This is a genomic window from Paenibacillus sp. EZ-K15 (assembly GCF_002573715.1).
Classification (GTDB): domain Bacteria; phylum Bacillota; class Bacilli; order Paenibacillales; family Paenibacillaceae; genus Paenibacillus_AQ.
Window position 1 is genome coordinate 251,651 of the sequence record NZ_PDHM01000028.1, and the last position, 115,343, is coordinate 366,993.

The window sequence follows — 115,343 nt, forward strand, 5'->3', positions numbered from 1 at the left end:
CGCTCATCCTTGAAGTGGCCTCGATAGAGGTTTTCTTATCAAAAGCGGACTTTTTGAACAACCTCTATTGTCGTATATCAGAGGGGCGCCCCGGGTTCATGCTTCTCCTGCTCCCGTATTTGCGAGCCGTCGCTCAGCGTAATCCAAGTGTCGAACTGCCGCTGTCCTTCATGCAGGCGAATAACCCTCGCACCACGGAGCATGCCTTCCCGGCCATATGTACCATAACCGGTAGCTCTGCCGTAACAGAGACGGATGCCGTGCAATTCACCCCAGTAATCATTGATATGATCATGTCCGGCAAACGTGCCCATCACATCGCCCCGCTCCAGCATGGCCGCGAACAGACCGGTATTCACTTCGGGACAGCACACTCTCTCGAACTTGCTCCCGTAGCACGTTTTCCGCTCCCAGACTTCATGATACTCCGGCAGAGGGATATGGAAAAAAGCCAATGCGGGCAGCGGATCTCCTTGATGCTTGGCGCTGTAAGCCAAGGACGCCATCTCATACCAGCGGATCTGATCGCGCCGAATCCAATCGTACCCCGGAACAGCAGGATGCTCGGACTCTCTCCCTGAATCGAAGAAATACAGAACGGCCGCCGTGTCTTTCCCATGACTGTCGTATAAAGGAATCGTATAATTACCGACGCCGTGAAGTTCCGGCGAGCCGTGCTCTGCACAATTATAGGTGTGCTGCAGGGCAGCATTCATAAGTTCTTCACGCGTGACATCCCCCTCCGTATCATGATTCCCGAATACGAAAGCCCAGCGTATTCCGCGTGACTCCACCGTCTTGACGACTTCCTTAAAGGCTTGCACAGGATCCTGGCACCTTTTCCAGCCGGGATCGGCTTCCCCGGAATAAATGAGATCGCCCGTAAATACCACCAGATCCGGCTGCTCCAGGTCCAGTACCGTTTCCATGCAGCGCCGGCTCATCTGATCCTCCGGCTCCCCATTCTTCCAATGAATATCTGTGAACTGCACGATCTTGAAGGTATGATCGTCTCCGAATTGAAGTGTTGGCTTCAACATTACCGTCTCCTTTACATGGAAATGTGGTTTTTTAATGAATTGTTGTGGTTTTATGTGTATATTAGAGGATGAATCGACGAAAAGTCAATGATTTTTCGTTGACAAACTCGTTTTACCAGCCTAATATAAGATCAAATCCACATCTTCGGTCAACATCAGTCATATACAATATTGAGGTGAATGAATTTATGTCTGTAACCTATGAGGAACGCAGGGGGAAGATTTTAAATCAATTGGAGCTTGAAGGCAAGGTGAAAGTCCACGCCCTTGCGGAGCAGCTCGAGGTATCCGCGGAAACGATCCGGAGGGATTTGGACCGGTTAGAGAAAGAAGGCCAGCTGCGCAAAGTTTACGGCGGCGCCGTCAAATCCCGTTCCGGGCATATTGAGCCTTCCTTCACGAGTCGTTCCCAGACATGCGCAGAGGAAAAAGCCGCGATTGGTAGACTCGCAGCTTCCCTAGTTAAGGAAGGGGAGACCGTTCTGCTCGATAACGGAACAACCACGATTGAAGTCATGCGTTATCTTAAGGACCGGTCTGATGTCACGGTCATCACCCACTCGCTGCCGGTCCTGAATCTGGCGATGGAGATTTTCCAGGGAAAGATTATTTATATCGGCGGGGATATGGACCGGGCCAAACAGGCGGCAACAGGTCCTCTGACCGAAATGCTGCTGGAACAGTTCAAGGTCAATAAAGCGTTTATCTCGGCCGGCGGCATCTCATTAACCGACGGCATTACCGATTATGATCTGGATGAAGCCTACATATCAAGAAAAATGCTGGAGCGTTCCGAGGAAGGCATCGTCCTTGCCGATCATACGAAGCTCGGGGTCACCACGTTCTCGAAGCTCGCCAAACTGGAGGACATCTCCATGGTTATCACGGATCCAGGCTGTTCACAGGAATGGGTGGATAATCTGTCCGCTCGCAGCATTGAAGTCCTTATCGGACATTTCTGATGGAGCTGCTATCACTGCTGCTGGTGCTGTCTTCCGGTTTAACACATGCCCTTTGGAATCTGTTCACGAAGCGAAGCATTCATAAATCGGTGTTTCTGTGGTGCATCCATTCTGTCACCTTAATCCTCCTGATGCCTTCTTTTCTCATGGAGATGTCAGGGCTGAAGCTGGAACCGCACATTTACGGACTTATGCTTCTGTCCATGACCATCCAAGGCTTCTATATCACGCTGCTCTCCAAAGCCTATACTCATGGCGATATGTCCCAGGTATACCCGTTTATGCGAGGGCTTGGCGCTATGCTGACTTCGCTGTGCAGCCTCGTGTTGTTTCATGAGCATCTAAGTGCAGCGGGTTATATGGGCCTGAGTATCATTATCTTTTCGTTGTTTGCTTTATCGGGTTTGAGATTTAAAGGCCCTTCCAGCCTGAACCCCAAAGCCTTAAGCTACGCTTGCCTGGTCGGGCTTTGCATTTCCGGATATACCCTGACCGACAAGGCCATTCTGGATGCAGGGGTCTCCCCTATCGCGCTAATCCAGTTATCCAATATCAGTTATTTCATCGCTCTGATCGTTCCCGTGATGCTGTCCAGAGGGCTAAAACAGGAATGGTCGGTGAACTGGCGCACGATCCTGCTGGGCTCCATCCTGGCACCGGGATCTTACCTGCTGTTCCTGTTCGCCATGCGGCTCACCCCGCTTGCGCACATCGCGCCAGTCCGTGAAATGAGCACGGTATTTGGGACCATACTCGGCATCATCGTTCTGCGTGAGCAGCAAGGCTGGCGGCGAATCATTACGTCCGTGCTTATCACGCTAGGTATCGTGACCATTGCCTTATGGGGGTAGCAATCGTCGTCATCGCATGTCAGCAATCCTGTACACATTTTGCATAATGTCTTATTCAATTTCAATGCTTAAAGATTAAATGGTTCTTACCGAGGAGGAGTTATCGATGGCTAAACGTGTCGTTATTCTTGGAATTGATGGAGCAGGCAGGTTCGTTCAAGAAGCGGACGCACCGCATCTTCACGCCCTGCTGCGAGCAGGAGCATACTCGTACGATGCGCAGACCGTATTTCCCAGCATCAGTGCTGAATGTTGGGGCTCGCTGTTATATGGCGTAGGACCGGACCAGCACGGTCTTGATAATGACCGGGCAATTCACCAGCAAATTCCGGGGAGTTTCCCCTATGCTTCACTATTCAAGCTGGCCCGCCAGCAATGGCCGGATGCTCCTCTGTCTGCATTCAGCTGTTGGGAACCGATCAACACAGGAATCATTGAGAATACGATCAACGTTCATATGGAATCCAAACCGGACCCCGAGCTGACGGAAGCCATCGTCGATTATATTCATCAGCAGCCCGATTTCAAACTGATGTTCATTCAGTTGGATCACCCCGACGGTGCGGGCCACAAGTACGGATTCGGTACCGATAAGCAGCTGGAGCAGATTGCCGTTACGGATAAGTACGTAGACATGATTGTCAAGGCACTGGATGATCAGCAGCTGCTGGAAGACACCTGGATCATCACGGTCACGGATCACGGCGGCGGAGGCGCTCATCCTAATGACCATGGCAGTGATCACCCGATGGATATGACCATCACCTGGGGGATCACGGGTCCGGGCGTAAAACCCGGCCTTCTCGATGCACCGATCAGCATCATGGACACGGCCGCTGTCATCGGTCATGTGCTGGGGCTGCACGCACCGGATTGCTGGGAAGGAAAGGTACCTGAAGGAATATTCTAATCCGGAAATTCGAGTTAGGGGGAAGCCGTTCCAATTGATGAATCACTTTCTCTTACCTATTCAATATGAAAAAAGCCGGCGATTACACGCCGGCTTCTGTCGTTAAGACGATCTCTTCTGTTGTTTTTAGGTCCGCAAACCATTTCAGGGTAGCGTTCACATGATCTATGATCTGCTGCGCGGTTAACACCGAATTGTTCCAGGTGCTGTGAGCATCTGATACCAGCGTGACATCATAGCCCAAACTGGATGCTCTCCTGCATGTGGTATCTACACATAACTCACTCTGCATACCCGCAAGAATGACATGTTGGACACCCTTTCGTTTCAGTTCTTCCTCAAGCGTCGTGTTATAGAATGAATCCGGTCTAGTCTTCTGAATGATTGTATCCGACATCGCAGGCGCAATCTCGGGGTTAATCTTCCACGGCTCCGACCCTGCCTTCAAACTTTCGTCATTATGTTGTATGTAAAAGACAGGAATGCCGCCGCCTCTAGCTATTGCGATCAGCTGCTTGAGATTGTGGAGCAATCGATCCCCTTCAAATACCGGATCATTCACTTGAAACATCTCATTCTGCACATCAATGACCAATAGCGCACTCTTCTTCAACTACAACACCCTCCTGTATAATCATTTACTCATCGGCTTTATTATAGAACGAACGTTCCTGCTATGTATATGAGCATTTTGCAGTAACCTGAGCCCTTGTTACACAAGGAGTTCCAAGCATAAAAAAGGGACTTCACCCTAACTTAGAATAGAGGAAGTCACCTTGTATATTCTCCAAGAAAGTCTATTTTCAAAAATAGCAAGGCTAAAATGCTGCAGGTCCGCCCATTTTTAGAATCGAACCTCGCATTAAGCTTTGATTGCTAGCAGATTCTGCTATCTTTAAATCGATGCAAAATGCTCATTTATTAAGTCCATGGATCATTTCTCTCATAACAGCTGCTGATTTTTCAAGCATCTGTCTTTCGGTTTCATTCAAATCAATTTCAATAACTTCCTTAATTCCAGTACGATTTACTACAGCAGGTGTACTTAAATACAAATCGCTTTGCCCATATTGTCCTTCCATCAAACATGACACCGGGAGAATACTATTTTCATCTGCGAATATTGCTTTAGTGATCCGTACCAAACACATACCAATGCCATAATAGGTAGCACCTTTTCGATCAATAATGTGGTATGCGGCATCTCGTGTATTTTCGAAAATACTCAGTAATGCAGCTTTATCTCCTGAGTTGTTACGTCTAGCCAATACTTTCTCTAAACCTTCAATCCCAATAGCTGCTTGAGACCAAACCGGTACTTCGCTATCTCCATGCTCTCCAATAATTGCAGCATGAACATTACGCGGATCGACTCCAAGATATTCACCCAACATGAAACGAAAGCGAGCACTATCTAAAGTCGTTCCTGATCCGATTACACGCTCTTTTGATAAACCACTTTCTTTCCAAGCAACATAAGTCATAATATCAACAGGGTTACTTGCAACTAAGATGATACCATTAAATCCGCTCGCCATAATATCTCTGGTAATACTTCGAATAATCTCCGCATTCTTACCAACCAACTCAAGACGTGTTTCATTTTTGTCCTTTTGGGGGGCACCTGCGGTAATAACCACGAGATCGGCTTTCTCGCAGGCAGCATACGTACCAGAAGTCACACGAGTAGTGGTTGAAGCAAATGCCATACCGTGTTGTAAATCCATTGCTTCACCTTCTGCTCGCTTTTCATTAATGTCAATTAGTGTTAACTCTTCAACAACACCTTGATTGATCAAGGCGTAGGCATAACTACAACCTACCGCTCCTGTTCCCACTAATACCACTCGGCTAATTTTGTTCTTCATAAATCCTCCTAGTATAGTAATAGGTTTATTATCCCAATGGAAACAAGGAATATTAGACTTATTTTGATTGTAAATTTAAACAATTGATTTTCCTGTCCACTTAAACCCACTGATGCTGCCGCTACGGCTATCGATTGTGGGCTGATCATTTTAGCCATGTCGCCACCAATAACGTTGGCTGCAACCATTGACCCGGGATCAATTCCGATTTGGCTAGACGTTACTGCTTGAAGTGGTGCAAATAATGACCCACTGTTGACCACTGATCCAGTTAGGAATACACCTATCCAACCCAACACTGGAGAGAATAATGGAAATAACCCTCCAGTCGAAGCGAATGCTAATCCTAACGTAGACGACATTCCGGAATAATTACAAATATAAGCAAAGGCTAAAACACTGCATATCGTTATGATTGGGAATAGCAGTTCTTTAAAAGTATCTTTTATTGAACTTTTTACTGTTGACCATTTAATACGGTAAATTAAAATAGTCAACAATCCTGCTAGTACGATCGCGGTAACGGTTGAAGATAACAGATCCACGTTGAAAATCGCCGCATATGGACTAGGTTCGGTTGTTATTGGTGGATGCTTGATAATTTCGTTATGAACACCTTGGATTGGTATCTTTAAAATGAGATCGTCAAATGTAACTTGTGAAAACAAAATTACAAATACGGTGAGCATGATGAATGGTAGCCATGCGACGGTAACTTGTCTAAAATCACTTTTGTATTTGGTTTTTTCACGCCACAAAGTAAATATCGTGAGAGCAATCAAACTCAAACTTGCAGCCAAAATATCAACGAGAACTGCACCAATCGTATTGAGTACTACAAATTGTACTAAGGCGAATGATCCTCCACAAACAACGATCGATAACCAAGTCTCACGAATGCCTTTTATTCCATCAACCAGAAATACAACTAAGAATGCAACAATGAAGCTGACAATCGGAATGATATAAGATGTATAGCTTGCTACATCTAATGGAGATAAATCAGTCAATTGGGCAGGTGTAGTTACCGGTATCCCCATTGCACCGTATGATCCTCCCGCAATATTAGCAACTAAGCATATACCGGCGGCATTGATTGGTTTGAAACCTAATCCAACGAGGATTATCGCTGTTATTGCGACTGGGGCTCCAAACCCGGCAGCACCTTCTAAAAATGCCCCAAAGCAATAGGCAATCAGTAATACTTGGATGCGTTTGTCCGGAGTTATTGAGATTATACTTTCTTTGATGATTTCAAATTTCCCGGTTTTAACCGTTAACTTATAAAGAAATATTGCAGCTAATACAATTGCTGCCACTGGCCAAACTCCTGCTAAAGCCCCGTAAATTCCAGTTCCCAATACTTTAGAAAAAGGCATTCCGTAAGCAAACATTGCAATCAACGCCGCAATAATAACACTCAAAACTCCTGCTATGTAGCCTTTAACTTTGAATACTGACAAAACGATAACAAAAAATAATATTGGTATTGTAGCAACAATTGCCGATAACCAGATATTATTTAATGGGTCATAATGTTGGTTCCATCCCACTAAACACACCTCACCATATAAATGCCGTCCCAGATTGAGTACGGCATTAGTATGATGGGGTCATTTAGTTTTTATTCATCGGATGTCCTCCTGTTCCAAACGTAAAAATAGCAAACGCTAAAATTCTGCAGGTCTGCCCATTCTTAGAATCGAGCCGCGCATTAAGCTTTGATTGCTAGCAGATGCTGCTATCTTTAAGTCGAAAACGAAATTATGCAAAATGCTCATATAAAAAAAAGGAATCCTCTAAAGGGACTCCTCCTCGTTTTCAGTTATCCATCCTATTTCCGGCAAGAAAGCAAGGCAGCCATCGTGATCTTCAGCTACTGCTCCTCGACAATACCCCCCGGGTTTGCCGACTTTTTCTTTACATTATACTGATGAAGCTTCCTCATGGTCTTGTAAAGCTGTTGCAACTCCTGTTCATCCAGAATATCGAACATAGAGGTTTGGAAATCCGACAGCAGCGGGATAATCTCTTCCAGCAAGGCCTGTCCCTTATCCGTTAGCGAGATATACTTTACCTTCCAATCCTGCTTGCGGACAATCAGGCCCAGCTTCTCCAGTCGTTTCACCATATGGGAAACACCGCCGCCGCTAATGGAAAGATATTCGGCCAGCTCCTGCTGTGATAAAGGTTGGTGTGCAAAGACCTGGATCAAGACGTCGAATTGGGCAACCGTGATGCAGAACGGCTGTAAGAACTCATTCGTGAGGTGATTGCCGATCTGTTGAAAACGGGTGATCCGAATCCAGGACAGCATGGCTAATCGGTTCTCCTGATGAAATCCCAATTGTTTCATTGACTTCCTACACCTCCCCTACCTTAATCACAGTCAATTTATCACTCAAGTGATAAACTGTCAAATCAATGCCCACCACCCTTTGAATATTTGATATATCAACTAATAGTAGTATTCGTTTATTATATATACCAATTAATTCACTCCAATTTATTGGTGCTGAGAGCGCCTAATCTTGAAATATAACTGCGGAAACGATACTATGAACATAAATCTTTGAACTACATGCACAATGAACAGTGTATTTCTTTTGTATATTCAAACATAACAACTGTAACTTTTTATCAAAAGTATCATTAGACTTTGACATAAACGCCACAAAATGATATATCAAATTCAGGGAGGAGATCCGCTTTGGAACAAATTCCACTATATCAACATATCGTAAATGCTCTAACAGCCCAGATTGAATCCGGGGAGCTCCAGGCTGGAGATCAGCTTCCGACCGAAGCTGAGATTTCGAAAGAATACAACGTCAGCCGGATCACCTCGAAGAGGGCGCTGACCGAGCTGGAGAATGCCAAGCTGATCTACCGGATCCAAGGTAAGGGAAGTTTCGTGAGCACAGACAGGGCCCCGCACAGGCCCCTGGGCAAGACGAACAAGGAGATCCTGCTGATTCTACCGTTCACTCATAACCCGGGGCTTGGAGATTATGAAAAAGGCATCAACGAATTTCTCGCAACGACCGACTATACCCTGAACATTCAGTCCAATACGATTGTCGGACAGCGGAAGCTGCTGGAGGTCGCGCTTCAAAGCGCCAATTCGGGATTGATTCTCTACCCGATAAGCAGCATCTCGGATCTTGGCATTCTGTATCAGTATCACCTGGCAAAGTACCCGCTTGTGACGATGGATAAATGCATTGAAGGCATTCCATTCCAGTCCGTTGTCTCCGACAACTTCGGCGGCGGATACCTGGCCTCCAAACATCTGATCGAGAATAATCATAAGAAAATCGCCTTTATCTCCTCCTTGAAGGTAGAGAACTCTTCCTCGATCCGAGAGCGGTATTTCGGTTATTTGAAGGCTCTGTATGATTACAGCCTGATCGATTACAGCGTCAGTGACTTGACCGACCGGTACTTAACCCATGACAACGACAACGGCAGAGAATACTATATTCAGTTTATTCAATCCGTTGTGACGCAGGGAATTACGGGGATTGTTGCCGAGAATGACCTGATTGCCATCGAGATCATTCAGATTGCCAAAGAGCTGGGTCTGTCGGTACCGGATGATTTCTCCATCGTGGGCTTTGACAACATTCATCTCGCAAGCTTCGTTGAACCCAAGCTAACCACCATATCCCAGGACTTTGGACAGATGGGATATCAAGCTGCACGAAGCCTTATCACCCTGATCGAGAATTCCCTGGATCAACCTAATGAGAATGTCGTAGTTCCCGTTCGTCTCATTGAACGTCAGACCGTAAAGAAGCTGTAACACGCCTATTTCTAAAATCAAAGGAGACTTTTGCATGTTAAACTATATCGATACAAGGCAAGGCACCAACAATCAGTACACTTATTCCAACGGGAATGCGCTCCCTTATACGGGTGTACCTTTCGGTATGAACCACTTTGTTGTCCAAACCAAAAACGAAGGAAGCTGGTTCTTCAACCCCAATGACCGCGTCTTCCAAGGCATTCGCCTGACACACCAGCCAAGTCCATGGATGGGCGACTTCGCCCACTTCCTGATGACGCCGATTGCGGACGACAAAATCAGAGGGTCTGTCTTCACCTGTCAAAGCTCCTACCGGCCCGAAGAAGCTATATTCAAGCCCCACTATCTCAAAGTGAAGCAGCAGCGTTATAACATTACCACGGAGCTGGTTCCCAGCACCTACGGTGCGGCAATGCGGATGAAATACAATTCCGGGCAGCAGGCAGGCTTCGTGCTGAACGTTAATAACAAAAGCGAATTCCGACTGGATGCAGCCCAGCGCAGACTAACGGGCTATGTCAGCAACTTCGCAGGCTGTCACGATGACGGGTTCCGTATGTACGTAGCCATGAGCTTTAGCAAGGACATAGATCTCGCAACAACAGGTTATTACAACGAGGAAGGCCAGTTCTTCCCTGAGGTTGCTTTTGGCGGTGTCGACCAGCATGTCGTCATTCGTTTCAAAGACTGTGAAAGGGACGTGCTGGAGGTTAAACTGGCAACGTCGTTTATTAGCCTGGAACAAGCAGAGCTTAACCTTGCGCGCGCGCTGAACACATCCCTGGATGAGCAGAAGGAATTGGCTGCACAAGCTTGGAATCATTACCTGAACAAAATCCGGGTCACTCACCCGAACGAAGAATATATGCGGACCTTCTATACTTGCCTTTACCGCATGTTCCTGTTCCCGCAGAAGTTCTATGAGCTTGATGCCAACATGGAGCCGGTACATTACGATACAACGGCCCGATCTGTCAAGAAAGGGATTCTCTATACCAACAACGGCTTCTGGGATACTTACAGAACCGTATATCCGCTCTATTCCATCATCGCTCCGAAAGAATATGAAGAAATGCTGGAAGGTTTCCTGAATTCCTACCGCGAAACCGGCTTCCTGCCGAAATGGCTGTCTCCGGATGAGCGCGGACTGATGCCAGGTACGCTTATTGATGCCGTCATTGCGGATGCCGCGGCTAAAGGATTGGCTCCGCACCTGATGCCGGAGCTGCTGGAAGCCATGCTGACTGCTGCTACCACGCAGAGCGGAAAGGACTGTTATGGACGTCAGGGAACGATGGACTACATACAGTACGGTTACGTGCCAAACACCTATCACGAGAGCGTGAACCACACGCTGGATTACGCATACAGCGACTACTGCATCAGCCGCGTGGCCGATGTCTTGGGCCGATCAGATGTAGCGGATCAATATAGACAGAGCGCGCTCAACTACAAGAATATCTTCGATACGGAAACCGGGTTCATGCGGGCAAAGGATCCGAACGGCCAGTTTCGACCGGATTTTAGCGATACGAGCTGGGGGCTCGATTATGCCGAAGGAAGCGCCTGGCAGACCAGCTTTGCAGTGTTCCAGGATTTCCAGGGTTTGATTGAGGAGTACGGTTCGAAAGAACGCTTTTTCGACAAAATCACCGAATTGTGCAACAAAGCACCGGACTTCGACGTGCGGGGCTACGGCTTTGAAATTCATGAGATGAGTGAGATGGCTGCCATCGACTATGGCCAGCTGGCGATTTCCAACCAGCCAAGCTTCCATATTCCTTATCTGTTCAACTATGTAGGGCAGCCGGCTTCTTCCCAGGTTGTCATTAAGCAGCTGATGTCGAACCTGTTCAACAGCGGCTTTAACGGCTTCCCGGGTGACGAGGACAATGGAAGCATGTCCGGATGGTATGTATTCAGCTCCATGGGCTTCTACCCGGTATGTCCAGGCAGCAATGAATACGTCCTCGGTATCCCGTTATTCGACAGCGTGAGCATTGAGCTGCCAAACGGGAAGCAGATGTTGGTTCATACCAACAACAATAATCCGCAGTCCAATTTCGTTGCGAACGTTCAATTAGAGGGACAGGATTATACCAAGCTGTACATTACGCATGAGGATATACTGGCAGGCAAGTCCCTTGATTTCCGTCTCGGACTGGCTCCAAGCTACCGTTCTTACAGCTCTGATGAGCTGCCGTTCTCGATATCGAAGAAGTAACTGTTACAGCTATGCTCATATAAGTAAGGGGCATCCCCATTTAGGTTAGCAGCCTGGGGATGCCCCTTTTTTGTTATCCCGCTTTTCAGCAATTGGTTATATAAGATCAACAACACAGAGTCTTCTTCCTAATATTGAAATAACAGGAATTTTCAAGATCACCTCGGGTAACAATACACTTGATTCACATTATGATCGATTACTAAGAGATCGCGGGGTGATTGTCGTTGTGGTCAGTGATTGTATCCTATATTCCGAAGTGGACGATTTGGGTTCAAGCTTTACTACTCGTACTGGTACCCATCCTCTTGCTGGCGTTAACCAATTGGTTTCGGAAATCTATTAATTCGAGTTACTCCCTCAAACCGAACAAACCCTCTCCCCCCGAGAGGGAGGATAGCATTTCACCGCAGGCTCTCATGACGGGGTTTTACGATGCGGATTTAACATCCGTCCGTAAAGCAATCGGTAACAATTGGGACGTGGAATTCAGGGAATTTACGATCCGGGGCACGGGAACGAGGGCAGCCATCGTTTTTGTCGACGGATTGATGGATAGCGATCTTATGGACACCCATCTCATAAGGCCCCTCATGTTGGTGGGAATTCCGGAAGCGGAGCAGGAAAACTTTAATCATTCAAGCGATGCTATCAAAGCCTACGTCAGCAGCCAGATGCTCCCTGTAAGCGAGATTAAGCATGTTGGTGGATTATTGGAACTCGTACAAGCTGTTCTTGCGGGCACACCTGGTTTGTTGGTTGAGGGAATGCAAGGCGCCTTTCTGGTTGGTTCAGCCAAGGGAAAGAGTCGAAATATAGAAGAGCCTTTATCCGAGGCTCTCCTTCGAGGTCCTCGAATCGGGTTTACCGAGAGACTGTCAGACAATACGGGGCTGCTAAGACTACATGGAAAAAACGAGAGTCTGCTCCTTACCAGATTTGAGGTAGGGAACCGCGTGAAAAAGGATCTGGTCATCGCCTATATGAAAGATATTGCCGACCCGAAGCTGGTCGATGAGGTCGTTACGCGAATTCAGAAAATCGAAATCGATGACCCTCTTGAATCGGGATACATCGAGCAATTGATTGAGGAAAATGCCATGAGTCCTTTTCAGCAAGTGCAAAACACGGAAAGACCCGACAGGGTGATCGGGGCTTTACTGGAAGGGCGGGTAGCTATCCTGCTTGACGGCACGCCGTATGCTCTAATCGTGCCTGTCACGTTCAGCATGCTGCTGCAGTCGCCGGAGGATTATTACGAGAGATGGATCTCGGGATCGTTTGTCCGCTTATTGCGTTTTCTCTCCGCCCTGCTGGCACTTCTGGCTCCCGCACTGTACATTTCGTTTATTTCGTTTCATCCCGGTCTAATTCCGACCAAGCTAGCGTTAACAATTATTGAATCCAGGCAAGGTGTGCCTTTTCCCTCACTTATTGAAGCGCTCATTATGGAAATAGCCATAGAAATATTACGGGAGGCCGGTATCAGATTGCCCAAACCAATCGGACCTGCGATGGGTATCGTAGGCGGTCTGATTATTGGCGATGCTGCCGTAAATGCCGGAATTGTTAGTCCGTTTCTCGTTATTGTCGTGGCAGTAACCGCGATCTCCTCCTTCACGATCCCGGTCTACAGTGCCGGCATTACGCTGCGTGTTCTCCGGTTTACCGCGATGTTCTTTGCGGCAGTGCTTGGGTTATTTGGAGTCGTTATGTTCTTCCTGCTTCTCTGCAGTCATTTGGTCATACTGAAGAGCTTCGGCGTACCTTATGCAAGTCCAATGGTGCCTTACGGGATAAGTGACTTGAAGGACTTCCTCATCCGCTTCCCCTTGAAGGTGATGAAGAAACGACCTCAAATGTTAAAACCGCAAGACCCCGACCGCAGAAATTAATCAAACTAAGCATGAAATGAGGTAGGACCATGAGCGGCTCCAGTATCCAGACCAAAGACCAGATTACCACCTCCCAAGCTGCCGTCATGATCATTAACTACATGCTGGGCGCCGGTATACTGACGCTCCCCAGAACGACGGTGGAGGCGGCCAAAACCCCGGACGTATGGATCTCCATTCTCCTCTCCGGTTTGATCATCCTGCTGGCAGGATTCATCGTCGTGATATTATGCCGCAGATTTCAGGGAAAAACATGGTTTCAGTTCGTACCCGAAATCACGGGAAAATGGGTGGCCTTCATTTTGAGTTTGCTGTTTATTAGTTATCTCATTACTATAGCTGCTTTTGAGATCCGGGTTATGGCGGAGGTAACGGGGTTATATCTACTGGAGGGTACGCCCGTTTGGGCCATCGTGATGACTTTCATGTGGATCGGTCTATATTTATCCACAGGAGGAATCAACTGCATCGCTAGAATCTACGAAATTATTCTGCCGATTACGCTTGTTTTCTTTATCATAGCGATTCTGTTAAGCAGCAGTATATTTGATATCAACAATTTAAGACCCGTGCTTGGCTCAGGATTCATGCCTGTTCTGCAAGGGATTAAACCATCGCTGCTATCGTTCATCGGTTACGAGATTATGTTTGTTGCCATGGCGTTTATGAAGTCTCCCAAGAAAGGTACCAAAGCCATGCTCGTTGGCATTACGGTTCCTATGGTCATCTATTTAATCACCGTCATTATGGTTATTGGGGGGATCTCCATTCACGGTGTGCAAAAGAGAACCTGGCCGACACTGGACTTAATGCGAAGTTTTGAAATGCAGGGCCTGATATTCGAGCGTTTTGAATCCCTGCTGCTTGTCATCTGGATCATGCAAATATTCTCGACCTTTACCGTCGCGCATTACGCGGCCTCACTAGGCTGGTCCCAGCTGCTGAAAAAGAATATACGCCCCTTCCTCTTCATCATGCTTCCCGTTATCTTCCTCATTGCAATGATTCCGAAAGATGTATCGGAGACGTTCAAGCTGGGAGATACCGTAGGTTACATGTCGATCTACTTATTCGGTGGATTGCCGCTCATACTATTACTGATCAGCATCGTCCGCAAGAAAGGTGTGAAGCCGAAATGAACAGATACATAAGATATGCGTCCGTATTGTCGGCAAGTTTGCTGCTTTTTCTGACAACCGGCTGCTGGAGCAGCAACGAGATTGAGGATGTCAGTGTCATTGTAGGTTTGGGACTGGATACTGCGAATGAGTCCAGGTTCGAACGGGAGATCAATCAACAGGGAGCAGCCTACCCCAAAAAGAAAGTGGTTACGGCAACGGTCCAGATTGTACCCCCGATTACAGGGAAAAATGAGAAACAAAGCGGGAGCAGTTCCTCATCACCAAGCAAGGCTTACCTGAATGAACAATTAACGGGAGATTCCGTCTTCCAAATCTTCCGTCAATTTTCTTTACGCAGAGACCGTCCGATTGTTGCCCACCATCTGAAGGTTATCGTGGTTTCAAGCGATCTAGCCAAAAGGTATAGCTTGGAACAGATATTTGACTTTATTCTCCGCGATAACGATGTCCGCCCCAGCTGTCTGGTGGTGGTTAGCCACCGCAGCGCACTTGAAGCGTTGAGCTCCACCGAGCCTGGGGAAATCCCCGCTCTCTACTTAACGGGACTCGTGGATAACCGCTATCGCTCCAACAAAATCATTCCCCCCATGTCACTCATTAAGCTCGACAGCACCATGCAATCGGGGGAAAGCTTCCTATTGCAGAATGTCGTTACCGCCCGAAGCGAGCATAAATTTTCAGGAGCCGCCATTTTTAAAGGCAGCTCCAAGAAATGGATCGGAGAGTTAAGCCAATATGATTTGGAAGGCTTAATATGGGTCATGGGAGATGTTAAGGGAGGAGCCTTGAAGACATATGCGCCAAAAAACGGGCATACCGTAACCTTCGAGCCAAAGAATTCCAAGAGCACCATCATTCCTAAAGTTCAGGGAGACGAGATTTCTTTTCATATCAAAATCGAATCGGATGGCAGATTAATCGAGGACTGGAGCTTCCCCGAAATCCCCTCATCCGGGGAATATATCCATGAGTTGGAGCAGCAGTTTGAAGAAGAGGCCCGTAAACAGATCAAACAAGTCCTGGACAAAATGCAGCATGTCTATCATGTGGACGTTGGGGGTTTTGGAGAACGGCTGCGCATCAAGCACCCGAAAATTTGGAAAAAAGTGAAGGAGAACTGGGAAGAAACTTTTAGTCATGTTCCCATTACGTATGAGGTAAACATGAATATCACCGACTTCGGTTCCTCAACAGACTAAACGAGCGCTGACGAATACTGTCAGCGCTTTATGTTTGCTATAGCTTACACCAGAAACATCGCCACAACAGTAGTCACGGCCAGCCCCATCAGCACCGGCTTCAAATTCCGTCTTGCAAGCTCGAATGGGCTGACCCCGCAGATGGCTGCGGCCGGGATCAATGCCCAAGGAATGAGCGTGCCGCCTCCTACCCAGATTGCGGCAACCTGCCCAAGCGCCGTCAAGGTAGCCGCTCCCGAGCCGATGGCGGTTGCAAACAGCTGGGCGATTGAGCCGGCAAGCGATATACCCGAGAAGCCCGAACCGTCAAGCCCTGTAATGGCGCCGGTGATCGTCAATGTTACCGAACCCACCGCACCGTTCAGCGGCACCGCATTCGCGAGGGCAACCCCCAGGTCGTTCACGATCCCATGGGATGTTTCCGGAAGCACTTTACCGAACAATTCGGTAAATGCCGCATCCCCCAGATAAAAGAACGCCGCAATAGGAATGACGGGACCGAATACCTTGAATCCAAACATGAATCCCTCGATCAAATACGAGGTGACCTTCTCTAATCCCCGGTTGCGGTGAGCCAGCAAGGCAATGACACTGAGGATAAGGACGGCTGTGCCGCCGACCAAGGCCGTTGCATCTCCGCCCTGCAGCTTTAGGATGAACATGGCGACAACGTCTGCCGCGAACAACAGCAAAATGACGATAGCCAACCATTTTTTCATTACCGGGGATACCGCCGAAACAGCATCATCCTCTTCGGTACGCGTGGTAAGCGCGTCTCCCGTGCTTTTAATGGTTACCAGTCCATCTCTCCAGCTGCCGTTCCGCTGATCTCGGCGCATCATCCAGAATGCCGTTACGGTTGTCACAAGTCCCATGACGATCACGAGCGGCACACTGGCAGCCATAACGCTGGATACAGGCAATCCGGCTGCATCCGCTGTTAATTTAGGCGCACCTTGGATAATATAATCTCCCGATAGCGCAATGCCGTGACCGAACAGATTCATTGCCACCGCAGCACCAAGGGCCGGCAAACCCACACGGATGGCCACAGGCAGCAGGACTGCACCAATTAACGCAACTGCCGGTGACGGCCAGAAGAAAAAGGACGTGACCATCATAATGATTCCGATGCCCCAGTAAGCCATCGCGGGAGTACGTAGAAACCGGGTTAGCGGGGCCACCATCGTCTCGTTGATCCCCGTCTTGATCAGGACTCGGCTCATCGCCACGATGATCGATATAATCATGATGGTGCCCATCAGCTCTTTGGTCGCATAGATGAATGAATGAAACACGCCGGAGACCGAGCCGCTTAGCGTTTCCGTAGCCAGAAGGCCAAGCGCAAATATTCCGGTAATACAAATAAGCGACGTATCGCGCCGCCGAATCAACAGCGTCATGATCAAGACGATAAACGCCAGGTACACCCAGTGAATCGCGGTTAAATGAATCCCCATATGAAGTCACGCCCTTTCCCAGGCAGCAGGTTTTATGTGACTACATCTTATGCATGGGCCTGGGCAAAGGTTAATTCGGGATCGTACCATGACTCACAACTCGCTTGGGCATCTCATATACTTGGTAAGTTATGACCTATTCCATCTAGATTATGGTAAAATAATCAAAACATAAAAGAGGTGTACAGCATGCCAAATCGGGAACAACGCTTCATCGCTATAGCCGCGATCATTCAGGTGATTATCGTTGCTATCTTGGGGTATAACCGTGTTCGGGATTCTATCCGATTTACCAATGAGACATTTGATCCTTCGTTCTTGTCTCAAGGGGCCTACATTCTATTATCTCTCGTTATATTTCTCCTGTTCATTGCCGCTTCGTTAGGGGCATGGGCACAAAAGACATGGGGATGGTCGGCAACAGTCGGACTATATGTCACATTCATATTTTCCATCTTCATGTCAACAGGTGTTGCCATGCGAGTGTCCGACATTGATATCAACGCGCAATTCTTTTGGAAACCTATACTCTTGATTATAATCTCCATTGCTGCGCTATGGTTTTGGTTTCGAGCGGCCATCCGCAGCAGATTCCATCTACAGCTGAAATCAGCGATATTGCTTTCTTTGATTGCCAGCATCGGGTTCATTCTCCTCGCAGTTCTTATAGATTACCTCCAATTCAGAATCATGGACCACTGGATTTCCAACATCATCTCCAATTCGGTATAGTAGGTACATGATGTAGTTTGGAGTTAAAAGGAGCTGGAACCGTGTATACCATCCTGATTGTGGAAGATGATGAACGCATCGCGGATAAATTAAAGTCGGCTATTTCCAAATATGATTTTAACGTACGGATCACCGAAGACTTCAGCCGCGTCATGGACATTTTTACGGATACGAAGCCGGATCTGATTCTGCTAGACGTCAATCTGCCGAAATTCGACGGGTTCTACTGGTGCAGGCAAATCCGTACCCAATCGCACTGCCCGATCATCTTCATCTCGGCGCGCGACAGTGGCATGGATCAGATTATGGCGCTGGAAAACGGGGCGGATGATTATATTACGAAGCCGTTTGACATGGAGCTTGTTCTGGCGAAGATCCGCAGCCACCTGCGCCGTGCAGTTGGTGCCTATGCCTCCGGTCAGGAGGATGAGCATACCGTCGAAAGCGCCGGTCTCATCATCTATCCGGAGCGATTCGTCGTGACTTATGGAGACGAGTCAGCTGAGCTTACTCAGAAGGAAGCAGCCCTGCTGACGATGCTGATGGAAAAAGACGGCCGTGTGGTCAGCCGTGAGCGGCTGCTGGACCTGATGTGGGAAGATCAGCATTTCATTGATGACAATACGTTAAATGTTTATATTACAAGGGTTCGCCGCAAACTACGTGAGCTGGGTGCCGGAGATCTTATCGAAACTGTCCGTGGAGCTGGCTACCGGTTTATTAAAGGCGGGGAGCCCCTATGAAACTTTTCTTACGGGAGCATCTCCCGCTCATTCTGTTTTTTACCGTTCAAATGCTGCTTGTCCCCCTGCTGTACTGGCTTACCGGTGAAGGCAGACCCTTTACTGTCGTGCTATACGGGGTCCTATTGAGCTGTGTCGTGCTGCTCCTCTATCTTGCATACCGGTATCTTTCCCATCGCACGATGTATCAAGAGCTTTCTTCCGAGGGGCTTTCGGAGAAGGAATTCTTAAGCCCTCCCCTGGGTGAAGCGCCACTGCCGGAAGCGATACACGAACGGATTGGCCATTATGAGCGTTTATACCGCGAACAGCTGCATCGGCATCAAAGCCAAACCGACCAGCATCTGGCCTTCGTCAACCGCTGGGTACATCAGATGAAAACCCCGCTGTCGGTGATTCAGCTAACACTCGATGAAGTCGAAGAGGCACCCGCCGAACATATTCGGGAAGAGCTTGAGCGCATTCGCAAAGGCCTCGAAATGGTACTGTATACCGCGCGCCTGGACCGGTTTGAGCAGGATTTCGCGGTAGAAGCCATCCTGCTCCGTGCCGTGGTAAGCGAATCCGTGGTCGAGAACCGCAAGCTGTTCATTCGTAAGGGCATTACGCCGGTGTTCCAAATCGATGATCAGATCTCCGTCTATACGGATGCCAAGTGGTTTCGATTTATGCTGGGTCAGATTCTGACGAACGCTGTGAACTACTCCGGCAGCCCCGGCAAGAAGATTCAATTAACCGCAGAAGAAGCGGGGAAACACATCAAACTTCATATACGCGATGAGGGTATCGGCATTGCGCCCGAGGACATCAATCGGGTGTTCCATCCCTACTTCACCGGAGAGCGCGGTCGGCAATATCATGAATCCACCGGTATGGGCCTGTATCTTGTCCGTGAAATTGCCCATAAGCTGAATCACACCGCCCAACTGGAATCCACGCTGGGTGAAGGAACCACCGTTACCTTGACGCTGCAGAAAGCAGTAAAAGAAGACACATCTCATTCTTAGGTGTGTCTTCTTTGCATTGGACAGAGGCTAATTTCATATCGATCATCTCAGAATACGAACAAAAAATACGAACATAACCTTATGGGAGATGTAAGCTCCGTTTCACCTAAATCCATAGCAGGGTCAGGTCAGTATACGATAGAGTTAGGTTACACTAATGAGGTTGTTCAAAAAGTCGTCTTTTGATCACGAAGGGAGTCAAGAAGTAACTCGGCATCGAATCTTGAATTCAGCAGGGCCTTCCGGTGCTCACGTACCCAAAACGTACGCTCCACTCCTCACTCCCTAGCTTCATCTAACCTAAAGCGTTTTGAAAAAACGCACTTCGAAAGCATAAGCTTCGGTGCTGAAAATCCGACTTTTTGAACTCGCACACTAATGAGGTATACAGAAAGGAGCTTCTGGGTTTATGGATATTCTTGAAGTAAAAGCATTAAACAAAGTATATGCGGGCAAAGTGGCGACACAAGCTCTTACCGATATTCATCTCACCATCCAAGAAGGGGAATTCGTCGGCATCATGGGCCCTTCAGGCAGCGGCAAAACCACCCTGCTGAACATGGTGTCCACCATCGATCGTCCAAGCTCGGGCGAGGTCAAGATCGGGGGCAAAAATCCTTATACTATGAAAAAAAGCGAGCTTGCCCACTTCCGCCGCAGACAGCTCGGCTTTGTGTTTCAAGATTTCAATCTGCTTGATACGTTAACGGTTGCCGAGAATATCGTGCTTCCGCTTACGCTGGATCGCCGTCCGCTCAAGGACATGGAGTCGCTGCTGCAGCAAACCGCTTCACGGCTTGGCATCCGCGAAATTCTGAATAAACGCGTGTACGAAATTTCGGGAGGGCAACGACAGCGCACCGCGATTGCCAGGGCTATCATCGGCGCACCTCTGTTACTGCTAGCCGATGAGCCTACAGGAGCGCTCGATTCCAACTCCTCACGCATCGTGATGGAGTCGTTAGCTGAGATTAACGAGCGGGATCGTACCACATTGATGCTGGTTACGCATGATCCTCTGGCCGCAAGCTATTGCAACCGCATCGTCTTTATTAAAGACGGCAAGCTTGCCGCCGAAATTCACCGCGGAGAGAACCGGCAGGCCTTTTTCCAAAAAATCATCGATACGCTATCGTTCTGGGGAGGGAATACAAGTGAGCTTTCCTCAATTCGCGTTTAACAACGTCCGGCGTAACGCGCGTCAATATTTCGCTTACCTGCTTAGCAGCTCGTTCATGGTCATGATCTTCTTTACGTATGCGGTATTCATCTATCATCCGGCTATCGAGAATTCGCCTATGGGTACCATGACGCGTACGGGAATGACGATTGCCACGGTCATCGTCTACGTGTTTGCGTTCTTATTCGTGCTGTATTCGATCAGCGTCTTCCTGAAGTCGCGGAACCGGGAGTTCGGCATTCTTACGATCCTCGGAGCCGAAGCCAAACAGATCAATTGGCTGATCTTCCTGGAGAACATTCTGATCGGCGCCATTGCCATCGTAACGGGCATCGCCAGCGGAATGCTGTTATCTAAGGTATTCCTGCTCATCAGCACCAAAGTAATTGATATGGACGAGCTGCCGTTCTATTGGCCGATCAAAGCGATGCTGCTGACCGCCGGTGCGTTCGCCGCGCTGTTTCTCGTCATTTCGCTCTTTACCTTGTTATTTATCCGGAGGAATCAAGTCCTGGAGCTTCTCAAAGGCACCAGCAAACCGAAAACCGAACCCAAAACCAATCTGTTCCTGGCCCTTTTGGGCGTGGTGCTGCTTACTATCGGCTTTACAGTCCTTCGCGTCAAAGAGTTAGACCCTGCGGGATTGATAATCGCTGCGGTAACCGGCATTATGGGCACGTATTTCTTCTACTCCCAGCTATCCGTATGGATTGTCCGCATGCTGCAGCGAAATCGCGCGACCACCTGGAAAGGGACCAACCTGCTGTGGATTTCCGAAATGAGTTACAAGATTAAGGATAATGCCCGCATGTTGTTTCTGGTCACGGTTGTGGTTGCGCTGGCTTCCATGAGCACCGGTTTCGTACTGGCTATGCAGCAATCGATCAAATCGGTGTATTTGGATAACCCGTACGCGCTTAGTTACAGCTACTATAGCAATGCCGACGAGACTAAGGCGCAGGAAGAATTGGCCCTGATTGAAAATCGTCTGCAGTCAGAAGGACTGGAGTATAAACGGGCGGAGGTCGAAACCATCTACTATCACTTGTCAGCGAATGGGGAGAACTCCTTACACATCATGCCGCAATCCCAATACGACCGTTTGGCTGCTATGATGAATACCAAGCCGGCCGGGACACTCGGCGAGAATGAAGCCTTATTGGCGGAAACCCCGAATGCAGCGAAGAGGAGTAAAGGGAAGCTAACGGAAGCAGATATCGAATTATCCGGTCAATCCTACTCTTTCATCTTGGAGAACCGCACAGACCGGATTGCGGCTTTGGAATATAGCGGCAGATTGCTGGTCGTTACGGACACCATGTTTGAAGAGCTAAGGGGCGGGAACAAAGCAGATGAAATCAGTGTGAATCAGACCAATCATACCTATCCGTTTATTCTTCCGGATTCCCAAGGGCTCCCCCAGAAGGATGATCCTGAAACCAAGCTCGGCCTTGAGCTGTCGGAATGGAACGGAAGTGCAATCAGTGAAGGTTATATAGAATCCAGGGCGGAGAACTATTACGTCAATAAACAAGGATTTTCGTTATTCAGCTTTATCGGGGTGTTTGTTGCCTTGATATTCTCGATCTCATCGGCAAGTTTCTTGTATTTCAAACTGCATACGGAGCTTTCAACTGATCAAGCGATGTATCGTTCTCTGTCCAAGATTGGACTCAGCGCGCGGGAGATGAACATCTCCGCAACGATTCAGATTGCCGTACTATTCTTTATCCCCATCCTGGTTGCAGCCCTGCAATCCCTGGTTGTGCTCGGTCCGATTCTTGGATACCTGGATGTTCCGTACGTAAGCGGTCCTGTATTGGTTGCCTCATCAGCATTCCTGGCTGCCCAAACGATCTATTTCCTGATCGCCAGAGCCCGTTATATTAAATCTGTGAATGGAATGATGGTGTGAATATGCATATAGAACAAAAAGACACAGCGACTCAGCATCGGCCTGCCATCGGAAAGGGGCGATTACATTTTTTAGACCAGTTCAGGGGGTTTGCCCTGCTTGGTCTGCCGTTTGTTAACGTATTGGCACTCTGGCTCATCGCCACGCCGGAAACCTCAGTGGATTTTTGGCTGCAGCGAGGGCTTAACTTTTTCGTAGAAGCCCGATTCTACACCATCTTCACGTTCCTGTTCGGACTTGGGTTCTACATGTTTCTATCCCGAAGCGCTTCATCGGGTGGTAAGCCAAGACTTCGGCTGTATATTCGTCGGTTAGTGATTTTGGTGCTGATCGGGTTCATACATCAGCAGTATCAATCCGGGGAAGCCTTGTTTCATTATGCGATTGTCGGTCTGCTTGCAGTTCCACTCTATTGGGCACCGCGGAGGGTAAATCTTGGCATTGGATTGGCGGGGTTTACATTTGCGGCAATCATGGGTATCAAACTGCTGACCATCCCGTTCCTGATCCTGTTAGGGCTGGCCGCAGGCCAATATCGATTAATGGACATCATCAGCAAGGGAGTACGATTAAGCAAGCTGCGCATGGTTTGGCTGCTGTCGTTACTTGGAACCGTCATTGCCATCGGGGCCATGTGGTGGGCAGCACCTTCCGAGCCGATGTCACCGTTTCTATTCATGGTAGAAGGCGAATCGCCATCACCAACCATGGAAGCGGCCTTCACTCTGGCTCATATCGGGATAGCGACGGGCCCTCTCGTGTCCGTATTTTATCTAAGCTCGCTCTTAATGCTTGGGCGTACCCGCATAGGTGCGAAGTTGCTGTATCCGTTGCAGGCATATGGGCGAATGGCGCTTACCAACTACATTGGACAGACCGTCTTTCTGGTAGGGATTCAGCGTTTGATCCTAGACGCCTCGCCCACCACATATGTTGTATCGACGCTCGTTTCCCTAGGGATTGTGGCCTTCCAGATCATGGCCAGCAATCTGTGGATGCGTTGGTTCCAATTCGGACCTCTCGAATGGTTGTGGAGATGTGGTACCTATGGGTCCATCGTGCCGATTCGCAAAAAACAGGACCTGAAGTGACCGGATAGATGATAACTGAGTTTCGATCTATCCTTATACTTCCCGTTCCGTATTGAAACTAGAAGTTTGAGAATTCCCGCCGACTTTGGTGAAAGGTGCGCCGCATAGCACTCTGCTTATCTCTAGTATCCCCTCCCGCTATCTCATCCTCCGCTCCAGGCGCCTGATCTCCTGCTCGATGACCGTTAATCCCACCTCAATCCAGGGTTTCTCCACCCCGATTATACATAACCGGATCCGGTTATTTTGCTGATTCTCCGGCAGCAGGTGCAAATCCACGTTCCTAACCGAAACCCCTCTCTGCATCAGGCGTTCCTGCAGTACAGATGCCTTTACGTATTTCGGCAGACGTAGGGTGATGAACACGCCGGAGGAAGGACAAGTATAGGAAATGCCGCTGCCGAAGACACGGGCACACACCTCGGTGGCATATCGCATCTTCTCCCGGTAATGTGCTCGAATTCTGGCGGTATGGCGCCTGTACATTCCACTCTTGATATAAATTTCAAGGGCGCCTTGGGAGAGAATCGGAGATGAAACATCCGCAGCGTTCTTATACGTTATGAACAAATCCAGCAAGAGCTCGGGAAGAATAACGGCACCCATTCGAATGCCCGGCAGAATCGTTTTCGAGAAGCTTTTGACATAGATGACATGGCTTGACTGATCCAGTGCGTACAAGGGGTCCGCCTTCGCATCCTCCTCCAGGTCCGCCAGATAATCGTCTTCTACAATATAGACATCGTACTGCTGGGCAAGCTCCGCAATACGCAGCTTCTGCTCCAGCGAATACGAGGTGCCTAGCGGGTTGAGGAATCTCGGCACCGTGTAGAAGAATTTAATCTGTCCACTGCGAAAATGAGACTCCAACACCTCCATGTCGATCCCCAGCTCATCGCGCTGGATTCCGATCACCGGACAGCCTGCAACGTGCGCTGCCGCCAAGAAACCGAAATACGTCGGCTGTTCTACCAGCACCGCCTGTCCCTTACCCGGAAAAGGCATGCGCGTCAGGATCGAGAAGGCTTGCTGCGCTCCAGTGACCACAGCGATGAGATCGGGTTTCGCAAAGATCTGCTGCCCATAGAAGTACCTGCTCAGCTCATTCCTTAAAGAGAAGATCCCCTGCGGATCGGTGTAACCGAACAGCTCCTCCTTATACACGGAAATCGCCTTCCGTAAGCAGTGCTCCATCTCCTGGAACGGCAAAAAATCGCCCCGGGGTGTCGTTGAGGCGAAATCAATCGGCTCGCTTTCCGTTCGCGCCGAGGTGCGGTTCTTCCCTTCTACAAGGTAGTATCCGCTCTTGGCTACCGGGTAGATGACATCATCGCGCTCCAAGGTCTGATATGCACGAACGACCGTGTTGGGACTACAGGAGAACATTTTGGCCACGGCCCGGACCGAAGGCAGCTTATGGCCTGACCGGATATGCCCCCCTTCCACTTCCCGGATCATATACGCAACAATTTGCTCGTGCTTCGTGTCCATCCCAATCATCCCCCTGTATTGATACAGTTGATCTAAATTGTCCTGTTCATTTTCTGCTCCATGATTAGAATTAGCTTATTCCATGACATAGCGGAAGTAAAGACATAGGAAAGGAGCTGACGGGTCAGCGATGAAAAAAGATCGGGGTTATGCGTGGATCATACTACTGTATCTATGGACACTTGGTTTTGCAGCGGCAATCAGCCGGTTTGTCATGTCTTATTACCAGCACGAAATGGCACGGGATTTGGACGTGGACCTGACCTTTATTAGCTTCACATGGTCCTTCAACATTGCCGTCGCCGCTATCTGTTCTCCCCTCGGCGGATGGTTAACCGATAAATACGGCCCCAAAAAAATGATGCTCCTGAACGCCCTGTTTGGCGTACTGTCCATGCTGACCGTGCTTACGCTTCATCATCCGGCGGGATTTTTCATAGGACTCGGACTGCTCTCCGGCCTCTCCGGCATGGCCGCGAGTACAGGATATGTCGTGGTTACAAGCTGGTTCAGCCGGCATAAGGCGAAAGCGCTCATGATCATGACCAGTGCAAGCTCCCTCGGACTGGCCATACTGACGCCTCTATTTGTCAGCAATCGGGATTGGCTTGACTGGACAACTGCATTCACCATCACCTTGTGGATTACGCTCATTTCCATACCGCTCACTTTCCTTATCATGAAGGAACGCCAACCGGGTCAGCACAGAGAAAAACCCGCTGTTTCGGATTCACCCCCATCAACGGGACGGCTGCCGTTCCTCTCGATCGCCAGGGAGATGGTAACCAACCGGACGGTACTCCTGGTGGTCTTCGCCTTGTTCACTTGCGGCTTCAGCATGGGAACGGTTGAAATGCACCTGATGGCCATCCACCGGCATGATCATGTCGGCTCGGTAATGTTCACATCCTCACTGAGCATTCTCGGTCTGCTTGAGTTGGCAGGCGGGCTGCTGTTTGCCTTGCTCCTGGATCGGATGTCCAGAAGTTTGGCACTGTCCTTCCTGTATGCATTCCGGATTCTGGCCTTTACGATGCTGTTTCTGCACTTCAGCATTTCTCCGATCGTCTTCTCGGTCATCTTCGGAGCCAGTTATTTAGGGGCCATCCCCGGTGGCATATTGGTGGCTAGCGAAGCTATGGGCAATCGCTCCGTTGGATTGCAGACAGGAACGCTGCTTATTTTCCATCAAGCGGGAGCTGTTCTCGGTTCTTTTTCCGGCGGATTCCTGTTTGACCTCACGAACAGCTACCAATGGTTGATCGGCCTCAACCTGATGTTCAGCGCCTTGTCGGCTATGGGCTACTATCATCTTCATCGTACGTCGAATCGAAGACGTTCCGTCCCGGGTCAGTCGTCGGCCGAGGCTTAATAAACCCTATAGGCAGGTGTTCTTAATGAAAATGGCTTTTATTCTGTTCCATGGGATGACGTCCCTGGACCTTATCGGCTTCACCGAAGTGATGACCAGGCTCTCCCGCATCCGTCCCGACTCGGAAATCTCCTGGGATTACTGCGCGATGAGCCAGCAAATTACGGATGATCGCGGACTGGAGTATGTCATATCCAAGGTAAGACCGAATCTGTCGGAATATGACCTGGTCTTCGTGCCTGGCGGCTTTACTACGCGGGAGTTGAGGTTCGACCCCGATGTACTGGCTTGGCTGCGGACAGCCCGGGAAGCACAACATCTCGTATCCGTGTGCACCGGATCGCTGCTGCTTGGCGCGGCCGGGTTGCTGGAGGGCAAGCGGGCTACCTCCAATGGTTCGGCTTACGAGCTTTTGGCACCCTACTGCAAGGAGGTCGTTCATGCACGCATTGTACAGGATGACCGCCTCTTTACGGGCAGCGGGGTTTCTTCATCCATCGATCTTGGCCTGTACGTGCTGGAGAGGTTAACCGATGCAGCCACCGCGGAACGGGTGAAATCGGATATGAGCTACCCGTATTACCAGACGGGAAACTCATCCTCGGTCTATCATGCCAAGACAGGCGTATAAATTCCGAAAAAGGCTCCCCGAAATGGGCCCACTTTTCCCCATTCCGAGGAGCCTGGCGGGTTCATAGAAGCCTAATCTCCATTAAGCATAAACACGCAGCCGATCATCAATTAGACCCAGCAGCCATGCTCTTTCTCCAGGGACATCCTCTCTCAGCCTGGCTGCCGCTACCGGCAGCATCCAGCGGTCGATCTCCTCCATCTTTGCATGAGATAATCGACAATATTCATTAAGGTATACTTTATTCCACAGGGTTCGGGCTATCCGAAGCGGAATCACCATAAGGCTCGACTGTTCGTGTGGATGAAACGGAGATTGAAGCATCAGGGATGTCCTGGCGACGTCGCATAGAGGGTCACCAATCATGGCGTTATTCCAATCGATCGCCCGGCATCCGCTCTCCGCCACGATCACATTGTCCGGGTGGAAGTCGCCATGACAGATGGAGTCCCCCTCAGGCAAAGAGTCCAGTACCTTGCATATAACCTGCGCCTTCCCTTGCAGAATGCCGCTTGCATCGAGAATCGCATGCTCCAGCCTTTCTTTTTGCGGCGGCAGCAAGGTTGTTGTGCAGCCATGAATCGCATGTTGGATCCGGGCCATCTCCCGGGCGCACTTCATTAGCTGGAGCGGTGACGATTGAACCTGATGCAGCATCGACGGTCCTGTAACCCGCTCATACACCACCCCTGTTCGTCCCTCGATATCCACCATGTCAAAGACGGCAGGGGCAGGTACGCCCGCTTCCGCAACGATGCGGCCCATCTCCGCCTCATATGTCACCCATTCCGGGGGGTACCCTTCATAATACAGCTTTAAAGCCTGAGACTCTCCCCATTCATACACCTCTGCGCTCCTGCCTCTTCCAATCTGTGTACCCTTCTTCAAAGCATTTCCTCCGCTTCCTACGTCAGCTGGATTTTGATTTCGAACGCATCATCAACCGCTGAATCCAGCCTGGCTTCTGAATCCGGCAGTTGTGAAATGCGGATATCTTCCATTCCCCGTTCTGTTTGATGAGCACGTTGGTATTAATCGAGAATCGGCTGGTGGGCGGCTTCTTATGAAATCTTAGCTGTACCGCTCCTGTTGCGTGGGCTATCGCAAGCTCCGGGGTCAGGAAACGCAGTTCCGTTGGGGTGGGTCCCGCCACCAGCTTGGAATCTCGCAGAACCCCGTTCCACAGCTCCTGATGGACCTCATCAATCGCCCTGCGCCCCTTCAAGTGCTGTCCGTTAAATGTCACGTAGTCCGCTTCTTCTGTAAAGCATTCCGCATAAGCTCGGCCGCTACCTTCTCCCCATGCCTTGGACAGCGAAGCCAATAATGTTTGGATCGCCTGGCGATCCTCCTGGATACCGATCAGCCCTCTCTCCTTTCTTGCTCTTAAGCGGGATCGCTGAATCTTCTTTGAACCCATTGTATGATAATCCGGCCGGTTTTGAATTCCCACTCCAGGATGAAAACCGACTCGGTCTTAGGACCGAGTTGTTCCTTCAGAACCGGCGAGCTAAGTTCTTTACGTACGCAGGAGCGCGAGATATGATATCGTTATCCACGCAGACCGAATCGTGAAGGAGGTTGCCATCGGCATGATGAAGATCAGCGCTTTTGCCAAGGTCAGCGGCATTTCCATCAAGACATTGCGATATTATGATGAGCTGGGCCTATTGAAGCCGGCCCATGTTGATGAACAAAGCGGATACCGTTACTATTCCGAGGAGCAGCTTCTGACCGTCAAGCGAATTGCCTCTTACAAGGAACAGGGGTTTACATTGGAACAGCTCAAGCCTTTTTTTGAAGAGGATCTAGAAACCGATGTCGTAAAGAACAAACTTGCGGATAAAATGACGGAGCTTCAGCATGCGATGCAGACCCTCCAGCAGCAGCTGGAGGGTCTGAACAGCAGGATGTCGCGCTTGGAACCATCCGAAGCCGGTGATCCGGCAGGCCCCATCCGTATCCGGGAAGTCCCATCCCAGCTCGCCGCTTCCATTCGCGACCAAGTCCCCCGCAGCCAGCTATGTCTCTTGCTTGATGAGATTACGAAATATGCTATCTTATATGGAGAAGAGGAAGCTAGCCAGCTAACCATCCTTTGGCATAATCACGACAGCGAGAATGCCGACATCGCCGACATCGAAGTCGCAGTCCCCATAACTAGGGACATACCTGCTAATGGTCGGGTGCGTGTAGACTTCCTACCGGAGTTGCAATCTGCCGCATCTCTTGTCCATCGTTGTGATCCGTACGGCTATAGCTGTCTCGCCTTACCCGAGCTCAAGGCATGGATTTCGTCCCAAGGCTTCGTTCAATTGGACCGGGAGCCGATCCGCGAGATCTATCTCACCTCGGATAAAGATATCTACGGCAAGAAGCGTCCTGCGGAATTGCTTATCCCCTTACAAGGTAACATGGAGTAACCCTTCCTTTGCTGTGAAAGGCTACCGAAAACGGTCTGACATCACTTTTTTGTTCATGGAAAAAGCTATAGAAAAATCCCCCCCTCTTGACTCTCCCCTTAACAGGAGAGTGTACAGTAGCGTTAAATCGAACAAGAGGAGTGGGATTTCATGAAACGTTTGGAAGGCAAAATTGCATTGGTTACAGGCGGAAGCCGAGGAATCGGCAAAGGAATCGCGCTTCGGCTGGCGGAAGAAGGGGCGCTGGTCGTTGTGCATTACGGCACCCGCAGCGATGCGGCGGATCAGGTTGTCCAGACCATACAAGATCAGGGTGGGAATGCTATCGCACTAGGTGCTGGGCTGGAATCGGTAGACGGCGCAAAAGGGCTGATTCATTCGCTGGAGGAGGAACTTCTTCGCGTAACGGGGGACAACCGTTTCGATATTCTGGTGAATAACGCAGGCATCGGAACCTCCCAGACCTTTGAAGAGACAACCGAGGAAAGCTTCGATGAGCTGCTTGCCGTAAATGTAAAAGCACCGTTCTTCCTGGTCCAACAGGCCCTGCCGCTCCTGCGTGACGGCGGACGCATCGTCAACATTTCCTCCGGTGTTACGCGTATCGCCTATCCTCATATTATGGCTTACAACATAACCAAGGGGGCCATCAATACGTTCACCTTGCATCTCGCGAAGCTGCTGGGTCCACGCGGGATCACGGTGAATGCGGTTCTTCCGGGCATCGTAGATACGGATGTGAATGCTGCATGGCTGCATACACCGGAAGGACAGCAACATGCAGCAGAGATGTCCGCGCTTGGCCGAATCGGTCAGCCTTCGGATATTGCGGATGTCGTAGCGTTTCTCACATCCAGCGACGGGCGCTGGGTAACAGGACAAATGGTTGATGCAACCGGCGGTTCTCATCTGTAAGTATAAAAGAAGCGATCCGTGCCTGGCATTAACGCCAAGCAGGATCGCTTCTATGCTTTATCTGCTGTTAATCGGATTCGTCAATCTGCTCAATATCGCTCTTTTCCTATGTCTGTCGTTTAATCGGATTCGCCCATCCGCACAACCGACTTTCGCTCCGCGTCCCAGCGCCATGAAGGAGCCTTACCCCGCACATACAAGCCTCCTACCCATTTATCGATCGTTCCGGTGTAAGAGGCATAATCGGTCTTCCCGGCTAATACCTCTCGCCCCAGACTCGTCACTTGCAGCACCCGATCTTGGAAATGGGGTACAGCTAGTTTGAAGTCGGGAAAAGGTGCTGTACCATCGATAACGAGCAAGGAATCCAGCCCCTCTGTCAGCTTCGTCAGGTAATACCAGAACTCCAGATCTCCCATTCCGAGTGTATGGAGCTGGTCTCCTACCTTTCGGAATAACTCAAGAGGCTTATGGATTCCGCCCGCTACAGCCTCTAACGTGGTCTGCTCAATGATCCCGAGTCCATTGTTCACGGAGGGCAGCCGTGCCAGATGAGCTTCAAATGCAGCCCTAGCAAAAGGCAGTGCCGAGGAATTAACCTCCAGCATTCGCTGATGTTTCTCCGGCAAATCCGAGGTATAGGCTTCCCACAACATGCTGCCCAGCATGAGCTCTTCTTCTCCAATCGTGTGCCATGTGCCCGATAAAGTCTCAAGCTGCTCCGTGCTAAGCTGACCCAGCCCACGAAAAAGCTCGATGCCCGGGTATGCGCCAATGCACAGCAGACTCAGCTTCGTATTTCCCAGTGACTGCTCCTTAAACCAATGCAGCAAATAAGACAGCATCGTCTGGTCAAACAGATCATGCTCAAACCAGAGCACGATTTCATCATATATTCGATAATCCTGGAGCTTCCTCTCCTGCGACTCGCAGGTCTCGATATATTCCTTCTGCGGAATTCCAAGCGTTTGCTCCAGATACTGAGCTCTTGCGCTCCGATGATCCGGCTCGTCCATCTTCGTGAAGACTGGACCAAACGAATAAAGCTCCCTCCACACCAGGATATCTCCTTGAATGTTCCCTTGCTTCAGCTTATCCCCTACTGAATCTCCGTTAACGATATGCAGCATACGCCTGCCTCCCTCATATAGATCGGTGAACACCGATACAAAGTCGGCTACATGAAGCGTGTTCTTCAGCTTCCGCCGGGCATCAAAGAGCCGCTTCTTCAAAGCCGGCAGGGATATATCCAAATATTGCGAGATCTCCCGCAGGCTGTAGCCTTGAAAATAATAGAGCTGGACCGCAATCCGCATGCTTGATGGCAAATCTGCGATCGTGGCATGCAGCTGACCGATCATCTCTCTCTTTTCCACAACCGACTCCAAGCTTCGCTGATCTCCAGCCGGCAGCTCAACCTCATGCAGCGGTAACGTCTGAAATTGCTTGCGGCGCAAGTCCCTGTAACACTGCCGCTCAACGATCACTTTGAACCATCCGGGAAAACGCCGGGGATCCTGCAGCTTATGCAGATTCGCAAAGGCCTCCGTAAATGCCTCCTGCACGGCATCTTCCGCTAAATGGGGATCCTGCAATTTATCGTAGGCCACAGCCAGCGCCATGCCGGTAAAATGCCGGACCAAGCTTTCCTGGGCCTCCGCACTTCCCCGCCGGGCTTCCTCAATCCACTGGAACACGTTCACTAAAACCTCCCTTCCCGGTGTCTCTATCTCTAAGTGCCGATTCGTATAAAAAAGGTTACCTTACATTGAAATATTTTCGGTTCTTTATGAATGAAAAACCGATCATGGGAGCTCTTGATTGCCTGCCCCAACGCAGCGGGGTGATAGTTTATCTGATAATGGTCCCTCTTGACATTCACCTAACAACTGTGTAATGATTCTCATCATATTCAGCTTGCTTTCTCTTCTTATCCGAAAGAGCAGCGCTGATGAATTTAAGAACAACATACCACACGGCTATGAGAAGAAATAGTAGCTTATCTCTCGAGGTCCAAGCGAACCGGCGAATGGTGCGAGGCCCGGTACCCCGGAATAAAGTGAATGGATCTTCTCGCTTCAACCCGAACCTCCGCTCTGTGCCGGAGCAGTAGGCCTTGACGGCTCTCCACCGTTATTTTGGGAGATATGGCAGGAATAATGGTGCATTTTCCCCATTTCCACGTCATGCTAAAGAGCGACCGTACGGTCGAATTTGGGTGGTACCGCGAAAGTTACACTTCGTCCCATAGAGGGGATGAGGTGTTTTTGTGTTGTTCGCAAACAATCAGGAGGTGTGTTATGAAACGATTATTGTCAGGTATCAAGCCGAGTGGAGATTTAAATATTGGCGGATATGGAGGTGCCCTCCGTCAATATGTGAAGCTGCAGCATGAGTATGAGTCCTATTTCTTCGTGCCGGATCTGCATGCGATAACGGTCTATCAGGATCCCATGGAGCTGCACCAGCGCACGCGGGACATTGCCGCTCTGTACATTGCATCAGGCATTGACCCCGATAAAGCGACGATCTTTCTGCAATCCCAGTTCCCCGCGCATGCAGAGCTCGGGTGGTTGCTGGAGACGCAGGCGCATTTCGGGGAATTAAAGCGCATGACCCAATTCAAGGAGAAATCGGACGGAAAAGATACCGTAAGCTCCGCGTTATTCACGTATCCAGTCCTGATGGCTGCCGATGTGCTGCTCTACCAGGCAACGCATGTGCCTGTCGGTGACGACCAGAAGCAGCATCTAGAGCTGACCCGTGACGTAGCCGAGCGCTTCAATAACCGGTATGGACACACATTTACGCTTCCCGAGCCGATCATTCAAGATATTGGCTCCCGCGTCATGGGGCTTGACGATCCATCCAAGAAGATGAGCAAAAGCAACCCGAATAAGAACAGCTGTGTCCACATGATGGATACGCCGGAGGATATCCGCAAGAAGTTCTCCAAAGCCGTTACCGACTCCGATGGCCAGGTCCGGCACGACTGGGAGCAGAAGCCAGCGGTCAGCAATCTGATCGAAATTTATTCCGTATTCTCCGAGGAAGCCATCTCCGCCATAGAGAAACGGTATGAGGGCCAAGGATACGGCACGTTCAAGAAAGAATTGGCCGAGGTGGTCATCGAGAAACTTCAGCCGATCCAGGAGAAGTTCCATCAAATCGTGAATTCCTCCGAGCTTGATCGCATTTTGATGGACGGAGCGAAGCGGGCTTCCGAAACCGCAGTCCCAACACTGCTTGCCGCCAAGAAAGCGATGGGATTGGTCACGTTCTGAAAGAACCGCAGGGCGTCCCCTTGATACTGCATCCTGCTTCAGGAATCAGATCAAGAGGCGCCCTGTTTATTTTTATACATAACTCTGCGTATCCCGATTCCGCCCAAACTTGTAGGTAGCAATCAGCGATAAGGCCAAGGCAAAAGCCAGCAGAATCGCCACATTTAGCATGATGTCATTCAGCTTGCTTCCTTGCTGAAGCTTGCCGAACGTATCGAGCAGCCAATACTGCGGCAGGAAATCGGCGATTCGCTGAATCGCTTCCGGCATCACGGAGAGCGGGAATACGCACCCTGCCAGCAGCGAAGTCGGCATGATCACCATCGTCTGGATTCCGTTAGCCATCATGGTGCTGTCCGAGAACGCGACAATGACCTGCGATAAACTTACCGCGACCAGAGCGAACAGCGACAGGATTAGAAACATCTGCCACAACGGAATGCCTGGCTCGATGTGAAAGAATCGGGTCATAACAAACAAGGTGGCGGCAATCTGGATCATCATCAGAACGATGTTCACGATGGCATTCGAGAAGACGTAACTGCGGGCCGTAATAGGCGACGATAAGAGTCTATAGTACGTACGGTTCTCACGATCGCGGATTGTCAATGCCGATAGATTCACGGCAGAGAATAACATGAACACAACCAAGTATCCAATCGTCCGGTTGGTCATATCATGATTGGCCGATTGATCCGTAATCGTAGCCGTAGATAATTGAAACGATGAACTGTGATAACCGCTGTATAAGTCGTTAAACGCGGCGGTATCGCCACCCGTTATAACCCCCATGGATGAAATATTCTGGACGTACGCGTTCAGATACGATTTGACATACTCCGTAACCTGAGCTCCCTTAATCGATTCGAGCCGGACCGGCTCGGGTGCCCCCTGAATTACACCTTGGGCAAACCCCTCGGGGAAGATCAGCACCGCGTCCAGCTCACCCGACACAATCAAGTCATCGGCTTCCGATTCCCTAATGACCGATGTTTCGGTATGTTCCAGGCGAGCGATAAAATCAATCGTATCCTGCGTGACCTTCTGTCCGACATCGTGATTCACGATGCCAATGGTAACGGAAGTCTCTTCGGCACCCTTGTAGATTAAGGTGGATAGCAGAATACCGACAATGGGAAGCGCAATAACGAGCAGCAGATTTTTATAATCCTTCGCCGAGGTCAATATGGTCTTACGAATGAGCCAGAGCATATCCTTCATCATTACAGCCCCTCCCTTCTTCGCATCGAAATCATGGCTATGGCCAACAGCAGGACGGAAAAACCGACATTCAGCATCATCGCCTGCATGGCGGCCGACCCATTGCTTGAATAGATGAGTTGCAGCAGCGCTTCATTGGACCAATGCAAGGGAGAGTATGTTGCGGCCTCCCTCATGAATCCCGTTGTGCTTGCAACCGGCGTATATCCTCCCCCAAAGAACGCAGCCAGTTGAATAATGACCATGATGACAGCCCCGGCTGCATTTCCCTTCAGCACATAACTGATGCCGAGCCCGAGGCTGAGCGCAAACAGGATCTCGGTAAACAACACCAGGAATACCATGATCGGGTTCTCACCCCAATATGCATTGAACATATACTTGCTGATCAGCACAACGATGATGACAAATACGGCATTGATCGCCAGTGTGCCCAATATTTTCCCGGCAAAAATTTCGGCTTTCGTCACCGGTGAGGCCAATAGGCGCTGCGCGGTGTTACGCTTTCGCTCACTATCGATTAATCCGCCTGCCGTCAAGGCGCTGTACAGAATGATCATCGTGGTGACCGCAATGGAAAAATAATCGAGTGAACCCGGCTGCCTCGCTCCCTGAATGGAAGCCTCAAGCACATAGCCCCTCCCTCCATCTTCCGCAATAAACGGCTTGCTCTCATATTCCGGATCAATTTTCGCTGCTGCGGCTGACAGCCGGTACCGGTCGGTGAATGCAGACAGCATCCCCTGCACAATCCCGTTCTCTATGCTGTTGCGGCTGTTACCCTCGTAGTTGATACCATTACCGTCTATTTCCACGTAACCGGTGTACCGGTTGTTTCTCACTTCCTGCTGTCCGTTCATGCCTTCCTTGGCCTGCTCAAAGAGCATGCCCGATGAACGCTGCGCCTCCTGCGTGAATGCCTGCCATTGCTCCGTAAGCGCAGGTTCCGTTCCGCTGTCATGGTATAACACCCGGATGTCTCCAATCGCAGTACTGCCGTTAAAAGCGCTCGATAGCGCCGTCCCTAGGATCAGAATGAGCAGCACGGGCGTTGCCAGCATGAATACCAGCATCCGTACCTCCCGGACGATCTTCATCTCCTTCAGTGCGATTCTCAGTACGTTCATATCCTTCCACCCCCCTCTTCCCTGGTCTGTTAATCCCGGAGGCTCCTGCCGGTCAGCGTCAGGAACACCGTTTCCAAATTCGGCTCGGAGGCTTGAACGGAACGAATCTCGATGCCCTGCGCCGTGAATTGTTGAATGATTTTATTCAGGTTATTGACCTCTGCATCGGAGCTGATGTGCACGATATTTTCCTTCACTTCAACCGCTTTGACGCCTGCAATCTCCTCCAACTTGCTCACTTCGAGATGGGTGGCCGATTGTACTTCAATTCCGATATCCTTCCGGTCCGTGATGATGGCCTTCAGCTGTGCCTTCGTGCCCTCCGCTATGATCTTGCCGTGGTCGATAATGGCAATCCGGGTGCAGAGCTCCTCCACTTCCTCCATATAATGGCTCGTGTACAGGATCGTGCTGCCCATCTCGTTCAGCTTCCTGACCGAATTCAGGATATAATTCCTCGATTGGGGATCGATGCCGACGGTCGGCTCATCCATGATGATCAGCTTCGGTCTGTGGGCAATTGCGCAGGCGATATTCAGTCGTCTCTTCATGCCCCCGGAGAAACTCTTCGGGTACATCTTATGTTTGTCGCTGAGTCCGACGAAGGCGAGGGCCTCCTCTGCCCTGCTCTTCAACTCCGATCCTCTCAATCCATACAATCCGGCAAAAAAATGAACATTCTCATAGGCGGTCAGATCCTCATAAATCGCAACCTCTTGCGGAACCATGCCGATCTGCTGCTTCGCGAACTTTCGATGCTTCACCAGATTCTTGCCCATGATATGAACCTCTCCCTTGGTCATGGGCATGAGCGACGATATGATATTGATGGTTGTGCTCTTGCCAGCTCCGTTCGCGCCCAGGAAGCCGAAGATCTCGCCTTCCCGTATGTTCAACGACAACTGATCTACCGCTATGAAATCCCCAAACTTTTTCGTGAGCCCTTTGATCTCCAGCACGTTCATACGCGTTTCGCCTCCATATTCCATCCACGCATCAACCGGTGGACTTGATCTGCATTTATCGTACGAAAAAAGGATGCCCTTGCGATAGTGCACAAGTTCATCCTTACCCATGAGAATCTTCATGTTGTTGAGGACCCAAATCTTCACCCTTTGGGGGAAAGGAAGTCTCCTATGATCCGATCTCCTTAATTCACCAAATCAAGCTTACCAGGTGTTAACTATAAGGAATCAAAGTGGTCACCGAGAAGCCGGTGGAGCCATCCACGATCACGGTTCCATTCACGACCGCGGCGCGCTCCTCCATGCCCATGATCCCAAGACCTTTGATTACCTTCTGCATGCCCTTGCCGTTGTCGCTGACCTTGGCCTTGATCATAGTGCCCAGAACTTCGATATGTAGGGATACCGCCGTGGCATCGGCGTATTTCATCGTATTGGTTAACGCTTCCTGAGTGTTATCCTGGATGATTTTCCACTGCAGCGGTGTGATCAAGTCTACATTGCCCTCATACGTCAATACGGTTTTGATCGGATGTTGAGCGGAGAACTCCTCCAGAAACAAACGCATCCGGTTGATGCCGAGCTGCTCCGTCGGCGGTTTCACATTCTTCAGGACAAGCCTAATGCTCTCAATCCCTTCTTTGGAGATCGATATGGCATTCTGCAGGAGCTCGGCGGACTTGTCCTGATTCATTGCCATTAGACGTTTAGCCGCTTCCATCTGAATCAATGCCCCCGTCATGGAATGCCCGATCTTATCATGAATCTCCTGGGACAGCCGATTTCGCTCTTCCAGCTTGAACATGTATTCAAACTGTCGGATGTACTCATTATTTTCGCTCAGCCGCTGGGTCAACCGATCCAGTTCCAGATGCATCTGCTCGTTCTGCTCCTGATAGGATGTGACTCGGCTTATAAAAGTTCTCAGCATCGTGAGATAAATATAGGATAGAACGGATATAAAGACATAGATCATGGCAAGCTCGTGAGGCACCATAAGCGCTGGAACCAACAGTGGGATCAGGATCATCCAGCTCCTGCGAAGATATAAAGACAGCAGTTCATACAGATTCGCGGGAAGCAGCATGAACAGCAGCGGATGTATGTAGATTGAGGACGCCAAGACAACAAGAATAGCCAGTACCATGAAGTATGGCTGTGTATTGCGACTCTTGAAAATATAGACGGATACATTCACGGACAGGTAGAGAAGCATGACCAGTATATACCACGGCGTTATCGCAAGATCAGAGGCATAGGACTGGCCGATCACATACAGGAACAGAATCGTTTGAAAGCCGATGACCCACAATTCGGCATAATTTCGGCGTTCGCTCACTTATTCACTTCCCCCGTCAAATAAAAAATCGCGATCTGGGTTCGATGCTCAAGACCTGTCTTACTGAGAACTGAAGTGATGTGATTGGCAATCGTGCCTTCGGAAATAAACAGCTTCTTGGAGATTTCCTTGTTGGCCAGCCCTTTGGCAATGAGCGCCATAATATCCAGCTCCCGTTCGGTGAATAGACTCCGGTCGAACTTGGCACCGGTGTCTTCCTTGTCCGGCTTCAGCCCGGATTTGATTTTATCCAGCACGACGTCCTGCAGTACATGATGGCCGTGGTACACGGTTTTGATCGCATCGCGAATCCGTTCCGGGTCGTTATTCTTCAGCAGATACCCCTTGGCGCCGTTCAGGATCGCGTCGGCAATATATTCATCGTCGTCGAAGGTCGTCAAGATCAGCGTCCTGGTTTTGGTGCGCTCCGTAAGCTGTTTCGTGGCCTCAACGCCGTTCAGATTCGGCATCCGGACGTCCATCAGTGCCACATCCACTTCATGCGCTTCGCAATAGGCGACCGCTTCCTGGCCGTCTTCAACCGTCGCTACCACGTCGAACTCATCAAACGTGGCCAGAATGATTTTCATGCCTTCCCTGATAAAAGAGTTATCGTCCGCTATGATCACTTTAATCTTCAACTTACGCTCACACTCCCTTATTCAGGATTATACAGGCTGCCATCTTGAAGAACGATAGTATTTTATTCACCTGAATAAAAGTTGATCGTCACGATGCTAAACACTTTTGCCATGATCACCCGACCGATATAGACCAACCTGCTTAAACAAAGTAAAAAAGCAGTGCGGATATACACCCCACACTGCCCATTCGCCAGCCTATTCTATTAGTGCGTGTTCAAAAAGTCGGATTTTCAGCACCGAGGTTTATGCTTCCGACGCGCGTTTTCAAAACGCTTTAGGTTAGATTTTGAACAACCTCTATTAAGAAGCGGTCATCGACTTTCTTTTGTCCGAAAGGCTCCCCCTCTTGAGCATCGAGGCCAGCAGCAGAATAAGAAAACCTCCTGCAATGGACCACAATACGGCGGAATGCGAAGATGATGGAGCGTATCCGTCAAAATACATCACATCTCGTAGAGCCGAAGCAGCAAAGCGGAGCGGTGTCCACGAGTACAGCCAATCCTGCGTTGCCTGCGGTAGAAACTCCGGCGCCATATTGAGAAGCGGCATCGAGAAGAACATCAGGAGCACCAAAAGCCCTATAGCCGGGATTCCCATCCAGTTGAGCAGGGTCGACTGAAGGAGAAAAAAAGCAGAACCGGCCAACCATAACATCAGCCAGACTCGGCCCCCGTTGGCAAACTCCATGCCATACCAGGAGGAAGCCATCCATACCAGGAAACCGGAGGCCAGACCAGCCAGCAGCAAACCAGCAGCGCCTTGCAGCACGATCGAGGTCCCCCTGTTGCTACCATCAGCTACGGCTTTCTGCAGCGTCTGGAACAAGAACATGCTAATGATCAGACACCCGATCCATAAAATCTGTACCAGCATGCCCGGCGCATTGCCGCTTGCATGGTTAACCCCGAAAGGGTGAACAATCTCCTCATGAACCTCAAACGGGGTAAGGAGAGCCTGTGCTGTTGTTACCGGCAGCATATCCGTCTGCGCGCTGATCATGGTCAATGCCTGCTTGGAGAGCTGCGCACCTGCCATCTTCATCGCTTGCCCGAGCATCTGTTTCACCGCAGTGGATGCCTGCGTGCTCATCCCCTCGTTCACCAACACCTGCACCACAGCCGGCTTCGGAGCAGGCGATTGCAGCGACAAGATGCCCGCGCTTAAGTCCTCAGGCAACACGAGGGCTCCATAATACTTCTGGCTGTCGAGCCCTTCCCGTGCCTCCGCTTCCGATTTTACGATCTCCCAATGAATGGGCAGCTGTGAGTTTCCCTGCAGCATCCCCTTCATCATATCGCCAACGGCAAGAGGTTGGCCGTTCGGAAATTCCGCCGGCTGATCCAAGACGACCAATGCAACGGGCAGAGACTTCGGCTTCGCTCCCGCGATCGATCCCATCATGGCCACGCCGAAGACCGACAGCACCAAGATGACAACCAATGCGCCGATCCACAGCATGTTTTGTCTTAAGAAACCCATATCTACCACTCCTCGTTATTAATGAACATACTGTTGATTAATAATCACAGCGTTAATTATAATGAAGAGAGAAATATGTTCAATCATCAGCTTTCGGCGGAGTGTTCATTACTCATCAGTGTACAAGCCTTCTGTTGATTAAGTGTTCAAATTGTACTGGAGGGGAATTCCTTGACCAAAAAGACGGATCGCCGGCAAATTCGGACGAATCAGCTGTTGCGGCAAACCTTGTTTGAGCTCATGGACGAAAAAAACATAAACGCGATTACCGTCACCGATATCGCCAATCGCGCCAATATCAACCGAGGTACCTTCTATCTGCACTATCGTGATGTGCCGGATATACTGGATAAGCTCAAAGAAGAGGTGCTCCAGAAGATTAAAGACATCGTCGTTCATATTGACCCCAGGGATTCCAGAGACTATGCGGAAAAGGGAGAGCCTTACCCGGCGTCAGAACAAATATTCGAGGAGCTCATTCGGCATGCCGCCTTCATCCGAGCCATTGTCGGACCGAACGGTGACATCTCGTTCGTTCGGCAGTTCAGGGATTTCATGAAGGAGCATATGTTTGCTAAGCATGCGTTCAGAATGCCCGCAGGAGAGAATCAAATCATTCCGAGCGATTACCTGATTGCGTATATGACCTCCGCCAATACCGGCCTGGTCATACACTGGATCGAGTCCGGCATGAATAAGTCCGCAAGAGAAATGGCGATCATGATGACGCAGCTGATCAACTACGGCCCGTTGATTACCTCAGGGATTATCCAAAGACAGTAAGGAACACAAAAAAGAGAAGCGGGGATCCCCTCGCCTCTCTTCTATGCTTAATTAGGCACCTTGCCTTCATTCGCTAATTGATCAATTGCTTCACTAATTCGCGATTGCGCTCCTTGAACACATCGTTGTGCGAAGAAACCATCGCGAATTTTTTGGCATCCGGCTCAATGAACTGCTTCGCGCTGTTCACGGCATTCGCGGCATCCTGGAAGGCGCCGGCAATGAGGTGCAGCTTCCCGTCAAAATGCAGGATATCGCCCGCGGCATACAATCCCGGTATGGAGGAGTTGCAGCTTGCGTTGCCTGCGATATAGTAATCATCCACCCGATGAATATCGAGCTTGCTGTTCTCCAGCAGCGACATATCCCGTTCATAGCCATGGTTAATAATCACTTCGTCCACGGCCAGATAGGAAACTTCCCCCGTCGCATTGTTGGTCAATTCTACCCGTTCAATCACCTCATGATTATCTGAAGCAATGAGCTTCGTAATCGATGTATTGAGATGGCAAGTGGCCCTGCTGTTCATCAGCTGCTCGACCTGCGCTTCATGGCCTGACAATTCGTCCTTGCGGTAGGCCAGGTACACCTTCTTCGCTACAGGCTCCAGCTCATTCGCCCAATCCACGGCCGAATTCCCTCCACCGGACACAATGACGGTTTTGCCCTTGAAATGCTGCAGGGACTTCACCGTATAGTTCAGGTTCGACACTTCAAACCGCTCGGCTCCTTCAATCTCCAGCTTCTGCGGATTCAAGATGCCTCCTCCGACCGCCACGATGACCGTTTTGGACAAATGCACGCCGGAATTCGCCGTATGTAATTCGAATAGTCCTTCCTCGTTGTGTGCTATCGACTCAACCTTCTCGTTTAACAGCACTTCGGGGTTAAACGTCAGACCTTGCTGAACCATCTGTTCGATCAGCTTCGCACCCGGAACTGGTGTCAGCCCGCCGACGTCCCATATCATTTTTTCCGGATAGACGTGAACCTTCCCGCCAAGCATGGGTTGATATTCTATAATCTTGGTCTTCATGCCGCGCAGTCCACTATAAAAAGCAGAATATAATCCTGCTGGTCCTCCACCAATAACCGTTACATCAAATATCTCTTTCCCACTCATTGCATTTCACTCCCGGTCTATAGATTAAAAGGCTGTTTTGTGATCACCTTGTAACGTAAATGATTATCATTATCAATTAGTATACGTTGCCTTCCACCGTTTTACAATCAATCATTTAGAAAAAATTCATTTTGTCACAATATCGCCTATATATAGGTATGTAACATCCCACTAATCTATATATGGATATTATTCGGATGAAACATGAATATTATTTAAAAATTCCATTAAGATATTTATTGACAATGACGCGGCCCCCCATTATATTTAGGAATGAAATTGAGAATCATTATCGTTCGATGGCTAACTACTCTGGAGGTGAAATGATGATTCGCCTAAGTACAGATCGAATAAGCGTCGGTTACGGCGAGAATCTGATATTGAATCGTCTTAACGTAGATATTCCCGATAAAAGAATCACAACTATCATTGGGCCTAACGGCTGCGGCAAATCCACTCTATTGAAGGCTGTTACCCGCATTATTCCTTACCAATCCGGCGCTGCCATTCTGGATGGAGAAGAAATCGCCAAGATGAACACCAAGCTGCTGGCGAAGAAGCTGGCCATTCTGCCCCAGACTCCGGAAGGACCGGGCGGATTGACGGTTGGCGAGCTCGTATCCTATGGCCGTTATCCTCATCAACGCGGTTTTGGCCGCCTGACCAAGCAGGATATGGAAGTGATTGACTGGGCCCTGGAGGTCACCGGAACCCAGGATTATAAGTTCCGCTCGGTGGATGCTCTGTCCGGCGGACAAAGACAGCGGGTGTGGATTGCGATGGCACTTGCTCAGGAGACCGAAATGATCTTCCTCGACGAACCGACTACGTATCTGGACATGGCGCATCAGCTTGAGATTCTGGAACTTCTGGAGAGGCTTAATATCGAGCAGGAGCGTACCATTGTCATGGTTCTGCATGATTTAAACCAAGCCGCCAGATTCGCTGATTACATTATCGCGATGAAGGATGGAGATATCATTCAGGCCGGAGATCCCGAAGCCGTCATCTCGCACGACGTATTGAAGAAAGTATTCCATATTGATGCAGAGATCGGCCGCGATCCGCGCACGGCAAAACCGATCTGCATCACGTACAATCTATTAAAAGGGGAAAAAGAGGATATTCTCAAAACGGAAAAAAACGACAACTACGAAGAGACTACTCATCCCGTTTATAGCGTTGCTGCTCATTCTTAGTGCTTGTGGCAGCAAGCCGGCAGAAACAAGCAGCAGCAATACAGAAACTGTTGAACCTCATATTACTTTCTAATGAACTTCCAAAGCCATCATTGCTCTCCCTCGGGGTAATGATGGCTTCTTTATATAAAAAATGTAATATATGGGTAAAGCATCATCAGGAAAGAGGAGGAATTATGACGAGATTAAAAACCATAATCGGTTCAGCCGAAAAAAAACAATGGATACTCACCTCTCCTGTATGGATTATCCTCATCATCAGCTCACTATGTACGTTCTGGATTTTCAATCTCTTGGTCGACCTTGGACTATCTCAACGCGATTCGGGATGGATCAACATCGCCATCGTGGGAACGTACCTAACAGGCTACCTAGCCGGCGAGCTGTATGTCTATCTGGATCGAACGTATGTAGATGGAGAGCAATCCTATACCCAGGGTGACGACATAAAGTCCGGATCTTTAAAGAAACGAATCCTCCTTCAGTTCCCCATATACCTCTTTGTGCTCCTAAACATCCTATGTTTTAATTGGATTCACGGATTATTCCGATCCCTTGGGCTGTCTTCCTGGTATGCCTATTACCTGCACATGTCCTTCCTGTGCTTGTACTGGTTTGGCTATGGTTGCCGTCATTTCCGGGCCTATCTCCTCAAAAAATAAAGAGGGCACCCTATGGATGCCCTCTTTATCGCGCAGGGAATAAAAAGCCACATTCCGCCAAGTGTTTGCCCTCACTTCTTCCCCCTGTTGGCCGCCTCTTCCAGACGACGGAACCGTTTCAGATCTGCCTTCCGAATCGGAATCGGCTCGAGACGCAGCAGCTTCACCACGGCAATGACCAACAGGAGCAGCAGCACCGTGAACGGCAATGCCGCAATCAATGAAGCCGTCTGCAAGGCTTCCAGCCCGCCCGCAAACAACAGCACACCGGCAATGGCTGCCATGAGCGTGCCCCACACGATTTTTGCCATTTGAGGAGGGTTCAGACTGCCATAAGTAGTCATGCTGGATAAGATGTAGGTTGCTGAGTCCGCCGATGTCACCAGGAACGTCAGAATGAGTATAATCGCGAGCACATTCATGACTGAAGAAAACGGCAATTGGTTGAACAACTGGAACAGTGCCGACGTGACATCCGCATTAACGGCTGCGGCAATCCCGGTGCCCTCGTGCAGGTCAAACCAGATCGCCGTCCCGCCGAATACAGCGATCCACAGACATGCAATGACCGGCGGGACGACCATCACGCCCACAATGAATTCGCGAACCGTTCTTCCCTTGGATACCCTCGCCACAAAAGCCCCAACGTACGGGGACCAAGCAATCGCCCAGGCCCAGTAAAAGATCGTCCATTCCCGTACCCATGTGCCTTCGGCATAGGGTTGGAGCCGCAGGCTGTACGATACGAAATTCGTAATGTAATCGCCCAGAGCCAATGTAAAGGTCTCCAGAATGAAAACGGACGGACCACTAATAAACACAAACAATAAAAAAATAAGCGCCATCGCGAGGTTCAGGTTGCTTAAATATTTAATCCCTTTATCCAGCCCCGTTGTCGACGAGATCATATAAGCAACGTAAATAAGACCCAGCATTATTAATTGCAACCCAACGCCGTTGTTAACTCCCATGATGGTATTCAAACCGCCGCTCATCTGCAGTACGCCAAGCCCAATGGAAGTCGCGATACCCATGACTGTTGCAATCACCGCCAGGATATCAATCGTATTCTTCACACCACGCTTCGAGCCGGTGACAGGCTCCAGCGCTGTAGATACCAGCCCATCCTTCTGCTTACGGAACTGAAGAAACGCGATCACAAGTCCGACAAGGGCAAACACGGACCACTGACTAATGCCCCAGTGAAAAAAAGAATAGCCCATAGCCACACGTGCCGCGTCTACACCTTGTGCCTCTACGCCGCCGAACGGTGTTTTAAAAAAATGGCTCATGGGTTCAGCCACGCCCCAAAACACCAGCCCTACACCAAACCCCGCAGAGAACAGCATGCCGATCCAGGTGAAGAACGGATACTCGGGCTTCTCCTTATCTCCGCCAAGGCGAATCGTGCCGTATTTACTGGCTGCCACCCAGATCAGAAATATAATAATCACAAAGATCGAGAGCAGATAGAACCAGCCGAACGTATTCGTCGTAAATCTGTATAAATACCCTGCCACTTCACCGAAAGCTCCGGGCATAGCAGCCCCGAGAATAGCAAGAATGGCGATGATAACGGCCGAAACCGTAAACACGATGTTCTTAAATAAACTCCCTTTCATATGCTCCACCTCAGGCCATTAAGTCATCCATTCCTATACAGTATTTGTATTTAAACCAGAATTGATGTACTTAATCGTGAATGTGTGCAGCAAAGGATAATTCTTCGGATTGAGGCTATCTTGAAATACTATTCGTTGGGGACCTCTTGAGAATCGATATACAGTTGACCCAAAATAACCATCTGCTCAAGCAACGCTTCAAATTTCCTGCCAAATTCCGTTACCGAGTACTCCACCTTGGGAGGCACCTCTTGATACACCGTTCGTTTCACGATGCCGCTCTCCTCTAACTCCCGCAATTGGACGGTAAGCACATGCCTTGATACTTCAGGTATTCTCCGATGCAGCTCACCAAAACGCAGGGTTTCCTGAAACAGCCCATACAGGACTCGGGGCTTCCACTTCCCACTAATCATGTGCAAGCCCACTTCAGCCGGGCACCCATATTTCTCATCCTGATATGGCATATGTATTACTGAACCCCCTTGGTCATTGGTCATAAATAGATGACTATGTCATAAAATTCTGCGTACTTATCACAGCTTTCATTTTCAGATAGGCTATTGCTATCATCATACAGAAAGAGGAGATTCAATGAAACCATCCACTCCCGCAAGCCGAGTTTGGAAGCCCGAGGATATGAATGCTGCATTTGCTGACGCGTATAACTCAGGGGATATCGATCAGGTGCTGGCGTTGTATGAACCGGACAGTATTCATGTCCACCGCAATGGAAGCTTGGAGATCGGAATTCATTCCTTCCGCCATACGCTGGAGGAACTGCTGCTGCTTCAAGGCAAGATGGTCTCCACCAACCTATACTGCATCCCTTTTGAAAATATCGCTATGATGCGTGCCCATTTCACCTTGCATACCGCGGACCCGGATGGCCAACCTCTTGTGCTGCAAGGTTATACCTCCGAGATCGTGAGACAACAACCTGATGGAAGCTGGCTGTACATCGTGGACCATCCGTTTGGTTCGGATGAAGCGGAATGAATAATAAGTTCCATTATTTCAGCGATACAAAAAAAGCAATCCAGCTGTGTTCTAAACAGCCGGATTGCTTATTAAGATTCATTACATTATTCCTTCACGAATTCTTTCGTGCTGCGCACCGTATCGATTGGACGAACCATACCCTCGATCTGCTCGCGCTTTGGCTCCAGGAATGGAGGCAGGGACAACTTCTCGCCCAGCGTTTCATATGGCTCATCGCCCATGAAGCCTGGACCGTCGGTTGCGAACTCAAACAGAATTTGCGGTGCAACACGCGCATACAGGGATTGGAAGAAATAGCGGTCTACAAAGCCCGATGTATGGAACTGGAAGTCGTCCAACCGCTTGATCCAATGTTCCAGCACTGAGCGGTCCTCTACCCGGAAGGCCGCGTGGTGTACGGTGCCGAAGCCCTGCTGAGCTCTTGGAAGCACGGCGTTGTACTCGACAACCACCTGTGCGCCATTACCGCCTTCACCAACCTCAAACAGATGAAGTGAACCCTCCTTGCCGATTTCATTGAATTGGAGCACTTTCTCCATCATTTCCTTGAAATAGTCGAAGTTGGACACCCGTACAAACACCGGGCCGAGTCCTGTAATCGCATGCTCCAGCGGAATCGGTCCCTTCTGCCAAGGCGTTCCTGAAGCCACACCCTCGTTGTTCTCATCGGAGATGAGCTGATACTGCTGATCGTCAAAATCAACAAAGGCGAGTGTCTTTTTGCCAAATAACTCTTGAATGCCTTGATGCTTCACATCCATCCGGTCAAATCGCTTGACCCAATATTCGAGCGCTGCATCGTTAGGGACACGGAACGAGGTTTTGTAAATCTCGTCTGTACCATGTCTGCCCTGCGGGATCCCCGGAAAATCGAAGAAGGTCATATCTGTGCCGGCACTGCCCTTGTCATCTGCAAAGAACAGGTGGTATGTCTGAATATCGTCCTGATTAACCGTCTTCTTCACGAGCCGCATACCGAGCACATAGGTGAAGAACTCGTAGTTCTTCTCGGCACTGCTCGTAATGGCTGTTACGTGGTGAATTCCTTTTAATCCGTTCATGATTAATTCCCCCATCTCTTATATTTAGAAAGTGTTTGCGCAACCTTCATAAATTATTATTTCGATTTAAAACATCTTTAATTTAAGATAATAATATCACGAGAATTCTGTTCCGTCAACCTTCTACATTCAAACTCTTATTTTAGCCGTGAATGATATACAAAAAAAACGGCCGGACATAAGACATCCAGCCGTTCTTTCTATTTCTTTCTTCATAAGAGAGAGACTCTCCATGTCCGTTATGCGCCTGTATTGGATAACCCAATGACAGGAAACAGCTCGATGCGTTGATGGGTCTCCTCATGATACAACCATCCATCCCGAACATGGTCCACAAACAATATGCCGTTCAGGTGATCAATCTCGTGCTGCATACATCTGGCCAGATAGTCTTCGCCTTCCAGAATCACCGTCTCGCCATGACGATTCAATGTCTTTACCTTAACCTTATTGGCTCTCTTCACATATCCGTAATATCCCGGATAAGAGAGGCAAGCTTCGGGGCCCATCTGTTCCCCGTCCATCTCTACGATTTCGGGATTAATCAGCTCGATCAATCCTTCTCCGCAGTCCATGACAATAAGCCTTCGCAATATACCGATTTGTGGTGCGGCAAGACCAGCACGCCCTTCACTGTCATACAACGTTTCGGCCATATCATCTAGAATCTTCAATACTCTGGCATTTACGGAATCGACTGGCCGGGCGATCTTTCGCAAGATCGGATCACCGAATGGCACAATAACTTTTACCGTCATTCACTTAAGCCCCCTTAGTTCTAGAAGGAGGTGTATGCACCCATAAGTCACCTGGAGTACACTCTAAGGTTGTGCAAAGGGCATCTAACGTCTCTGCCTTCATCTGCCTGGGCTGGTTCGTCAGCAATGCACTAATGGAAGCAGCTGATAAGCTGTAATTCGCCTTCTCTTTCATCAGCCGCGCCAAAGCCGCTCCCGACCATATCCCTCTCTCCGCCATTACATTACGTAGCATCCATTCGAGCAAAGGGTACCCCTCCCGTTCCATTCAAATATTAGCTCGCACCTTATTTTATTAGGTGCTACCTAATATCTCAAGTCTAATTTTTTAGGAGCTAACGAGAGTCGTCTCTACAACAAACCAAATTAAGCAGGTTTGGATTCATTCCGCCCAAGCGCTTTACGACTAGCGCTCTTGGATCTCCCGGCAAGGCTGGTCCCGATCACCCCGATAATGACGAGTGCTGCGCCGATGACATGATAATAAGCCAGCTCTTCATTCAAGAAGGCGACACCTCCGAAAATCGTGACGACGGTGGCCAGATTGTTAAAGATGCTCATCCGGGATGCCTCCATCTGGGATAAGGCATAATTCGACAGTAGCGTTGTTCCGAGTGAGGACAAGACGCCAAGATACAGAACGGCCCACACGAAAGATGGATGCAGAAACGGGTCAAAATAATGTGCGAGCGTTCCTTGCGCGGCATGCTGAACGACCGACATCAGGTTAAACAACACGAAGCCGATCATCGACATAATGAACGTTATATCGAGTACTGGTTGCTTCTGCGTCAACTTACGGGCCATAACGCTATATATGGCGTTTGAAAGCGCCGAGAGCAAAATTAGCACAATCCCGAGCGTACTCGATGTCTCGAAAGAAATGCCCTTCAGCACGAATATAGAAATGATCCCTGTCACCGACAACACGGTAAACAGCTTCTGTGCCCAACTGGAGCGTTCCTTCAATAGCAGTGATGCCAAGACCATCGTAAAGATCGGTACCGTTGCGTGGATGATCCCGGCCTCGGCCGAAGAGGTGTAGACCAAACCGAAGGTTTGCAGCGTAAAGAACAGGAACGGGTAGAATATCGCCAGCGGCACGATGGTCAGCAGCCGTTTCAGATCCAACGGAACCTTTCTACGGGCGATGAGGAGTGCAAGCGATGCGGCAATGAACGAAATAGTGAACCGGTGGGCCAATGTGTCCAGCGGGTTAGAGACGATCAGCGCCAGCTTCACAAACATAAAGGAAAATCCAATGATGACTGTATATCCCAACGCGGCGGCATAAGCACGGCTTGTATTCGGTGTATTCATAATAAGTATTCTCCTTCATCTTCTCTATTTGAGTCCAACCAGAGGAGGTTGATGCATTTGCTACTTATCTTACGGTAGGAAGGACTTCCTGACGATTTGAAATAACGCCAACTGTACCGGTACAGTTGGCGCGATGAAGCGCGATGAAGGAAGTAATGACAAAAAGGCTGCTTCCCATCATCCCAAGATGATAGGAAACAGCCCCGCTATACTTTAAATCCTAACGTTTCATAACAGGTATAGGCCTGCCCCGTTATCAATAACAATACTCGTTAATCACGTCTAACCGAAATCCAGCCGTCGCCCTCCTGATGTAACGTTGCGCCGAGCGCTTCTGCCATAAACCGGAGCGGAACGTAGGTAGATCCGTTGCTATGAACGAATGGAGCTTCCTGCAGCGTCACGTTTTCACCGCCGACGCTGGCTGTTTTGGAGCCTACGGTCAATACGATTTCTTCCCCTGTCAGATCATTGATGACTTTAATTTTCTTCGAGCCTTTGGTCCACTTCACTTCGGCATCCAACTGGTCTGTAAGGTAACGAAGCGGAACGAAGCTCTGATTGTTCTTCTTGATTACACCATATCCATAATCATCGATTACGGGACTAAGAAACATCGATTTGTGCGTGATCTTCAGATCATCCTTCAACACGTTATAGATGAGGGAATCCTTCTCAAAGTTCCGCAGCACTTGGCCTGGCGTCACCGTTCCGTTAAGGACATCCAGCACGCCTTTGGTCGTGTCTACCTGATTGGCTTTGACCGCGCCACCAATGTTCCATACTTCACTCTCGGAATAAACCTTAAAGGACTTCAGCGGCAGTTCCTCGGAAGCCGGAAGTGCGACGTTCAGTTCCAGGGCACTCTTGCGTGTATTCAGCTGCTCATCGAAGAAATAGTCCAGCTTGAGTGTTGTATCCTTACCGAAGACCGTTTCGGATCCAGGAACCTCCTCTAATAACTGTTTCTTCTGTTCATCGTAATTCACCATCAGCTCGCTCAATCCGCCATGAATCATTTCGTAAAGCGAAGCGACGGCTTCTTCCTTAGACTCTTGCGGCAGGAGCTCCACATCTTCGCCGTAGGACTCGCCGATGCTGGTCATCATCGGATAAATAGCATCATAAGCATCGCCTATCAACTGCTTCAAACCGGCTTCGTCCTTAAGCAAACTCTCTGCGAAGGGTTTGAACATATTCAGAATTTCCTCACCCGTCAGCTCCATATGGAGATGCGTCAGATTCAAGCTTTCCCCGTTCACCTTCTCGTGAGCGGACTTCACCGCGATTGTCGATGGATTCGGGAAATGCTTCAGCACAAGCCCTGCCGCCTTCTTCACGACATCTTGAATCGCCTGCTCATACTGACTGGTATCCGGTAATCCGGGAACGGTCGTATCCATCGATAGATAGAACGGCTGCTTGGCGCCTTCCAATTGAATCGCCATTCCTTTGGAATCCATGGATATATGAAGCGGAATCTTCTTGTCCGAATATTGGACACTGCCCTGAATGGACACCGTTTTGCTATCCTGCACGATGGCATGGTCCATATTCAAGGATAACGAATTAATGAGATCAATTGCTTGTTTATCTTCAGTCGATAGGGCCTTGTCTGATGGCACCACCTCGAATCGAATACTTGCCTTGGATTCGCTGGATTTAACATCGAGACTGGTAAGCAACGCCTTGTTGATATCCAATCCCCCGACAGCCTGACATCCTGTCATAACGACCAGCACAGCTGCAACGAGTACAGTCAACCATTTGAACTTCTTATACATAACGATAGTTTTCCCCTCCCAAGTCATAGGCTCATTTCTATTATGGGAAGTGAGGAAATGTTTGTAAATAGGTATTTTAGCCTCGTCACATGCGCACACGCAGATGGCTGCTTACAGATGGCACATATCGACATTTTGCTATACACTGGGAATGAAATATGGATGGTAAAGTGCAAGTTCAACAGTCAACTTTTTTTAGCACCGGGAAGGTTTGCAAAGGGGCTTTTGAACAACCCTATAAAAGCGTGGTGAATCTCTTGTTTAAAATTATGTTAATCGAAGACGACGTGACCCTATTCCATGAAGTGCAGGAGCGCCTTTCGCAATGGTCGTATGACGTTTATGGCGTCCACGATTTCAGCGCCGTACTTCAGGAATTTACAGCGGTTCAGCCCGACCTGGTCATTATCGACATTCAGCTGCCGAAGTTTGACGGGTTCCATTGGTGCCGAATGATTCGGTCCCACTCGAACGTGCCGATTATCTTCTTGTCTTCCCGCGATCATCCGACCGATATGGTGATGTCCATGCAGCTTGGAGCGGACGATTTCATTCAGAAGCCGTTCCACTTTGATGTCCTGATTGCCAAAATCCAGGCCACTCTGCGCCGGGTATACAATTACAACACCGAACGGGCCGAGCTGAGAACATGGCGCGGTGCCACCATCGAATTCGGTAAAAATACCATTAGCAGCCCCCAGGGCACCGCGGAACTAACAAAGAATGAAATGTTCATTCTGAAAATCCTCATGGAGCGGAAGAATCAAATCGTCAGTCGGGAGGATCTGATCAAGAGCTTATGGGACAACGAGCACTTTGTCAGCGATAATACCTTAACGGTCAACGTCAATCGGCTGCGCAAGAAGCTGGAGCCCCTCGGTCTTGATCCCTACATCGAAACCAAGGTGGGACAAGGTTATATCGCCACGGAAGAGGCCCATGCATGATGATGGCCTATATCCGGGAACGACTAAGCTGGATTCTGTTCTTCCTGTTTCTGCAGCTGCTTTTTCTGTTCATAGCAGCCGTGGACTCCCAGATCCCGTTCTTGCCCATCCTTTATATCGTGTTTCTGTCGACGCTGTTCTTCATGGTGTTTCTGTTTGTGAGGTACAATCGGGAAACCAAGTTCTACAAAAGCCTCCAGGCGTGGGATGACACCTACGATTTAGCCGCCATCAGCGAGCCGGAGCACCCCTTTGAAGCGATTGCCATGGACATCCTCTCCCTCCAGACCGAGCGCTTCAAGAAGGAATCCTCCATGCGTCTAATGGAGATACAAGGGGAGAGGGACGAGCTGTTATCCTGGATTCACGAGGTGAAAACGCCGCTCACCACCATGCAGCTGATGATCGAGCGCATGGAAGACGAGACGTTAAAAGCTCAGCTCCAGTATGAGTGGCTCCGCATCCACCTGCTGCTTGACCAGCAGCTGCACCAAAAGCGCATCCCCTTTATCCAGAATGATCTGCTGATCGAGGTATCCGCGCTTGAGCCGATCATCTTCCAGGAAATACGTGCGCTCAAGTCCTGGTGCATGCAAAAAGGCATCGGATTTGACGTTTCCCTTGAGGTAACGGAAGTGCTCAGCGATGCCAAGTGGCTGGGCTTTATCATCCGCCAGCTGCTGACCAATGCGGTCAAATACAGCAGCGCTTCGGACATCATCATCGAGAGCAATCTTACGGATGATCATGTCAGACTTACCATTCAGGATGCCGGACGCGGCATTGATCCGAAGGACATGCCCCGTATTTTCGACAAAGGCTTCACCTCGACCACCTCGCATCAGGACAGTGCCGCAACCGGCATGGGCCTCTATTTGACGCAAAAAGTAGCCGATGCCCTGTTGATCCGCATTCAGGTGGAATCGAAGCCGGGCATCGGCACCACCTTTACCTTGATCTTTCCGAAACGGAATGATTTTGTGAGCATGACCGGCATGTGACAACAATGTCACATGCTTTTGCGCTTTGTTCGGCGAATCGAAGGAAAGGGCGCTGCGACTCCTTTATGATAAGGACAGATAACGAAGGAGTGAGTGAAATTGGCAATTCTTGAAGCAAACCAAATTCATAAAAGCTACGGCAACAAATTCAATAAACAGGAAGTGCTGAAGGGCATCGATATCCGCGTGGATAAAGGCGAGTTCGTCAGCATCATGGGCGCATCCGGCTCAGGGAAAACCACGCTGCTGAACGTGCTCTCCTCGATCGATAAAGTAAGCCTAGGCAGCATCAAAATCGAGGGTAAAGAGTTTACGGGCCTCAAGGAGAAGGAGCTGGCGGAGTTCCGGAAGCACCATCTGGGATTTATTTTTCAAGAGTACAATCTGCTGGATACATTGACCGTCAAGGAAAACGTGCTGCTGCCGCTCTCCATTAAGAAGGTATCCAAAAAGGAAGCAGATCAGAAGTTCCAAAGAATCGCGACCGAGCTTGGCATCTATGAACTCAAGGATAAATATCCGAACCAAATCTCCGGGGGACAGAAGCAGCGGACCTCCGCAGCTCGCGCGTTCATCCATGATCCCAGCATTATTTTTGCGGATGAGCCGACAGGGGCGCTGGACTCGAAGTCCGCTTCCGATCTGTTGAATAAGCTAAGCGAATTAAATCAGAAGATCGACTCCACGATCATCATGGTGACCCATGATCCTGTGGCTGCCAGCTATTGCACCCGGGTCGTCTTCATTAAGGATGGACAGATCTATACCCAACTGAACAAGGGTGAGCAGTCCCGTCAGGCCTTCTTCAATGACATTATCAAAACTCAGGGCGTGCTAGGCGGTGTTCAGAATGAACATTAATTATCTGATCTACCGGAATTTGAAGAAGAATATCAAGAACTATTATCTGTATGTATTTGCGCTCATCTTCAGCGTGGGTCTGTATTTCGCGTTTGTCACGCTGCAATATGATCCGGCGATGGATGAAGCGAAGGGCTCTGTGAAGGGAGCGGCTGCGCTTGGCACGGCTTCCGTACTGTTAGTAGCCATCGTAGCGATATTTCTGCTGTATGCCAACACGATTTTCATTAAACGGCGCAGCAAAGAGATCGGTCTGTTTCAGCTCATCGGACTGACCAAGGGCAAGATATTCCGAATTCTCAGCGCGGAGAATCTGATACTATATTTCGGTTCGATGGTCATCGGCATTTTCGCCGGATTTGCGGGTTCACGCTTGATCTTAATGATTCTGTTCAAGATCACCGGCGTTGATACCGAGGCGGCTCTAACCTTCTCCACTGAAGCGATGATTCAGACCGTAATTGTGTTTGCCGTCATCTACGTGCTGATTATGATCATGAATTATACATTTATCAAAAGACAGAGCATTCTGTCTCTCTTCCACGCGGTATCAACCACCGAGAACCGGGTGAAGAAAATGTCCTTCTTGGAAATGCTGCTCGGTCTGTTTGGAATCGGGCTCATCGTTCTCGGTTACTATGTGTCCACCAAGCTGTTCGGCGGGGACTTCACCTCCATGAACGAGCTTTTCATGGCCATGATCCTGATTCTGGGATCGGTTATCATCGGGACCTATCTGTTCTATAAAGGGTCTGTCAGCTTTCTGTTCAATGCGATCCGGAAGAGCAAGGGCGGTTACTTGTCCCTGAACGAAGTGCTGTCCCTCTCCTCCATCATGTTCCGCATGAAGTCGAATGCGCTGTTGCTGACCATCATTACAACCGTATCCGCACTTGCGATTGGGCTATTGTCACTCAGTTATATCTCCTATTATTCAGCGGAGAAATCGGCCGAGGGGAGCGTACCCAACCATTTTGCAGTGGCGGATGAGAAGGATCTCACGGCTTTTATTCAGGCACTATCCGATGAGAATATCGAGTTTAAGCAGATCAACCGTGATGTCATTCAGGTGACTGCGGGCCTATCCGACGTTATCGGAACCAGTCTGGATATATCCGGACAAATGGAACCCACAGCCATCCCGGTTATCAGTGATGCCAGCGTGAAGGGCAAGGATGTCTCCCCCGAAGAGATGCTGTTAACGGGATACAGTGATGCAGTCCAGCAATTTATGGGGATTCAATCTACAGGGGAAATTGAACTCATAAGTCCGAATCTAAGCTATAAGCAGAAGCTGATCGGCTTGGATAAGGAAGCCTACGTATCCTATTATTTTGCAAGCGGTGGACTGCCCATGGCGATTGTAGACCAGACCGTATTTGATAAGCTGGCTTCGGACCTGGATCCGAAGATCCAGAAGAAGACCAATGTCTATCACGGCATCGATATTGTGGATCCGAGCGCTATTGATCAAGCCAATCAGATCTTTAAGAGCCTCGGCATTAGCGAGGAAACAGGGAACCTCTCTCAGACAGAAATGGCCTTCAACCAGAAGAGCAATATGGGCCTCATGATGTTCATCGTGGGATTCCTGGGACTTACCTTCCTGATTACTTCAGGATGTATCCTGTACTTTAAGCAGATGGACGAAGGGGAAGAAGAGAAGCCGAATTATACCATTCTCCGAAAACTGGGCTTTACTCAAGGTAACCTAGTGAAGGGGATTCAGATCAAGCAGCTGTTCAACTTCGGTATTCCGCTGGTCGTCGGTTTATCCCACAGTTACTTTGCCGTTAAATCCGGCTGGTTCTTCTTCGGAACCGAGTTGTGGCTGCCTATGGTCATGGTTATGCTGTTATATACGGCGCTGTATTCCATATTCGGGTTGTTATCCGTTATGTTCTATAAACGGGTAATTAAAGAAGCGCTTTAAAAGATAAGGTACCACAACAAACATTTAACAAGTTGTACTGTGAGAACCGAACGTTAAAACTTATAACTAGTGAAAAATAGGCGGTTTCAGTTAATGAAGTGATCCACCACTTAAAGTTAGAATCTTATTTTCCAAGCACCTGTTGGGCATGAGCTCGGTATTGTACCGGACTCATGCCCTTTAATTTTGACTTGATACGTTGGTGATTAAATAGAGAAAACTTAATCTCTTTGAGCAATACGAAAGTTAATACTAATTTTACCGCCATTAGGCGTTGGTACAGCTTTAAATTTATAATCTTTACTTAAGAAACCAACTGGAGCACTAATGTGGCCACTCTTACCTGGTGCGAGAGTTTTTTTCTGACCTCCATTAATTGTGATCTTCACACTTACATTCCCGGTATTTTTAATCCAGAAGTTTACTTTTGCTCCATTACTCTTTTTTAATTGGTATGTGGCCTGAAATTGAGTTCCTGAATAACTGCCACTTTTAGCTGCATCCTCTTTCGACGAACTTGCAGTCGACTCCGCAAAAACCGGTATAATACTAGTTCCAGCAATTAGACCAACTACCAGAACAGATGATACTACTCCTTTGAAGATGGACTTAAGATTCACTATAAGCACTCCTTATATAATTTATTTGTAACTATTCCACATATAGCTAGTTACTTTTTTTAAAATTACATGTCTGTACATCCTGTTCCCGTAGGGATAGTTCAGTAACGGAGTGCCTCTACTTGTGCTGTCTGGTACAGTTCAGTTCATCATGATATTTTTTGTAGACAAGGGCCTCTTTAAAGACTTCCTTAACCTTTTCTTCAAATAGGTCATCTATATTTACTGGTTCATGTGAATGAGAACAAAAGAACAATAACGAAGGCAATGGACCACATTTTTTACTCATGGACATACACCTCTCATCGTAATTGTATTGATGTTTCTTTAGATTTTATTGATATTGATGTAAAAATATCGATTCAATATACTAAACAACTTCAACAGGTAATTAGTTACATAAAAGAACACATGGGAAGTTCTTTCGCATGCGCAGTGCTGAACAGGTCTACGGACGCTTGCATCTAAAAAAGGAGCCCCTAAGGTAATTCCACCCTGGTTGCCCCTTCGTCATGTGTATGCCAAACATAGTGAAGACAGTTTATCTAAATAAGCAATATTAAAACAGTTTCGGTTTAGCCCGAAACTGTTTTTTATTTTTTCCATACTTCAATTCATATTATTTTATGTGTTTTTAGAAACAACCCTACTGAAAATAACTAAGATACACATCTTCTAAGTTGGGCTTCACGGTTCTAAAGTTCATTTTATTTTGTGGTTTATCATCAACAATTCTTACCCATATACCATCCGCATCACTTGTGATGTTGCTTACTTTATAACGTGACTGTATTTCGGGAAGCTCAGATTCAGATATTAGAACCTCATGAACATTCCCCTCCATCTTCGCCAGGATGTTCGCAGGCTTGTCTTTCACAATGAGACAACCATCCTTCATAAGCAGTACTTCCTTGGAGATATACTCAATATCTGAGACCACATGTGTGGCAATGATAACGATCTTGTTCATTGCAATGGTGGATATGAAATTGCGAATACGAATACGCTCTTTCGGGTCAAGTCCTGCTGTAGGCTCATCCAATATAAGCAGTTCAGGGTCGTTAAGCAGCGCCTGTGCAATCAGGATACGCTGTTTCATTCCTCCTGAATACGTACCTAACTTCCGATCAGCAGCCTTTGACAAGTTTACGACTGAAAGAAGCTCATCTATTTTTTCCCTCGCTTTAGCCGTAGGCAGCCCTTTCAGTGCAGCCATGTACCAGAGAAAACGTCTTCCTGTAAAGTCCTGATAGATACCCTGCTGCTGGGGCATGTAACCTAATATTTCTCTGTACGACCTACCCATGCGGGAAATGTTCTGTCCCCGATATAGAATTTCTCCCTCATCCGGTTTTAACTGATCCGTAATCAGATTCATAAGCGTTGACTTTCCCGCTCCATTCGGACCAAGTATTCCATAAATGCCAGACGTCAATTCAGCATATAGTTACGAAGAGCGGTTGTCTTGCCTTTATTGTAGCGCTTTGTTACGTTGTTAATAGACAGCTCCATACTTATCCTCCCCTTTTAGAGAAGCTGTTACTGAAATGCCATGCTCCCCATCCAGCCGCAGTACCTATAACGATCAGTGCCCCGAAATAAATACTCACTCCCACGGTATAAGAAATCGACTCAAATCCTTGTTCGAGTAGAAATAATCGATTAAATGAATAATTACCGATTGTCGTAAACCCTATATACTGGAGACTTAATGGCAGAACAATAACAGCGGTCGAAGTCAACAGCATAAAGGCTTGCTTTTGAACCAGTACAGCGAGGAACAGAATAACATGGACCATGACAATAACACCTAAGGTTTGCAGAAAACCTGTCACAATGACATAACCAAGAATACTGATTGGCCACTCCACATGTCCCAGAATTTCGATACTTTGCACAGCCGAAGACCAATCGAATGCCGGGTATTGTACCAGAACATTGTAAAATTTGGGGATCTGAAGGGTGAAAAAAGTCAGGACTGCATAGATACAAGCAATCGAATACTTCGAAGCAAACAAACTCCATCTGCCTTTAGAAGTACTTCTTAACACCTTCACCATATCATTCTTATAATCAATGGAGAACAAAGGACCTAGCCCCGCAATTAACAAGAGCGCATACATTAAACCATCCACCAGATTATCCTGCTGACGATTAAATAATGCATCACTGGATATAACATTAACGAAACTGCCCGTGATCCCTCGTTCCTCACGTAATTGGAGTAAATAATCCCTTTGCTCTTCAACGTAAAGAAATGATTTTTCTTGTTTCGCAAATGTCTCAAGATTGTTCTGTTCTTGATTATAAGCAGGTAGATCAATTTCCCCAGATTTATATCGTTCTTTCCAATAGGCTAATTGGTCAGGCAGCGTAGTAAACTTCTCCCTTTCTTCACGTAAGAAGGCAAGCTTGTCTTCAGTCAGCTTCCCGTTTAACTGTGATAGGTAGAGATTATACACCGATGCATCCATATCAAACTGACGCTCTTTCGTTTCAATGTTTTGATAGGAAATGATACACACCAATATTAATATGAACAGCGACTTACCCGTAATTAAAAACTTATAGAGCTCATGCTGGAAAAGTGAATTGCTTCGTCTGAGCCTAAACAAATAGGCTCTTAATTTCATATACCACTGCATTCCCATCTTTCGAGTAGTGTTATTCATATGATATACAAACAACCACATACTTAGGGCAGGCAGTATAAGCAGGAGAGAGCCGCCAACATAAAAGGTCAGTATATCTTTACTGATCGGATAACCTAGCACATTTATATTGCGGTAATCCGCGAGAAGATTAAATGTATCATAGAAGGCGATAACATTCATATATTTCAACACATTAATGTAAGAATTCGGATGAATGAGCGAATAACAAATGTAGCTAAAGCCCAAGAGTGCCGCCAAAACGATGAATATCCGCGAAGTTTGACGAAGAAATAGAAATATAGCCGCTAGAAGCCAAGCCATAACCAGATTAACTGCTATTTTTAAGAGCAAATAGGCCATTATGTATCGACCTGCGGTCATGGGATGAATCGCTCTCCCAAATGATTCCATGGATTGAATATACCTGCCTGGATCACCAAACCCATATAACCGTTCACTGAGCAATAAGATTGAACCATAGAACATGATGGATAGCAGTACAGTCAACATGCCAAGAACGGTCAGCTTAGCGCTAATGGTTCGAAATTTTCCATTACGTGTACTCCGTATAAGCGGAGTTAAACCTTCTTCCCGTTCCAGAAGAAACATAATCGAACAAAGTAAAAATAACAGCAGCACCATAAATAAATCCGTTGATCCCGATCTCGTTCCCGTTGTTAAGCCTTCTTCAAGCCCAAGCTTCCACGGCAAGCTCTGAAGGGGTCTGAAATCCTCAACCGTTTTCAGAATGTTACGATAGGAGAAAGAATCTTTATTGTGAAAAATGGAAGCTGACAACATCTCGTCTGCACGTTGTTTCATATCATCCATTTCTTTTACAAACTGATCATGACTCTCATACTGATCTCTTATCAAATTGATTATGTACATGTCTCGTCTAAGAAGCTCTTCCTCATTTACATAGGGACTTTCCTTGTACTGCTTGTAAGCCTCTGGATGATCATTCTTGGCATCCTCGATTAACTGCTTCCAGAAGCTGTCTTGTAAATCGCCTTTTTCATGAGCAAACCGGTAGTATAGAGTTAACAATTCTTCCTGTTTAACAGCTAACGCCTTACCCTCTTCTGGCGGTAAGGCGTTGTATTCGTTCTCCAACTTGATATAGTCATCTCGATATTGGATTAATAAATCTTGTTCTTTGTGCTGTGTGTTATAATATAAGAATCCATTGATGAATAATAAGAGGATGGTCAAAACCATAAATATTCGTTTTTTCCATACCTTGAATAGTTCATACCCCATTAATTTCATGAATATCTCTCCATATGAATTCTCTCATAAATCATCGTCTTTTTATTTTACCTGTGTCATTGAATTCGACTTTTTATTTTTGTCTTCAATCAGCGGGTCGAATTTTGCTTTTCCCGATTCAATAAGACTTTTATCTAGAATCATATAACCTGTATTCTCATAGTCTTCATACCGAAGGAACATATATTTTTCATCTCCAGGTATAGTGAAGTTCATTGTTTTCGGCAGATCCGTTAGGTTAACTCGATGAATGAGCTCATTATCTTTATAAATTGCCATATCATAAGGAGCTCCTTCTGGCAAATCCTTAGCATATGCAAACAAGGGACGAAAATAAGAATATAAGTTATCTTTGTAAAATACAGATAAAGTTAGCGGGTCATCAAGTTTAAGCAGATTAATTTGCTCACCTCTTAGATTAGAGGTATACACCTCCCGATTTCTTTCATCCTCTATAATTCCGTAATAGTATGAAAAGTATAAATTTTGACCATTTATGTCTTGCAGGAAAGTGGATCCTCCGTCATCTTTACGATCTGCTACGGTAGTGACTTCTCTTGTCTCCAGGTCATATCTTAGGATTTCGTAGCCCTTATCAGTCCATGAATTTAGATATAACTGTTGACCATAGGGGACTATATCCGTGATGTTGACACCTAAACCTGTTCTTTCATAGATAACCTCTTCTTTATGTTTCCCTTCCATTTGCGATCTTACAACTTTTGTGGTTTGTACATTATCTTTGTCAGCGCTCATCATACTATAATACATATACCCACGATGTATCGCTACGTGATTAGGCCGGCTACCAAATATCTTGAATGTTTTACGATTCTTCCCATCCGGATCCATTCTAGATAATTTCCACACCGTATTAAACTTAGAAGGTTCATTGTTTTTTTTCCAATAGCTTTCTAATACGTACAACTTAGAATCATAGTACTGTATAAGCGCTGGGGTATCCCCGGCCTCTGTTTGAATAAAAGCATAACAATTCGAACTATCTGGCTTATTCATACATCGATGATCGGGACGATTATCAAGTAAAACAGGATTTTTACTGTCCTTATCCATATAATAAATTAAATTTTTATCCACGAAATAATAACCTTTTTCTGAATCTGTCATCAAAAGTCCATGTCCTTGTATTCGAAAATTCAGCGGGTAGTCCCATCTTTCGTGAAAGTTATCGTCATCTGGGTATTCGGAATTTGTGCAGCCAGTAGCAACAATTAAAAAGAGTAAAGTTAACCAAGTTATAAAATTTTTTTTCATTTTTCCCCTTTCTAACATCTAATGGAGGATTAAATGCCTTGGAAAAGGATCTTAATTAATCCATTTACCAAGGCACTGAAGATTGGTTCTTCTACTATAAAATTTTACGGATAAACGACTGTTTTTACTTCCTGCTGATACCCCCAAGAGTTAACTCCATTACTTGCTTTATGCGTTCCCTCTCCCCTGATTGCTCGTGTAGGAGCTACCCCCGAAGAAGCTTTTGCAGTTACACCAACATGCCCAGAATTCGTTGAAGTCGCACTTTGTGGGGAACCTATAGATCCAAAGTAGTAATAGTAAGTAGCATTAGCAGTTACGGAACAATTCGATGCTTGACATGTAGTTGTGGCGGTAGCACTATCAACACCAAGACTCACGCTACCACTTGTAGGTGTATATTGATCCAAGGAACCTGATACGGAAGAAGCTGCTAAAGCACTTCCAGAAAGGACCAACGTTCCAAGTAATACAGAAGATAAAACTGTTAGCTTTTTAATTTTTTTAAATTCACTTTTATCCCTCCAATTATTAGTTTTTTATTCTACTTGGGGTAATTTTAGTCCGGCCGGAACTATAATATTGGATATCAATCCAATTACACACAACACTATTCAAAATTTCAACTAAAAATATAATATATTCATTTTATGATAGAATAGACATTATTAGGCTCTTCGCTCTACTGGGTCAAGTATGCAAACATGCGAAAAAGTCAAATTGGCGGTACGACATCCTTTTTTTATTTAGAATTTTTTTGAATTGATGTAAAAACATTAGTTCAATATATTAAACAACTTAAACAGGTAATTAGTTACAGAAAAAATCCACATCGGAGGTTCAATCCACATGTGCAGTGCTGAACTGGCCCGCGGAAAGCTTGCACCTAAAAAAGGAGCTCCCTAAGGTGTTTCCACCCTGGTTGCCCCTTCGCCATGTGTATGCCAAACATATCGGCAGATCTTGACATCCCCTAGCCTGGACTACCATTCCAGCGCTCTGCAACTCTTCTGCAGCTTCCGAATATACACAATCTGGCCGATATGATAGGCATTGTGCATGGTGGCATTGCTTATGATCTCCCACCACTTGGCCGGCTCCGGAAATCCGTTCACTTCCTGCTCAAGCTTGGTCTCTGACAGCAGTTCCTGCCACTGCAATAAGACCGCTATCAATCGGTCTCTCAACTCTGCAAAGGTCGCGTGATCCGGAATGATGAAGCTTAAATGATTGTCCCCAATAGAGGGCACGGCATCTATCCGCGATTCACGGTACCTGGACTGCCACGTTTCATTCCAATACAGTAGATGCTGTATGATCTCAACAATGCTATGACTTTCGTTGGCAGGTGTCCAGAACGCTTCATCCTCGGTCAAATGGTCCACAGATTGCTGGAACGGGATATGCCAGCTGGGATCATTCGCATTCGCTAACATTTGATTCATTAGAACATCATTTGCATGCGCCATGGGTCATTCACTCCTTCATGCGCCCGGTAATGAGCAGCATCACAAATCATGACTAATTTTACTATAGGATGAAGTCCTGTGATTCGCAGAAAATGATTAAAATTATTCTTTCTCGGCTAATCATGCCCGCATAGGATCTACCTCACATGGAACAAGTCCAAATCATACTGCGCTGTTGGCGTATCATTCTTGAAACGCAGCTCGATCTTCTCCCCGCTTCCCTTGCACAGGCCCACCGTAATCTCAAAATAGCTTGCCCCATGCATCGCATCAACAGGACTTGCGTGATGCTCTTCCTCCCTCATCGTTGTCCGCTCGTTGATCGATAGAATCCGTTCGCAGCCAAAAGAAGGATAAGTCTCGTGATATATATCCTGAAGTGACGATCGGATAACCGGGTATAGCTGCTGCAGCATGGCTTTCTCGAGCTGCTGCTCTCTAGACTTCTCTTGTGGCCGTGCGTAGACTGCACTTCCTACCGGGTCGAAGATGAGGAGGCCGCTTAGAAGCAGCAGACAGAAGGTTAATTTTGGCTTCACGTGCATTCACCTTTTTCGTTTTTCTGCTTAGGATTTCCTATTGGAAGCTTATATAGTCCTCCTTGCATTTTCGTTCATGCATACCAAAAAAGACTGCCCCAGCGGCAGTCTTACATGACTTTAAATCTTTGATAAATGCACGACAGCATGTCCGTCGTTCCCGTCTTTTTGCTTTTTCCCAACTAAGAAGTGATACAGCACAATACCCGCAGCGAGCAGGACTGCCATCGCAATGTACATGCCCCGGAAGCCGACAAGCGATGTCAGGAAACCAAGTATAAAGGGCCCGAACCCGATGCCCACGTCCACAAATATATAAAAGGTCGACGTCGCAAGTCCAATCCGGTGAGCCGGAGAACGCTTGATGGCAAGGGCCTGGGAGCTGGACTGCGTCGTACCGTAGCCCAGACCGACAAATACGGCCGAGAGCAGCAAGGTCAGACCGTGGTGGGCTTGACTGAGCAGCACCATGCCGATCGCAAATGAAAGTATCGCAGGGTACATCACCACGTTGGCCCCTCTTTGGTCAAACCACCGACCCGTGAACGGTCTCGACAGAATGACCACAATAGCGTAGACAATAAAGAAATAACTGGCTATTTCGGTCAAACTGATCTGTCCGGCAAAGATCATGAGGTACGTTAGAATGCTGGAATATCCGAAACCCATGACGAAGCTAACCAGCGAAATCGGTAATGCTTTCGGTTCAATAAAGTTGGATAGTTTCAATCCTTGCAGATCCTTCTTTTGCTCAGCGGTCAACACCAGCTTCGGTATGTTCATAAAGAATGCGGACAGCAAAGAGAGAACACCCAGTACCGCGCACAGCGTGAAGTTGGCCATCATCGAAGCATGTTCGTTAATCATCAGACCAATAAAAGGGCCAATAGCCGATGCGATAATGATACTTACTCCATAATAACCCGTACCTTCACCCCTTCTGGAGTTCGGAATCAGGCTGGCTGCAATCGTTCCTGTAGCCGTTGAAGCGAGTGCGAAGGCTATGCCGTGGAAGAACCGGACAATGAGCAGCACGCTCAGGCTGTTCACGATGAAATATAAGCCGATAAGAACGCTAAAGGCGATCAGACCGGTAAAAAGAAGTTTTTTGCGCCCGACCCTCTCAATGATGCTGCCTCCAATCAACCGTCCAATCAATGCGCCCACGACAAAAATGCTGGAAGCCAAGCCAGCCATTCCTGTTGATGCATGAAATTCATTCTTCGCATACGAGGACATAATGACAACTAATAAATAAAAACATAAAAAGAGCAGGAAATTGACGCCAAACACAATCAAAAAATCCTTGCTCCACAATCGATCTCGCGAGTCTGCTTGCTCCAAGTTAATCACCTTTTCTAATAATGTTGTCTCTGACCGTCTCCATCACACGAATAACCGTGGCCTGTTCCTCAGCAGAGACACCTTCCATAATCTCCTGTTCATATTGGTCGAACACCTTACGGACTTGCTGGACAACGCTAACTCCCGTCTTGGATAGCTGAATGCGCTTCTCCCGTTTATCACGCACCGGAATTTGCTCCACATAGTCCAGCTTGATCAGCGCGTTCACGGTTCTGGTAACCGTGGGCTTCTCCACGTACAGCATTTTGGATAGCTCCACCAAGGTCATCGACTCATAAACATCCAGATAGTACATAATGGACCATTGGGCATAGTACAGGTTATAGTCTTCAAGCTTACGGTTCAGCTCATTGACGAAAGGGCGATGCAGCGTAAAATATTTATGGAAAAAATGTCTGTGGGCGTCCATTCGATACCTCCATCCAAAATGGTTACCTTGGGTAACTATTTATTGATTATAAAGAAGATCCTTTGCATTGTCCATCCCAATTGATTTCCAATTAAAATGCTAGCCGTTTTCGAATCAGCATAACGACGCTTATTCTCCCTGTCTCTGAAGTGATCTATTCGCTTCTTGCCGCTTCCGGGAGCGAACATCGGGCAACAAAAAAACGCCCTTGGGCGATGGAAGATAAGACAGCCATCTAAGGGCGATTTTATGTGAGTTGATTGAAAAGGGTCTAGCCAATATCACTGATCGAATCCGAAACAGGCCCGGATACATCGAACAGCCTGCCCATATAATCACTCAGCAGGATGCCATCCGGGTCCAGCTCTTCCCGAACCGCACGGAATGCTTCCCACATCGGATACAGCTCCTTCAATTGAGCAGCCTCGAGATTATGCATTTTTCCCCAATGCGGCCGGCCACCATACCGGAGGAAGATGTGCTCCATCGCATGGAAGTAATCTTCATACGGCATGCCTTTGTACATATGAATTGCAATATAAGCGGAATCCCGGCCATAAGCGGGGCTTAACCATATATCATCGCCCTTGGCATAGCGGCATTCCACAGGGAAATGCACATGATACTTACTACGGGACAGCTCTGCCCGCATCTCTTCAATAACCGCATTCATCGACTCTACCGGAATGTTATACTCCATTTCGTTGAAACGTACGAGCCGCTGGGTCGCAAACAGACGATGGCTGTAATTCACTTTACGCCCCAGCGGAACCTGTGACGCCGAGAAACGGCTGACATACGGACTTGCCTTCGGTACCTTGCGGCACAGCTCCGAGATTAGACCGAAAAGGGTATTCTCCACCAACACTTCACTGACATAATCCCTGATCCGATGTTCTGTCACTTCTTGATCCGTCCTATTCATCAGCTTGATCTGGCACGGCTCCGCATACGGGAACCAATAAAATTCGAAATGACGGTTCTCTTCCGCTAATTGAGCCTGCTGCTTCAAGCATTCGTCGAGGGTTACTCTCCTGCTTTCATATTCGATTTTGTACGCTGGCTCCAGCTTCAACGTCACTTGCACGATAATGCCGAGTGTACCCAAGGAAACCTGCAGCGCCTTGAACCCATCGGGGTGCGATTCCCTACTGCATTCCAGCACCTCGCCTGTGCCGGTCACCACCGTCAATCCAACAACTTGTGTTGATATATTCCCGAATGCCCGACCCGTGCCATGCGTCCCCGTACTAATGGCTCCTGCAATGGATTGCACATCAATATCGCCGAGGTTCTCTTGTGCCAGCCCATGCTGGAACAGCAGGTCGCCGAGCAGCTTCAGCTTCGTCCCCGCCCACACGGTGGCTATTCTGGCTTCAGCGTCGACATGGACCAGTCCCTGCATGGCGTCCAGGGAGACCAGGCAGTCCTCGGATGCTGCAATGGGAGTAAAAGAATGTCCTGAGCCGACCACTCGCAGCCGCCTGCCCTCCTGCCGGCACATCTGGACCATCTTCACCACTTCCGAAATGGATGCAGGATACAGCACCGTTCTTGGATTCGCTCGTACCGTCCCCGACCAATTGGACCATTGGACCTGCTTCATAGAAAACACTCCCCCATTCCACGGTAAGTGGCATATTCGGCCACGATGCGGCCTTGCGAAACCGCATACAGCACTTTGAACCGTTCGCACAGCTCGCCGGCCTTCGCATGGCGGAAGAACACTGGATCTCCCAGTCCGAGCTTCACATGGGCAGGCAAGCGCAGCGGCGTTTGCACCTCACCGGCGCCCTCAAGCGAGAACAGCTCCAGTCCTTCAGGTAAATAGGGCTTCGCCAGCTTATCCTTATCCGCTGTTCCCGATGCCGTGTATCCCCCGCCCATGCAGGTCACGATCCCTGCCCTCGGCATGCGCACCACCTCTATGGCATAAGCTGCTGCCGGCTTATAACGGAATGACGCATAATGGTCGAATAGCCCCGGCGCATAGAAGCCCGATCCGGCGGTGATCTCGGTTACCCACGCTTCCTTCCGGGAGCTGTCCAAACTTCCGGTTCCCCCTGCATTGACGAAGCGGAGCCGGATATCCATGGCGTTAAGCCGCTCCACGGCTTCCTGCCTCCGCTTGGCGGCCTCGACGATGGAGCGGCTCTTCAGCCACCGGACCATCGTATTCTTTATATGCTTGCCCGATGCGTTATCCCCGACGCCTGCCACCTGCGCCTCGTAACCCATGATGCCATCCAAGCGAAGCCAAGGGGAGCGGATAATCCGTTCTACAATGGGATACATGCTCTCCCACGAATGGACGGGCGATCGCCACACACCGAAGTGGAGGCCGGGATAATGTACCGACATATCCAGATCAATGCATAGCGGGATCACGGTACTCTGTTGTTTGGCGAACTGTTCGATGTGCTCGACATGCTCCACACTGTCCACCATTAAGGTAATCGAGCGGCCTTCGCTAACCAGATTCACGATGGACCGAACCGCTTCCGACTGCCACTGAGGATAGCCAAGCAGCAAATCATCGAAGCCTTGTTCTGCTAGAAATACGGCTTCCGCAGCGGTATAACACATGATCCCTTGAAACATGGGATCCGAATCCAGGATACGCTGCAGCACATCCACGGAGCGGATCGACTTGCTAGCCAGCCTTACCTTCTTGCCTCCTGCAGCCCGCGCAATCGCTCGTGCATTGTCATCCAGCATGTCCAGATCCACCAAGGCAAACGGCCTCGGGACTTCCGCGAATATCTCTTTATAGTACTCGTATGTCGACATCCCTCTATCAACACCTTCCCGTTTCCCCTCACGCCTATGCCACATGATATTCTCGAAGCCTGCGGATTATCCTTCTGCACACACCCATCCACACAAATAAAAAAAAGCCCAGCCGGTGGTTGGCTGGACGAATTTATCGTATAGGAAATATAGTGCGTCTTACGTTTCTTGAACCGTGAAGTATGTTGAAACTCTACATATCCCGAAGGAGCCTATCGGACCTACACACTTGTCGCAGCATACTGACGCCCGAGCACCTGCAGCCGTTCCGCAATCGCATGCTCGATATCGCGATCCAGCGGCAGTTGTTCCGAGGCGTAGGGTGCCAACAGCGGATGATCACCGATCATTACCGCGTGCAGCGCATGCTGAAACATCGTGATATCATTGGCATCGTTGCCAAAGGCAACATACTCGCCCTCCTTCACGCCCAACTGCTGAAGCCCGCTCCATTTATGTATCCCCTTAGGGCTGATATCCAGCACATTTTCCCCACCATGCACGTGAACAACGACATCCAGCTGTCTCAGCCTCTCCTCCACTTCCGCCATATCGTCCGAGGTCAGCATCAATATTTTCACAACCGAAGTCAGCTCCTGGAGCGCGACGTTCTTAGCCAGCTTGTGAGGATCCAAATTTAGCAGAATCGGATGATCCGCAGGACCTGTATAGGCATAGTCCCATTCTCCATCGATCAAATAGCTCACGTTATACGTTGTTAACAGCTGAAGAAGGCTCGGAAGCACCTCGCTATCAAAGCCCGCCGTGCAGACCCGCTTTCCCCCTGTCGTCGCCATCGAACCGTTGCCTCCGATCATCGGGTAGTGATGAACACGCTCATGAAGGACGGGAAGCAAGTCGCGAATCGGCCGGGCGGAAGCAAAAATAACCTCATGCCCTTGCGCCACCAGCTCCTCCAATGCCTTTAACAACTCGTCCGAAACCGGCTGCCCTTTAAAACAGATCGTTCCGTCCAGATCGAATACAAATTTCATGCCCATGTCCTCCTGTATCTTCTCATTGCTCTTATCATAGCAGTTGATCGTATAATGAGAAGGACATTTGTCCAGGAGAGAAAGGAGCAACGAAAAGACCCATGAAACTACTTCATGATGCACCCTTGCTGAGAGCCAAGCTCGAGCAATTTCAATTCGAGAGCATGCTGGATCTGAGCAAGCCTGTGCCTTTTACATTGCAGCAATATGAGCCTGGCGAGATCATTCTGCATGAAGGCTTCGCCATGAATTCCCTTTTGTTCCTCGTGCAAGGAAAGATCAAGGTGACCTCCAGCATCGAAACCGGTAAATCGCTTCTTCTGCGCTTTGGCCATCCTTTTTCCATCATCGGGGATATTGAATTGATTCGAAGCGTCCCGGTCCAATCCCAGATTGAAGCCGTTAACGAATGCCTGTTCATCGGGCTGTCCTTTGACTATATTAAGCAACATGAAATGACGAACGCTCGCTTTACATCCACCTTACTGGATCACCTGAGCTATAAACTTCAGACCTGCACGACCGCTTCTCGCGTCAATCTGTTGGCATCGGTGGAGAACCGGTTTGCCAGCTATCTCATGTCCACCCTGTCGCCGGGATCCAATCCTTCCTTTGGGATGGAGCTGAAGACCGACCATATCGGGGAGATTGCCAGCTTGCTTGGTACCACGCACCGACACTTGAACCGGGTGATGTTTGCCTTCGCCCAAAAGGGGATTCTGGAGCGGAACGGACAGACCATCCTCATTCTGGACTGGGACGCCATGGAGGCGGCATCGAATGGGATCCGCTATGAGTAGATCGCCCGGCCGAAACTTTTTTTCTCAAGTTCTTGTAACGAATCGGCCATGGGCCGGTCATATAGGCAAGGAGGTGAATAGGTGACGGATTTGCACCAGATCTACCATCAGCACTTTCAAGACGTGTATCGGTTCCTGCTGTCGCTTAGCAGAGATGAGCATGTTGCGGAAGAACTCACACAGGAGACGTTTTTCAAAGCGCTGAAACATATCGATTCGTTCCAAGGTACGTGTAAACTAAGTGTCTGGCTTTGCCAAATCGCTAAACATACATACTTCTCCTACCTAGATAAGCAAAAGCGATATGAGCCGGCCCCGCAAGTCGAGCACAGCAGCGGTCTGGATATCGCATGGCAAACCGTCGATAAAGCAGAGGCTTTTCGAATCCACCAGATTCTGCACTTGATGGACGAGCCGTATAAAGAGGTGTTCACGCTGCGGGTGTTCGGGGAGTTGTCTTTTGGCGAAATCAGTCAGCTGTTCGAAAAAACCGAGAGCTGGGCAAGAGTCACATTCTTTCGAGCCAAGCAAAAAATTCAAAGCCTGTACAAGGAGGAGAACCGACCGTGAGCCGAGTTTCATGTAATATTATTCAGGATTTGCTGCCCTTGTACTATGATGATGTGTGCAGCACAGACACGAAGGCCCTGGTAGACGAGCATCTTGCAGATTGCCCGGATTGCCGGGAGGTGCTGAGCCATATGAGTTCCCCTATGTCCTTGCCGGCCCAAACAATCGAGCAAAACAAACAGGAGAGTGCCGGTTTGCAGCAAGTTGCCGCCCAGTGGTCACGGACCAAGTGGAATTCGTTTATCAAAGGTTTATGGATCACTTGCCTAGCAGTTGGACTCCTGTTCCTGGTATATGTGGGCCTGTTCAAATGGAACATTACCAGCGTGCCTACCCGCGTTATACAAGTATCCGATATCAGCCAGCTGAAGGATGGGCGCATTGTCTATCATGTGAAGATGACCGACGGCTACAATGTCAACCAAGCCAGCTATGATACGGATGAGGAAGGAAACTTCTATGTGACACCCAAGCGCCCCATCATCAAGTCGAAAAGGTTCGCGAATATGGGATTATCCAACATGTACTATTTCAATGATATTAAAGAGCGTGAGAAGAGCTTTGGCGAAGGCGTTCAGATCAAGGCCCTTTATCTGGGGACGCCGGATGACCGGATTCTCATCTGGCAACAAGGCATGGAGCTACCTCCGGCAAGCGAGTTCGTCGAGTTGCAGTTTATGAGTGATGAGAATGAAAACAAGAGACCGCCAGGGCAGCCATCTAGGCCCTGAAGCAGTCTCTTGTTGAACCTCAAACTGTCGTAACGGGTCTATGCAATAATCTCCACTCGATCCAAGCGTAGACCAAGCCGACCACCCCGAACAGAATAATCGCGGTGCTGACATGGAGCTCATATTCCTGTATGAATCGAGCAGCGTAGGATTCATAGAACAGGAAAGCCCCAGCCCCGGCCCACATCACGGCATACAGCAGAGCATACAGAATGAGGGAAGCTCTAACCCATCGAATCATGCCGATTAGCCACGATAACGGGAGCACGATCACCGGATATAGGATCGAGGATAAGAAGATCGGGATGATCACCAACACCAGACCCATATTACGAAGGCCGTAATATTCCGTTGTTGCAATCTTATAGCCTTCGATATACTCCAAGCCTACGATCGTACCGGTAAACATCCATATAAATACGAACCACAGCACAAAATATTTGGCAACCCGCAAGATGTACCCCACCTTGTCCGTTTATGTCATAAACGGTATGGACCGAAAAAAGGTTACGTTTAATTACATTTCATCTCAAAAATAGTGCTGCCAGCTACTCCGCAGGTTCACCAGCCGCTTCCCAGCGGTCGATTTCCTTGCGCACCCGAGGGGCGACTTCGGTTCCCAGCAGTTCAATGGCTCGCATGACTTCATCATGAGGCATCGTTCCCACCGGCACGTGCAGCATGAAGCGGGTAATGCCCACATGCTTGCGCAGGTGAATGATTTTTTGGGCGACCGTCTCCGGGTCTCCTACATAGAGCGCTCCTTCGAAGCTCCGAGCAGCATCGAAGCTCCCGCGGTCATAGTATCCCCAGCCCCGCTCCCGTCCCAATACATTCATGCTGGCTTGGGTGGATGGGAAGAACTTGTCCGCTGCCATCTCCGTATCTTCCGCAATAAATCCATGGGAATGCGAGCCGATCGGCAGCTTCGATACATCATGACCCGCATGCGCGGCAGCTTCTTTATATAGCTTAACCAGCGGTGCGAACTGCAGGGGACTCCCGCCGATAATCGCCAATACTAGCGGCAGACCAAGCAGACCTGCGCGCACGACCGATTCCGAATTGCCTCCGCTGCCAATCCACACCGGCAGCGGGTTCTGAACCGGCCGCGGATAGACGCCTAAGTTATGAATCGCCGGGCGATGCCCACCTTGCCAGGTTACTTTTTCCGACTCTCGGATTTTGAGCAGCAGCTCCAGCTTCTCCTCGAACAACTCATCATAATGGCTCAGATCATAGCCGAATAACGGGAACGATTCGATAAACGAACCTCTGCCTGCCATAATCTCGGCACGCCCATTCGAGATGGCATCCAAGGTGGCGAAATCCTGAAACACCCGCACCGGATCAGCGGAGGACAGCACCGTAACCGCACTCGTCAGCCGAATCCACTTCGTCTGGGAGGCAGCCGCGGCGAGCACAACCGCAGGCGAAGACGCCGCATAATCCTTACGGTGATGCTCACCTACCCCATACACATCCAATCCCACCTGATCAGCAAGGACGATTTCCTCAACAACCTCACGCAGCCGCTGCGCGTGGCTTATTACTTCGCCTGTCGTCACATCCGGCCAAGTCTCTACGAACGAGCTAACTCCAATCTCCATCATGATTTCCTCCTATTATGCTTTGCCGTGGGGCAGAACCGCAGGCAAAAGGTTATCGTTGTTTTATGCCTTCGGGCAGTCAACATCGTTATCAATTATTCAATTATCTTTATATTGAACTTTTAGTTTGAATTTTTCAAGTTACAAGTTAACTGATAACGTAAATCCGACAGGTCCATGGATGTGAGGAATTCAAAAATGGCCAGAATCCATGCGGATTCCAGCCATTCATGATATCGCTTAGTACTGATTATACAAGGAGGCTTATTGCTTCGCTGCCAAGTATTCCTCAAGTCGATCCCAGGTTTGGGTTATGCCCTCTTCCATGCCCATGTCCAGCACGGTTTTGAGAGCCTCCGGAGAATCGTACACTGCCCGGTTGATCAGCTTGGTTTTCCCATCCTGCTCCACAAAGGTCATCGTAGAGATCGGGGCAGGCATTCCCTCAGCAATGGCGCCTTCCGCATCGGAGAAATAATCGATAAGAACTATTGTCTCCGGCTCGTCGATCTCCTGGTACACCGATTTGCCCCATGATTCCATGCCGTAGAAATCCCCCTGATTCTTATCCAAACACTTCATGCAGTAATGCCATGAGCCGCCCGGACGGAAATCCATCTTGGATACGGTAACCTCCCATCCGCGAGGCCCCCACCACTGCTTCAGATGCTCTCCATCCGTAAACACCTTGAATACCAGCTCCCTAGGTGCGTTAAACACACGTTCCAATACAAGTACTTGCCCTTCAACCCGCGTAATCATTTGGTTTGTCATTATCAATTCCTCCTCATATTAGGTGTTAATCCTGTTTCTTACCTGTCCCTTCCGATTGCAGTTTCTCTAAGTAATTATCCAAGTTGTCGAAGCGCTCGTTCCATATGCTTCGGTAATTATGGAGCCAATGGTCCAGTTCTACAAACGGCTCCGACCGCAGCATGTAGTTCCGCCGGTTCGCCTCCGCCCTTACCTCCACCAGCCCGGCTTCCAGCAGCACCTTCAGATGCTTGGAGGCTTGTGGCTGCCGAATGTCAAGACGTTCAGCGATTTCCCCTACCGTTAAAGGCCCCTTCAGCAGGAGATCCACAATACGAAAACGATTCGGTTCGGCTAAAGCGCTAAATGTTGTTAGTTCCATCTTGTTGTGATGACGGATACAGACCCGCTGCTATAGCGTGTACGGTGATTGTCTGTTCTCTCTGTCCACGTCACCAACATCACCTCTTTTTTTGCTGATTTAATGTGTACCGTACTTCCTAATCATAATATACCACGATAGGAATATTCCTGTAAAGGAATATTAAAACAGAATTTTTGATTTCCTTTATCACAACACAAAAAAGCAATAAACGCGGGTCTTTACTCGGGCCACGTCTATTGCTTTTTGTCACTTTATCCTTCGTATTCCTTACTTAAAGAACACCTTGTCTATATTATATTTGGCCTTGAATTCATTAATGATATAGGTTTCATAGATCTCTCTATGAACGGCGTCTTCAATGATACAGACCTCGATTCGCGTAACCTCATCACGATGCTCCTTGATCGGAGAGACGCTATCTTCAAAATGCTTCTTGATCCGCGGTCTTAACTTTCTTGCTTTGCCAACAAACAGGAGTTCCTCCTTGCTGTTGTAGAACATGAAAATCCCGCCCCGATCTCTTGGAATCAGGTGGAAATCCGTAAATCCGTAAATATGGCTCAACTCCGGAGCAGCCTGCTTGGTAATGGTAACGTCCACCTTGGGAATGGTTATGTTGATCACGACTAACGCTCACTTCCTCAACTCATATATTGATCTAAATCGTATCACTAATCTGCTTATTTGCCCATGCGGGAAATTCAACAGCCCCTTAATCACCCTTCCCTGGGCATTTGCATAGGATGGGACTATGTATGACTAATTCACGATGGGGGTCTTTCCACATGAGCATTCAATATCCCGGACACCAGGAACAAACCTTATATCAAGCTGAACCCGGCATGAAGCACAGCATCAAATCGGTTCGCGATCATATTCACCATCTATGCAAGCAGCATGCGAATCAGCTGGTTCGCGTCGAAACGCTTGACGGCGATGTTTTTGAAGGAACTATCATGCACTGCGAGAAAGGGATTCTGTACTTGAGCATGCCCGGTTACGGAAACCAGCGCGGCTTCGGTCCCAGTTACTATAACAATGTCATCCTGCCACTTGTCCTCTTCGAATTGCTTGTCATCACCTTGCTTTACATCTAGAAGAAGGGCTCAGCTTACATTGTTATTTAGCAGCCTCCCGCGCACTACCAAACCTAATAACCCGATTAAGGAGTGAATCCATTATGGCATTTATGCCGCCGCAAGGACCCCAGGGACCGCAGCAAGGGCCCTCATCCCCGCCTCCAACATCTGTCCCCCAACAGCCTGTGGCCAGTACCTTCGCAGTTGATCCTGGGGCGATCAGGGGCTGTTTGTTCAGAAATACCTATATTTGGCCGACACATGGACCCGGCTTCTGGTTTTACCCGACTTTTGTTGGCCGCACCTCGGTTGCCGGCTTCCGATGGACGGGAAGAATGTGGGTATATTCAGGGCTTGACTTAAGAAGCATCGAGTCGTTCACCTGTTTCTGAACCCCTTAACTCGAAGGGATGGATCCACAAGGGGCCGATAGAGGACCCCAAAAATCCTCCCTCCCGGTCACGAGGAGAGTGCCCTCAGGGCGCTCTCAAGTCGTTACATAGCGGGCAAGCTCCCGTACTCCTAGTAGAATCATTACCTTATCAGCGTGTCCATTTTTCCAAAAAATAAAGTTCTTGATTATCAACCGTCAACGATAAATAATATGTAACAGTCCCTCTTTAAAACCAATAATGATGATTGGGATTATATCTTTAACAAACACAGCAGAAAGGTTGACTTGAACACCATGGATATATCGCAACACGCCACTGGGAAAAAAGGCGCCAAAGAGCCATTTCCCATCTCTATACTGTCTCTCACCGTTGGTGCTTTTGCCATTGGCATGACGGAGTTCGTCATCATGGGAATACTCCCTAATGTCGCGGATGATCTGAATGTCAGCATTGCATCGGCCGGGCAGCTGATTACGATGTACGCCCTCGGGGTAGCCGTAGGGGCCCCTATTCTAACCGTTCTAACCCACCAAATTCCACAAAAAAAGCTGCTCCTGCTGCTCATGGGCCTATTTATTCTGGGTAACGGCATTTCGGTTTTCGCTCCGAGCTATGCCGTTCTGATGGGTGCCCGCATGCTGACCGCGCTGACGCACGGTACTTTCTTCGGTGTGGGAGCCGTCATCGCTTCGAACCTGGTGCGACCGGACAAGCGTGCTGGGGCGGTGTCCATCATGATGGCCGGATTAACGATAGCCAATATCATTGGGGTTCCGATTGGCACCTTCATCGGCCAGACGATGGGCTGGCGTGCTTCATTCGCCGCGATTGCCGTTATGGGGGTGTTGGCATTGATCGGCATCCTGATCTTCATTCCGAAGCTACGGCAGGAACAAGCTTCAAGCATCGTTCAGCAAATTACGGCACTCATTAGACCACAACTCCTTCTCTTCCTGCTGATCGGGGCGCTTGGCAACGCCGGCCTGTTCGCCGTCTTCACTTATATTGCGCCGCTGCTGATTGAGATCACCGGCTTTGCCGAACCAAGCGTCACCTGGATTCTGATCCTGTTCGGTATCGGCGTAACCGCCGGTAATATCGTGGGCGGAAGGCTGGCCGACTGGAAGCTGCTGCCCTCCATTCTGGGCGTTTACTTTGCGACGGCCGTCATTCTTACCATTCTCACCGTGACCATCCATAACCCAATCACGGCCGTGCTGACCATCGTGCTGTGGGGAGCCGCCTCTTTCGCCGTTATGCCGGGCATGCAGGTGCGCGTGATGAGTCTGGCCCAATCCGCTCCAGCGCTAGCCTCCACGGCAACCCACTCTGCGGGCAATCTCGGAAACGCAGCGGGAGCCTTTATCGGAGGGTTGGTCATTACGCATCTAAGCTTAACAGCCCTGCCTTGGGTGGGTGCTGGACTGGTGGGACTCGCCTTCATTCTGGGAGCAGCCTGCTATATGTATGAGCGCAAAGCCGTAACGGCTAATGCTTAATCTGCTCCATTAGGTATGTAACTCTCACCTGCCATACGGGGTTGAACCATTAGAAAAGGCGTAACCGGACATCGTGCTTCCGGTTACGCCTTTTATTTATATATTCGTTGATCCTTCTGCGATTACAGAGCTTTGATCTCCAGCAGCTCATACTTGACGATACCCATCGGCGCTTCCACGTTGACTTGATCGCCAACCGCTTTGCCCATCAGTGCTTTGCCAAGCGGACTTTCGTAGGAGACTTTATTGTTCAATACGTCGGCTTCTGCCGGTCCTACTACCTGATATTCAAGCTTCTCTGCAAACTCGATGTCGTTCAGGACGACATTCGAACCAACATTCACCGTTTTCGAGCTTACATGCTTGGCGTCGACAATCCGGGCGTTGTTGAGTGTTTTTTCCAGGATGATGATGCGCGTTTCCATAAACGCTTGGTCGTTCTTGGCCGAGTGGTACTCGCTGTTCTCCTTCAATCACCATAGCTGATCGCGAGCTTGATCCGTTCCGCTAACTCTTTGCGTTTTACATACTTGAGGTCATCAAGTTCTTCCTGGAGTTTATCATAGCCCTCCTGGGTCAAGATCAGTTCTTCTGCCATGTTCATCACATCCACTTTTTAATTTCTTACTTCTAGTGTACTCTTTATTTCGAAAATAAGCGAAAACTTTCTGAAAATCGATGGATGGAATATTTGGAATTTAATGACAATTACGGGATTGCCGCTACCCAGATTGAACCACTTGGACAGCTATACATGAAGGATTATTTTGAACAAATCAGGATCGTTGTATACCCCGAGATAAATCAAGCCGAAAAGAAAATGTACATCGCTGCCCCGGCAACCACCTTAGAGGTAGCGAACCATATTCTGAAGAACACGGAATAAAAGAACCCGATCTCCTGCTTATGCACATAGCCCCTGATTTCTCCGCAAGGAGAACCAGGGGCTATATAAGATGATAGGATGTCAGGGCCTATCGGCACGTGTATCCACCTGCTATTGGATTCACTTCCAATACCTTACGAACTCGCTTCGATATCAGCCTTCAACGCTTCATACTGCTCCATCAGCTCACCCAGAATCGGATGCTCGCCGGCAATGCCGGTATACTGGGAAGCCGCGTCGCTTGCACCGATATCCCGGACCGATGCTTGCAGCTCCACGCTTTCCGGATCTTCCGGAACATCGAACATCAAAGCCGCTGCCATGGATTTCGCCAAGCTCTTATACGCAAGCCCGCTTTCGAATGCCAGCATGGCTGGCGACACCAGGCGGTCGCCCGGGGACAGCTTCCGGATCGGGGAGCGGCCTACGCGGGACACCTCATCGGTCAGCGCCGGATTGCGGAACCGCTCCAGGATGGTATCGATATAGGCTCCATGCTCGGTAGGATTGAAGCCGTGTTTATGCACAAGCGCAGCTCCCGTCTCCTCGAGCACAGCGCGGACATGACTCGCTACCTCTTCATCCTTCATGGCATCCTGGATGGTCTCGTAGCCTTTCAGAAAGCCTACATATGCTGCCGAGCAGTGTCCGGTGTTCACCGTGAACAACTTGCGTTCAATATACGGCTCCAGGCGATCCACATAGTGAATGCCTTCAACAGGGACATAGTCCTTAAACATCTGCGAGCGGTCCACCGCCCACTCATAGAACGGCTCCACCACGACCTTCAGACGGTCCTCATGCTGCTGCAGCGGCACAATCCGGTCTACGGCCGCATCCGGGAAAGCAACCCGCTGATCGGCCTTCTGCTTCGTCTCGTCATCAAGCTTCCCGTAGACTTGCTCTTTCAGCTGCGTACTGCCACCGATGGCATTCTCGCATGCAATAATATGAAGGGGTGCAGCAGACTCTGCTTGCAGCCGAAGCTTCAGCCCCTCGGCAATGGTGCCGGCGATGAACTTCAGAATGTTCACGCCTACCGCTGTGGTCACGAGATCCGCTTCCGCTACTGCACGTGCGGCAGCTTCAGGCTCCGAGGCGCTGTTAAGTGCCGTGATGCCTTTAACGATCGTGGTCTCCTGTCCTTCGCTGGCCAAGGTTACGGGATACTCCCCGCGTGCTTTCAGCTCCGATACCAACTCTTCGTTCACGTCGATAAAGCAAACCTCATAACCGGCTTGTGACAGCAAGAGACCTATAAATCCGCGCCCGATGTTGCCTGCTCCGAAATGGACTGCTTTCATGCACCCATTCCTCCTTCGAAGATCGCCAGAATCTCCTCTTCGCTGGAAGCGTTCATTACCTTCTCAATGCTCTCGTCATCCGTAAAGATCATGGCCACATTCGTCAGAATCTCCATGTGGTCACCACCGGCAGCCGCGATACCAATGACAATAAACGCCGGCTCATCTCCTCCGAAATCTACGCCTTCCGGGAAGCGGACGATGGACAATCCCGTGGAAATCACCATGCCTTTAGCCTCTTTAGTGCCGTGGGGAATCGCGAGTCCTCCGCCCATATAAGTGGACGCAATCTCTTCTCGTTCCAGCATTTTATCCACGTAATCCTCGGATACATGGCCTGCTTGCACAAGCAGATTCCCCGCCATGCGGATGGCTTCGCTCTTGCTATCAGCCTTTGCGTTCAGTACGACTTTATCTTTGGACAGTATGTTACTCATGTTGGTCTCCCTCTTTCTATGGTCTGTGATTGAAAAAATGCTGAAGCTCTTCCGCCAAATAGGAGCGGATTTCTTCCTCTCTGCCCCGCTCCATCAGCTCGATCAGCTCGGAGTGAAGCAGCATGGCGCTGATTTCACTGAGCACCTCCAAGCTCTCCTTCGGAAGCTGCTTCGGCGCCAGCATCAGCAGTATGACACCCGCCTCCGCCCCGTCCTCCAGCGGCGCTGCATGCGCCAGCCGGAACAAGGTTAGAGACGGCCAGGTAATATAGCGGCTGCGCGTATGGAACAAGGCCAGCGTCGTATCCGGAATGAGCTGGGTGCCCATCCGTTCCCGCTCAAGCAAACGCTCCTTCACCTTCTCCGCATCACGCGCAGCCCCGCGCTCAACCACCTTAGCCAAGGCTTCGTTCAATGTGCCCTGCAAATCATCCTGCCGATTATCCAGGTAGTACACATGAAAGCCATCCAGAAGCGATACAATCTCATTCATCAGGGCAGCCTGCATGCGCAGACGCTCGAATGATGCGACCTTACGCTCTTCCTCGATTCGCTTATCGGCAGCCATGTCTGCGGCCGGTTTCAAGGATGTTCTCTGGATGAATTGCAGTAATGCCTCTTTATCATCCGCCGTGAGCAGCGGACTTAATCTCACATACCGATCCTTCGACAGCGGAAGATCAATGGTCGATATGATGAGATCATATTGCTCCTTCGGTATCCGGGCCGCTTCATACCACGAGACGTTGCCGAGCACCTCAATCTGTGGCATCTCCTTATTCAGTCGTGTCCCGAGAAGCCTCGAGGAGCTAAGGCCGCTGGAACATACCAGAATGGCTTTCAGATGATGTCCCAGCTGGTTCAGCCGTTCGCTGGATGCACCGAAATGCATAACCAGAAACCCGATTTCTTCATCCGGGACGGTTATGTCCAGCTTCATTTCATCGACCGAACGACGGACGATTCCGAACAGCTCCTCATAATCCTTCCGAATCGGGCTTAGCAAGGGATTCCGGATTCGGGTCCCTTCCCGAATCCGTTTCATGGCAGCCCCGATGTGCTCCACCAGACCTGCCCGCAGCGTGCGGTCTTGCTGGAACGGAATGCCGGTGCGCCCCTGAACCCGTTCGATCAGACGCTGGACGATCTCCACCATCTCCACATCCGTGTGAGCCAGTTCGCTGACCTCGGACATGTCCTTCGCTGATTCGAATAATTGAGCTATATATTTCATTTCAGGATCGTGAAAATCAATCTTCAAGGTTTGGCCTAGGCGACTCGCGAAATCCTTTGCCTCCTCTACTGACGCCGAGGATTTACCATATCCCGTCATATCCGCTGTCTCTATGCTCCGCCCCTGCTTGATCCTGTTTACGGAAACCGATAACGCTATGACCATCGCAGTATATGCACCTTCGCTAAGACTCTCCGTCCAATCCCAGTTCATATCCCATAAACATTTCTCTACATCCAGCAGCACCGGTTTATCAATCATGGACAGCAAACGGGCGGTAACCGGCTCGCTTTGATCACGATATCCATCCCCGACAAGATCCGAATAATCCAGATATTCCTCAACAAGCCGACAAATCGCCGATCGCCTTACGCCTTCCGAGCCTTCAATCTCGATACCATAGCCTCTGCGGCGAATTAGGTTAAGGTTAAACCGCTTCATTAATGGCTCGAGCTCATCCAGGTCATTACTGATGGTCGGTACAGTTACCTTTAAACTATGGGCCAAAGCAAACAGTTTGATGGGCTCATTCGCCTCAAGCAGGGCGCATAGCATGAGGATTTTGCGCTCTTCCACGGAGTAATCAGCCGGCTTTCCTGCAAGCAGGCGCTTCCGCAGCTGAGCCATCTCCTCAGGCGTCTCCTCTTCCAGTCGGATACCCGTTCCCGACTTTTTATGAAGCAGAACGCCCGTACCCTGCAATTCCTTCTCAATCTCCTCCATTTCCCGGTGAACCGTCCTGACGCTGACCCCGACCTCAGCGGCTATTTCTGCAGCCGTCATGCCCTCGTTCCTGCTCATCAGGAGCAGAAGGATTTGTCGCTGGCGGGCAGTGATGTGTCCCAGACGCATGGCCCCCTTCTTCATGAAATGAAAGACAACGCCGGCGTTACTACGCCAGCGTGTCATATGGTTTTAGGCTTATGTTAGTCTTTGAGTCGTTCCACCAGCTCATCATATCTCGGACTCTTCAAGAAGTTGTCGATGGAGATATGCTCCGCATTCGGATTCTTCGCGATGGCCCGCTCGGTGAGTGTCTTCTGGGTAATGACGATATCCGCGTCATCCGGTATTTCGCTTACCGCCGAGTTCACAACCGTAATGTCGACGCCCGCTTGCTGCAGTTTCTTTCTTAATACCGAAGCGCCCATTGCGCTGGAGCCCATGCCGGCATCGCAAGCAAACACGATTTTGTTCACATTCTCTTTGTCCAGATTAGCTACAGCCGCCGAAGCAGGAGCGACTTGGTCGTTCATGCCGCCGGTTTTCATTTCCTTCATTTTGGCGGATGCTTCTTCGAGATTCGGCTCTTCTTCCGTCTGTTTGCCTGTTTTCAGTAACAATGCCGCCACGACAAAGGAGACAATCGTTGCAACAAGGACACCTGCCAGCACCGAAATCAGGCCGCCCTTAGGCGCCATGGCAATAAACGCGACGATACTGCCCGGCGATGCAGGGCCCACCAAGCCTGCTCCAAAAATCTGGAAGGTGAAGGTTCCGGCAACGCCTCCAGCAATAGCGGCCAGAATCAGAACCGGCTTCATCAGAATATATGGGAAATAGATCTCATGAATACCGCCCAGGAAATGAATCACGACCGCGCCCGGTGCGGAGGATTTGGCAGAACCGCGTCCGAAGAACCAATAGGCGAGAAGTATACCCAGCCCGGGACCGGGATTCGATTCCAGCATATACAGAACGGATTGACCGATACGTGCCGATTCCTCTGTGGCGATCGGACTGAATATCCCGTGGTTGATCGCATTGTTGAGGAACAACACCTTCGCCGGCTCAATGATAATGTTGACGAGCGGCAGCAGGTTGGCATTGACCAGTACGTCAACACCTGCTGACAGCGCTTTGGTAATGCCCTGTACAAGCGGCCCGATTCCAGTGTATGCCACCAATGTCAGCGCGCCGCCGATGATGCCGAGCGAGAAGTTGTTCACCAGCATTTCGAACCCGGATTTAATTTTGCCGTCAACCAGCTTGTCGAACTGCTTCAGTACCCAAGCTGCAATAGGACCGATAATCATGGCGCCGAGGAACATCGGAATATCTGCCCCGACAATGACGCCGACCGTAGCAACCGCACCGATAACCGCACCACGCTTGCCGTGGATCATCTGTCCGCCCGTATAACCGATTAAGAGCGGGAGCAGGTACGTGATCATCGGGCCAACCAGCGCTCCCAGATTCTCGTTCGGGAACCAGCCGGTCGGGATGAACAGAGCCGTAATCAGACCCCAGGCAATAAACGCGCCGATATTCGGCATCACCATGCCGCTAAGGAGACGGCCAAGCTTCTGAACCATTACGCGAATGCCTTTGGAAGCGTTTGTATTTGTCTCGTTAGACATCGTATAGAACCTCCTAGTCATATTTGAACATAAATCTGAAATTTGTTGTGTCGCTTTCATCTGACATCTCTATGTTAAGTCAGCCCGGCAAAAGGCTCAATGAAAGGAAAAGCGGGTTTCGTCAAGAATATTGTTGACAACTTTTAAATGGATCATGTCATAATTTTGAAAATGCAGTCCTGATGCGGTTTCATTCGTAGAGCAAGTCGTCCCGCATCGGATACAATAAAGCGCTTTCAATTGGACTCGGTGTGTATCCTCGTATACAGCATCCGCTATTCCATGCTCATCCCCTTCTGATTGTCGATTCGCTATCTTAACAAAACAAGCCCTCCCGGGGTCCGGAAGTGCTTGTTCATTCATTCTTATTCTTCTTGTGTCTGCAAAATATAACCTTTTCCTCGGATGCTTTCAATGTCCAGAATGCCTCGCGTCTTCTTGCGCACCCGGTAGATCAGCGCATTCAGCTCCTCGGAGCTCACATCGGGCACTTCATCCGTTCCATAGCTCCGCTCGGGCCAAATGTATACCTTGAGCTGATCCTTGGACACAAACTGGCCTTGGTGGTTGACTAGCAGCTCCATGCATTTGTACTCTTTTTCCGAAAAAGCACACACATCCTCGCCATATACCAGCTCCTGCTTGAAAGGATTCAGCCTAAGTCCGCCTGGGGCCTCGACCGCTGCCAGCTGTTTGATGAGCGGTGTAATGTCCATCGTCTCATCCATGCTGAGGATGGAGAAGGACAACACGATCAGATCTCCAGCGAGTACTATGGTATCTCCGTGCTGAAGGGAAATTTCATCATGGGGAGCCAGCCGTTCCTGATTGACGAAAGTTCCATGTTTGCTGTTCAAATCCTTAATGCTGAACTTCCCGTTTCGATACAGCAGCGCTGCATGCTGCCGGGACACAAAAATGTTATCAAACGCGATATCCGGATCAAAATGCTGGCCCTTGCGGCCAAGCACCGTTATGGGTTTGGTCAAAGCTATAACGTCTCCACGCTCATAGGGGTTCCCCCGCTCCACCATCAAAAAGGAGGATTTGTCCATCATGCTCCCTCCCGTTCTTATTATGCTGCTCATTGTGTTTATCAGTTCGCTATTATGCAATTGTTATGGTCCAGCTATTGAGTATGCGCCCAAAATCACTAAGATGTATGAAAGAAGGATTAATAAATAGAAAACTTAGATAGAGATAGAGATAAATATAAATCTACTACTGCATATTGTATACGATTTTGGGGGATTGGATCATGCGAAAACTAAAAAGATGGAAGAACATCATACTGTTTGTTCTCGTGTTGTTTGTGTTTCTGTTTGTAAATAATACATCCCTGTTCACCAAAGACCGTGACGTAGAGCCGCTGCTGCTGGCGCATCGCGGGCTTGGCCAGACCTTCTCGATGGAAGGCATTCAAGCCGATACTTGTACCGCCTCCCGCATCTATGTGCCGGAGCATGCTTACCTTGAGAACACCATTCCGTCCATGAAAGCCGCATTCGAAGCAGGCGCCGATATCGTGGAACTGGATATCAAACCAACCAAGGATGGCCAGTTCGCCGTGTTCCATGATTGGACCCTGGAATGCCGTACTAACGTGGAGGGCTCGGTCAAGGATTATACCATGGAGCAGCTAAAAAACATAGACATCGGGTATGGCTATACGGCCGATCAGGGAGCGACTTATCCTTTTCGGGGAAAGGGAGTCGGGCTGATTCCGTCGTTAGCCGAGGTACTAGAGGCATTCCCTGACGGCTCATTCCTGATCCATATCAAAAGCACCGACCCTGAAGAGGGGAAACTCCTGGCAGAGTACTTGTCCGGACTGCCGGTGAAGCGTCTCAGCCAGCTGACCGTTTACGGAGACGATGAGCCGATCCGTACATTAAAATCGCAGCTTCCATCCCTGCGCGTCATGTCGAGGGGTACGCTGAAGAGCTGTCTCGTATCCTACGCCGGAGCCGGCTGGAGCGGCTACCTTCCATCGGTTTGCCGCAACACCCAGCTGCATATACCGGAAAAATACGCCCGTTACCTGTGGGGATGGCCGGATAAATTCCTGAACCGAATGGACAGCATTAATACGCGCGTCATCCTCGTCGCCGGGGACGGCGGATGGTCGGAGGGCTTTGACTCCGTAGCGGATTTGGAACGACTGCCAGACAACTACAGCGGCGGGATTTGGACGAATCGGGTCGACGTGATCGCCCCGGAGCTGACCTTGAAGAAGAATGAATGAGTTGAAGCATCATGTTCGTTTCAATTCATGAATATGAGCGAGTTGCAAACCCGCATAAACCGGAAAATTAGCCCATTAAAAAGCCCCTCCCCCACCGCGGGGGCTTTTTTTTATTTTCACGGGGTGTAGGGCAAAGTTTTTGGGACGATTTTACCGATTACTATTAATAGGGGTCTTTTAGCCTAATTTCATAACTAGAATCATTGAAATATATAGGAGTTGATATTTTGGCCAGGGAAACAGAGAAAAAAGGAATGGCGTGGTTTAAGAGTGCCCGCTCAAATCAAAACCAGCCCGAGAAGAACAGTGCCGAACAAGAGGATCTTGCCGTAACGGCAGAAGAAGAGGCAGCTTATTCCGCGGAGCCTGAACTGCCCGCTGCAGAAGGAAACAAACATCTATTCTCCAAGGATAACCAGGACAAGATCGGCCTCGATGTCATTGTTTCGATCGAGAACATGCTGAAGGAACGGCAACTGCTGACCTATAAGAATAGGGGCCTAGAGGATCAGCTCTTTACCGCCAACGAGACGATTAACCGGTATAAGCATGAGCAGATCAAGAGAGATCAGCTGGTTCAGGAGAAGAACAAGGAAATCCGCGAACTCGAGAACGTGCTGACCAATAAACAGATGACCTACGACCAGCTGCTCGAGGATTACAAGGAATACCAGCTAACATCGAACCTGGCGTACGAGAAGCTCTCCAACCAGTTGGAAACCGAAACCGCCAAGTACAACAAGCTCTATGAGGAGTCTAACAATACGCAATATCAGAGCATGCTCAAGATCAACTCGCTTGAAGAGAAGGTTCGGGAGCTGGAGATTGCCAATCAGAAGTACGCGGAGCAATACCAGAATATCCTGGATGATAAAGCCAAGCTGATGCAGACCATCAATGATTTTACCGAGAAGATGTCCTTCTCCTTCTCACCGAAAACCACGGCTTCCAATACACCATCGGAATAATCATACCCGCATAAACAGCTAGAGAAAGGGGGGCCATCATGTCAGAATCCTATGGGAAAATCATAGAGCTCCTGGCGATCGAGAGGGATACCGAAGCATTCGGTCTACGAATCAAGCTATCCCTTATAGAATCGGCGGAGCTAATATGGTTAACCGATAACGAGACCATAGCGAATATAGCAACCGTGGCGGAGTTCGACGGGGTTCATAAATACCGATTATCCTTACATACCGCATGGGATGCTAACAAACAGCAATACATAGGTTCCATTACGCGTACATATCGTGATCATAGTGAGCGCTTTTCATTTGCCTGCTCCGTTCCTTTCAGGAACGAATTAGAGTCCATCAAGAAGATCCGACTTGTAGATGACTTGCATACGCTACCCTTCTTGTCCACACATCGATCCGAAACGGATCAGTCCGAGGAGATGCAAGCCGAAGAAGACATCAAGACCTATCATTTCGCGAGGAAACGGCGCCATCTTCCGCTTAAGCTGGTAAGCGCAATCATGATGAGCTTGGTTTTTGTTGTATTATTAAGTTCATTTAATTACTCGTATCCCGGTTACATTCGGCCACACCCTGCAGCAACGGCCACGGCGGAAGCAGAGACCGTCATCCAATTGTTTGCCGAGAACCGGAGCGCACTCATTGGGAAAACCGTGGCAGTCTCAGCGGAGGAAGCAGCGGAGAGCAAACCGAAGGATATCAAACCCTCTGCCTTCGTTCCACAGCTGGAGCTGGAAGAGTTCATCTCGTTCGGCCTGCCCAAAGGCTATGTAGCCCTTACATTCGATGATGGGCCATCCAAGCACTCCATCGATATTATGAACGTCTTGAAAAAACACGAGGTTGGCGGAACGTTCTTCTTTGTTGGCACCAATGTGAAAAAACATCCCGACTATGTCAGGGCCATCCATGCGAACGGATACTCCGTCGGCAGTCATTCCATGACCCATAGCCAGCTGACAAGCCTTACCTATGAACAGCAGCAGGCAGAGTTGACCCGCGTGGCCGACCTTATCGAGCCTATTACAGACGAGAAGCTGGTACTCTTTCGTCCACCCTACGGTGCCTTTGACGATCGGACTGAAGCGTTAAGCCAACAGCAAGGGAGTAAAATGGTGCTCTGGAACCGGGATCCCGAGGATTGGCTGACCCGCGACGAGGATAAAATCCTCGATTATGTCCAGCATATCGAAGCTTCCGGCTCCATTATACTCCTGCATGAATCTCAAGCAGTTGTGGACGCCTTGCCGAAGATTATTAAGCACCTGCAGGATCAGGGGCTCACTATCGTCAGTTTGCACTAGCCAGACTATGTCTTTAAGAAAGACAACGTCTATCGACGTTCTTTCTCAGAAGACAGACCGCATTTAGCGGAAGTTTTTCTGGTGAGATAAGGATCGTAAGTCTCTGAATTTTAAGAAAAGGCCGTCCCCGTTGTTCTGTAACTTCAGACATCGGGGTACGGCCTTTTTTTATGGATAAACGAACGATGGATCCGAGAAGCTATATTTATTCGTCCCCAGGACTTCTTAAAGGCTTTAGGAACGCAAGCGTAGAATAGTATGTTCGAGGTGAACCTATGACAACCTGGATTTCCACTCGCAAGAAAACCATTCTTGCTATCATCGTCGCTCTTGCTCTAACCGGCATCGTCTTCATAGCCTACTCTATCATCCAAAGCAAGGAGAACCCCGACGTGACAACAGCGTTCATTGAAGAGTATATGACCAACGATAATGGTACCATTGCTACCTATCTCAAGCCCGCTTCCTCCGAGCACCCGGACATCGTTGCCGGAAGAGAGGCGTTATCCGAGTCACTTGGGCTTTGGATGCAGTACGCCGTTTTATCCGATGATCGATCGCGGTTCGACGATAGCGTCCAGCTTCTCACCACCTATTTTCTCTATCAGGAGCAGGAGCCCTATATCCGGTGGAAACTCAGGCCGGACGGTGAATCCGAGGTAACGACCAATGCGCTGGGCGATGATTTTCGAATTCTCGATGCCCTGCTGAAGGCGTTCAAGCGCTGGGGCGACGAAGAATACCTTCAATTGGCGAAGGAGATCGGCTCCACATTGCAAGCCTCGGCTCAAACCAAAGGATATTTCGTGGATTATCATGATTTTGAACGTAATGAATCGGCAGCCATGTTAAGCCTGGTCTACGCGGACATTTCGGCACTGCGCGAAATGCAGAATAACGGAATCCTGTCCCGCCAGGAGTATGAACAGTATCAGGATCTGCTCTCCCAAATGCCTTCAGACGGCGTCTTCTATCCCAAAACGTATCAGATCAGTTCCGGTCAATATAAGTACGATGCATCGGTCAATCTGATTGACCAACTGATCGTTGGCATCCATCTGGCGGAGATGGATCAGCGGCCGAAGGAGCTCATACAATTCCTCAAGGGAGAATTCCAGCAGAATCAGCAGCTGGTGGGCCGCTACAACCGGAAGACACGAAAGCCCGACGCGACATATGAGTCGCCTGCCGTCTACGGCCTGGCTATTATCCTGGCGCTAAAAACGAATGACCTCCCTTGGGCTCGGCAGCTGCATGATCGAATGATCCAATTCCGAGGCCAGGATCCTGCTTATCCGGGAGGGTATGTGTTTGATGGGGATACACATGCTTTTGATAATCTGTTTCCTCTGCTCGCGGAGAAGCTGTTAGAATCAACTGGGAAGTAATCCTCGTCGCTGGGATCTCTAGCGTCTTTACAGGCTCTCGATGAGCATATACACACCCGTAAAGATCAAAATGATATAGGTGAATATCTGGAATACGCGCTGGTTAATGACGTTGAATAGACGCTGTCCGATCAACAGCCCGACAAATACCAAGGGAAGTGCAATTCCACTCGACACCCAGACCGTCTTGCTCGTTCCCGCCACGATAACCTGAATGATCAAACTCAGGGAATAGATGAACAAATAGAAGGCGAGGGTCGTCCCTCTGAGCTTTGCCTTCTGCGTGTCGGTCCCCGAGAAATACAACAACAGGGGCGGACCCGGCATTCCAATGCTGGTCGTTAGAGAGCCTGCTAGCCCCCCTACCGTAAGATCCCTGCCCTGGCTCTGGCGGATTCTGAATTTTAGCATCAGCATGACGGTTAGTGCCAATATGATCAGACTAACACCTAACTTCAGATAACGAATATCGATAAGCGAAAAAATAACGATGCCGACAGGGAGACCTGCGGCACTTCCGATCACCAATCGCTTGAGGATGCCATAGTCGATATCCTTGCGTATCCTCGCAATCAGAGCAGCCGAGATGACAAGCGATAGAATCAAATTAATCTGAATGGCCTCGTTAGGCTGGAATAAGAGCAGCAGAAACGGCGTAGCCAGGATAGAGAACCCAAATCCGGTGCTGGTCTGTAGGATGGACGCTACAAAAATAATGACGACAAACAGTATAATATCCACGCTGCACCTGCTTTCATCGCGTATTGCGGGAAGCTCCTATTCGAAGCAACTCCATCCTATCATTGTAACATATTGGAATCATGGGGACGGGTCAGTTGGCGCGATTAATTTGTGCATGTTGCGCACCAGATGCTAATGCTATACGGCGTGCCATGGTGTTAAATGAGAAAAACCCTCCACTAATGGAGGGTTTTGTTACCGTGTATCCACGATGAAATGGGATAACACATCTTATATCTTTTTAACAAATTCCGATTTCAATTTCATTGCCCCGAATCCGTCGATTTTGCAATCGATATCGTGATCGCCATCGACCAAGCGTATATTTTTCACTTTCGTGCCTATTTTCAATACAGAGGAGCTGCCTTTTACTTTAAGGTCTTTGATTACCGTTACGGAATCGCCGTCGGCCAAAACATTGCCGTTCGCGTCTTTGATGACCTTCGTATCTTCATCATGCTCCGCTTCGGACTCCAGGGTCCATTCATGAGCGCATTCCGGGCAAATCAAGAGGTTCCCATCCTCATATGTATATTCAGAATTACATTTCGGGCAATTCGGCAAAGTAGACATCGTTTCGTATTCTCCATTCGTTTTATATTAACTATACCCTATATTAGAAACCTATGCTGGCCAATACCAATACTTTTGTTACTAAGGATTAAGACTTTCCGCTTCTGTCTCTATCGGCCCGGTGAAATTGTTAATGGGACTGGGTAATTCATGACAACCTCCCTAGTGCTGGCCGCCATCGGTCTGATCGCATTTGGTCTGGCCGTCGTGCTATTTCGAAAACGAGATTTGCCGCTGTAATCAAGCATCTACCGATTTACCCCATATTTGTTATTTGCAACTCAAGAGGCTCCACCATCTGTTGTAGCAGACGGGGAGCCTCTTGAGTTGCTTCTAATGGCTATCTTTATGTTATTTCACCCATTTATGCAGAAGTGGTCCTTCCGCTCCAAAGACAGGGTCCATATCCGGGACGGGCACGCTTCGGATTTCGTTGATCGCCTGCACCCGATCCGTCGGGTTCCGCTCCCTCATATTTGGCTTATTCCCTTCGGGATAGGCACCAATCACTTCAAAATCAGGGGTACTGGTGAGCTTCATATGTGCAGTGCCCGCCGGCAAAACAATCACATCACCGGTGGCAAGCTCTAGCCGTTCTCCTGCATCGCCGCCCACAAGAACGGTTGCGCTTCCCGACCGTACACCCAGGACCTCGTGCGTGTTGCTGTGATAATGATGGTAATCGTATACGCCGCCTGCCCAGCTCCCGCTCCAGTGATGCCGGTGGAAGGCAGCCTCCAAGCCGCTCGGGTCATCCGCGAATACCCCATTGTATACAATGACTGGCAGATCGGGATTATTGGGAACCTCTCCATCATCCTTCACGAAAAATGATCGGACATGTACCTCCACGGTCATCCGCTCCTTTCAACTCATTGATGCACTCGTAGTACCAGTACCCGGGACGAGCCTTTTTTAAACCGAGTTGTTAAAAAATAGGTATTATGGAGAACGGTCAAAGCGAGTTAACCATTCTTTGTTGTATATGGTCCGAGCCGCCGAGCATAGCCTTCGCAATCATCAGGAAATCCTCCCGTTTGATCTCCAAATGCCCATAACGAAAGGCATAGCCCCAATTTCGATTCCCTCGCGTAAAGCTAAGCTGGCCCAATAGGCGGGCTATTTTGACCTCCTGACCGGGGACATACCGGATATCCCGGCGGAAGGGGACGAATGATGCCGTCATTTGATACTCGTAAACTCGATCATTCACAACCTGGCCCATGGCTGTAAAAGCTTGGAGCGCCTCTCCAGACTTCAAGTCGGTGCGCGGGGAATAATAGATCAGCCAATCACCTTCGCACATGCGCCGCAGTGATGCCGATTTACCGTGACATAGCTGAGCAAATCCCCCTTCCACCCCCAATTTCACATGCGATTCGGATACCACTCCAATCCAATAACGAGTCCGCTCTTCTAATTGCTCCAACACATCCTGATACTCCACGACCTGACGTTCCATCATACACGCTGCTGCTCCAAGGCTTGTTTCAACCGGTCTAGCTGCCGGACATGATGCCGATAATGCATCTCGATGAGCAAAAACCACTCTTGGGCATGCAATCCTCCGAAACTCGGATGGGGGACGGTATGCTGCAGGGATGCCTCTCCAAGCATTGGCTCGGTTTGTCTCATTCGTTGGACGACAGTATCCAAACCTTGAATCAAGTGCTCTTTCGTTGCAGGCTGCTCCGGGGTATATTGGGGAGACGGCGGAACCTGAATACGGATGGGAGGGAAACTGCCCTGTCCGAATATTGCCATACCTACTTCCGTTTTTCCCGCTGAAGAGACTGCTGCATCCTCAATCGGGTTTAAACATAACTCAATATTTCGCAGATGCATGGATAACGCGGATTGAATCAAGTGCTGATACATTTGCCCGATCGACCACTCGTCCTCTGCTTGTCTGTACTTTAATTCCTCCATGCTGAAACCATCCAGCTCCTGTAGATACACCTGCACCGTCTGTTCAAACCGCTGCAATGCTTCCGTTGTATTCATATCTACCACTCCCTTAAATCGTCTTTGTACCGAATATACAAAAACGCTACTGACAACCTCATGTCAGTAGCGTTTTAACATCTTTTCCACTTCGTCGCGGATCTGATTACGGAAGGATTCTGGCTCAAGAACAACGACATTCGATCCCCAGCCGAGCACCCACTGCATGATTTCCTCCGGCCGGCGAACGCGTAAGCTCACCAGCAACCCGTCCTCACATTCTTCCAATGTCTCCGTGTAATAATTACCTGATTCCTTAACTCGATCCGCAATATCGGGATTTGCCAGAACCCGCACCCGCAGATTACGGTCATCCGGAGGTCGATAGTCGGCCAAGTCAAAATCCGGCGGCATCTCAAACCGCTCCTCAAGAACCGTCAGGTCCTTCATGCGGGATAGCCGAAAATGGCGGATGCCTTGCCGGAGGTCACACCAGGCAACTAATGTCCATGAACCTTGAAGAAAGGCCAGCCCATAAGGAGCTGCCGAGCGAAAGCTCTTTCGGTCGCCTTTGGAGTCGGGCATCTTCTTCACATAATGGAATTCCACCTTACGCTCTTCCAGTATGGCTCGGCGAACCACTTCAACATAGTCCTTCTCTTCTCTTGAAGTTGCCTTGTTACCGGGAGCCAGCAGCCGCATGGTCTTTCGAACCCGCGAAGCATCGGCGCGGACAGGCTCCGGCAGAATAGACTCTATCTTTTTGCGGGAAGCCTGAGCCTTCAAACCATATCCTGCGTCAAAGCGTTGTTCGACGAAATCCGTTCCAATGAGCAGCGCCACGGCTTCCTCCGCCGTGAACATGACCGGTGGCAGAAAATACCCCGCCATTAACGAATACCCTTGCCCGGGAGCTCCCATCACGGGTACGCCTGCTTCGCTAAGGGCCTGAATATCCCGGTAGATGGTCCGTACGCTCGTCTCGAATATGGATGCCAAATCTTCAGCCCGTACAACCTTTCGCTGCTGCAGCTCAAGCACGATAGCCAGCATCCGATCTGTCTTGTTCATGCTGCTGTACCTCCCGTTCCATTATTAAAGCCAGTACTCTATTATTCTGCAAACAGCGAAACGGGTCAAGAAGGTCAGCTTAAACCTCTCCCCAGTACACCTTCGTCTCATAATCAAAAAACACGCAGCCATCCTGCTCATTCCGTTCATATATCGTGCGCAGTTCGTTCATCATCGGTTCGTAGTTCGGATGCCCTGACAACGGAGCGTAAGAGGACGAGTGCAAACGGCCGCATAATCCCTCATAATCAAACGTCTGCCGATTGAAGAACTTCGCCTCCCTCATGTCCCCTCCCCGAAAAAAAGAAGCCAGCGTTTCGTGCGCAATATTCTTCTGATCCACTTCTTTATAATCGGTGCCATAGATAAGGAGCAGCTGCTCATACGCTTCCAGGAACGGCGTTCCCTGCGTGAGCCTGGAATTCCATATCAGGGCAACCTTCCCGCCCGGTCTCAGGATCCGCTGGAATTCCGATTGGGCGGCGTCACGGTCAAACCAATGAAAAGCCTGGGCGCTCACGATATGATCCACTGATTGATCAGGCAGTCCCGTCACTTCTGCTGAACCCGAGACCATTCGAAAGCCGGGTTCGCCTCCAAGGTCCGACTCGGCAGCTTTCCGCATCGCCTGATTGGGTTCCACGGCAGTTACGCGGCTCCCCCGCTTCAGCAGCAGCTTCGTGAAGATCCCCGTCCCGGCGCCAATATCAGCAATCTCGCCGTCCAATCCAACGGTATCATACAAATAATCCATGACCTCATGCGGATAACTCGGGCGATACTTCGTGTACGAATCGACGCGATTCGAAAACCGTTCCTTGCTGTTCATCGTAAACCACGCTCCCATCCAAGATATAAGCGAAATCCAGACAACGACGATTTTAGTTTCATTATATGAAACCGCATTTCATTTTCAACTCCATTTTATAGCAACACTCGCTTATTAGCCAGCATTTATTGCCTTTAACCTAGCAAGCTCGGCGGGTGTCTCGTTTGAGCACTTATAATGCAGAAAACCCCGCATTCGCCTGGACAGACGAACCGGGGTTATATGGGATTGCAGGATTAGAACGGACTGCCTATCGAGCTGTGTCATGATTGACAGCGCCGCCACCTGCAAAATGTTAAAACAGGCTACCAGAACCTGCACGCGCAGTTGTATCTAGGGCTCATACTCGCTCAGCTTTCCTTCATAGATCAGTTGCAGACGCTCGCTTTGGCGAAAATCATCCGGCGTTACCAAGGCGGGCAGCTTATCCCATAGCCTGACTCCGGACCGCTGCAGAATCTCCGCCACGAATTGCGAACAGAAGTAGGAATTGCTGAATTCGATCGGTTCCTTTAGCGCGATGCCCAGGACGCCCAATATATTATAAAAATACTTTTTGTCCTTTCGGATAAAAGCCTGCAGCACCCGCTTCATTTTCGCGATGTCGCGTTCCGATACCTGAAGCTCATAGATGACGCACGTCGTATTGGGATATTTGCTGAACGTTCCCGTCTTCAAATCCTCCTTCACGAATCCGCCGTTCAGAGGATTGTTCGGATTCTTTCTCCCGAAGCTATATAACTCCGACAGCTCCCGGTTAAAGGAGATCGAAGCGTGGTTGTAAGGTGCTCTCGTGTAGCCCTGAATGACTTTCGTAAAGAGCGTTCCGGTATTGGTAAGCAGTATAAAGACCGAGTGATCGTCTACCATTTACGAAATTTCCCCTTATCCGTATTGAATTATTCCTTCATAATAACATATGATTCCTTTAGTAGAACAAGAATGATACCCCGTGACAAGTTGGTGATGACAGGCATATGGACAGCTCGCTTTTAACCTTAATCCTGATATTCTCCGTCTTATCGGTCATCCAGCTCCTCTATTACGTGATGAGCAAGACGCAGCCGAATATCGACTATACCGAAGTCGGATTTCGCATCAAAACCTGGTGGGGCATGCTGGTCATCTTCTGCTTGGCGACGCTTCTGAATCCCGTGGTTTCCCTGCTATCCCTTATGGTGCTGACCTTCTTTACGCTCAAAGAATATTTCTCGATGATCAAAACACGGAAGGCCGACCGCCGTTTATTTCTGTGGGCGTATTTAACCATACCCGTTCAATTCTATTGGATCTATATCGAGTGGTACGGGATGTTTATCGTGTTCATTCCGATCTATGTATTCCTGGTGCTGCCGCTGCCGCGGTTGATCAATAAAGGCACTGTCGGATTTATGCGCAGCGTCAGCTCCACCCAATGGGGCCTGATGCTTATGGTGTTCGGTCTCAGCCACCTGGCCTATTTCCAGTTTGCCACGCCCCAGTATGGAGCAGGGCTCGTGCTGTTTCTCGTCGTCTTAACGCAGCTGAACGATGTGGTGCACACGCTCGCCTCCCTCTATTTTGGCAGACGAAGAATCGTGCCGACCTCCAACCCAAATCTGACTTGGGAAGGCTTTGCCTGCGCGTTTATCATTACCACCGCAAGCTCCTATCTTATCTATCCCTATCTGACGCCGATCAGCCCGACGTTTGGCCTTCTGTCCGGCATGCTCATCAGCCTCGGCGGCTTCTTCGGCAGCTTGACGGTTTCGGTGCTGAAGCGCGATTTGTTAATCGGGGATGACGGACGGTTCGATGCCTTGAAGAAAAGCTATCTGAGCCGGGTCGATAGCCTGACCTATACCTCTCCGATCTTTTTTCATTTCATCCGTTACTTCTATGACTTTATGTAGTTTGCTCTTCTCTCATAAAAAAGGAGGAATAGATGATGACCGACGCGCAGCCAAACGGTACACTCATCCGGTTCCGTATTCCGGTCCATCCGATCACCTTTGACTTCAAGTTGTTTATAATTGATAATATAATAAATTATTATGGGTTTACTCGGAATTAAAAACAAAAGACCCTTACACTGAATACTAAACGAAAGCGATGTGTAATTAATGATAAACTTTAGAAACAAAAGCTATCATTGCACCTCGGAAATTGTATTGAACTTAATTAGTGGTAAATGGAAAATATCTATTTTAAACCATTTATCCAAGGGCTCGTTACGTTTCAATGAGTTGCAGCGGTTACTCCCTGACGCAACCCAACGCATGCTCACGTTGCAGTTAAGGATGCTTGAAAGCGATGGGCTTATTATTCGAAAAGTTTATCCAGTTGCACCACCAAAAGTGGAGTATTATTTATCAACGCTAGGCGAGGAAATGGCCCCTATGCTCAATATGTTATGCAAATTCGGTACAACTTATATCGATAACTTTCCCGATGAATCATCGCAAACAAGTAACAAACATGCCTGAAAAAAGGGGGGTTAATATAGAAATCTCGTTGTCAGGAGAAGTTTGACGGCAAAGCCCAATGGTGGAGGCTTTGCCGTCAAATGATTCACACGCCATATTTACAGCACCAAGAACTTGGCACCAAATCCTTTGCCTGCGGCGTGAGCCGACGACAGTTCCTCAATATCAGCCATATCCAATAAGATCACATTTTCCGGATACAGCTTGCCTAATACAGCCCATACTACAAGTTCATTTCGACCTGTGCGAATTAAATGAACTCCAACTGTATTCGTAACTAATCCGGAGTGTGAGAGAATGTCTACCGCCTGATGAAAACTTAATGGTGGTAGCTTATCGGAAGAGTTCTCAAAATCCTCGCTTCCTTGAGGCCGATATAAAAAGCGATGCCCCCTAAAGATTTGCCCAAGGTCCACAGCATACTCACGGCCATCAATCTCTATGATGAAACGCAGCACTGCCCGACCGGCATCGATAATCGGAAACAATCGTGCTTTGAACGGCTGCCGATCGTACAGCTCACCCGAAACAGAAAGAATGTCCCCCTTCTCCGTTGTACCTCCCCCTGCCTCGTTGCGTAGTGCTGCATAGTAATCTTCATATTCATAATCGAATGAGATAGCGGTCAACTCTGTTGTTTCTTCAAGCTGTATGGTTTGTACCGGATGCCACTTAAGAAGATATCGTGGTGCAGTCGCAGCAGTCGCCCCCAAGCCAGCTGGCAAAATAGTTCCCAATCGATATTGAAAGCCATACCCGGCCGTGGACAAACCTGAACTAACAACACTCTGTGCATACTGAACAATAGATTTGTGCGACAGATCCCTACCAAACAGTTGAGTTAAAAATGTCTTGCGCGCAGGTTCTAAAAATCGTAACCCTTTGAACTCCGTATGTTCTTTGACTTGAAACGGAACTTGCTCCCAATTGGAGAACGGAAGTAAGGCATCCCGTAGCAACACAAATTGATGTAAATATTCGTTATATAGTTGCATGACTCTCGGGCCTCCTGACGGTCCAAAAACCTGCGCAACAGCGTCTGGTATTAATGTATGATGGTAACAGTGGCTTCTAAATTCCAACTCTTCAAGCTTCGCTGTCCCATATTGTGATAGGGCTCTCTTCTGTGAATTTATCTCTCGCGCCCAGCTTACCAATTGCTCACCTATGCGTACCGCCTGATCGGTAAGCTCCACACCGGCCCTGTCTTCAAAGGCCAAGGGGCCGAGCGGTAATGATGATTCACGCCCGGAGATCGCAAGGTTGGCCTGAAGGCTGTCTAATAACACAGACGGATCGCTATTTACAGGTTCGCCAAGCTGTACCAGCATCGCCTCCAACAACTTATCTAACTCATTTACTACATCTTTAGCCCGATATATACCACTGGGTAGATTCCAGTCAAGGGCTGCACCCGTCCCTTTCCTAATTGTATCGTTAGTATAGCTGCCGATTAAGGGCTCAATATCAAGAGTTTCTCCCCAAGCAATACTCTTATCGTTCAAAGTAAGTTGATATTCCGACATTCATCACACCCCGTTTCTAAGTTTCTATCGTTCAAAACGACGAATGAATTGTTAATAACAGCACCTAGGTCGTTTGTATGTTAGGATACCAAGCTTCCAAGTCATTGAATAGTACGCACTTTTTTGTATTATCCGATCATTTTTGTGCCATAGGATATGTTTTGATACTATAAATAATCGCCATAATGTAGCCGCCTAAAATATAGAAAGACGAACCAAAACAGAGACTGTTCTCGAAAATCATCTATGTATTCGTTTTCTTGCTCTATAAAGCGGTTTTACATTTATAGGCCCATTACGATAGTTTATTACATAGGGTGTCATTTGGGTTTATATGGAATGAAAGGTTTTAAATGGAGATGATATTATCCCTTTATACCTGAATTTTGTCCCTTGACATTGCTTGCTATAGAAAAAGCGCATACCTAATCCGAGTCCAATAGAGTAGGCGCACCATACTGGTCTTCACAAAGAGAGACAGAGAAGAGAGGAGTGAGGAGTTTGCAGTACTTTTTTTATGGATTAGCCGGCGTATTCCTTGTGTTTCAAACCCTGTATACGTTCATCCCGCTGCTATGCAGCAAGGTGAAGAAGCTGAATCCCGATCTCGCCGAAAAATCAATCTCTGTGCTCGTCCCCGCTTACAATGAGGAGCTGACGATTCGGAATTGCATCGATGCCATGGCCGGCTTGCATTACAGCAACTATGAAATCATGATCATCAACGACGGCTCCAAGGATGGGACGTTATCCGCGCTTGACGAACTCTTGGATTTGGAGCCGGATGCCAGGATGGCAGACAGTAAATTGACTTATAAGCCGATAAAAGGATTCTATCGCTCGCATCGATACCGCCATATTTACGTTATTGATAAGGTGAATGGCGGAAAAGCGGACTCGCTGAATGCAGGCATCGATTATGCCGCCTCCGATATCGTGATCACCCTGGATGCGGACAGCATGCTGGAAGCCGACTCGCTCAAGTATGTGAATCAATACTTTCACGATGACGACATCATTGCGCTGGGCGGTACCGTCAAAATTGTACAGGGTGCCGTGCGGGACAAGAACGGTGCCATTATTGAGAAGTTTCGCGGAAAAGGGCTCATCAAGAGCCAGATCATCAATTATACGCACGGCTTCTACGTCCGCAAACTCACGCAATCGTATTTTAATTCGATCGTAGTGATTTCAGGCGCTTTTGGTGCCTTCTATAAAGACGTTCTCATTCATGTTAACGGCTTCCGCAGCACGGTGGGGGAGGATATCGACATTACGCTGAAAATCCACGAGTACATCAAAGCCAATCAATTGAAGAAAAGACTCGTTTACGCCCCCGAAGCGGTATGCTACACCGAATGCCCGGAGAATCTCCCCAACTTCTATAAGCAGCGCATTCGCTGGCAGAAGGCGTTTATTGACTGCATCCTCATCTATTGGTCCAGGCTGTCCCGGAAATTCAGCGTCAGCGTGAGCCTGTTCTTTGCGATAGACGGGTTTATGCTGGGGACGCTCTCGGCGTTTACGACGATATTTTATCTGGGGCAGACGCTGATCGTTGGCGGGAACATCCTGCATGCGATCATCTTCCTGCTGATGAGCGTGCTGCTGAATGCCGCGCAAATCATCATCGCCCTGTACTTATGCCGTAAATATGGCAGTACGTATACGTTCTCCGATTATGTGAAGATGTTCTTGTTCAGCCAAGCGGAGCTGTTAACCTATCGGAATTTGCTGCTGTACATTAACATTGCGGGGACATTCAAATATTTTGACAATGATGAGGGCTGGGGCTTCGTGGAGCGCAAAGGCGTGGCCGCCATCAGCCAGAACATTGCCGCAGGATCGAATTAACTTATGGTGAAGGAGGCTGCCTGAAACAGCATGGTTGCCAATAAAAGAATTATCTATGTCGACATTCTAAGAATTCTATCCATTGTTGCCGTCATTATTCTGCACTACACAGCGGAGGTGCTGACCAGCACCAACGATTTTAATTCCTCCTCCTGGTGGATCAGCAACGGGTTCAACTCCATATCCCGCTTCGCCGTACCGGTCTTCTTCATGATCAGCGGAGCGATGATCCTGCGCACGAAGATTACATCCTACCGGGAGTTCTATACCAAGCGCGTCGTACCGCTGCTCATTCCCCTTCTGACCTGGTCGCTCATCTATGGCTTGTACAATCAATACTATCTGATGCGAAGCAAGCTGAATGCCTATGAGTTCGTTGTTGACTTCGGGTATCGGCTGCTGACCGACCGGAATTATGTGCATCTGTGGTTCCTGTATGCCATTATTGCCATCTATATGACGGTGCCGCTGATGAGCAAATTCATCAAATCCTGCAGCGAGAAGGATCTGCGGTATTATCTGCTCCTCTGGTTCATCGTCAGTATCGCCTATCGCTTCATCTCGGATGCCGTATTCCGTGCAACGGATCAATACATCAACATTCCGATCATGAACATCCCGTTCTTCATGGGCTTCCTCGGCTATTTTATCCTTGGGTACTATCTATTCCATTTTGAACTACCGCTCAAGGCAAAAAACATCCTATACAATCTGGGCATCATCTCGTTCTTTATCACGCCGGTGGCCACCTATTTTGTCTCGCTGCGCAGCGGTGTCCTGGATGAGATGTTCTACGGCAATTATTCCGTCACCACCTTCTTCATGGCTGTCGGGTTGTTTATCTTCTTTAAGGAGAAGGAGGCCAAGATCAGCGATCAAGTAAACCATAAAATCCAGAAATTGATCAGCTCGGTCTCCCGGGCCAGCTTCAGCATCTATCTGATTCATCTGCTGGTCGAAATGATGTTATCCGGCCGAACGGAGGTCGAGGCCACGTTTCTGGAAGCCTCCCTCAGTCTGATCGTGAATATTTCCATCATCTTCGCCATCAGCTACATCACCGTCAAGGTACTGAACCTAAGCAAAACGGCAACCTACATTCTATTCGGCGGGCGGGGTTAAAGGACGATGAGAATCACGATATATACGAAAATATTCATTGTGGTGCTGCTTGCAGGCATGGGTCTCTATTTCTATCAGATCTCCGCGGCGGAAGAGCGGAAAATCACGGCGGTATACGTGGAAGCCTGGCAGGATTACCGAAACATCAAGCTATCGGAGAAAGGCGTGGACATCGCGTTTATCGCTTTTGCCAAGATCAAAGGTACGGATCTCTACTTCCATGAAGACAGCACGACCAACAACCAGATCAAAGAAAATATCAAGCAGTTGAAGGCAGCCAATCCGAAGACCCAAATGGTGCTGGCCGTAGGCGGTTACGGTGCAGATGGCTTCTCTGACGCTTCGCTGGACGGCAACCGGTACCTCTTCACGGAGAGCATCATCAATTTGGTCAAGGAGTTGGACTTGGACGGTGTAGATATCGACTGGGAGTATCCGGCGTTCCATGCCTGGAACACGCAGAAGGCCCGCCCGGAGGATACGAAGAATTTCACCAGCCTGATGAAGGAACTGCGGGAGAAGCTGTACAGGCTGCCTCACAAGAACAAGAACTATCTGCTGACGTTCGCCTCTGGAACCCAGGACTGGTATTTCCAAAATGTCGAGGTCAAAAAAGTGGAGAAATACGTGGATTACATCAACGTCATGTCCTATGACCTGACCGGCAAGTGGTCTGACACCACAGGCTTTAACTCCAATCTGTATGTGGACAGCCAAGGAAAATCGAAGCACTCCATTGACGGAATTATCTCGATGTATCTGGACCATGATATCGACAGCAAGAAGCTGCTGCTCGGCGTGCCCGCTTATTCGTACGGTTGGAAAAACGTGAAAGAGGCCAAGGGTGCCAAAGACGGCCTCTTCGCCCCCGGAACGGCTATCGATATCGACAAGGTGAACCTCAATTATAAGCAGATCGAGAAAGCCTACCTGAACAAAAATGGCTTCAAGCGTTATTACGACAACAAAGCCAAGGCCGCCTACCTCTATAACGGCAATACCTTCATCAGTTACGAGGATAAAGAAGCCTTGAAGGAGAAGGTGGCGTACATCCAGAGTAAGAATCTTGGAGGCGCGATGGTCTGGCAGTACTCCCAGGACGCGGAGGACGGCATCGTGAAGTATCTGACGGAGCATTTGAATGAGAGGCAGCAAGCCGCCAAACGATAATATAAGGCATACAGTACCTTTTCTCAAAAAAAGCCGATGATCCTCGCAGTCGAGCGCGGGTCATCGGCTTTTTATATTCTTTCAGCCCCTGCGTGTGCTTGTTGCGGCCGATTCATCAGTATTCTATATTTTCGTTTATCACATTTCACGAGTGATTCTTACAGCCTCTATGTGACTGTATCGATTAAAATAAATATCTTTGTCCTTTTTGATCCATCTGATCACGATATGACAGAAGAGAAAGAACCATAACAGAGCTGTAAGAAAAACCACTCCAATTACAAATAGGTTAGCTAAAAGATCTTCACTCATTTGATTAGAAAATATCTTCGATAATGCTGAGAGCAATAAAGGCATATAAACAATGATGTAGCGTCGGCTCAAGCTTCCTAACCAGTTCCCCTTTTCCGGAAGTAATCTCATGCGAACGATCTTAGAACCCACCGTATGTCCTTTCCAAATCACAGGGATAACTACCATAACCACAAAGAAAACAATGGCAAAGATGATCTCGTCAACAAGTACTCCTGGTCTTTTTAGCAACCCGAATATAAAGTTGGTTATCATTCTGGCAAAAATAATATTTAGAAGTACCTCCATGAGTTGGGCGCCGAAAGTTGCCTTTCTCTGATTGTTAAAGAAGTGGCTTTGCTCACTAAGGGTTTCCCTCGATGGAATTAACACCAAAAACATGGGAGCGAGTATAAAGCCTAGTACAGTCCCCACCGTATTTGTCATCAAGTCATCTACATCAAATATACGATAGGGGCATTCAAAAAAGCCAAACAAAGCGGTTCGTTGGGTTATTTCAAAGAAAAGCGAAACACTAAAACCCATAAGAGCAGCATGAAACCATTTAGCTTTCCCCTTAAAAAAGTACCTCAGAAAGACACCTAAAGGAAACAAAAGCAAAACATTAAAGAACATTTGATAAAAGGCCCGCGTCGTTAACAAGTCGATATAACTTGAAGGCACCGCCCAATGAAATCCGCTTTCACGTTGAATATCCCGTATAAATTGAAAAGGACGATTTTGAATAAAAATCGCGCCGGGATCAATCGAAGCACAATTATTCCGAGCACTGGGTATTGGAAAAATCACTAAGAAGAATGCACTTAATCCATAAAAGATAAAGCTTAAGATAAGTAATGTTCTCCAAAAGCTAAAGTACCCATGTTTACGGTACTGATAAACGGCCCATGGAAGCGTCAGAATGAACGCTAATAAAAAACAAATGGCTATCGCAACGAAAATAGGCAATACATATGCTTGCATTTCATTCTCCCTTTCTAATAAAACAAGCCGAGGAATATAATAACAGGAAATTTGAATGAATTTCAATCATTTATATTCTTCCCAAATAATGATCCGTCATCCCAGTAAAACAATAATAGACTGTCTCTTTCTGCTCTTTGATAGATGTTGGGAGGTCTCGAAAAAATAACCATACGAAAAAAGCCCATGGGTTGAAATCCATGGGCTTCCTAAATTCTTTATTTCCATATGCGCCGGCCCTCTGGCAAGCGTTCATGTTCCAGTTCTAGTTCGAGCAACAATTTCATCCATAAAACATTGTAATGTGCTCGTTACATATGAATCTTTTCGCCGAATAAAAATAGTTGTGATTTCATGGTAAGGTTCAGGTATGCTATGGCAGAATACCGTTCCATTCGCAACCAGATTGGAAATAGATGACTCTGGGATAATCGTGATTCCTATTCCTGCAGCTACACTGCCTATAATCGTCCCGAACGTTCCAAACTCCATGATCTGTTTGGGAATAATCCCCTCGGCCTTCATCCAGCTTTCCAGTCTATCGCGATACCCGCAGCCTTTATTGTACAGCAATAGAGGCCTTTTCGTTATTTCCTCCATGGAAAAGGTTCTCTCTTTAGTTACAAGTACCAGCTTTTCTTGAATAACCTCAACCTGTTCGATTAATGGATGCCTGATAGGTCCTGTCACAAAGGCTCCATCCAGCTTCATATCAATCACCTGTTGTAACAGAAGATCGGTAACCCCGGCTTTTAATGATAATTCAACATTGGGGTACTTACCATGATAAGCCGATAAAATATATGGAAGAAACATCACCGTCTCCACAATCCCAATTTCAAGAACACCAGAGGGGTTCGATGTATCTTGAAACGTACGTTTCAGTTCTTCCATTCCGGACAAGATCTTCCTCGATTGTTCTAACAACCGCTTTCCTTCCGGGTTTAAGATCATCCCTCGCTTATGCCGATAGAACAATGGCGTCCGAAGCTCTTTCTCAAGCAGCTTAATTCTGGCCGTCACATTGGATTGAACGTAGTTTAGCTCCAATGCGGCTTTACTGACACTTCCATACGTAGCAACAGCCTGAAAAATTTTCAAATCATTAAACTCCAATCTAACCCCCCCTGCTCTCTGGTACGTATTCACACCTGCGAAGTATCATTATAAATGATCATAAACTTTATTTTCAATCATTTTACTAAAACCTTTCGCCCTCCTATGATGAGTTATACACAAACAAAGAGTTGGCAGGGAGAGAGACATTACATGCTAAAGAAACAAATCGTCATCGGGTCCATGCTATGCCTGATCGCAAGTATGTCATGGGGGGCTATGTTTCCTGTTGCACACATCGCGCTGCAGCAAATTGATCCATTCTATTTTTCGTTTATCCGTTATTTCGTCGTTGCCGTCATCCTCAGCGTGTTGCTGTGGATGAAAGAGGGGAGAGCCTCCTTTCGTCTGGAGGGAAGAGGCAAGACATTGTTGTTCTTGGGAACGATGGCATTTACGGTCTACAATATGTGCATTTTCCTTGGACAGCAGCTCATGGGTGAGGCAGGTGCTGTCGCAGCCTCCATTATGGAGTCACTCATGCCGATGATATCCATTATGATCTTGTGGATCACGTCCAAAAAAACGCCGAATAAATACATGCTTAGAAGTGTAGCTATCGCGTTTGTCGGTGCTGTACTCGTGATCACCAACGGGAAACTTACCTTTTTCAAAATGGCTGGACAACATCTTGTTCCTTTATTTCTGATTTTTGTTGGGGTATTGGGATGGGTGGTGTATTCGATGGGGGGAAGCCGATTCAAGAATTGGTCGATCCTGCGTTATTCTACGCTAACCTGCTTGCTAGGAAGCGCTGTGTCCTTCGTTATCGTTACGCTTGGGTCCGTCTTTGATTTGATTCCTGTTCCAACATGGAACACGATTCTCTCGATTAAATATGAAATGTCTTTCATGATTTTATTGCCCGGGCTAGCAGCCTTGCTCTGCTGGAATCAAGGGATCAAATGGTTATCACCGCTTAACGGCATATTATTTATTAATTTTGTTCCCATTACCACATTCGTTATTATGGCTCTTCAAGGCTACCAAATCAGTAATTATGAATTTTATGGAACGCTGCTCATTATCTTTGCCCTTGTACGAAACAATGCGTACCAGAGGAAAACCATACGCGTTAATGATAACAGAGCTTATTCTGTTGCCCATGAGCCTAAAGATGAGATCATGGAAACTGCCCGGTAGATATCGGACAGCTCCTGTCCTTTGAAAAATGTCCGTAATAAAAAAAGGGCCACTCAGTAGGCCCTTTTTTGTAAGCATTTATTGCGAATTCTGATTAAGTGAATGAGTTGGTCTAATGCTTCTATATCAGGTACCGCAAAAGGTTCGGTAAGGACGGGACAGCTCGGGCACTATAGCATATTCCGCCTTTTCCGGGGAATGCGCAATCCGCACCAGAATCTCAACGGCTTCCTTGATATCAAAATTCATAATCCCTCAGCTCCCTTTCCATCCATTCCATATGAATATCCAGCCGGCTGTTTGCTATAAAATTTTGGATTCTCTCACTGGTATAGCATCATTATACTCTTCTGGCAGCATGGGAGTCTCCCTTCCGAAGTGATGAAGCATCTTCCGGTAATTGCCACTCAAAAAATCGATATTGACTTGGTGTTAACACCAAGTTGTACGATATTATGGCAACGGATTCCCTGTTGCAGAAAAGAGGTGAACTTATGGGAGACACATTCTCCATCAAGCAAGTGTCTAAACGAACCGGATTGACCGAGGATGCCATTCGCTATTACGAAAAAATCGGGCTCCTTCCTCCTCCCGAAAGGAAAGATAACGGCCATCGTGTCTATCACCTGGAGGATGCCGAGACTATGGAATTGATCATATGCCTGAAGAAGACAGGAATGTCGCTGGAGGATATGAAAGCCTATGTGCATCTTCCCTTTAAGGAAAATATTCAGTCCGTTCCGGAGCTGAACGCCATGCTCCAGAATTACCGTCAGAAAATTACCGATCAAATTTCGGACCTGCAGCGCATTCTACGGTTCATCGATGACAAGTTAAACCATAATCAGTCCCTGCTTAATCCCGATAGGGAGACCAACAAAGAATCTTAAGTATAGGAGATTTATACATGACACATAAAAGAAATAACAGAGTCGCCTTGATCACGGGCGCAAGCTCTGGCATTGGCTTGGAGCTGACCAAGCGATTGTTATCCGAGGGCTGGCAAGTCATCGCTTTGATCCGTTCTGCCTTTCCATCCGATGATTCCCTTGTACAAGACTGCCTAAGATCACAGCAGTTAAGAATATACACTGCCGATTTGTCGGATTTCACCGATCTCCACTCCTCGCTGAATCAGATCAAGAAACACGAGGATCATATCGACCTGCTGTTTAATAACGCAGGTGTCTCCTTCGGCGAACTATCCTATTCCAAACAAGGGCGCGAGATGCATTTTGAAGTAAACTCCGTGGTGCCATATGTCATCTTGATGGAAATGAAAGAGCTTCTAGAGAAGGGCAGCCTCAAGACGGTAATCAATACGTCCTCCAATGCTTTGTTGTATCTCAAACAGTTTGATTACCGTACATTGGCTTCCCCTACCGTGTTCAAGAAGCTGGTTGGGCCTTATGCCGCGAGTAAATTAGCCCTATCGTTGTGGACTCAGGAGATCGCCACTGCCATACAGAAGGATGGCATTATGATCCGGAGTGTCTGTCCGGGAGCGAATAAAACAACCATTACCAAGAACGCCGGGATGCCCAGATTGATGATCCCGATCCGCAACCTGTTCTTCTCCCATCCCAGTCAAGGAGCTTCACGGCTGTATGAAGCAGCGCTGGGCAGCTCCCAACAATCGACGGGAGTTTTTCTCAACAAGGGTAAAGCAACGCCTTTGAAATTCTCGAGCCAAGGTTCGGAGCTGCTTAGCACGGTAGAGCTAATCTATAAGCAGGAGTTTGCAGCCATATCTTAAACCCATGCAGCAGAGTTAATGATGTTTTCAGCCCATCTCATGAAGGCCTGTTATCGGGTTTGCTGCCATTCCTCCATGAATCGCAGGGTGTTGCGTGCGTGATAATCGGCTAAATTTCGAGCAAATGCCTGATCCGGGAATCCACGGTGAAGCAGCTTCAGGCCGCCCGAGGTTAATGAGATATAGTGATGCAGACGGTAAAATAACATCCGATTCGGATCAAGCCCATCATGTCGCAAATACCGGTAATGCTCCCCGAATCGAAGCTCAAGAAATGTATGCTCATGCTCGATGTCGAAGAATTGCGCACCTTCAATATCAATCAGATAGGGCTCTAAACGGTCTGTAACCAGGACATGATCGGGTCCCAGCTCGCCGTGGATAAAGCCATATCGCTTGCGGGAATCTATCCTGGATTCCAGCTCATGCAATACAGCGAGGAGACTGTCGTGATTCTTCCGGATACTCTCGTTATGCAGGACGATGTAGGAAAGCTGTTCCTTCGCATTTTTCAACTGCACATGATGGCATCGTTCCCGTTGATTCCCGCTTTGAGCGGGTTTTCCATAGTTCTGTCTGTGGTTTGCATGCATGCGTTCGATCATGTGACCCAACCGTTCGAAGACCTCATCCTGAACCCGTTGATCCGGATGCTGAAAGTAAGCTTCCGCCTGCTGTCCCTCTATATATTCAACAAGAGCATAGTCAAAAGGGTACCGGTCCTGTTCCGTTTGAAGATCATATAGAGCAGGCGTAGAAATACCATGATCCCTTAACCATCTGTTATTGCTTTCGAACGAATGGCCGCCAAAGGATCGTTCATGCACACTCTCGTTCGCTAATTCTTCCTGAAAATAATTCTTCGTCAAATCCCACACATAAAGCACGCATGAAAATCCATTTTGACACTGGATCTTATAGACAACCTTTTGCGCCCCGCCATGCATCTTCGTTACATCCGCCACCACATAACCGGTACCCAAAACCTTCATGACATACTCCTGTACATCTGTTTCATCGAGGTGACAAGTCCAAGTCATGAAACCACGCTCCATTTCATTTGTTTTTGCCGGCTCCCCCACTCTATGGCATTTCCGGGTAAAAATATAGACTGTTTCTTTCGGTTCTGCTATGATGTTGAATAAGGTCTCGAAAAAAATAGCCATACGATTTATAGCCCTTGGACACCGGTCCAGGGGCTTTTTTGTATGCATCTCGACTCATGAATGATGAAAAAGGCCAAGCAAGGTAATTCTTGCTTGGCCTCGTTGAGGTTCTTGGAGCATTCCCGTACCCTTACGTCCCGCAAAAGGTTCGGTATGGACGGGACAGCTCGGGAACGATAGCATATTCCGCCTGTTCCGGAGAATGCGCGTATGGATTGGACAGCGCATGGATCAGCTGCTCCATCACACTATAGTCCCCTTCCAGCTCCGCTGCTTCCAGCGCTTCCTCCACCCGATGGTTCCGCGGAATGACCGCCGGATTGCTGTTGCGCATTAAGTGATGGGATTGTTCCTTCGATTCCTGCTGGCTGCCAAGTCTCGCCTGCCAGCGCTCATACCAGGAAGCTAACTCCGGCGTGCCGTTTAGAGGTGTATCCTCCAGCTTGTCAAACGTTAACGCACGGAAGGTGTTGGTATAATCCGCCTGATGATCTTTCATCATCTTAAGGAGATCTTCGATCAGGGATTCGTCATCCTTCTCTTCATGGAAGATCCCTAGCTTGGCTCTCATGCCTGCAATCCACTGCTCGTGATACAGATCGGTAAAGGTTCCGATCGCACCCTCGGCCAGCTTGATGGCCTGCTCCTCTTCTTCATGCAGCAGAGGCAGCAGGGATTCGGCCAATCTTGCGAGATTCCAAGCCGCAATATACGGCTGGTTGCCATAAGCATAGCGGCCTTGAGAATCGATGGAGCTGAATACCGTATTCGGGTCAAAGGTATCCATGAAGGCACAAGGGCCATAATCAATCGTTTCACCGCTGAGGGTCATATTATCGGTGTTCATCACACCATGGATAAAACCAACGAGCTGCCACTTGGCGATTAGAGCGGCCTGACGCTTGATGACCTCCTGAAGCAAGACCAGATAACGGTTCGCGCCGTCACCAAGGTCCGCCTCCGGGTAATGCCGCTGCAGGGTGTAGTCTGCAAGAATCCGCAGATCCTCGGTTGTGCCCGCTCCCCTTACGTATTGAAACGTCCCCACTCTCACATGACTCGCGGCCACGCGGGTCAGAATTGCACCCGGCAGCTCCCTCTCACGAGTGACAGGCTGTCCGGTGGACACCACCGCCAGGCTGCGGGTGGTCGGTATTCCCAGCGCATGCATGGCCTCGCTGATGATATATTCGCGCAGCATCGGACCCAGAGCCGCCCGACCATCTCCTCCACGGGAGTACGGCGTCCGGCCCGAGCCCTTGAGCTGAATATCCATACGCTTACCCTGCGGCGTGATTTGTTCACCCAACAGGATCGCACGGCCGTCGCCCAGCATCGTAAAATACCCGAATTGGTGCCCGGCATAAGCCTGTGCGAGCGGAGATGCTCCCTCGGGTATCTCGTTGCCCGCGAGCATCGCTGCGCCCGCTGGGCTCTTCAGCCCCTCGGCGTTTAAACCCAAAGATGCCGCCAATGGCTCATTAAGGATTACCAACTCCGGTGAGGGCACAGGCGTGGGATCTTGTTTGGTAAAAAAGGACTCCGGCAGTTCGGCATAACTGTTATCAAAATTCCAACCTATATCGATCATGGCTTTCTTATTGGTCATGGGATCTCCTTCTTCAAGCAGTATGATGATGACAGTATCTACTTATTATTTAAACACAAGTCGCTCTTTGTAGGGTTTACTGAAGGAAATTTATTATTCTGCTGGTTCAAAGCTACACTCCATACCATAAGAAAAACGTCTATCGACGTACTCTCAAAGAAGAAAGACCGCATTTAGCGGTAGTTTTTCTTGCGATATCAGGCAGGCAGATCCTCCGAAGTTTATACTTTCTGATATCTTAAAAAAATCGCTGTCGAGAATGCCTCGACAGCGATGTTGACCATACCAATCCAGATATTAATCCCGGTTCGCCAGCTTCGCCAGCAACCGGATAATTTCGATGTACAACCATACGAGCGTAACCAACAAACCGAAAGAGCCGTACCATTCCATATATTTGGGTGCACCTTGCTGTGCTCCCTCTTCGATAAAGTTAAAATCGAGTATGAAATTCAGAGCAGCAATGATGATGATGACAACCGAAATTCCGATGCCGATCGGAGTGCTGTCATGCAGGTAAGGCACCGCCACACCGAACATGCCCAGAACGAAGCTAAACAGGTATACAAGTGCAACGCCGATGGTTGCAGCAATGATCCCCTTTTTGAAGCCTGCAGTTGCCCGGATCAGACCTGTTTTATAAGCGAGCAGCATACCGAGGAATATGCACATCGTCAGTAAAGCTGCTTGCAAAGTGATTCCGTAATACAAATCTTCGTAATGAGCGGATAATGCACCGAGGACAAATCCCTCCACGATCGCATAGATCGGTGCCAAGTAAGGCGCTGCCTTCGGAACAAAGCTGATGATTAGCGCCAGAACAAGGCCGCCTATGGCTCCCCCGATCAAGAACGGCAATACATCATACCCGTTAAAATACATAACCCATGAAATGACCGCTGCCCCGATCAGCAGCGCGAGCAGCATGAACGATTTGTTCACCGTTCCGCCAATCGTCATCGTTTCCTGGCCGTTATAATACCCACTTCTCTCAAATGTTTCTTCGTTTAGTGTCGGATTCCCACTGCGCCCTATCAATTAAATGCCTCCCTAACTTTCTTTTTTGTATCCATTTTAGCACAGGTTGGAATATTTTAGGATGCAAAAAATATTGCATCACGGATGGATTGGAAATGGGACTAATTCAATGGGAAGCTCTATTGATGAAGCCGATAATATCCATAGATCTGAAAGTCATGACGATCTTCTTCTGCAATCCACACCATTAGTCTTTTTTGTGCTACACATCGACCTTCCTTTTTGTTCCCGCAAACATCCATGAATGCAAGGATGGCTTCATCCACCAGATAATTTACTTTAACAATAAACAAATTGACGTGAAGGCTTCCAACGATGTTATTCATCAGACGATAAATCTCCTCACGAAGCCTTTTATTGACCTCCTCAGCTTCACGCTGAATAGCTGTAAGCAATACATAATCGATTACTAAGCGCTCCCCATAAAAGTATGCCTGCTTCTCATCATCCAAAGATTCTAACAACACATTCAGATATTGCATTCTTTGTGCACCTTATCCTTTAGCTAAAGTTAAAGTTGGAGACACTTGGATGTATAACTTCATTTTAGTGTATATAAGCACTATTTACAATGAAATATCGAATATTATATTCTGTTTGTTCCCATACTACTTCTTTAATCTGGAATAGAGGTGGTTAAAGATGCTCCTGAAAATGATAGGTGAACGAATCAAGCAGCTTAGAAAAAAACAGGGAATGACACAGGAGGAACTAGCAGAAAAGGCTGGGATAAACGCCTCTTACATAGGAACGGTAGAACGTGGGGAACGAAATATATCCATTGAAACACTGGAAAAAATCATCGAGGGACTAGGAGTATCGTCAGCAGCTATGTTCCAGTTCCACGAGACAGAGAGTCTGGATACTGCAAGTGAGAAGGCAGAGATCCTAGAATCCATCAGCTCGCTTCTTTATTCTCGTACATTGGCTGAAAGTAAGCTGCTCTTTCGTGTACTTAAAGACATCGTGGATACTATGGATCATCGGGAGAACTAATATTACCCCCATCTTTACATATACAAAGAGAAAGCATCTCCCACTCAGGAGATGCTTTATTCATTTTATACTTATGTTATTTTTCCAAGCCGCCAATGAAAGCCTCAAAGTTCGAAGCAATTCGGGTTATTTTGTAATCATTGGCCTTGTCCACATGGATAACCTCGGGCTCCCCGTCATTACCGGATGAACGGTAATCCAGCATTACGACCTCGGACTGGGAAGGACAATCGCAAATGACCACGCCAATCTCAGGGTATCCGCCATTCTCGATCATAAAACGGCTGCCCAAGCTTCCGCACAATGATTTTTTCTTCTCTCGTCCAATGCCCAAAACACCTGTGATTTCAATATAATCCTGCGCTCCATCCCCGATAGGGAACTTCCGGTTCCGGGGAATCCCGCCATTATGTAATTTCATTGCTTGAATATAAGATGCTGGCAGCTTGAAGACCAGTGCTTCCTCCACAGATTCAATCAATTCATCCGTAGGTGGAGCCGAAACGTATTGGTCTGCCTCAAGGGCACTATCATCCCAGAAATTCAGCACATCAGGGTCGGTATAAGACACCGCAGTGGACTCCTTAACAGGTTTCGGAGCGGTTTTGTTCCGAATCCATTCCAGAAACTCCAGCGTATCCTCATCGCCGGGATCCAGGTGATCGGCCACTTCAAACGCTTTCCGAGCATCTTCATACCGCTCCAAATAGTAATAAGCAAGGCCAATGCGGTAATGCCACAAGGGATCATCCTTGCCCTCTTCTTGAATGGATAGGAATTGCTCAACCGCTTCTTCATAACGTTCGAGATTATTCAACGCTCTGCCCAAATGGCTGATCAGCTCGTAATCCCGCTCTTCCTCAGGGATCTCCATAATCGCATCTACGATTTCTTCGAATTCATCCTCTTCGTGCCACTCTTCCAGCTGCTCCAAAAGCTCCTCACTCATTGCTTCACGCCTCCCACTCTAATCATCCTTTCTGAGATTATACCATTCCGACATGGCCCTCTCCAGCATGGAAGACTGGAGCACTTGCAATACAGATAAACTTAATGATGTTTAGAAATTTGTTTCAAAGGCAGTCTTACGGGAAGAGTACGCATTATAATAGTTCAGCCCACATTAACCGCCAGCATGGAGTCGACAAATAATCTATGTAGCATTACCTCTTAAAATTTCCCTCAGCACATTTTTAGCCAAACGCAGCTTCTCATCATTGGCTTCATGAAGTAATCCAACAATATCTTGAATATCGCTCTCCGTAGAGGTAACCAAGAACTCTTCATCCACATATGCAAATAGCTGAATCAAACTGACATCAAGAGCCCCAGCAATCTTATACAAATTTAATAACGATACATTCTTTTCACCACGTTCAATCTGTCCTATATATGAAAAATGAAATCCACCCTTCTCACCAAGTGCTTCTTGCGACAAGCCCTTCTCCTTGCGTAGAGCACGTATCCGGGTTCCTACAAGCTTTAATATTTCCTTATCTATCACGGCATTCACCTCTTCATGTCAAAAGTGTAGACAAGTTTCATCGAGGCAAACACCAAACAATAAATATTATTATTTAAATTAATACCTATAAGTATTAAAATGTATATAACACTTCCCTTTTTC

General features: G+C 48.5%; 110 protein-coding genes, 2 pseudogenes and 1 other annotated feature. Of the genes and pseudogenes, 47 read left to right on the top strand and 65 right to left on the bottom strand.

What is annotated here, in order from left to right:
- Positions 1-77 precede the first annotated feature (77 nt).
- Positions 78-1,037: a metallophosphoesterase family protein gene (locus CRG97_RS31440; protein ID WP_098749625.1), complete on the bottom strand. Its 960-nt coding sequence runs from the start codon at positions 1,035-1,037 to the stop codon at positions 78-80.
- Positions 1,038-1,228: 191 nt separating this feature from the next.
- On the opposite strand from CRG97_RS31440, the gene CRG97_RS31445 reads away from it, so the two are divergent.
- From CRG97_RS31445 to CRG97_RS31455, 3 genes are all read left to right on the top strand, one after another.
- Complete coding sequence (locus CRG97_RS31445; RefSeq protein WP_098749403.1) at positions 1,229-2,002, top strand: DeoR/GlpR family DNA-binding transcription regulator; 774 nt, start codon at positions 1,229-1,231, stop codon at positions 2,000-2,002.
- Positions 2,002-2,853, top strand: a complete 852-nt coding sequence (locus tag CRG97_RS31450; protein WP_098749404.1) for a DMT family transporter — start codon at positions 2,002-2,004, stop codon at positions 2,851-2,853. Before CRG97_RS31445 ends, CRG97_RS31450 begins: the two co-directional genes overlap by 1 nt.
- Before the next feature lie 106 nt (positions 2,854-2,959).
- On the top strand, positions 2,960-3,763 hold the full coding sequence (locus CRG97_RS31455) for an alkaline phosphatase family protein (RefSeq protein WP_098749405.1): 804 nt from the start codon (positions 2,960-2,962) through the stop codon (positions 3,761-3,763).
- Positions 3,764-3,845: 82 nt separating this feature from the next.
- Here the strand turns inward: CRG97_RS31455 and CRG97_RS31460 are convergent, their stop codons facing one another.
- The 4 genes from CRG97_RS31460 to CRG97_RS31475 form a co-directional block, all read right to left on the bottom strand.
- Positions 3,846-4,376, bottom strand: coding sequence for a cysteine hydrolase family protein (locus tag CRG97_RS31460; RefSeq protein ID WP_098749406.1), 531 nt, complete (start codon positions 4,374-4,376; stop codon positions 3,846-3,848).
- Positions 4,377-4,677: 301 nt separating this feature from the next.
- Positions 4,678-5,631, bottom strand: a complete 954-nt coding sequence (locus CRG97_RS31465) for an L-lactate dehydrogenase (RefSeq protein WP_098749407.1) — start codon at positions 5,629-5,631, stop codon at positions 4,678-4,680.
- Positions 5,632-5,639: 8 nt separating this feature from the next.
- On the bottom strand, positions 5,640-7,184 hold the full coding sequence (locus CRG97_RS31470) for an L-lactate permease (RefSeq protein WP_481856229.1): 1,545 nt from the start codon (positions 7,182-7,184) through the stop codon (positions 5,640-5,642).
- A gap of 323 nt (positions 7,185-7,507) precedes the next feature.
- Entirely contained in the window at positions 7,508-7,987 is a 480-nt protein-coding gene (locus CRG97_RS31475; RefSeq protein ID WP_098749409.1) for a MarR family winged helix-turn-helix transcriptional regulator, read from the bottom strand.
- 354 nt (positions 7,988-8,341) lie between these two features.
- Here CRG97_RS31475 and CRG97_RS31480 point away from each other — a divergent pair, with 354 nt between their 5' ends.
- From CRG97_RS31480 to CRG97_RS31500, 5 genes are all read left to right on the top strand, one after another.
- The gene (locus tag CRG97_RS31480) at positions 8,342-9,436 is read left to right on the top strand and encodes a GntR family transcriptional regulator (RefSeq protein WP_098749410.1); all 1,095 of its coding nucleotides are present in this window, start codon (positions 8,342-8,344) and stop codon (positions 9,434-9,436) included.
- 34 nt (positions 9,437-9,470) lie between these two features.
- Positions 9,471-11,663 carry a GH92 family glycosyl hydrolase gene (locus CRG97_RS31485; RefSeq protein WP_098749411.1) on the top strand — a complete coding sequence of 731 codons (2,193 nt, stop codon included), beginning with the start codon at positions 9,471-9,473 and terminating at the stop codon, positions 11,661-11,663.
- A 227-nt stretch (positions 11,664-11,890) separates the two neighbouring features.
- The gene (locus CRG97_RS31490; RefSeq protein ID WP_098749626.1) at positions 11,891-13,558 is read left to right on the top strand and encodes a spore germination protein; all 1,668 of its coding nucleotides are present in this window, start codon (positions 11,891-11,893) and stop codon (positions 13,556-13,558) included.
- A 29-nt stretch (positions 13,559-13,587) separates the two neighbouring features.
- Positions 13,588-14,697 (top strand): GerAB/ArcD/ProY family transporter, encoded by a 1,110-nt coding sequence (locus CRG97_RS31495; RefSeq protein ID WP_098749412.1) that lies wholly within the window; start codon positions 13,588-13,590, stop codon positions 14,695-14,697.
- Positions 14,694-15,899 carry a Ger(x)C family spore germination protein gene (locus CRG97_RS31500; protein WP_098749413.1) on the top strand — a complete coding sequence of 402 codons (1,206 nt, stop codon included), beginning with the start codon at positions 14,694-14,696 and terminating at the stop codon, positions 15,897-15,899. Before CRG97_RS31495 ends, CRG97_RS31500 begins: the two co-directional genes overlap by 4 nt.
- Positions 15,900-15,943: 44 nt before the next feature.
- Here the strand turns inward: CRG97_RS31500 and CRG97_RS31505 are convergent, their stop codons facing one another.
- Entirely contained in the window at positions 15,944-17,359 is a 1,416-nt protein-coding gene (locus CRG97_RS31505; protein ID WP_098749414.1) for a hypothetical protein, read from the bottom strand.
- A 189-nt stretch (positions 17,360-17,548) separates the two neighbouring features.
- Here CRG97_RS31505 and CRG97_RS31510 point away from each other — a divergent pair, with 189 nt between their 5' ends.
- The 6 genes from CRG97_RS31510 to CRG97_RS31535 all read left to right on the top strand — a co-directional run bounded on the left by CRG97_RS31510 (position 17,549) and on the right by CRG97_RS31535 (position 24,027).
- On the top strand, positions 17,549-18,091 hold the full coding sequence (locus CRG97_RS31510; protein WP_098749415.1) for a hypothetical protein: 543 nt from the start codon (positions 17,549-17,551) through the stop codon (positions 18,089-18,091).
- 41 nt (positions 18,092-18,132) lie between these two features.
- Positions 18,133-18,834, top strand: coding sequence for a response regulator transcription factor (locus CRG97_RS31515; RefSeq protein WP_098749416.1), 702 nt, complete (start codon positions 18,133-18,135; stop codon positions 18,832-18,834).
- Entirely contained in the window at positions 18,831-19,841 is a 1,011-nt protein-coding gene (locus CRG97_RS31520) for a sensor histidine kinase (RefSeq protein WP_098749417.1), read from the top strand. The genes CRG97_RS31515 and CRG97_RS31520 overlap by 4 nt, the downstream gene beginning before the upstream one ends.
- A gap of 409 nt (positions 19,842-20,250) precedes the next feature.
- Positions 20,251-21,021, top strand: a complete 771-nt coding sequence (locus tag CRG97_RS31525) for an ABC transporter ATP-binding protein (protein WP_076323776.1) — start codon at positions 20,251-20,253, stop codon at positions 21,019-21,021.
- Positions 20,996-22,936, top strand: a complete 1,941-nt coding sequence (locus CRG97_RS31530) for an ABC transporter permease (RefSeq protein ID WP_098749418.1) — start codon at positions 20,996-20,998, stop codon at positions 22,934-22,936. Before CRG97_RS31525 ends, CRG97_RS31530 begins: the two co-directional genes overlap by 26 nt.
- Positions 22,937-22,938: 2 nt before the next feature.
- Positions 22,939-24,027, top strand: a complete 1,089-nt coding sequence (locus tag CRG97_RS31535; RefSeq protein WP_098749419.1) for a DUF418 domain-containing protein — start codon at positions 22,939-22,941, stop codon at positions 24,025-24,027.
- Between the two features lie 138 nt (positions 24,028-24,165).
- On the opposite strand, the gene CRG97_RS31540 is transcribed toward CRG97_RS31535, so the two are convergent.
- A complete protein-coding gene (locus CRG97_RS31540) occupies positions 24,166-25,518 on the bottom strand; it encodes an aminotransferase-like domain-containing protein (protein ID WP_098749420.1) in 1,353 nt (450 codons plus the stop codon).
- 130 nt (positions 25,519-25,648) lie between these two features.
- Here CRG97_RS31540 and CRG97_RS31545 point away from each other — a divergent pair, with 130 nt between their 5' ends.
- Entirely contained in the window at positions 25,649-26,890 is a 1,242-nt protein-coding gene (locus CRG97_RS31545) for an MFS transporter (RefSeq protein WP_076323772.1), read from the top strand.
- Positions 26,891-26,915: 25 nt separating this feature from the next.
- A complete protein-coding gene (locus tag CRG97_RS31550) occupies positions 26,916-27,521 on the top strand; it encodes a DJ-1/PfpI family protein (protein WP_076323771.1) in 606 nt (201 codons plus the stop codon).
- An 81-nt stretch (positions 27,522-27,602) separates the two neighbouring features.
- Here CRG97_RS31550 and CRG97_RS31555 read toward each other — a convergent pair whose 3' ends face one another.
- Both CRG97_RS31555 and CRG97_RS31560 read right to left on the bottom strand, forming a co-directional pair.
- Entirely contained in the window at positions 27,603-28,409 is an 807-nt protein-coding gene (locus CRG97_RS31555) for a phosphotransferase family protein (protein ID WP_098749421.1), read from the bottom strand.
- 22 nt (positions 28,410-28,431) lie between these two features.
- Positions 28,432-28,887 carry an SgcJ/EcaC family oxidoreductase gene (locus CRG97_RS31560; RefSeq protein WP_098749627.1) on the bottom strand — a complete coding sequence of 152 codons (456 nt, stop codon included), beginning with the start codon at positions 28,885-28,887 and terminating at the stop codon, positions 28,432-28,434.
- A gap of 226 nt (positions 28,888-29,113) precedes the next feature.
- Here CRG97_RS31560 and CRG97_RS31565 point away from each other — a divergent pair, with 226 nt between their 5' ends.
- Both CRG97_RS31565 and CRG97_RS31570 read left to right on the top strand, forming a co-directional pair.
- A complete protein-coding gene (locus CRG97_RS31565; protein ID WP_098749422.1) occupies positions 29,114-29,944 on the top strand; it encodes a MerR family transcriptional regulator in 831 nt (276 codons plus the stop codon).
- Positions 29,945-30,094: 150 nt separating this feature from the next.
- Complete coding sequence (locus CRG97_RS31570) at positions 30,095-30,859, top strand: SDR family oxidoreductase (protein ID WP_098749423.1); 765 nt, start codon at positions 30,095-30,097, stop codon at positions 30,857-30,859.
- A 119-nt stretch (positions 30,860-30,978) separates the two neighbouring features.
- Here CRG97_RS31570 and CRG97_RS31575 read toward each other — a convergent pair whose 3' ends face one another.
- On the bottom strand, positions 30,979-32,562 hold the full coding sequence (locus CRG97_RS31575) for a sigma-70 family RNA polymerase sigma factor (RefSeq protein WP_481856230.1): 1,584 nt from the start codon (positions 32,560-32,562) through the stop codon (positions 30,979-30,981).
- 269 nt (positions 32,563-32,831) lie between these two features.
- Positions 32,832-33,110 (top strand) — a binding site (T-box leader).
- Positions 33,111-33,159: 49 nt separating this feature from the next.
- Here CRG97_RS31575 and trpS point away from each other — a divergent pair.
- Positions 33,160-34,143, top strand: coding sequence for a tryptophan--tRNA ligase (gene trpS / locus CRG97_RS31585; protein WP_098749425.1), 984 nt, complete (start codon positions 33,160-33,162; stop codon positions 34,141-34,143).
- A 72-nt stretch (positions 34,144-34,215) separates the two neighbouring features.
- On the opposite strand, the gene CRG97_RS31590 is transcribed toward trpS, so the two are convergent.
- The 6 genes from CRG97_RS31590 to CRG97_RS31615 form a co-directional block, all read right to left on the bottom strand.
- Positions 34,216-35,367, bottom strand: coding sequence for an ABC transporter permease (locus CRG97_RS31590; RefSeq protein WP_098749426.1), 1,152 nt, complete (start codon positions 35,365-35,367; stop codon positions 34,216-34,218).
- Complete coding sequence (locus CRG97_RS31595; protein ID WP_098749427.1) at positions 35,367-36,491, bottom strand: ABC transporter permease; 1,125 nt, start codon at positions 36,489-36,491, stop codon at positions 35,367-35,369. The genes CRG97_RS31590 and CRG97_RS31595 overlap by 1 nt, the downstream gene beginning before the upstream one ends.
- A gap of 29 nt (positions 36,492-36,520) precedes the next feature.
- Positions 36,521-37,456, bottom strand: a complete 936-nt coding sequence (locus CRG97_RS31600) for an ABC transporter ATP-binding protein (protein ID WP_098749629.1) — start codon at positions 37,454-37,456, stop codon at positions 36,521-36,523.
- 214 nt (positions 37,457-37,670) lie between these two features.
- Entirely contained in the window at positions 37,671-38,795 is a 1,125-nt protein-coding gene (locus CRG97_RS31605; RefSeq protein ID WP_098749428.1) for a sensor histidine kinase, read from the bottom strand.
- Positions 38,792-39,436 carry a response regulator transcription factor gene (locus CRG97_RS31610; protein ID WP_098749429.1) on the bottom strand — a complete coding sequence of 215 codons (645 nt, stop codon included), beginning with the start codon at positions 39,434-39,436 and terminating at the stop codon, positions 38,792-38,794. The genes CRG97_RS31605 and CRG97_RS31610 overlap by 4 nt, the downstream gene beginning before the upstream one ends.
- Before the next feature lie 303 nt (positions 39,437-39,739).
- Positions 39,740-40,918 carry a YhgE/Pip domain-containing protein gene (locus tag CRG97_RS31615; protein ID WP_098749430.1) on the bottom strand — a complete coding sequence of 393 codons (1,179 nt, stop codon included), beginning with the start codon at positions 40,916-40,918 and terminating at the stop codon, positions 39,740-39,742.
- Positions 40,919-41,089: 171 nt separating this feature from the next.
- On the opposite strand from CRG97_RS31615, the gene CRG97_RS31620 reads away from it, so the two are divergent.
- On the top strand, positions 41,090-41,701 hold the full coding sequence (locus tag CRG97_RS31620) for a TetR/AcrR family transcriptional regulator (RefSeq protein WP_098749431.1): 612 nt from the start codon (positions 41,090-41,092) through the stop codon (positions 41,699-41,701).
- Positions 41,702-41,774: 73 nt separating this feature from the next.
- On the opposite strand, the gene CRG97_RS31625 is transcribed toward CRG97_RS31620, so the two are convergent.
- Positions 41,775-42,824, bottom strand: a complete 1,050-nt coding sequence (locus CRG97_RS31625; protein WP_098749432.1) for an NAD(P)/FAD-dependent oxidoreductase — start codon at positions 42,822-42,824, stop codon at positions 41,775-41,777.
- Positions 42,825-43,150: 326 nt separating this feature from the next.
- Between CRG97_RS31625 and CRG97_RS31630 the strand changes: the two genes are divergently transcribed.
- Both CRG97_RS31630 and CRG97_RS31635 read left to right on the top strand, forming a co-directional pair.
- Complete coding sequence (locus tag CRG97_RS31630; protein ID WP_098749433.1) at positions 43,151-44,023, top strand: ABC transporter ATP-binding protein; 873 nt, start codon at positions 43,151-43,153, stop codon at positions 44,021-44,023.
- 176 nt (positions 44,024-44,199) lie between these two features.
- Positions 44,200-44,685: a hypothetical protein gene (locus CRG97_RS31635; protein WP_098749434.1), complete on the top strand. Its 486-nt coding sequence runs from the start codon at positions 44,200-44,202 to the stop codon at positions 44,683-44,685.
- Positions 44,686-44,756: 71 nt separating this feature from the next.
- Here CRG97_RS31635 and CRG97_RS31640 read toward each other — a convergent pair whose 3' ends face one another.
- Together CRG97_RS31640 and CRG97_RS31645 are read right to left on the bottom strand one after the other, a co-directional pair.
- Positions 44,757-46,307, bottom strand: a complete 1,551-nt coding sequence (locus tag CRG97_RS31640) for a BCCT family transporter (protein WP_098749435.1) — start codon at positions 46,305-46,307, stop codon at positions 44,757-44,759.
- A 128-nt stretch (positions 46,308-46,435) separates the two neighbouring features.
- On the bottom strand, positions 46,436-46,774 hold the full coding sequence (locus tag CRG97_RS31645; protein ID WP_098749436.1) for a winged helix-turn-helix transcriptional regulator: 339 nt from the start codon (positions 46,772-46,774) through the stop codon (positions 46,436-46,438).
- A gap of 127 nt (positions 46,775-46,901) precedes the next feature.
- On the opposite strand from CRG97_RS31645, the gene CRG97_RS31650 reads away from it, so the two are divergent.
- Positions 46,902-47,306 (top strand): YybH family protein, encoded by a 405-nt coding sequence (locus CRG97_RS31650; RefSeq protein WP_098749437.1) that lies wholly within the window; start codon positions 46,902-46,904, stop codon positions 47,304-47,306.
- Positions 47,307-47,392: 86 nt separating this feature from the next.
- On the opposite strand, the gene CRG97_RS31655 is transcribed toward CRG97_RS31650, so the two are convergent.
- The 5 genes from CRG97_RS31655 to CRG97_RS31675 all read right to left on the bottom strand — a co-directional run bounded on the left by CRG97_RS31655 (position 47,393) and on the right by CRG97_RS31675 (position 52,232).
- Positions 47,393-48,370: a ring-cleaving dioxygenase gene (locus CRG97_RS31655; protein ID WP_098749438.1), complete on the bottom strand. Its 978-nt coding sequence runs from the start codon at positions 48,368-48,370 to the stop codon at positions 47,393-47,395.
- Between the two features lie 239 nt (positions 48,371-48,609).
- The gene (gene def / locus CRG97_RS31660; protein ID WP_098749439.1) at positions 48,610-49,128 is read right to left on the bottom strand and encodes a peptide deformylase; all 519 of its coding nucleotides are present in this window, start codon (positions 49,126-49,128) and stop codon (positions 48,610-48,612) included.
- A 4-nt stretch (positions 49,129-49,132) separates the two neighbouring features.
- The gene (locus CRG97_RS31665) at positions 49,133-49,375 is read right to left on the bottom strand and encodes a helix-turn-helix domain-containing protein (protein ID WP_071220536.1); all 243 of its coding nucleotides are present in this window, start codon (positions 49,373-49,375) and stop codon (positions 49,133-49,135) included.
- Between the two features lie 119 nt (positions 49,376-49,494).
- A complete protein-coding gene (locus CRG97_RS31670; protein ID WP_098749440.1) occupies positions 49,495-50,448 on the bottom strand; it encodes a DMT family transporter in 954 nt (317 codons plus the stop codon).
- A 272-nt stretch (positions 50,449-50,720) separates the two neighbouring features.
- Positions 50,721-52,232, bottom strand: a complete 1,512-nt coding sequence (locus CRG97_RS31675) for a copper amine oxidase N-terminal domain-containing protein (protein ID WP_237566630.1) — start codon at positions 52,230-52,232, stop codon at positions 50,721-50,723.
- A 257-nt stretch (positions 52,233-52,489) separates the two neighbouring features.
- Here CRG97_RS31675 and CRG97_RS31685 point away from each other — a divergent pair, with 257 nt between their 5' ends.
- The 4 genes from CRG97_RS31685 (at position 52,490) to CRG97_RS31700 (ending at position 56,974) form a co-directional block, all read left to right on the top strand.
- The gene (locus CRG97_RS31685; RefSeq protein ID WP_098749630.1) at positions 52,490-53,179 is read left to right on the top strand and encodes a response regulator transcription factor; all 690 of its coding nucleotides are present in this window, start codon (positions 52,490-52,492) and stop codon (positions 53,177-53,179) included.
- Positions 53,176-54,180 carry a sensor histidine kinase gene (locus tag CRG97_RS31690; protein WP_098749443.1) on the top strand — a complete coding sequence of 335 codons (1,005 nt, stop codon included), beginning with the start codon at positions 53,176-53,178 and terminating at the stop codon, positions 54,178-54,180. The genes CRG97_RS31685 and CRG97_RS31690 overlap by 4 nt, the downstream gene beginning before the upstream one ends.
- A gap of 99 nt (positions 54,181-54,279) precedes the next feature.
- Positions 54,280-55,041, top strand: coding sequence for an ABC transporter ATP-binding protein (locus CRG97_RS31695; RefSeq protein ID WP_009591195.1), 762 nt, complete (start codon positions 54,280-54,282; stop codon positions 55,039-55,041).
- Positions 55,031-56,974: an ABC transporter permease gene (locus CRG97_RS31700; protein WP_098749444.1), complete on the top strand. Its 1,944-nt coding sequence runs from the start codon at positions 55,031-55,033 to the stop codon at positions 56,972-56,974. The genes CRG97_RS31695 and CRG97_RS31700 overlap by 11 nt, the downstream gene beginning before the upstream one ends.
- A 124-nt stretch (positions 56,975-57,098) precedes the next feature.
- Here CRG97_RS31700 and CRG97_RS32975 read toward each other — a convergent pair.
- The 12 genes and pseudogenes from CRG97_RS32975 to CRG97_RS31755 all read right to left on the bottom strand — a co-directional run.
- Positions 57,099-57,212: pseudogene (locus CRG97_RS32975) on the bottom strand (IS3 family transposase); the annotation flags it as partial.
- Entirely contained in the window at positions 57,196-57,594 is a 399-nt protein-coding gene (locus tag CRG97_RS31705) for a hypothetical protein (RefSeq protein ID WP_098749445.1), read from the bottom strand. The gene CRG97_RS31705 and the pseudogene CRG97_RS32975, both read right to left, overlap by 17 nt.
- 646 nt (positions 57,595-58,240) lie before the next feature.
- Positions 58,241-58,972, bottom strand: coding sequence for an ATP-binding cassette domain-containing protein (locus tag CRG97_RS31710; RefSeq protein WP_237566631.1), 732 nt, complete (start codon positions 58,970-58,972; stop codon positions 58,241-58,243).
- Between the two features lie 136 nt (positions 58,973-59,108).
- A complete protein-coding gene (locus CRG97_RS31715) occupies positions 59,109-61,520 on the bottom strand; it encodes a hypothetical protein (RefSeq protein ID WP_098749446.1) in 2,412 nt (803 codons plus the stop codon).
- 42 nt (positions 61,521-61,562) lie between these two features.
- Positions 61,563-62,795, bottom strand: coding sequence for a hypothetical protein (locus CRG97_RS31720; protein WP_098749447.1), 1,233 nt, complete (start codon positions 62,793-62,795; stop codon positions 61,563-61,565).
- 983 nt (positions 62,796-63,778) lie between these two features.
- Entirely contained in the window at positions 63,779-64,264 is a 486-nt protein-coding gene (locus tag CRG97_RS31725; protein ID WP_098749448.1) for a DinB family protein, read from the bottom strand.
- Positions 64,265-64,401: 137 nt separating this feature from the next.
- Positions 64,402-64,803 carry a hypothetical protein gene (locus tag CRG97_RS31730; protein WP_237566632.1) on the bottom strand — a complete coding sequence of 134 codons (402 nt, stop codon included), beginning with the start codon at positions 64,801-64,803 and terminating at the stop codon, positions 64,402-64,404.
- Between the two features lie 120 nt (positions 64,804-64,923).
- Positions 64,924-66,156, bottom strand: coding sequence for an MFS transporter (locus CRG97_RS31735; protein ID WP_098749450.1), 1,233 nt, complete (start codon positions 66,154-66,156; stop codon positions 64,924-64,926).
- The gene (locus CRG97_RS31740; RefSeq protein ID WP_098749451.1) at positions 66,149-66,577 is read right to left on the bottom strand and encodes a MarR family winged helix-turn-helix transcriptional regulator; all 429 of its coding nucleotides are present in this window, start codon (positions 66,575-66,577) and stop codon (positions 66,149-66,151) included. Before CRG97_RS31740 ends, CRG97_RS31735 begins: the two co-directional genes overlap by 8 nt.
- Positions 66,578-66,848: 271 nt before the next feature.
- Positions 66,849-68,183: a D-arabinono-1,4-lactone oxidase gene (locus CRG97_RS31745; RefSeq protein WP_098749452.1), complete on the bottom strand. Its 1,335-nt coding sequence runs from the start codon at positions 68,181-68,183 to the stop codon at positions 66,849-66,851.
- Entirely contained in the window at positions 68,180-69,367 is a 1,188-nt protein-coding gene (locus tag CRG97_RS31750; protein ID WP_098749453.1) for an amino acid deaminase/aldolase, read from the bottom strand. The genes CRG97_RS31745 and CRG97_RS31750 overlap by 4 nt, the downstream gene beginning before the upstream one ends.
- 221 nt (positions 69,368-69,588) lie before the next feature.
- On the bottom strand, positions 69,589-70,362 hold the full coding sequence (locus CRG97_RS31755) for an HAD-IIB family hydrolase (RefSeq protein WP_098749454.1): 774 nt from the start codon (positions 70,360-70,362) through the stop codon (positions 69,589-69,591).
- Between the two features lie 101 nt (positions 70,363-70,463).
- Here CRG97_RS31755 and CRG97_RS31760 point away from each other — a divergent pair, with 101 nt between their 5' ends.
- The 3 genes from CRG97_RS31760 (at position 70,464) to CRG97_RS31770 (ending at position 72,463) form a co-directional block, all read left to right on the top strand.
- Positions 70,464-71,162 carry a Crp/Fnr family transcriptional regulator gene (locus tag CRG97_RS31760; RefSeq protein ID WP_098749455.1) on the top strand — a complete coding sequence of 233 codons (699 nt, stop codon included), beginning with the start codon at positions 70,464-70,466 and terminating at the stop codon, positions 71,160-71,162.
- Between the two features lie 81 nt (positions 71,163-71,243).
- On the top strand, positions 71,244-71,732 hold the full coding sequence (locus CRG97_RS31765) for an RNA polymerase sigma factor (protein ID WP_098749456.1): 489 nt from the start codon (positions 71,244-71,246) through the stop codon (positions 71,730-71,732).
- Positions 71,729-72,463, top strand: coding sequence for a zf-HC2 domain-containing protein (locus CRG97_RS31770; RefSeq protein WP_098749457.1), 735 nt, complete (start codon positions 71,729-71,731; stop codon positions 72,461-72,463). Before CRG97_RS31765 ends, CRG97_RS31770 begins: the two co-directional genes overlap by 4 nt.
- Positions 72,464-72,482: 19 nt before the next feature.
- On the opposite strand, the gene CRG97_RS31775 is transcribed toward CRG97_RS31770, so the two are convergent.
- The 5 genes from CRG97_RS31775 to CRG97_RS31795 all read right to left on the bottom strand — a co-directional run bounded on the left by CRG97_RS31775 (position 72,483) and on the right by CRG97_RS31795 (position 75,835).
- Positions 72,483-72,917 carry a hypothetical protein gene (locus CRG97_RS31775; protein ID WP_237566633.1) on the bottom strand — a complete coding sequence of 145 codons (435 nt, stop codon included), beginning with the start codon at positions 72,915-72,917 and terminating at the stop codon, positions 72,483-72,485.
- A 94-nt stretch (positions 72,918-73,011) separates the two neighbouring features.
- The gene (locus CRG97_RS31780; protein ID WP_098749458.1) at positions 73,012-74,073 is read right to left on the bottom strand and encodes an LLM class flavin-dependent oxidoreductase; all 1,062 of its coding nucleotides are present in this window, start codon (positions 74,071-74,073) and stop codon (positions 73,012-73,014) included.
- Between the two features lie 264 nt (positions 74,074-74,337).
- Positions 74,338-74,847, bottom strand: coding sequence for an SRPBCC domain-containing protein (locus CRG97_RS31785; RefSeq protein WP_098749459.1), 510 nt, complete (start codon positions 74,845-74,847; stop codon positions 74,338-74,340).
- A 25-nt stretch (positions 74,848-74,872) separates the two neighbouring features.
- A complete protein-coding gene (locus CRG97_RS31790) occupies positions 74,873-75,208 on the bottom strand; it encodes an ArsR/SmtB family transcription factor (RefSeq protein WP_098749460.1) in 336 nt (111 codons plus the stop codon).
- 270 nt (positions 75,209-75,478) lie between these two features.
- Complete coding sequence (locus tag CRG97_RS31795; protein ID WP_098749461.1) at positions 75,479-75,835, bottom strand: nucleotide excision repair endonuclease; 357 nt, start codon at positions 75,833-75,835, stop codon at positions 75,479-75,481.
- A gap of 161 nt (positions 75,836-75,996) precedes the next feature.
- Between CRG97_RS31795 and CRG97_RS31800 the strand changes: the two genes are divergently transcribed.
- Both CRG97_RS31800 and CRG97_RS31810 read left to right on the top strand, forming a co-directional pair.
- Complete coding sequence (locus CRG97_RS31800) at positions 75,997-76,308, top strand: hypothetical protein (protein WP_098749462.1); 312 nt, start codon at positions 75,997-75,999, stop codon at positions 76,306-76,308.
- A 670-nt stretch (positions 76,309-76,978) separates the two neighbouring features.
- Entirely contained in the window at positions 76,979-78,184 is a 1,206-nt protein-coding gene (locus CRG97_RS31810; RefSeq protein ID WP_098749464.1) for an MFS transporter, read from the top strand.
- A 122-nt stretch (positions 78,185-78,306) separates the two neighbouring features.
- Here CRG97_RS31810 and greA read toward each other — a convergent pair.
- Positions 78,307-78,782 (bottom strand): annotated as a pseudogene (gene greA, locus CRG97_RS31815) (transcription elongation factor GreA).
- Positions 78,783-78,875: 93 nt separating this feature from the next.
- Here greA and CRG97_RS31820 point away from each other — a divergent pair.
- Positions 78,876-79,070, top strand: a complete 195-nt coding sequence (locus tag CRG97_RS31820; protein ID WP_153047521.1) for a hypothetical protein — start codon at positions 78,876-78,878, stop codon at positions 79,068-79,070.
- A gap of 134 nt (positions 79,071-79,204) precedes the next feature.
- Here CRG97_RS31820 and CRG97_RS31825 read toward each other — a convergent pair whose 3' ends face one another.
- From CRG97_RS31825 to CRG97_RS31850, 5 genes are all read right to left on the bottom strand, one after another.
- Positions 79,205-80,374 (bottom strand): mannitol-1-phosphate 5-dehydrogenase, encoded by a 1,170-nt coding sequence (locus CRG97_RS31825; protein WP_098749466.1) that lies wholly within the window; start codon positions 80,372-80,374, stop codon positions 79,205-79,207.
- A complete protein-coding gene (locus tag CRG97_RS31830; protein WP_071220559.1) occupies positions 80,371-80,811 on the bottom strand; it encodes a PTS mannitol transporter subunit IIA in 441 nt (146 codons plus the stop codon). Before CRG97_RS31830 ends, CRG97_RS31825 begins: the two co-directional genes overlap by 4 nt.
- A 16-nt stretch (positions 80,812-80,827) precedes the next feature.
- The gene (locus CRG97_RS31835; protein WP_098749467.1) at positions 80,828-82,897 is read right to left on the bottom strand and encodes a BglG family transcription antiterminator; all 2,070 of its coding nucleotides are present in this window, start codon (positions 82,895-82,897) and stop codon (positions 80,828-80,830) included.
- Positions 82,898-82,971: 74 nt separating this feature from the next.
- Entirely contained in the window at positions 82,972-84,405 is a 1,434-nt protein-coding gene (locus CRG97_RS31840; protein ID WP_098749468.1) for a PTS mannitol transporter subunit IIBC, read from the bottom strand.
- Between the two features lie 365 nt (positions 84,406-84,770).
- Positions 84,771-85,463 (bottom strand): FHA domain-containing protein, encoded by a 693-nt coding sequence (locus tag CRG97_RS31850; protein ID WP_237566634.1) that lies wholly within the window; start codon positions 85,461-85,463, stop codon positions 84,771-84,773.
- Positions 85,464-85,663: 200 nt separating this feature from the next.
- On the opposite strand from CRG97_RS31850, the gene CRG97_RS31855 reads away from it, so the two are divergent.
- The 4 genes from CRG97_RS31855 to CRG97_RS31870 all read left to right on the top strand — a co-directional run bounded on the left by CRG97_RS31855 (position 85,664) and on the right by CRG97_RS31870 (position 90,322).
- On the top strand, positions 85,664-86,650 hold the full coding sequence (locus CRG97_RS31855) for a glycerophosphodiester phosphodiesterase family protein (RefSeq protein ID WP_098749471.1): 987 nt from the start codon (positions 85,664-85,666) through the stop codon (positions 86,648-86,650).
- 227 nt (positions 86,651-86,877) lie between these two features.
- A complete protein-coding gene (locus tag CRG97_RS31860) occupies positions 86,878-87,618 on the top strand; it encodes a hypothetical protein (protein ID WP_098749472.1) in 741 nt (246 codons plus the stop codon).
- 38 nt (positions 87,619-87,656) lie between these two features.
- Positions 87,657-88,934, top strand: coding sequence for a polysaccharide deacetylase family protein (locus tag CRG97_RS31865; RefSeq protein WP_098749473.1), 1,278 nt, complete (start codon positions 87,657-87,659; stop codon positions 88,932-88,934).
- Between the two features lie 275 nt (positions 88,935-89,209).
- Positions 89,210-90,322: a glycosyl hydrolase family 8 gene (locus CRG97_RS31870; RefSeq protein ID WP_098749474.1), complete on the top strand. Its 1,113-nt coding sequence runs from the start codon at positions 89,210-89,212 to the stop codon at positions 90,320-90,322.
- Between the two features lie 27 nt (positions 90,323-90,349).
- Here CRG97_RS31870 and CRG97_RS31875 read toward each other — a convergent pair whose 3' ends face one another.
- The gene (locus CRG97_RS31875) at positions 90,350-91,063 is read right to left on the bottom strand and encodes a sulfite exporter TauE/SafE family protein (RefSeq protein WP_098749475.1); all 714 of its coding nucleotides are present in this window, start codon (positions 91,061-91,063) and stop codon (positions 90,350-90,352) included.
- A 231-nt stretch (positions 91,064-91,294) separates the two neighbouring features.
- Positions 91,295-91,636: a zinc ribbon domain-containing protein YjdM gene (locus CRG97_RS31880; RefSeq protein ID WP_098749476.1), complete on the bottom strand. Its 342-nt coding sequence runs from the start codon at positions 91,634-91,636 to the stop codon at positions 91,295-91,297.
- A 150-nt stretch (positions 91,637-91,786) separates the two neighbouring features.
- Between CRG97_RS31880 and CRG97_RS32980 the strand changes: the two genes are divergently transcribed.
- Positions 91,787-91,876 carry an LPXTG cell wall anchor domain-containing protein gene (locus tag CRG97_RS32980; RefSeq protein ID WP_114149319.1) on the top strand — a complete coding sequence of 30 codons (90 nt, stop codon included), beginning with the start codon at positions 91,787-91,789 and terminating at the stop codon, positions 91,874-91,876.
- 111 nt (positions 91,877-91,987) lie between these two features.
- Here CRG97_RS32980 and CRG97_RS31885 read toward each other — a convergent pair whose 3' ends face one another.
- The 6 genes from CRG97_RS31885 to CRG97_RS31910 form a co-directional block, all read right to left on the bottom strand.
- Positions 91,988-92,488 carry a cupin domain-containing protein gene (locus CRG97_RS31885; RefSeq protein ID WP_098749477.1) on the bottom strand — a complete coding sequence of 167 codons (501 nt, stop codon included), beginning with the start codon at positions 92,486-92,488 and terminating at the stop codon, positions 91,988-91,990.
- A 103-nt stretch (positions 92,489-92,591) separates the two neighbouring features.
- Positions 92,592-93,098 (bottom strand): EVE domain-containing protein, encoded by a 507-nt coding sequence (locus tag CRG97_RS31890; RefSeq protein WP_098749632.1) that lies wholly within the window; start codon positions 93,096-93,098, stop codon positions 92,592-92,594.
- On the bottom strand, positions 93,098-93,640 hold the full coding sequence (locus CRG97_RS31895; RefSeq protein ID WP_098749478.1) for a DinB family protein: 543 nt from the start codon (positions 93,638-93,640) through the stop codon (positions 93,098-93,100). The genes CRG97_RS31890 and CRG97_RS31895 overlap by 1 nt, the downstream gene beginning before the upstream one ends.
- Positions 93,641-93,703: 63 nt before the next feature.
- Positions 93,704-94,651 (bottom strand): helix-turn-helix transcriptional regulator, encoded by a 948-nt coding sequence (locus tag CRG97_RS31900; RefSeq protein WP_098749479.1) that lies wholly within the window; start codon positions 94,649-94,651, stop codon positions 93,704-93,706.
- A 79-nt stretch (positions 94,652-94,730) separates the two neighbouring features.
- Positions 94,731-95,480, bottom strand: coding sequence for a class I SAM-dependent methyltransferase (locus CRG97_RS31905; RefSeq protein ID WP_098749480.1), 750 nt, complete (start codon positions 95,478-95,480; stop codon positions 94,731-94,733).
- 333 nt (positions 95,481-95,813) lie between these two features.
- A complete protein-coding gene (locus CRG97_RS31910) occupies positions 95,814-96,350 on the bottom strand; it encodes a hypothetical protein (protein ID WP_098749481.1) in 537 nt (178 codons plus the stop codon).
- Positions 96,351-96,457: 107 nt separating this feature from the next.
- Here CRG97_RS31910 and CRG97_RS31915 point away from each other — a divergent pair, with 107 nt between their 5' ends.
- The gene (locus CRG97_RS31915; RefSeq protein ID WP_098749482.1) at positions 96,458-97,372 is read left to right on the top strand and encodes a phosphatidate cytidylyltransferase; all 915 of its coding nucleotides are present in this window, start codon (positions 96,458-96,460) and stop codon (positions 97,370-97,372) included.
- 210 nt (positions 97,373-97,582) lie between these two features.
- Complete coding sequence (locus CRG97_RS31920) at positions 97,583-97,945, top strand: winged helix-turn-helix transcriptional regulator (protein ID WP_098749483.1); 363 nt, start codon at positions 97,583-97,585, stop codon at positions 97,943-97,945.
- A gap of 98 nt (positions 97,946-98,043) precedes the next feature.
- On the opposite strand, the gene CRG97_RS31925 is transcribed toward CRG97_RS31920, so the two are convergent.
- Entirely contained in the window at positions 98,044-99,471 is a 1,428-nt protein-coding gene (locus tag CRG97_RS31925) for a hypothetical protein (RefSeq protein WP_098749484.1), read from the bottom strand.
- 501 nt (positions 99,472-99,972) lie between these two features.
- On the opposite strand from CRG97_RS31925, the gene CRG97_RS31930 reads away from it, so the two are divergent.
- From CRG97_RS31930 to CRG97_RS31940, 3 genes are read left to right on the top strand one after another with little or no spacing between them, the layout of a single operon-like run.
- Complete coding sequence (locus tag CRG97_RS31930) at positions 99,973-101,325, top strand: glycosyltransferase family 2 protein (RefSeq protein ID WP_098749485.1); 1,353 nt, start codon at positions 99,973-99,975, stop codon at positions 101,323-101,325.
- A gap of 30 nt (positions 101,326-101,355) precedes the next feature.
- The gene (locus CRG97_RS31935) at positions 101,356-102,447 is read left to right on the top strand and encodes an acyltransferase (protein WP_098749486.1); all 1,092 of its coding nucleotides are present in this window, start codon (positions 101,356-101,358) and stop codon (positions 102,445-102,447) included.
- A 6-nt stretch (positions 102,448-102,453) separates the two neighbouring features.
- Positions 102,454-103,617 carry a glycoside hydrolase family 18 protein gene (locus CRG97_RS31940; RefSeq protein WP_098749487.1) on the top strand — a complete coding sequence of 388 codons (1,164 nt, stop codon included), beginning with the start codon at positions 102,454-102,456 and terminating at the stop codon, positions 103,615-103,617.
- A 138-nt stretch (positions 103,618-103,755) separates the two neighbouring features.
- Here the strand turns inward: CRG97_RS31940 and CRG97_RS31945 are convergent, their stop codons facing one another.
- Together CRG97_RS31945 and CRG97_RS31950 are read right to left on the bottom strand one after the other, a co-directional pair.
- Positions 103,756-104,892, bottom strand: coding sequence for a VanZ family protein (locus CRG97_RS31945; protein WP_098749488.1), 1,137 nt, complete (start codon positions 104,890-104,892; stop codon positions 103,756-103,758).
- A 252-nt stretch (positions 104,893-105,144) separates the two neighbouring features.
- Positions 105,145-106,008 carry a LysR family transcriptional regulator gene (locus tag CRG97_RS31950; protein ID WP_098749489.1) on the bottom strand — a complete coding sequence of 288 codons (864 nt, stop codon included), beginning with the start codon at positions 106,006-106,008 and terminating at the stop codon, positions 105,145-105,147.
- 153 nt (positions 106,009-106,161) lie between these two features.
- Here CRG97_RS31950 and CRG97_RS31955 point away from each other — a divergent pair, with 153 nt between their 5' ends.
- Positions 106,162-107,151 carry a DMT family transporter gene (locus CRG97_RS31955; protein WP_098749490.1) on the top strand — a complete coding sequence of 330 codons (990 nt, stop codon included), beginning with the start codon at positions 106,162-106,164 and terminating at the stop codon, positions 107,149-107,151.
- Positions 107,152-107,277: 126 nt separating this feature from the next.
- Here CRG97_RS31955 and CRG97_RS34070 read toward each other — a convergent pair whose 3' ends face one another.
- Positions 107,278-107,400, bottom strand: a complete 123-nt coding sequence (locus CRG97_RS34070; protein WP_272914383.1) for a hypothetical protein — start codon at positions 107,398-107,400, stop codon at positions 107,278-107,280.
- Between the two features lie 245 nt (positions 107,401-107,645).
- On the opposite strand from CRG97_RS34070, the gene CRG97_RS31960 reads away from it, so the two are divergent.
- Both CRG97_RS31960 and CRG97_RS31965 read left to right on the top strand, forming a co-directional pair.
- On the top strand, positions 107,646-108,041 hold the full coding sequence (locus tag CRG97_RS31960) for a MerR family transcriptional regulator (protein WP_098749491.1): 396 nt from the start codon (positions 107,646-107,648) through the stop codon (positions 108,039-108,041).
- A 17-nt stretch (positions 108,042-108,058) separates the two neighbouring features.
- The gene (locus CRG97_RS31965; RefSeq protein WP_098749492.1) at positions 108,059-108,907 is read left to right on the top strand and encodes an SDR family NAD(P)-dependent oxidoreductase; all 849 of its coding nucleotides are present in this window, start codon (positions 108,059-108,061) and stop codon (positions 108,905-108,907) included.
- Between the two features lie 50 nt (positions 108,908-108,957).
- Here CRG97_RS31965 and CRG97_RS31970 read toward each other — a convergent pair whose 3' ends face one another.
- From CRG97_RS31970 to CRG97_RS31985, 4 genes are all read right to left on the bottom strand, one after another.
- On the bottom strand, positions 108,958-109,947 hold the full coding sequence (locus tag CRG97_RS31970) for a phosphotransferase family protein (RefSeq protein ID WP_098749633.1): 990 nt from the start codon (positions 109,945-109,947) through the stop codon (positions 108,958-108,960).
- Between the two features lie 256 nt (positions 109,948-110,203).
- On the bottom strand, positions 110,204-111,682 hold the full coding sequence (locus CRG97_RS31975) for a protein adenylyltransferase SelO (protein WP_098749493.1): 1,479 nt from the start codon (positions 111,680-111,682) through the stop codon (positions 110,204-110,206).
- 297 nt (positions 111,683-111,979) lie between these two features.
- Positions 111,980-112,720 (bottom strand): Bax inhibitor-1/YccA family protein, encoded by a 741-nt coding sequence (locus CRG97_RS31980; protein WP_098749494.1) that lies wholly within the window; start codon positions 112,718-112,720, stop codon positions 111,980-111,982.
- A gap of 119 nt (positions 112,721-112,839) precedes the next feature.
- On the bottom strand, positions 112,840-113,202 hold the full coding sequence (locus CRG97_RS31985) for a hypothetical protein (protein ID WP_098749495.1): 363 nt from the start codon (positions 113,200-113,202) through the stop codon (positions 112,840-112,842).
- A gap of 160 nt (positions 113,203-113,362) precedes the next feature.
- Here CRG97_RS31985 and CRG97_RS31990 point away from each other — a divergent pair, with 160 nt between their 5' ends.
- Positions 113,363-113,716, top strand: coding sequence for a helix-turn-helix domain-containing protein (locus CRG97_RS31990; protein WP_098749496.1), 354 nt, complete (start codon positions 113,363-113,365; stop codon positions 113,714-113,716).
- A gap of 76 nt (positions 113,717-113,792) precedes the next feature.
- Here the strand turns inward: CRG97_RS31990 and CRG97_RS31995 are convergent, their stop codons facing one another.
- Both CRG97_RS31995 and CRG97_RS32000 read right to left on the bottom strand, forming a co-directional pair.
- A complete protein-coding gene (locus tag CRG97_RS31995) occupies positions 113,793-114,665 on the bottom strand; it encodes an SMI1/KNR4 family protein (protein WP_098749497.1) in 873 nt (290 codons plus the stop codon).
- 204 nt (positions 114,666-114,869) lie between these two features.
- On the bottom strand, positions 114,870-115,220 hold the full coding sequence (locus tag CRG97_RS32000; protein ID WP_098749498.1) for a helix-turn-helix domain-containing protein: 351 nt from the start codon (positions 115,218-115,220) through the stop codon (positions 114,870-114,872).
- Positions 115,221-115,343: the final 123 nt, after the last annotated feature.

Coding starts and splice junctions, on each gene's coding strand:
- CRG97_RS31785 (WP_098749459.1), bottom strand. CDS start 74,847: ATGACAAACCAAATGATTACGCGGGTTGAAGGGCAAGTACTTGTATTG.
- CRG97_RS31545 (WP_076323772.1), top strand. CDS start 25,649: ATGAAAAAAGATCGGGGTTATGCGTGGATCATACTACTGTATCTATGG.
- CRG97_RS31975 (WP_098749493.1), bottom strand. CDS start 111,682: ATGACCAATAAGAAAGCCATGATCGATATAGGTTGGAATTTTGATAAC.
- CRG97_RS31895 (WP_098749478.1), bottom strand. CDS start 93,640: ATGAATACAACGGAAGCATTGCAGCGGTTTGAACAGACGGTGCAGGTG.
- CRG97_RS31495 (WP_098749412.1), top strand. CDS start 13,588: ATGAGCGGCTCCAGTATCCAGACCAAAGACCAGATTACCACCTCCCAA.
- CRG97_RS31520 (WP_098749417.1), top strand. CDS start 18,831: ATGAAACTTTTCTTACGGGAGCATCTCCCGCTCATTCTGTTTTTTACC.
- CRG97_RS34070 (WP_272914383.1), bottom strand. CDS start 107,400: ATGAATTTTGATATCAAGGAAGCCGTTGAGATTCTGGTGCGGATTGCG.
- CRG97_RS31920 (WP_098749483.1), top strand. CDS start 97,583: ATGATAAACTTTAGAAACAAAAGCTATCATTGCACCTCGGAAATTGTA.
- CRG97_RS31625 (WP_098749432.1), bottom strand. CDS start 42,824: ATGAGTGGGAAAGAGATATTTGATGTAACGGTTATTGGTGGAGGACCA.
- CRG97_RS31550 (WP_076323771.1), top strand. CDS start 26,916: ATGAAAATGGCTTTTATTCTGTTCCATGGGATGACGTCCCTGGACCTT.
- CRG97_RS31945 (WP_098749488.1), bottom strand. CDS start 104,892: ATGCAAGCATATGTATTGCCTATTTTCGTTGCGATAGCCATTTGTTTT.
- def (WP_098749439.1), bottom strand. CDS start 49,128: ATGACGGTAAAAGTTATTGTGCCATTCGGTGATCCGATCTTGCGAAAG.
- CRG97_RS31645 (WP_098749436.1), bottom strand. CDS start 46,774: ATGCCATATCAGGATGAGAAATATGGGTGCCCGGCTGAAGTGGGCTTG.
- CRG97_RS31650 (WP_098749437.1), top strand. CDS start 46,902: ATGAAACCATCCACTCCCGCAAGCCGAGTTTGGAAGCCCGAGGATATG.
- CRG97_RS31810 (WP_098749464.1), top strand. CDS start 76,979: ATGGATATATCGCAACACGCCACTGGGAAAAAAGGCGCCAAAGAGCCA.
- CRG97_RS31865 (WP_098749473.1), top strand. CDS start 87,657: ATGTCAGAATCCTATGGGAAAATCATAGAGCTCCTGGCGATCGAGAGG.
- CRG97_RS31780 (WP_098749458.1), bottom strand. CDS start 74,073: ATGGAGATTGGAGTTAGCTCGTTCGTAGAGACTTGGCCGGATGTGACG.
- CRG97_RS32980 (WP_114149319.1), top strand. CDS start 91,787: ATGACAACCTCCCTAGTGCTGGCCGCCATCGGTCTGATCGCATTTGGT.
- CRG97_RS31640 (WP_098749435.1), bottom strand. CDS start 46,307: ATGAAAGGGAGTTTATTTAAGAACATCGTGTTTACGGTTTCGGCCGTT.
- CRG97_RS31880 (WP_098749476.1), bottom strand. CDS start 91,636: ATGTCTACTTTGCCGAATTGCCCGAAATGTAATTCTGAATATACATAT.
- CRG97_RS31750 (WP_098749453.1), bottom strand. CDS start 69,367: ATGTCGACATACGAGTACTATAAAGAGATATTCGCGGAAGTCCCGAGG.
- CRG97_RS31535 (WP_098749419.1), top strand. CDS start 22,939: ATGCATATAGAACAAAAAGACACAGCGACTCAGCATCGGCCTGCCATC.
- CRG97_RS31970 (WP_098749633.1), bottom strand. CDS start 109,947: ATGACTTGGACTTGTCACCTCGATGAAACAGATGTACAGGAGTATGTC.
- CRG97_RS31790 (WP_098749460.1), bottom strand. CDS start 75,208: ATGGAACTAACAACATTTAGCGCTTTAGCCGAACCGAATCGTTTTCGT.
- CRG97_RS31890 (WP_098749632.1), bottom strand. CDS start 93,098: ATGGAACGTCAGGTCGTGGAGTATCAGGATGTGTTGGAGCAATTAGAA.
- CRG97_RS31715 (WP_098749446.1), bottom strand. CDS start 61,520: ATGAAATTAATGGGGTATGAACTATTCAAGGTATGGAAAAAACGAATA.
- CRG97_RS31940 (WP_098749487.1), top strand. CDS start 102,454: ATGAGAATCACGATATATACGAAAATATTCATTGTGGTGCTGCTTGCA.
- CRG97_RS31755 (WP_098749454.1), bottom strand. CDS start 70,362: ATGAAATTTGTATTCGATCTGGACGGAACGATCTGTTTTAAAGGGCAG.
- CRG97_RS31600 (WP_098749629.1), bottom strand. CDS start 37,456: ATGAACGTGCTGGAGATCAAAGGGCTCACGAAAAAGTTTGGGGATTTC.
- CRG97_RS31900 (WP_098749479.1), bottom strand. CDS start 94,651: ATGAACAAGACAGATCGGATGCTGGCTATCGTGCTTGAGCTGCAGCAG.
- CRG97_RS31990 (WP_098749496.1), top strand. CDS start 113,363: ATGCTCCTGAAAATGATAGGTGAACGAATCAAGCAGCTTAGAAAAAAA.
- CRG97_RS31825 (WP_098749466.1), bottom strand. CDS start 80,374: ATGAAAGCAGTCCATTTCGGAGCAGGCAACATCGGGCGCGGATTTATA.
- CRG97_RS31840 (WP_098749468.1), bottom strand. CDS start 84,405: ATGTCTAACGAGACAAATACAAACGCTTCCAAAGGCATTCGCGTAATG.
- CRG97_RS31500 (WP_098749413.1), top strand. CDS start 14,694: ATGAACAGATACATAAGATATGCGTCCGTATTGTCGGCAAGTTTGCTG.
- CRG97_RS31960 (WP_098749491.1), top strand. CDS start 107,646: ATGGGAGACACATTCTCCATCAAGCAAGTGTCTAAACGAACCGGATTG.
- CRG97_RS31590 (WP_098749426.1), bottom strand. CDS start 35,367: ATGATGAAGGATATGCTCTGGCTCATTCGTAAGACCATATTGACCTCG.
- CRG97_RS31855 (WP_098749471.1), top strand. CDS start 85,664: ATGCGAAAACTAAAAAGATGGAAGAACATCATACTGTTTGTTCTCGTG.
- CRG97_RS31450 (WP_098749404.1), top strand. CDS start 2,002: ATGGAGCTGCTATCACTGCTGCTGGTGCTGTCTTCCGGTTTAACACAT.
- CRG97_RS31445 (WP_098749403.1), top strand. CDS start 1,229: ATGTCTGTAACCTATGAGGAACGCAGGGGGAAGATTTTAAATCAATTG.
- CRG97_RS31525 (WP_076323776.1), top strand. CDS start 20,251: ATGGATATTCTTGAAGTAAAAGCATTAAACAAAGTATATGCGGGCAAA.
- CRG97_RS31850 (WP_237566634.1), bottom strand. CDS start 85,463: ATGATGGACAAATCCTCCTTTTTGATGGTGGAGCGGGGGAACCCCTAT.
- CRG97_RS31935 (WP_098749486.1), top strand. CDS start 101,356: ATGGTTGCCAATAAAAGAATTATCTATGTCGACATTCTAAGAATTCTA.
- CRG97_RS31675 (WP_237566630.1), bottom strand. CDS start 52,232: ATGTATAAGAAGTTCAAATGGTTGACTGTACTCGTTGCAGCTGTGCTG.
- CRG97_RS31655 (WP_098749438.1), bottom strand. CDS start 48,370: ATGAACGGATTAAAAGGAATTCACCACGTAACAGCCATTACGAGCAGT.
- CRG97_RS31710 (WP_237566631.1), bottom strand. CDS start 58,972: ATGAATCTGATTACGGATCAGTTAAAACCGGATGAGGGAGAAATTCTA.
- CRG97_RS31985 (WP_098749495.1), bottom strand. CDS start 113,202: ATGCAATATCTGAATGTGTTGTTAGAATCTTTGGATGATGAGAAGCAG.
- CRG97_RS31995 (WP_098749497.1), bottom strand. CDS start 114,665: ATGAGTGAGGAGCTTTTGGAGCAGCTGGAAGAGTGGCACGAAGAGGAT.
- CRG97_RS31540 (WP_098749420.1), bottom strand. CDS start 25,518: ATGGACACGAAGCACGAGCAAATTGTTGCGTATATGATCCGGGAAGTG.
- CRG97_RS31905 (WP_098749480.1), bottom strand. CDS start 95,480: ATGAACAGCAAGGAACGGTTTTCGAATCGCGTCGATTCGTACACGAAG.
- CRG97_RS31595 (WP_098749427.1), bottom strand. CDS start 36,491: ATGAACGTACTGAGAATCGCACTGAAGGAGATGAAGATCGTCCGGGAG.
- CRG97_RS31630 (WP_098749433.1), top strand. CDS start 43,151: ATGATTCGCCTAAGTACAGATCGAATAAGCGTCGGTTACGGCGAGAAT.
- CRG97_RS31835 (WP_098749467.1), bottom strand. CDS start 82,897: ATGCGTCTGGGACACATCACTGCCCGCCAGCGACAAATCCTTCTGCTC.
- CRG97_RS31505 (WP_098749414.1), bottom strand. CDS start 17,359: ATGGGGATTCATTTAACCGCGATTCACTGGGTGTACCTGGCGTTTATC.
- CRG97_RS31910 (WP_098749481.1), bottom strand. CDS start 96,350: ATGGTAGACGATCACTCGGTCTTTATACTGCTTACCAATACCGGAACG.
- CRG97_RS31725 (WP_098749448.1), bottom strand. CDS start 64,264: ATGGCGCATGCAAATGATGTTCTAATGAATCAAATGTTAGCGAATGCG.
- CRG97_RS31570 (WP_098749423.1), top strand. CDS start 30,095: ATGAAACGTTTGGAAGGCAAAATTGCATTGGTTACAGGCGGAAGCCGA.
- CRG97_RS31510 (WP_098749415.1), top strand. CDS start 17,549: ATGCCAAATCGGGAACAACGCTTCATCGCTATAGCCGCGATCATTCAG.
- CRG97_RS31565 (WP_098749422.1), top strand. CDS start 29,114: ATGATGAAGATCAGCGCTTTTGCCAAGGTCAGCGGCATTTCCATCAAG.
- CRG97_RS31830 (WP_071220559.1), bottom strand. CDS start 80,811: ATGAGTAACATACTGTCCAAAGATAAAGTCGTACTGAACGCAAAGGCT.
- CRG97_RS31635 (WP_098749434.1), top strand. CDS start 44,200: ATGACGAGATTAAAAACCATAATCGGTTCAGCCGAAAAAAAACAATGG.
- CRG97_RS31760 (WP_098749455.1), top strand. CDS start 70,464: ATGAAACTACTTCATGATGCACCCTTGCTGAGAGCCAAGCTCGAGCAA.
- CRG97_RS31740 (WP_098749451.1), bottom strand. CDS start 66,577: ATGGACGCCCACAGACATTTTTTCCATAAATATTTTACGCTGCATCGC.
- CRG97_RS31700 (WP_098749444.1), top strand. CDS start 55,031: ATGAACATTAATTATCTGATCTACCGGAATTTGAAGAAGAATATCAAG.
- CRG97_RS31485 (WP_098749411.1), top strand. CDS start 9,471: ATGTTAAACTATATCGATACAAGGCAAGGCACCAACAATCAGTACACT.
- CRG97_RS31915 (WP_098749482.1), top strand. CDS start 96,458: ATGGACAGCTCGCTTTTAACCTTAATCCTGATATTCTCCGTCTTATCG.
- CRG97_RS31870 (WP_098749474.1), top strand. CDS start 89,210: ATGACAACCTGGATTTCCACTCGCAAGAAAACCATTCTTGCTATCATC.
- CRG97_RS31925 (WP_098749484.1), bottom strand. CDS start 99,471: ATGTCGGAATATCAACTTACTTTGAACGATAAGAGTATTGCTTGGGGA.
- CRG97_RS31465 (WP_098749407.1), bottom strand. CDS start 5,631: ATGAAGAACAAAATTAGCCGAGTGGTATTAGTGGGAACAGGAGCGGTA.
- trpS (WP_098749425.1), top strand. CDS start 33,160: ATGAAACGATTATTGTCAGGTATCAAGCCGAGTGGAGATTTAAATATT.
- CRG97_RS31745 (WP_098749452.1), bottom strand. CDS start 68,183: ATGAAGCAGGTCCAATGGTCCAATTGGTCGGGGACGGTACGAGCGAAT.
- CRG97_RS31475 (WP_098749409.1), bottom strand. CDS start 7,987: ATGAAACAATTGGGATTTCATCAGGAGAACCGATTAGCCATGCTGTCC.
- CRG97_RS31965 (WP_098749492.1), top strand. CDS start 108,059: ATGACACATAAAAGAAATAACAGAGTCGCCTTGATCACGGGCGCAAGC.
- CRG97_RS31690 (WP_098749443.1), top strand. CDS start 53,176: ATGATGATGGCCTATATCCGGGAACGACTAAGCTGGATTCTGTTCTTC.
- CRG97_RS31955 (WP_098749490.1), top strand. CDS start 106,162: ATGCTAAAGAAACAAATCGTCATCGGGTCCATGCTATGCCTGATCGCA.
- CRG97_RS31720 (WP_098749447.1), bottom strand. CDS start 62,795: ATGAAAAAAAATTTTATAACTTGGTTAACTTTACTCTTTTTAATTGTT.
- CRG97_RS31670 (WP_098749440.1), bottom strand. CDS start 50,448: ATGAATACACCGAATACAAGCCGTGCTTATGCCGCCGCGTTGGGATAT.
- CRG97_RS31455 (WP_098749405.1), top strand. CDS start 2,960: ATGGCTAAACGTGTCGTTATTCTTGGAATTGATGGAGCAGGCAGGTTC.
- CRG97_RS31615 (WP_098749430.1), bottom strand. CDS start 40,918: ATGGGTTTCTTAAGACAAAACATGCTGTGGATCGGCGCATTGGTTGTC.
- CRG97_RS31800 (WP_098749462.1), top strand. CDS start 75,997: ATGAGCATTCAATATCCCGGACACCAGGAACAAACCTTATATCAAGCT.